Below are 115,343 nucleotides of genomic sequence, written 5' to 3'. Positions count from 1 at the left end.
ATTGAAACAAACTGATAAAGCTTTATTGCCTTTGCAAAACGTAGCTGATTTCCAAAACGATTATCAGCAGGAAGCGCAGGTGAGATTGGCTCAGATTTATCTCGCTCAAGATAAAGTGGCTGATGCAAAAAAATATCTCGAACAAAATGCGAATTCTACTAACGTTACAATTAAAAACTTCGCTTCAGTTGAATTGATGAAAATCTATGCCGACGAAAAGAACTTTGCTGAAGCTGAAAAATATGCGAATGCTGTGATTGCTAATTCGAAAAATTCGGCGTCAACTCTGGAACAGGCGAAAGTCATCAAGGCAAGAAGCCTGATGCAGCAAGGAAAAGATAAAGATGCACAAACTGCTTATACAACTTTGGAAAAATCTTCTAACACAGAAGTTGCGGCAGAAGCACTTTATGCAAAAGCTTTTTATCAAAACAAAGGAAAAGCTTTCAAATCGTCTAACGAGACTATTTTCAAATTGGCTAACAATTATGCTTCGGAAGAATATTGGGGCGCAAAAGCTTTGGTGGTAATGGCGAAAAATTATCTGGCCCTGAAAGATAATTATCAAGCAAGTTATACGGTTGACGAAATCATTAATAATTATGGTGACTTCCCAGAGATTGTGGCTGAGGCGAAGGAAGTGAAATCGCAAATCAAGAAGTAATCTGATTTTAAATGAACAAAGTATTTTTTCTGATTTTGATTACGCTTTTATTTGTGAGTTGTGTACCTTCTTATAGAATATCTCATAAAATTTATAAAGAAGCAAAACCAAGTACAAATAAGGTAAAAGCTTTTGTAATAAATAAAGAATTAAAAAAAGAATATAAAATTTTAGAAAAATCACAGATTTATGAACTAGTAGAGGATGATAGCTATCAAGTAAAAATAAAACTTGATTCTATGAAAACATCATTAGTTTGTGGGAATGGAATGGCCGGTAGTATGCTAACTTTTGGATTATTACCATCATCTTTACCAGATGAATATTATTATGGATTTCAGGAAATTGGTGATGAAAATAAAAAGTTCGAATTCAATTTACAAGTAATACAAAGTTTGTGGCTGTTTAATTTGTTTTATCCAAAAAGTTTTTCAAAACAAGCTGGAAAAGCATTATTAGCTTCATATCAAGAAAAAAATAAATAAATATTTTGATGAAGGATTGAATTTATTTCTGAATCCTTTAATCTTTAAATAATTTTTAAATGAACAGACTAAAATATATTGCCGTTTTGGCATTTTTGGGAACAGTCGGAATCTCGGAATTAAGTGCTCAAATCAAAGAAGAGCAATTGATTCTTAACAGAAAACGAGAACCGGAAGTCAAGAAAATCGAGAAGAAGAAAACATCTGTTGTTCAGGAAAAAAACTATCCGCCGGATAACAAGAAAAAAGAAGATTCCCTCAATCTGAAATATGACATCGTGAATGTTCCACCGGTTTCCGATTTCAAAACCACCGAAATCCAAGGCGAAGATATATCTCCGAAATTCTCCAATGATTATCAATCTAATTATTTCAGATTAGGTTATGGGAATTATGGGAAATTTCTGGCAGATGCTAATGTTTCCGGAAAAGTTCAGGACAATGTGGAAGTAGGAGCGGATGTTCATTATTTGTCAACTTCGGGACTTAAAAAAGAGTACGATTGGTCTTCAAAGCAAGATCAAGCGAAGATAGGCGGTTATGCTAATATCTATACAGAGAAAGGTAAGTTTAATATTGATGCGAACTATACTTTCAATAATTATAATTACTATGGAATCTATGCTTTAACGCCACCAAATAATGATGTTGATTTGGAACAAAAAGTAAACAAATTCAGCGTGAATGGTTATTACGACCATTATTCCAATGATATTCTGAATAACGTACGTGTGAAATCGTATTTCCTGAGCGACAATTTTGGAGCAAGCGAGAATTATGCGAATGTTGATGTTAATTTGTCCAAGCACGATTTTTCTGTTTATGATGATATTACTGCCAATGGCGATTTGGGAATCAATCTGGAAACGGTCAATTCTAAATTTGATATCCTGAATAAAAACACTAATAATCAGTTCAATTTTACATTGTCGCCAAAAGTGACCTTCTACAAAGGTGATTCCTATCTATTGATTGGTTCGGACTTCAGTTTTCTTAATTCTAAAAATTTCAGCAATGTAACCGAAGAATCAAAGAATAACAAATTCTATTGGTTTCCAAAAGCAGAAGTTTTGGTTGCTGCTGCGGATGAATTCAAATTCTATGGAGGAATTGATGGAGGTTTGAAACTGAATACTTATGGTAATCTTCTGGACGAAAATCCATTTTTGATTTCTGATTTGGTTTTAACGCCAACTGAAACCAAATATCATTTCTATTTCGGTTTGAAAGGTGATGTTGACCAGACTTTCAAATATGATGTTAATGCAGGATTCAGCAAAGTGAATAACGCTCAGTTTTTCTACAATAATAATCTGTTTGATACGAATATTAGCGCAGACAGACAAGGTTATGATTATGCGAATACTTTCAGTTCAATCTATGATAACGGAACTTTGATGGAAGTGAAGGGCGATTTGCAGGCTTTCCCAATGGAAAACCTGACCGTTGATGCTGGTTTGCACTTCATGAAATATAAGCTGGACAATCTGGATGAAGTCTATTACAAGCCATTATTCCAATTTAATCTTGGTGCAAAATATACAATGCTGGAAAAGAAACTGAATCTTGGTTTCAAAGCTTATTTTGTAACGGACAGAACTTCAAATGCTTATGAGGTAAGCAATATTGCTGCAGTTCCAAATTATACGACAGTTGAGAACAAAAACGAAAAAGTTGGCGGTTATGCAGATTTAAACTTATCCGCAGAGTACAAAATTCACAAAAATTTCAGTATTTTCGCACTCGGAAATAATCTTCTGAATGCCAAATACCAGAATTATCTGGGCTACAAAGTTTTGGGAGTACAGTTTTTGGGCGGTGTGAAGATTACGTTCTAAAAATAATTGATAGGTGATAATTGATGAGTGATTTTATATCATTTATAATTCATCAATTATCATTTATAAAATTGGCTTCGTAGTTCAACTGGATAGAATAACGGATTTCGGCTCCGTCGGTTGGGGGTTCGAATCCCTCCGAGGTCACTCTAAGGGAAAAATCACTTTTACCAGTGATTTTTCCTTTTTTTTTATTTTGTAACAGATTGTTAATTAGCAAGATAGTAGATAGCGCCGAGTTGATATGGGGTGTTCGAAAAGTTGTTTCGTGAAATTCGAGTTTTTCGGCAAAAATCGAACACATTATCGTTTTTTTAGTATCAGAATCTCCTGTAGTATAGAGTTGAGAGAGATTTGGTAGTACTTTTAAAGCCTCATCCAGTTTTGTTCTGATATCGGTGTTTTTACTACTCAGCTTCTGATTCTGCAGATCCATTTCCAATGCGTCGATTTTCTTTTTACTTCCATTTTTAATCAGGTGATAATCTTCAAAATCCAATTTATCCTCTAAATATTTTTCTCTGGCACTATCTAAACGATTATTTAAATTGACGATTTTTGAAGAAATTTCTTTCCTCTTGACGTCGATACTTTGATGAATATGTTTAAAATTGATCAAAAGTATTTCTTTGATAAGTTGACCAAACCCCTTATGATACTCATATTTTTTTAACTCTTTTATAAATGCGTCATTAACTATATCAGAGTTATATCTGTACCCACATCTGGATTTGCAGTGATAATAATAGTAGACATTCTTTTTACCTTTCGATCCGCTACCGGTAATGTGGCCTCCGCATCTTGGACACTTTAAAAAACCTCTTAATGGAAAATGGTTATGGGCAATTATTTTTCCATTCGGCCTTTCTTCCCATGTTTTTCCACTTAATACTTTCTGTACTTTATTAAATAATACCTCCGATATCAAACTTTCATGGGTAGCTTCTACGAGACAGGCTTCTTCATCCTTGTAAGCTTTAATAAATATTTTACCACAGTACACAGGATTTTTTATTGCCCTGTAGAATGATGTACTGCTAATTTTTGCACCTTCCATAGTATTCATCTTCAGCCTTATTTGATTGATGGAGTACTTGCCTTTAGCAATCTCATTAAATGCCCAGAGCATATTTGAAGCTTCCGGCTCTTTAAGACCAACATATTTTCTGCCATCTTCCGTACACTTATTTACATATCCATACGATGCTGTTCCCATCAGCCTTCCTTCCTTCTGAGCTCTTCTCATCCCATAAAAAGTATTTAACGCTCTGCGATCATTTTCTACTTCCGGAGCTGCCAAATAGATTGCCAGCATCATCTTATTTTCCGGAATGGACATATCAAGTGGCTGCTCGATAGCTTGGGGGGAGATGTTGTTGCCTAGCAATAATTTGATCATCTGATAAGCATCACCTGCGTTTCTGCTAAAGCGATCCCACTTAGTAAATAGAACCAGATTTGATTTTAGACTTCTTTTTTTTATGTGATTAATATATTTTGTCCACTCTGGTCTATTAAAATTTTTTGCAGAATGGTCCTCAAATATCACCTGACCGATCGTGATCTGGTTTTGATGACAATATCTTTCCAATCTTTCATGCTGATCTCTCTGTGAGTAACCTTTATCAGCTTGTTCATCTGTAGAAACTCTAATATATAAATCTGCAATTAGCATAGTGGTAGGTTTGATGTTAACATTATGACTATCAGGCTAATGTAGTGAAATTTATTTTAAAATATAATTTTTAATGATCAGATCTGCCAACTCGTGTGCAAAATCTCTAATACTCCTGACTTCGTCATCTGTTGGATTTAAGCCAGATTCCATCAGAATCTTTTTAGATCTTTCGAAAGAAATTTTTTTTAAAGTATTGGCCGTAAAGTCTATAATTCTATCCTCCGATCTATTTTTCTGATCTTTTTTTTGTAAAGAAATCTTTTTCATAAGCACTCGTCATATTCAATTTATTATGAATGAGGTAATCTCAAACTATAGATTAAATTATAGTGCTTCGGTATAAAGTATGAAAATATGCCGGTTGGTAGTATTCTTTGTCTGAATTAGTCTTCTTAATAAAGGTCAAGTGCTAAATTGTAGTTTATAAGAAAAATTGCATTATTTTTAGTTAGATCATGAAAAAATCGCACTTGGATATTTACTCCGCAGAATACATTTTGAGATGAGGATACTGATCCCTGTGTAATGCACTGGGAAAATATCATGATAATTGGAGGCAGAATGCCAATGTTATTCTTTTTCTGCTTGTTATTGATGGGTCAGTAACTTTATATTGTCAATTTATAGTCCCTTTTTACCTTCAAGCCAATAACCTTGCGAGTAAATTGTTCCTAGCTTTTTGTCTTTCAAAACTTTTCTGAATGCCTGAACAGATCTGACATTTCCGACTAATGCAATATTTGCGGTCTTCCATTGCTGTGATTGGAATAAAGGTAAGGTGCTTATCCATTTTTCATTTCTAAACGAATTGTTTTTTGGAAAGACAGTATAATTTTCTAACCCTAAACATTCAGGAACGTTTTTGTTAATTTCATCCAACTCAAAATAAAACTGAAATTGTTGCTGATTTTTTTTCAATAAAGGCAGCCATGCGCAAGCAACACCTAATGAAGTTTCATCGCCAGAAAAGAATTGTTGTTTGTTGGTTTCATATAATTTTTTCCCCCTTGGCGGACTGATAAACAATTCATCACTTACTTTCAGACTGTCTACAAATTTGCTTCCTGTCCCGTTGCCGTGAATGTGAAAAATGATTTCAAAAACGCCGTTTTCTTTGTCGTGATAAGATATTGTATAATTCCTAAATTCCGTTTCACTCACCCGAATAACGGAAGCATATCCAATGGTAAAATCCCATTCAGAGATATCACCTCGAAAAGAAATCTTCTTTACTTGTGGACTTAAGAAAATAGTGGAAATAACTTTTACATTAGGGGCTAATTTGTTTCCAAATAAACCGATCATCCATTTGGGTATGTTTGAAATCATGGTCCTGTACGTTAAACTTTAATGCAAAGGAACGATGAATCACCATTTCAGACAATGCATTAAAAAAGGTAAGAATTGGACTAATCGAGGTTTTTTTTCCTGAATTCCAAAGCGGACATTCCTGCCACTTTAGTAAACAGACGGGAAAAATATTGATAGTCGTTATATCCCAATTCAGTCGCAATTTCTTTAACCGATTTTTCAGAATAATAAAGGAGACGTTGTGCTTCTAAAATGACCCGCTGCTGTATATGGTGAGAAACTGAATGTCCTGTTGCTTTTTTTATACATTCGTTCAGGTAAGGAGTTGAAATATTTAACTTTGTTGCGTATTCTTTCGGGCTTTTGACTGTAACAAAGTTTCGTTCCAACAGTTTTTTAAATGATTTTGTTACGATTTCAAACCTAGAAAGTTTGTCTGTAGGTTTTGATTGGATCAAATATTGCGAAATCACCAAGCCGGTCAAAATAACAGAACTTCCGGTAAATAATGAACGGTACAACTTTTCATCTTTTCTTTCGGCTAATTTTAAGCAAAGAGATACCGCTTCCAAAATAACCTCAAATGTATCTTTCTGTAATATCAGGGTGTGTGCCGGTGTTATATCCTCCAATAGTTTCAAGTATTCGGAATTAAGGATTTCATTGCTAATAGCCCAAATGCTGACGGTCGCATTTTCAAAGTCCATAAATCTATGCACTTGATTTTGATGGATGAAAATAATTGTTTCGGGATCTATGATATATTGATTAAAATCAATTTCAATGGTTGTTGTACCCTTTTCCTGTAGCAGGAATAAATGATATTCGTCCCTGTGAGATTCCTTTATACTGTTGAACTGGTCAGGATTTTCATTTATATGAAAATCCTTGCTCGCTATTTTCGAAATAAAGACACCCAATTGGGTTGTCATCGGTTGTACAGGTATGGAAGATCTTATAGACATGGATCATTATTCTGTCTTAAATTTAGAAATAAATATTACCACATCAGAATTTTTATTATATCAATTGGTCAAGTTCGGGAGGCGGCTTGATCACTCTAATAGAAAAAACTCAAATTTCAAGAAACAACTTTTCGAATACCCCAGACCTATTACAACGCCGAAGTCACAACTATAATGACTTTTTATTGGGATACATTTTTCCCATCATGACGAGCATAAATTCAGCCACAGTCTTATTGCCGATGTCATTTTACCAAAGAGCGTCTACCTTAGAAAAAAAATTGCGGAAAACAGCAGACTGTCTGTTGGTAGTGAACTTGATGTAACATCATTTTATCTCTACAATATAGACCCTACAAATAGAAAATATTAATTCCGGCAGATCGAGATCAACTCAGGCCTGATGTATAAACATTATCTTGGAAATTCTTTCGTTGCAACATTTAAGGGGGGAGCAAAAAGTATGATGAGGATCAGGATATTCGAGAAATCTGCATCCTATGGGTCGTATATTTTCCAGGCAAAACCAGAGACCGCATTTTATATGAACGTAGGGTTGTCTTTCGATCCGTTTATTAAAAGGACAGCGGAGAGGTAAATGTCTGTTATTAAAAGCTTAGCTTGAAATTGTTCTATAAGGATATATTCGATAAAACTAAGGCACGGTCTCTTGATCAAAGAAGATCATTCAGGTTCAAAAATTTTGAAATAATATCAGGCTGAATAAGGATAAGAATGTTCCAACGAATATAATTTTTCCCCAGGTGTTTTTTTTCAAACTCAAAAAGTGGAAACCGAATAAATAGCAAAACATTTGCTGGATGATTTCGAAAGGATTTTAGAAAGTAACAATCCTGTCGAGTGGACTTAATGGGATTCAGTTCAGATCATTTATTAGAAGATAAAGATAAATATTTTGAATGAATTAGATAGCATTTAAGTTTTAGTTCGATCTGAAAAAATTGAAAAAATATCCGTTTTAAGTGATCTGAGAACAACATTAAGTTAGTTTCATTCAATATCCAAAAGAAAGATAGGCACAGTTAATCATTATTGGACTTTTACTGCCCATCTCTGATAGAGTGAGCACCAAGATACCATCAGTATGAAATTGACAAAACCTATAACGGATAATGCGGTACATCCAAGAATTAATTATATCGGCAACGATTAACTTGGATGTACCTGATCAAAAAAAATTAAATACGATCTGTTAACATTCAATTTTATGACCCATAGAGAAGTGAAATGAATAATAAATCCAGCACCTTTGAGTATATAATACTCTAAAATATGGTGGGTGCTCTATCTTTTCCATGACCACTTCATAATATGCGTAATTTAAGTTCTGGTTTAAACACTTTGTTGATCCAAGTTGAAAACCTTTTCAAGATGTACAGGATAAAACTCTAAGGCAGCTTCATTGTCTCCACCCTTGTAGATGTTGAAACAGTTATAGTCCGGTACGATCTCGACACCACAGAATCTGTAGTTGCTCGTGATATGAACAAGTGCATCTTCAGTAGTCCGTCCTTTGTACAGGTACTGTTGTGGATCGTCAAAACTTTCTTTTGGAGCATTCCATGTGGAGCTGACCATGAATTTCTTTGATGTCATCTTGCCGCCAGTGCCATATTGTGCATCAGGATTCTCACGGGTCCTTCCATCACCTTTCAGGAATGTTTCACTATGCAGGCCGCTGTTGAAAACTTCATCGACATATTTCTTATATATCCATGGCGCACTGAACCAGTTGATCGGCGTTTGAAGGATGATGATATCTGCTTCCAGATGTTTCTGTACCTCTTCCTCCACGTCATAGCCCTGCTCAACCTTTGTTTCCATAACATCAAAACCTTTGGAATGGAAAAAAGCCTTGGCTTTCTGATGAAATGCTTCATTCAGCTGGCCCTCGGACCAATTTGGATATGTCAAATGGGTGTTGATCAATAATACTTTTTTATTTTTCATTGTATATATAATATTTTAATTAATTTTTTATTTAGCAGACAAATTTCACATTTTTTCTCCGGACCGTTCTTGATCTACGGTAAGGAATGGATATTGTCAGTAGGGAACCGATCCCTTTCTCAACCTCAGAACAACCTTATTGATCCCCGGGACAGCGATCAGTATGGCAATGAAGGTGACAAGTAGTACCAGCATAAAGTCATAATAGTCTCTTATCGATCTGGATAGAACTTCGGTATGGATATAGTTTTTAAGATAGGCTGATGAAATATGGCCGCTGTTGATGCCACCGCCATTATTTACCAAGGTCTGTTCGATCCCAATTAAAGCTCTTTCCAATTGTGGGTTGGTCTCCGTTACTGATTCCCTTATCTTTTCATTGATCGCTGCAGTGGAGTAGAGCTGCAAATAGTTGTTGATGGCTATGGCAATACAGAAACCCATAAACCTGGCAAACATGCCGATAATGGAAGTATTGAAAGCGATCTTGGGTGGTGCAGCTGAAAAGGTAAAAATAACGGCCGGGACAAAAATGACACCGGTAGCTATACTAAAAAGACAGACAGGCAGTATAAAATCATTCGTCTCACCAGTATCGGATATGAACAAAAGCATGTAGATGTAGAAAAGTCCAAGTATAATGAATCCTGTGATCACGGTCTTGATCATGGAAAATCCTGCCAGAACAAATCTTGAGGTCACAAACATGCTGAGGACCGTTACTGCAATGCTGGATGCCCAGATCGGAATGATGTTAAGAGGGTCGGTCCCAAGAACATGTTCCAAATAACCATATGTAAATCCAGAAGTGCTTTTAAAAATGTAAAATACAAACAAGATGAGCAATCCTAGTACCACATTTCGTGTCTGTAGCAGACGAAGGTCTACAAGAGGCCTCTTCAACTTGACCTCCCTGAGAACGAACAGCGCCAGTGCGAGGAATATGATCATGGACAATACCCTGATCTTAATGTTCCCAAACCAATTAAGTTGCTGACCGAAAACCAGTACGTAGCCGGTCATGATACAGATGACAGTATAAAGCAGGTAGCCGGTCAGGTCAACATCGAACAGCGGAAATTTTTTGAAAATTCGCGCGCCCCTGTTCATCGAGACGTAGACAATTAGGATCACCGGTACCAGTAATATCAGTAGTCCGAAGAACAGCCAGTTGAAATCAAGATAATGGAGAACGCTTGATGTATAGATCCCGCACAGTGGGGAGATCATCTGAAGACCTGAATAGAATATGGTGTAGGCAATGACCCTTGCCCTGCTTGAATGGATCCTTGGAAAGATGAGGTTTAGGACTATACTCGTTATCAGTGCACATGAAATACCCAGAATAAATCTGCAAAGAAGGAATAGCTCCCAGTTTTTAGTGTAGAAGCAGATGATGTAGCATACAGCATTTATAAAAAGTCCTGTAAGCAAATATCTGCGGGTTGTAAAATATTTGACCGTTCGGAAATCCAGTGCCAGGAAACTGGCGATGGAGGCATACATAAGCACGATGGAAAACTGAACATCATTCGGTTCAACCCCATAGAACGACTGTATGCTTTCAGGATTATTGGCATATAATGCAAAACCGATGGCGGAAGTAAGTAGTATGAGGAACAGGATGCCTCTGGCGACCCATTCCGGAACCCAGCTTTTGAATATGGGTATCTGATGTGCTTGCATAGTTTCCTATTTGATGATATAGACATTGGCATTCATACCCGGGGACAACCTCGAGATTCTTTCACGGTTTTCTGTAAGCCTTATTCTTACGGGTATGCGCTGTATGACCTTGACAAAATTTCCGGTCGCATTATCAGGAGGCAACAAAGAATATCTCGATCCCGTCGTTGGTGAAAAAGATTCGATAAGACCCGAAAACTCTTCATCCGGATATGCATCCAGTTTGACCTTTACCTTTTGCCCCGTTCTGAACTTGCCGATCTGTGTTTCCTTGAAATTGGCAACCACCCATTTTTCTGCGGTCTCATTGGTCAGAAAGGCAAGGGTTTGACCGGGTTGTACCAATTGCCCTTCCTGAATGGTCTTTTTTCCAAGCTGTCCTGTAAACGGAGCAGTAATGACCGTATATCTGATATCAAGGTCTTGCCGTTCCATAAGGCTTTTCTTGGTTCCGATCTCCGCCAGTATGGCCTTTCGCTCTGCGTGAAGATCATTCAATTTGGCCTCGGACGCTTTAAGTAAGGCCTGTGTCTCATTGTAGTCAGAGGTATTGATCTGCATCGTGGCAAATACATTCTCAAGTTTCTGCTTCGTGGTGGATTCCTCCTTGTAGAGTTGTTGGTACCGCTCATATTCCTGTTCCTGCTGACGTAATTTGGCCTCGGCACCGGAGATCCTGGCTTTGATAACGTCAATATTCCTTCTTTGGGATTCTTCGGCCGCGGCCAGAATATCCAGTTTTGCCTGCGAGCTCATGAGTTCTGAAGATGCGGTGTTCTTTCTGATCCTGTATTCGTCCTGCTCAATGACCAGAAGTGTATCACCCCTTTTCACCTTTTGATTGTCCTCGAAGTAGATCTTCTCGACATAACCTCCGACCTTGGCGTTGACCGGTGACAAATAGGCATCCACCTGGGCATCGTTCGTCTGCTCATATTTTGTAATATCGTACAGATAGATAAGTCCCCACGCTGTTATTCCCAGTAATATCAAAATCCCTGTCCATTTGGTGAATGCAATAATTATTTGGTCCTTTTTGTTGTTTTTCATAATAGTCTTTAAATGATTCCTGTTTTTACAAGTAGTCTGATATGGCTGATCACCACATCGATATGAGCGGAAGTCAATGCGAATTTTGCCTCCAGCAGCATATTCTCTGCCTCCAGAAGATCGGTCAGCAGTGATTCCTGGTTCATATAGCTGTTCCTGATGATCCTCACCGTTTCGGTGGCTTGCCTGATATTCTCCTCTGCGGTCCTTACCGTTTCAAAGGCCTGCATTTTCTGTAGGTACGCCTCTTTAATTTCGATGGTGAGATCGTCTTTCATGACCTCCATCTTTTTTTCCTGCTGCAAGGTCTGAAATCTTGCCTGCTCTGCTGCGTGCCGGTTGGTGTAGAGTTTGTCCAGAGAAAAGGAGACTCTCACACCGGTCTGACCGAAGCCCCAAAGGTTTGTTGAATAGGGAAAGAATGAAGATTGGGGATAGGTCAAATTGTATCCTGAATATAGGGATACTTTTGGCATAAGTTCGGATTTTACCTGCTTGAGCAGAAGGTTGCTGATCTCATACTCATTTTCATACATCTTGAAATCAGGAGACTGCTTTAGGGCCATATCTACATAATGGTTGTCATCAGGGTTTTCAGTAAATGCCTCAACATCGATTGCTTCTTCCATGGGGATGCTTATTTCCTCAGAACTGTTTCTGCCCATCAGTATGTTGAGCCGTTCTTTGGCGATGCTGATCTTCTTTTCGATATCCGATCTTGCCAGCTCCAGCTGTGATAGTTTGACATTGACCCTTAGGACATCACTTTTTAATACCGTTCCGTTTTTGAAAAGGCTTTCGATCGTGGCCATCTGTTTCTTCTCGGTCACGATCTCCGATGTGGTGAAACGAAGGAATTGTATAAATTTATGGAGGTCGTAATAGGCGACTGCAGCAGCATACCTTATATTGTTGCGCTGCAGCTCATATTCATTTTTATTCCTGAGCAGTTCTTCTTTGCTGATTTTTATATTTATATTTTCCCTTCCCCCGCTGTAGACGTTAAGCTCCATTTGGTAGCCTAAAGAATAGGTGTATCTGGACACAGGGAAATTATCGTGTGATGCTAGAAAACCATTATTATAGACAGGCAGATCGGTATTGACCCCGACATTGCCCAATGCTGTTACAGATGGGATCCTACGGTCTTTTGCCACCTCTACTGCCACTTCGGCCTGCTGTCTGCTAAAGCCTGCCATCTTGAGTTTCTTGTTATTACTGTCGGTTGCTGTCCAGACCTCTTCCAAGGTCAGCCCATTTCCGTCTTTGTTCTGTTGTGAGAATACACTGTTGCAGTACATTACAAACAGCAAAACAATAAAATATCTGTTCATTGATTGTATTTAAAAATATCTGAGTACAAAATTATTTCAGTTGGACCGATCTTTTTTGATGCAATTAGCCTTATTTTTGCTTATTCAGGCCATTTGGCTGCAAAGAATAATAACAATGGATGATATTAAAGAATGGGATGATAAGATTGATGAGTTCAGTTCGTCCATACTGATCCTGCGTCAGCAACTTGAACAGAGACTGCCACCACATCGCCATAATAAAGGGCAACTGTTGCTGGTCTTTGGAGGTATTGCCTATCTGCAGACCAGGGAAAAGGATTATTATATTCCTTCGCATCACTATATCTGGATCCCCGGAGATTATATCCATAGCCTGATGTTCAATGCTATGGATCTCTTTATCATCAACATCTATTTTCCGTATGAAGAAAGTGCTGAGGACCCTTTTTACAGCGAGTTAGGTATCTATCCTGTCAGTAGGCTGATGTCCGAGATGTTGAATTTTGCCGCGCCATGGTACGGCAATTATTTCAAGGGGTCTTGGGAGCATGAATTGCTCAATGCACTTAAACATTTGCTGCCGAGAGAAAAACTGAAAAAATTCTCCATCCAGCTTCCGACCACGGACGATCCAAAGATGATGAAGGTGGTCGATTTCATGAGGAACAACTTGCAAGAGCCACTGACATTAGGTATGATCTCTGAACATTTTGCGATGAGCATACGGAGTACGACAAGGCTTTTTAGTGAAAAGCTGCAGATCTCATTTGTCCAATATCTCAAAATGCTGAGGGTGATCCAGGCAATGGAACTGATGAAAGACACGGATATGGGGATAAGTGAGATCTCGTATGCGGTAGGGTATTCAAGTCTTACAGCCTTCAGTAATACGTTTTTGCAGCTTACGAATCTGAGACCTACGGAGTTCAAGGCAATCATATGAAGATTCCATGCCGATCGGTGATGGACCAAAACGTAAGCTATAAGTATTGGACTTATGGTCCGGTCGAGCACCTTTAGAGTAGTACTATCCTTAAATTCCCTTCCCTATGGAGCAATGTTACGACTGAATCATAACAAGGATTGTCGTATAAATCACATAATAACAGTGCAGTCATAAAAATGACGGCACTGTTATGGTCTAAATGGAGATGCAGAGAGGCTAGGGCATCCTGGAAAGAAGGCACAATAGGCCGATAGCATAGAAGATGGCGATTGAGAGAAATTTACGCTTTTTTTCCGACGCCTTTTTAGCTCTTACGTATCCAATGGTGATCAGTGCAATACCGATCAACATCATAAAGGGATGTTCCAATGCATAGAAACGGGATGTGGAATTTTTCATCATTTCCCTTGATACATTAGATGATCCGAGTGGTGAAAGAAAATAAAGTACCAACCCTATTACAATCTGCATATGAACACCTGACAGAGCGAGCATCGATATGATCCTGGCGGGCTTTCCGTAATCGGTCCTTCTCAATAGACCATATATTGCATAGATGACCGCAAAGATCAGGAGAATCAATGAAATATAGGCAAAAATGCCATGTAGGTTTTTAGTAAGTATGTACATATTCATTTATTTGTTATTCTACAGTAAACATTCCATTCATCATGGCATAGTGACCAGGAAAAGAACAGATAAAGGCGTATGATCCTTTTGGCGGGGCCTTGAATTCGATCTCAGCTGTTTCACCTCCTCCGATCATTTTCGTGTGGGCGACCACCTCTTTCAGGCGATCGGCTGGAATATCAAAATCCGGAGCATCAGACTTTGCGCAGGCTGCTGCAAAAGAAGGAATATCCACACCTTTTTGCAGGAGTACAACATTATGTCCCATCGCAGATGCGGGTATAGTTCCCGTGTGATGAAGGATGATCCTTACGGTCTGCCCCTCCCGTACTTTTAATTCAGAAAGGTCAAACTTCATATCGTCTCCGGCCTTCAAGGTCAAAATTGCAATAGGGCCGTTTGACAATTCATTTCCTTTGTCTTGCGAACTGATCTCGGAGCTGCTCAAAGGGTCATGCCCAGATTTCGCTTTTTCATTACAGTCTGTCATCAATGTCAGGACCGTGATAACGCCTATTATATTTTTTAGCTTCATTATTAGCTGTATTTTAGTTGTTAATAGAGAATGGGATCTTTTTAACTTCGATATCAAATGAAAGTACCTTGCATTGAGTACTTTCACTATATTTTATTTAAAAGATGAGGACATTGGCGAATAAACCTACACTGTTCTCATTGTGCTTCATAGGACCGTACCACTCAAAATTGGAACCCACGCCGAAGCTGAACTCTTTATATCCGACTCCTGCCCGCAGATAGATGTAACTTCTGTTATGGTCTCCGGAGCGGGGAACAAAGCCGTATAAACCCTGTACGCGACCATACCATGACCAATTCTCATTGATCCTTGGCCTGTATTCGACCAGCGCCATATTCTCAGATGCCCAGTCGCTCGCCAGATCGATCTTAGGATTGGCCACGATCAGAAGCTCCGGCGTGGCATAGGAATAGATCAGACCGGCCACAGGTCTAAAGCCGTATACAGGAGTGTATTGCAGTCCGCCCGTTATGTCCAGACCTTTGAACAGGGTGTAGGTCAAGTGCGATTGGGTCATGATATCCGGCGTCATCTCCTTTTCCCAGGGTGCATTTCCGTTGGTTACACTGAAAAAACCAAGTTTGGGAATGCTTCGGAACTTTTTATTGACCATGACCTGATAATAGACGCCTCGGCTTCCTGCCATCACTTCCATATTGATGGGGGGACTTTGTTGTGGGGCTTGGTCTTCGGCAATGGTCTGTGCCTGCACGACAGATGTAAGGCTAAAAAATGCTAAAGCTAAGCTCAGCTTCGATAAGTTACTTGCTCTCATAATGTTTGTGAAATTAATTTCCGGAGGTCAGTATGGTCAAAGCCATCTTATACCTGCTGGAATTAGACAGGACAAAATTAGAGAAGCCTATAGCTCCGAGATAGAATGGATAGGGCAAATCCTAGGACAAATCGTGCAGGATCTTAGTTCTGTATTCTGTCGGAGAGACACCGGTGACCTTTTTAAAAAGTCTTGAAAAGTAGGATGGGTCCTCAAAATTAAGATCATAGCCGATCTGCGAGACCTTTTTCGAAAGGTCCCAGAGCTGGGTCTGTGCATTGAAAATCGATACTTCAAGAATCAGTTCCTTGGTGCTTTTTCCAAATACGGTCCTCACGCATCGGTTGAGGTAGTTTTCGGAAATGGCCATTGATGCGGCATAGAATGCGGTAGATTTATGATCGATGAAATGTTTGTGAACAAGCTGTTTGAACTGTATGGCAATATTTTGGACCGTGGTGAGCTGCTTCTTTTCGCCGGACAGGTCCAGGACCTTATAGAGCAGTGCCTGACAAATTCCACGGGCGATCTGAACATTGGGCGATTGAAGATCGAGCTCGGTGAACAGGAGCTTGCACAAATTGCCCACCCAGTGGCTTTCGGCCTTTCTGATCTGCAGGACGGGATATATGGTGAAAAGGTTTAGCAATTCCGCCTTGTCAAATATGGCCGGCATGATCCGGTCCTCGATGAGGATAAAATAGCCCTTCGCGTCGTTAGAAATATGTTCCAGAGAATTAACTGTGCCTGCAGAGACGAATACGATGGAGTTTTCCTGAATGTGCTGCCGTACATTATCTATCCTGTAGGTAAAGTTCCCTTGTTCAAGGTAGAATAGAAAATCGTAGTCGGTCCTGATCAGCGGGATAGGAAGACGGAAGTGTTCTTTCAGAAAGGACAGGCTATAGCACTGCAAAGCTGTGGACTGCCATTGGAAATCCGATGGAATATCCCTAAGGAATGTCCTCTTGAAAGTCTCCAAGTTAAAAATGTTTTCCAATTCTATGGGTTTTGCCGGCGTTGCAAATCTAATTCATCCCGATCGTTTATCATACTTTGACCTTTTGTTATAGCATAAATCCTATGAACGCAAAGTGGTTTCTCAGCAAACGATTAATACAAATTTAAATAATTTTTTGAAGATGTGCTGTTTTCCCCGTCATAGTTTCTTCTTCCTTCCGTCTCAAGTAGCGAGCATAACGCCCTTCCAAAATTTTATTCAGTGGGGCGTGGCCGATCTGGGGGAATTACAGAAAAAGTATTTTCTACCAATTGTGAGGGTCCAAATATGTATTAAGCACCAATGTGCCGGATAGATACAATGATGGAAATATACTTTAGTCACAGTAGAAGACTTTCTTATTCATAATAAAGATTATCACTTTTAACTTGATTTCCGCGATATATTTTCGATCGGCAGCGTTCTGTGATGAATCTTCCGAATAGTTCTCATTATTCTATATTACATGTCATCTTGATGATGGTTAAGGAAAGGTGTTTTTTTCATGACCATTATTTTAACTTTTTGTTGTAAGTTTATAGTTGGGCATTGCCAGTTAAACTACCAATTGCATAACGATTATCAAAGTCATCCAATTAAAATAAAAAAATGTTATTGTCAACAGAACCACTATTAACCTATTTCAGCAAATTCACCCAATTGGGTGAAGCTGAAAAGATGTATATAAAAGACCATTTCAAGCCCAGAATTTACCGCAGAAGACAGTATGTCCTGCAAGAAGGGAATGTCTGCGATCATTATAATTTTGTGGTCAGGGGATGTTTGAGGATGTACAAGACCGATCTCAAGGGAAATACCCATATATTACAGTTCACCTCAGAAGATGGTTGGATCGCCGATGTATGGAGCTTCAATGATCAGAGTCCATCCGAGTTGAATATTGACGCATTGGAAGACACCATTGTCCTACAGATCAGCTATAAAGATCTTACCATGCTTTTTGATGAGTTTCCCGCCTTTGACCGTATATTTCGAAAGCTAATGGAGAATGCATATGTTGCCCTTCAGAGAAGAATGTTTCAAAATATAAGTTCCCCTGCGGAGGACCGTTATAATTTCTTTATGAAGGTATATCCCCACCTTATCAACCGTCTCCCTCAAGTACGGATCGCATCGTTTTTGGGAATTACTCCGGAATTCCTCAGTAGGTTGAGAAACAGGCGGGTACATGGCAAATCTTAAACCAGGTCAAGATTTTTTCTTGATCTAGTTCATTGGAGTGGTAGGTGATTTTAGATGAACTTTGTACTATAAAATTATTCAGTAACAAAAAATCATAAGAATGTCACACACACAGAAAGTTGCAGTCATTGGATTAGGAAATATCGGTAAGGCGTTGGCCACGGACCTGATCAAAGGAAAAAGAAAAATTATAGTTGCGTCTAAAAACTACGACGACGCTGTCGCGTTTGCAGCAAATAATGCCGATCTCATAGAGTCAGCACATATCGGTGAGGCGGTAAAGGCTGCCGATATTGTGATACCGACCGTTTGGTTTAATGTAGAGCAGGAGTTTGTTCAGCAATTCGCAGGTGAGTTGAAAGGTAAGATCATAATTGATGTCTCCAATCCCATAGCACCGGATGAAAACGGTGGATTCAAAAAAATAATCGACCAAAACCAATCTTCCGGACAGATCATTAACGATCTTGTGGGAAATAATGCCAAAGTTGTCAAAACCTTCGGAACCCTGGGTGTTGAAAGCTTGGCTAATGCGGCCCACCAGCAACCGGCCAAAGTAATGTTCTATGCTACGGACCACAGTGATGTTTCCGATGCCATAGAAGTTTTGATCCGTGATGCAGGATTTGAAGCATTGAACGTCGGTACAATTGACCAGTCCATCCGTATCGAAGTGTTTGGCGATCTGCACGAATTTGGTGCACTCGGCAAGCCATCAACTCTTGAAGAAGTTAAAGGGAAAATATAAAAGGCTTTCTTCAAAGAATCACCATTCTTTTAAGCCATCAGATAATGATCCCCGGCGTTAATTTATTCGCAGGGGATCATTATTTTTTAAACAGATTCATTCCTTTAAATCTGTCTGCGTTGAATAGTTCATTTGATAACTTAGTCTTTTCAAATTACAAATGTCAAAAGTTGGTATGTTTTATCCACCATATATACACTTTTAAGTCCCCATTTTGAACATGATCTTGACGTCAACTATAGAAAGGCCTAGGCAAACCGTTAGTATTAATTCATTACCAATATTCATTTTTCAAGCAATGTATATTTTGCCTAGCTGATAACAGCTTTACGTTGATGAAGTAATTTATTCTGTTACTATTGAATTTGACAATGTTATCATTTAAAGATATTATTCCACGAAGTGTGTAAGTTAAAAAGTTAGGCTTGGATTTTATAATCTGAGCCTTTTTTCAAAAAAGCTATTAAAATTAGGTAACAATATACCAAAATGTGCACATGCTTAATTAATAAATTACCGGATCAATTAAGTGAATATTTGCTGTCCTTAAAAATGCTGTTTATATAAAAAAATACTTTGGTACGCTAAAAGTATAATATCACCAAGCTTCTTAAGGAAACTTGTAACATTTTAACGTAAGGCCAACTACTTAATTATTATCCAAATACTTGTTCTATGGAAATATTTCCAGATGTTCATTTATGAACAAATTCGGCTATGCTTTGTAGTGCAGCTATAATTATAACACTTTCATGATTTATTACTCAAATTGAAAATTTTCAAAGAACTTATAAAGGTAAAAGATAATATTGTACTTTGCGGTCTGGTCCACTATGCAGCACTCTTTTGTACACATAACGGGTCTTCGGAATAGAACCGGATAAATGTCAAAAAATGAAAAGTTAGTGCCAGTAAGCATTGGGAAAAATGATGGGCTTGATCGTAATCTCTATCAAAAAATATCGTCTATTTGATTTACCTTTTTATTTGAATTTTGTACATTTGAAAAATGAAAATGGTCGAGACACTTGAAGATTTTTATACTGAACGCTTTAGTGCTGTTCCAACAAATTTAAAAAGCGAGATTGGACATTTCAATGTGTTCAAATTTGATGACCTCGCGGGTTGCAGCATAAAACCTATACCTTACAGTCGCAGAGGTTATTACAAAATAAGCCTGATACAAGGAAGAAATAAAGTACATTTTTCAGATAAAACTATTGAAATAAAAAAGCAGGCCTTGTTGTTTGCAAATCCCCAGATCCCCTATAATTGGGAGCAAATTGGTAAAAATCAAAATGGATTTTCCTGTGTTTTTACAGAAAGTTTTTTTCATCATTTCGGTAATCCGAAAAACTATTCGGTTTTTCACCCGGAAGGCCTGCCAATTCTTGAACTGAGCGACAAACAAGTCAAATGGGCGATACAAGTGTTCAGCGAAATGCTTACTGAGTGGACGTCTGATCATAAACACAAATACGACAAAATGCGTGTGTCTGTCTTTGAACTTTTATACAATACAGAAAAATTAATACCTGTTGCGTCTATTCGGAAGAATGCGACAAATGCCTCTCAAAAAATTACTACTCAATTTTTGGAATTGCTAGAGCGTCAGTTTCCTGTCGAAGATGTTGGAACACTACGCTTGCGTTCAGCATCCGATTTTGCAGAGAAATTATCTGTTCATGTCAATCATCTGAACAAGGCTTTAAAAGGGGTAGTGAATAAATCAACATCTGTTATAATACAAGAGCGCATTTTGGTTGAATCTAAAATTTTATTGAAGTATACCAATAAGGACATATCAGAAATTGCATTTGCCTTAGGCTTTAAAGAAACTACGCACTTTCACAATTTTTTCAAAAAGCAGACTAAAATAACGCCAAGTCAATTCAGGACTGATTGATTTTTGTATATATGTGATTGATTTGTATTAGCATCAAATTTTGTTACTGTTCTAATTTTGCATCAATAAAATTCTTTAAAACAATGACAAAAACAATTTTTATTACTGGTGCTTCGTCAGGAATTGGAAAAGCTACAGCAAAATTCTTCCACGAAAAAGGCTGGAATGTGATAGCAACAATGAGGAATCCTGAGAAAGAGACAGAACTTACTCAGCTGAAAAATGTAACGCTTTTGCCTTTAGATGTTACCGATTTTGAACAGATCAGATCGGTAGTTGCAGAGGCTACTTCACTAGGAAAAGTTGATGTAGTGTTGAATAATGCGGGTTATGGTACTGTTGGAGCTTTGGAGGGCACCACAGATCAGCAAATTGAACAGGTGATCAATACAAATCTTTTAGGCGTTATAAAATTGACGAAAGAATTTATTCCACATTTTCGGAAAAACAAGGAGGGCGTCTTTATAACCATCTCCTCAATTGGCGGGCTAGTTGCTTATCCATTCTTTTCATTATATCACGCAACCAAATGGGCGATCGAAGGTTGGACGGAAAGTTTGGCGTTTGAACTCGGTCAGCTTGGTATTCAGGTCAAAACAGTTCAGCCTGGCCCAACCAAAACAGATTTTGTCGGACGATCATTGGTGGTTCCGGAACATCCAGCGTATGATGAATTTTTTGAAGGGTTCAAAAAAATGTTCTTCAGCGACGAGGTCATCAACGGCCTTGAACCTCCGGAGACCGTTTCAGAAGTGATTTACGAAGCGGCAACGGACGGTAAAAACCGCTTACGCTATGTGGTGGGTGCTGCAGCAAATAATGAATACAACAGACGTTTGGAGTTGGGCGCAGAAATATTTCACCAGGAATGGGATACTGTATTTTTCGGTAAATAAATTACAGTCAAAATAATCAATGCAGTTGCCATAAGTTTTGATATGCAATATCGAAATTACCAAAGTATAAGATCAGACAGCCTTCAAAGTTTATTGAAGGTTGTTTTTAAGTAATATCATGAAATCTCGGTTGACAGAAATAGAAAATACTGCAAAAAATTCTTAGGTTTCTGCCCGCCGGTTGGAGGCAATATATATCGATTTTCCATGACGTGCCGTAGCCAAAGCCAAAAGTTGCTTCCAAATAAGATGGAAAGGAGATGCAGACGCAGGATTGATTGGATGATGCCTTTGATAAGCGTAGAAACCAATTGATAAACAGCAGATAGATAACTAATAACACTATTACATCTTATCTTTAATCCTTTCGCGATGTTGTTTTCCCCATTTCTCCATAGACGTTAACACGTCAGTTACACTGTGACAGTAATCCGTAAGCGTGTACTCTATTCTAGCGGGATAATCGTCGTAAACTTTTCTCGAAATCAGTTCATTTTCTTCTAAGTGCCTCAATTCTTTTGACAATACACGATTTGTAATTTTCGGAATTGATTGCAAAATTTCGTTGAAGCGATTGTGTCCGTGATAAATAGAAATAATAATTGGCAATTTCCATTTTCCCCCAATTACAAAATATGTGTCCTGCACAAACCTTATTTTTTCTTCAAAATTCCGCTCTTTTTCTTTTTTACCCTTACTCATTTTAAGTATCCTTTTGTATACAGGTATCAAATGTATATCTTTTTTGGGATAATTTTGCTGCAAACAAAAGAAATTTAATAAAGATGAGTAAAGTTTGGTTTATCACAGGAAGCTCACGAGGCTTGGGTAGAAGTATAACGGAAGCTGTTTTAGCAAAAGGCGACAGCGTTGCAGCCACAGCAAGAAACCCGAAACAATTAAATGATTTGGCAGAAAAATTTCCCCATCAAATTCTTGCTTTGCAATTAGATGTGAGCAATAAGGTTCAAATCCATAAAGCAGTAGAACAAACGGTAAAACACTTCGGAGGAATTGATGTGTTAGTAAACAATGCAGGCTTTGGTATTACGGGTGCTATCGAAGAATTTTCTGATGAGCAAATGAAAAGCCAATTAGATGTGAATTTATATGCACCTATCGAAATTACAAGAGCGGCGTTGCCTTATTTGCGTAAACAACGTTCAGGCAGCATTTTCAATGTGAGTTCAGTTGGCGGGAGGGTTGGTTCCGCAGGATTTTCTATGTATCAGGCAGCAAAGTTCGGTTTACAAGGTTTTACCGAGGTTTTAAGTAAAGAAGTTGCCGCATTTGGCATCAAAGTTACGTCTATTGAACCGGGCGGCTTTCGTACAGATTGGGCAAGCAATTCAATGACCTATGCCGAACCAATCGATGATTACGAAAGTATCCTGCAATCTCTTAAAGATTATCTCAAAGACATTACACCGTTAGGAAATCCGGACAAAGCAGCACAAGTGATCATTGATTTGGTGGAACATCCCGAGCCGCCTGTTCACCTGGTTTTGGGTTCAGATGCTGTTGCTATTCTGGAAGTCGTTGATGCCGATAGAAAAGCAGAATTTGAGCAATGGAAATCCGTAAGCATGTCTACCGATTTTGATGATGTAGAAAATCCGTGGCTTTCTGAAGAGAGAAGACAAGATATTTTAAAAGTAAAATAATAATCAAATGAAAAAATTAGAAGGAAAAGTAGCCATTGTAACAGGGGCATCCAAAGGTATCGGTGCGGGCATTGCCAGAGCATTTGCCGAGGAAGGTGCCAGTGTAGTAGTCAATTACGCAAGTGATAAAGCAGGCGCAGAGAATATGGTAAATGAAATTATCGCAAAGGACGGTAAAGCTATTGCAATATATGCTGATGTTTCAAAAGAAGCAGATGTAAAAAAAATGTTTGAAGAAGCAAATACAGTGTTTGGTCGTTTGGATATTTTGGTAAACAATGCGGGTGTTTTCAAATCAATCCCTATAGAAGAAATAAGCGTAGAGGAGTTCAATCGTCATTACAGTATCAATGTTCTTGGGAATCTTTTGGCGACAAGGGAAGCAGTAAAATATTTTGGAGAAAAAGGCGGCAGCATTATTAATATGACTTCGGTAGTGAGTGAAAAAGGCGTACCTACCTATTCAATTTATTCAGGAACTAAAGGTGCTGTACAAAGCATTACGCACGCGCTTGCCGCAGAATTAGGCCCAAAAAATATTCGGGTGAATGCTATAGCTCCGGGAGCAATTGAAACTGAAGGGACACAGGTTGATTTTGGTGGCGGCGTTGCTGAACAATATATAAAAGCCACTCCATTACGTCGTATGGGTTTTCCGAAGGATGTAGCTAAAGTGGCGGTATTTTTAGCAAGCGATGACTCAGCATTTTTAGCCGATAGCCGCATCGAAGTCTCAGGAGGACTTAAATAAACAATTTTCAATAAAACATTATTAACAACAAAAATTATATTAAGATGAATAATCAAAAAGAACAGGTTTGGTTTATTACAGGTGCTTCAAATGGTTTTGGCTTAGCACTTGCAAAAAAATTATTGGCAGCCGGCTATAAAGTTGCTGCAACTTCACGAAACAAAGCAAGCATTGAAGATAAAATCGGAACAAACCCGAATTTATTAGCACTAACCGTTGACATTACCGATGATAGCGAAGTAAAAGCAGCGATTGATGAAACGGTAAAAAATTTTGGAAAAATTGATGTTGCCGTAAACAATGCAGGTTATATGCTTTTGGGGGCATTAGAGGAAGTTTCTGCCAAAGAATTTCAGCAGTCAGTGGCTGTTAATGTGTTTGCATTCCAAAATGTAATCAGGAATGTAATGCCATATTTCAGACAGCAAAAAAGTGGTCACTTTTTTAATTTTGCTTCGTCTGCGGGTTATTCTGCCGATGCAGGTGCTGGAAGCTACAACGCTGTTAAATCGGCTGTAATAGGATTCTCTGAAGCATTGGCGTTGGAAGCAAAACCATTCAATGTGAAAGTGACCATTGTTTCTCCGGGGCTTTTCAGAACAAATTTTTTAGGCGCATTTCCGGTAGCCCAAAATAAAATTGAAGCATACGGCACACAAAATCTGGTTGATGCTATGAATCAATTTAACGGACAGCAGCCGGGAAATCCCGATAAACTGGTTAAGATTTTAATTGATACCGCGGGAAAGGAAAATGCGCCTTTGCATTTGCTGATGGGGGGAGATGCTTATGAAAGAGCTGTAAATTATTACAAATCTCAGCTTGAAAATCTGGAACAACTGAAAGAGCTGAGCTTCTCAACCGGATTTGAATAAAATCCTGTATTTGAACACAACCCTAAGAGATTTGGATACAGTCAACACCTTGATACTCATTAATTTTGATTTAGAAATTTAAGAGCAAAAGTTATATGAACAAACGTACAAAAAACCGGAATTTATGGTTGCCCAGGAGAGTAAAACGTATCGCCTTCACAACAACCATTATGATGTGCGTTTATACAACGGGTTTCTCTCAAATAGAATTACATAACAATTTAAATAGTAATAAAATGAAAAATCAAGAAGTCTTGACTGTAGACTACTCTCAGTTAAAGGAAGGAAAAAACAGGGTTTATTTTATGAGCCAAGGTTACAAATTGGCGGGAGATTTATATTTACCCAAAGGGTTTGATAGCGAAAAGAAGTATCCAACGATCATATATACACGTGTCGGTACACAGGTCAAAGAACAAACTGGCGCAACTTACGGTAATAAACTTGCTGCCAAAGGTTACGCCTTTTTGGTTTTTGATCCTATAAATTTTGGAGATAGTGAGGGCGAAGTAAGAAACTACGAATCGATGCACAATATGATTCCCAATACAACAGATGCGATTAGTTTTTTGAGGACTTTAAAATTTGTTGACAGAGAGAAATTTTATGGACTTGGAGCTTGTGCGGGTGCGCCCTATATCTGTAATGTAGCAATTGGCGATGTTCGGATTAAAGCCGTTGCAACACTTGTGGGCAATTTTGATGCAGCCGCAAGTTTATTTGGTGCTTATCCAAAAGAAGTGCTTGACAAAATGTTGAAAGTAGCCGCAGAAGGCAAACAACGCTACTACGAAACGGGCGAATACGACACTGCACCAACATTTGGTGGAATGCCTATACCACCGCCAGAAAATGCTTCAAAAGCATTAAAAGATGCTTATGAATATTACTTCAACAGAGCAGGACACGACAAAATTCCAAATTATTCGCCTTATTACCCAACAATTGGTATGCCTGTTGACCCTGCAAGAGTATTTGTAAATCAGGCAAAGTATTTTACCACACCATTTTTGGTAATTGCGGGAAGCGAAGCATTTACCCACGATATGGACAAACAAGTTTATGAAATGGCAGCCGGGGAAAAAGAATGGTTTGTGATAGAGGGTGCATCGCATATGGACTTGTACGATATAGATAAATATCTTGACCCGGCAATAGATAAAGTTGACGAGTTCTTAAGAAAATACTAACTCAATAAACCATAGGGTTTTCGTGAAAATCCTATGGTTATTATTGTTCACACAACGTATTTAAGACAATAAAAAACAGTTTGATTAAGATGGAAAAACAAAAAAGTTGGTTTGTAACAGGGGCATCAAAAGGGATGGGACTGTTACTGACAAAACTATTATTAGATAAAGGCGAAAAAGTTGCTGCTACTTCACGAAATACAAATCAATTAAAACAAAGTGTTGGAGTTGAAAGCGAGAATTTTCTGCCCATTAAATTAGATATTACAAACAGCGAAGATGTTAAAAAGGCAATCAACGAAACAGTTGAACATTTTGGAGGATTAGATGTAGCCGTTAATAATGCAGGATTTTCATATATCGGAAGTTTGGAAGAATTAACCGATGACGAATTTAGAAAAGCACTGGATGTAAATTTATTCGGAACGGTAAATGTTATCAGGGCTTCAATGGCACAATTTAGAAAGCAACGTTCCGGTCATATTATCAATATCGCTTCTGCGGCAGGCTATATTGCAGGTGCGCACATTGGGAGTTATGTCACCTCAAAATTTGCAATGGTAGGGCTTACCGAATCATTGGCATTAGAAATTGCACCGCTTAATGTGAAAGCTACTGTTGTGTTGCCAGGTTCCTTCAGAACAAATTTCCTTGATGAAGGCTCATTAACTTACACAAAGAACCGAATAGAAGAATACGATAGTGATAAAACATTTCAAAGTTATTCAGGAAGAGCAGGAACACAACCGGGCGACCCTAAAAAATTAGTAACTGAATTGTTTAATTTAGCTAATATGGAAAATCCGCCAGTACATTTAATTTTAGGAGTGGATAGTTTCAAAATGATAACAGATAAAATGGCTAAAAACCTCGAAGAATTTGAAGTGTATAAGCACATTTCTACATCTACTAATTTAGAATAAATTTACTGAATGAAAATGGAAAAACCATATAACATAAAATCCATTTCGGAGTATCATAGTTTGTTAGGTGTTGAAAAGCCAAAACACCCTTTGATTAGTATTATCAATCACGAGAGTATTAGAAATTTTAATGATGAAAAATTAAAGAATAAAACCTATAACTTTTATACGATAAGCCGAAAAATCAATTATGACGGAACAATGAAATACGGTCAGCAATATTACGATTTTCAGGAAGGTGCAATGGTATTTCACGCACCCAAACAAGTTATTGTATCTGAATTAGCGGATAATGTACAGTTGAAAGGTTGGACAATGTTAATACACCCCGATTTTTTAAGAACATATTCTTTGGATAAAAAAATCCAACAATTTGGTTTCTTTTCCTATGCTGTAAATGAGGCGTTGCATTTGTCTGATGGAGAATCAAAAATAATTGAAAGCGTAATGGACACTATCCGTAAAGAGTACATTTCGGACATTGATGTTTACAGTCAGGATATTTTGATTTCTCAAATAGAATTACTTTTGAATTATTGCAACCGATTTTATAATCGTCAATTTATCACAAGGAAAGCGGTTAATAATGATTTGCTGATTAGGTTTGAAAAATTATTATCAGACTATATAAACAATGGACACTTACAACAAAAAGGCATTCCGTCCGTTCAGTTTTTTTCTAACGAATTAAATATGTCTGCCAATTATTTGAGTGATATGTTGAGAAATCTTACAGGGCAAAGTACCCAACAGCATATACAAGACAAAATAATTGAAAGGGCAAAATACATTCTCACTACAACAAATCTTACCGTTAGCGAAATTGCATTTGAACTCGGGTTTGAATACTCACAATCTTTCAGCAAATTATTTAAAAATAAGACTAATCAAACACCTTTGGAGTTTCGGATTTCATTCAATTAGATAACAGTGAATATGAATCTATGTCTTTAAAGTATCGAAAAAATTAAACGTAAGCACTAAAAGAACAGCCTGACAACACTTTGTTTGATATTAAAAATGGCTTGACTTTTTTTACACCATAAACTGGATTAAGTCTAAATATACGAGATTTAGGCTTTTTTATTAGTGCGCCAAAGGAGATATTGGGAAAGTATGGTAGAATAGAAATTATCATTAATAATGCCGGAGCCGATTCAAGCCCAGGTGGGACCACAATACAACCCTTGAATATCAACGTATTCAAGGGTTGTATTGAACTGTATTTTAACTTTGAAAGTGAACGAGCGACATTTTCTGCAAAACATTACAACTGAAAGGCCGATGATTTAGGAATTATAAACCGTGATCCCGGCTGTAGCATTAAAACTTTAGATCTATTTATGTATCGTTGTCTTTAGGATATCAATGGCTTTGATTATTTCTTCATCGTTTAATGAAGCAAAACCAAAACGAAAAGCATTGAAATTGGAATTTCGTTCTTTACTATAGACGCTTCCTATAATCTTTAACCCTTTTGCATTGGCTATTACTTTTGCCAGTGGAAAATCATTTTTGAATTGAAGCCAAAGAGCCATCCCTCCGTTAGGTTTTGTCAGCTGAACAATACCACCAAGCTGTTTGGCAAATAATTCTGCTGCAAAATGGCAACGATGACGGTAAAGCTTATTGGCTTTTTGGATAAGTTTTGTGAGCTCCCCATTTTCTATAAGACCTGAAACAACCTGTTCGGTAAATACATCACCTCTCAAATCGATCAGGAGTCTCTGCTTGGCTGCAGAACGGATAAACTTTTTGGCTGCGACAATATAGCCTAACCTGAATGGAGCTCCTAAAACTTTGGTTAAAGAACCTATGTATATTATATTTCCCTCGTGATCTCCGCTTGCCAAAGGTAAATAAGGAGCATATTCAAATTGAAAATCATAATCGTAATCGTCCTCAATAACGGCGATCTGATATTTTTTTATCAGTATTAAAAGCTCATTGCGGCGTGCTGTACTCATTGTTACGGTTGTAGGATGGTGATGATGAGGAATAACGTACAACAGCTTAACAGAATGTTTTTTTAGTAATTCCTCAAGTACCTCGGTGCACATTCCATCATGATCAACCGGAACATAAATGAGTTCTGCTCCAAAACGTTCAAAGATCATGTTGGCAAAAAAATAACTCGGATCACTCACTATTACCTTGTCTCCCGGCTTAATAATTAGGGATGCCGATAAATAAATAGCCATTTGTGCACCTCTTGCAGTAAGCAGGTTTTCTGTCGTAATATCAATTCCTCGTGTTTGATTTAAAAAATGGCATAAAGAATTTCTGAAATCTAAGGATCCTTCAAGATCCCATCCGGTACTTATTTTCTTCAGCGTAGGATAATCCAAAGCTTTCCTGTATCCAGCCAGCATGATACCCGGAGAAAGTAATGAGGTATCAGGAAGACCATCATCTATAATGAGTTCATGCTTCTTTGAAGGTGAAGACGGGTTGATATAACTGGAAAGACTGTCAAATATAAATCCGGGTTCATTTTCGTACGCTGATAGTCCGTTGCTGTTGTAAGATCGTGGTTTGACAAAAGGTAAATTGGGCGATACGATATATCCTTTTCTGGGTAGGCTGTCAATCCAGTCTTCAGAAACCAAAGAATCATAGGCAGCCATAATTGTTTTTCTGTGTAACCCTAAATCATAAGCCAATGCACGGGTACTCGGAAGTTTTGTACCCGGCAGAAGTTTCCCCTTTTGTATAAGACCGATAAACTGCACGGCAATCTGTTTGAAAACTGCTATATGGCTGGTTTTATCTATAATAATTAAATTTTTGTAAGGAAGCATGATAAGCAAATGTAATCAAGCTTTGTTAAAAATCAAAGAAATTTCAACTGGTCTATGTAAGTATATAAATCTGGTCAGTCAAAGAGGGGTGAATGCGAAATACATTTGCATAGAAAAATAGATGAGGTCAGCTATGTGTTTGACTTTTATTTATTTATAATCATATAAATTTAAAATTATGTCAAAAAGATTAAACCTAAAGGAACTTATTCCTGAATCGTATCAGATTTTGCTTCAAATGTCACAGTTTGTTGCAAATTCAGGTGTTGATAAACTGCAGCAGGAGCTTATTAAGATCAGAGCTTCACAAATTAATGGATGTGCATACTGTATGAATCTTCACAGTGAAGAGACTTTGAAACTCGGTGAAAATCCAAAAAGGTTGCATGTATTGAGTGCGTGGAGAGAGGCTAAAGACTGGTTCAGCAATGAAGATCAGGTTATTTTGAAAATTACGGAAGAAATTACATTAATTTCTAATCATGGACTTAGCGATACCACCTATCAGGAGGCTGTTGAACTTTTCGGAGAGTTAATGACTGCAAAAATCATTATTTCAGTGATCAATATCAATGCACTGAACAGGGTAGGAGTTTCCCTGAATATGCATCCTTTATAAAATTTTAAATTAATAAAAAAATGTGTAAAGTATTAGTTATAAATGCAAGTGCCCGTACAGAAAGATCATTAAGCCGCCAGCTTACAGAGATATTTACTGCAAATTGGATGGAAAAATATCCGAATGACAGTATTGCCTACCGTAATATAGGTCAGGAAGATATACCCCACGTTACTGAAAAATGGATAGCCGCAGCATTTAAACCTGCTGAGCTTAGGGGAGATGAAGATGAGCAGGTTTTAAAAATCAGTAATAAGCTTATTGCAGAACTTAAAGATGCAGATGTTGTAGTATTGGGTACGCCGATGTATAATTGGTCTGTCCCAAGTGTATTAAAGGCATACATAGACCAAATATTAAGAGTAAACGAGACGGTTCTTGTTAATAAAATGACTCCTGAAAATCCCTATACCGGATTGTTATCAGATAAAAGAGCATACCTGTTAATGGTTCGGGGAAACGCAGGCTATGATCCGGGTGAATTCTATGAACATATGGACTTCCAAACCAATTACCTTAAGACCGTTTTCAGTATAATTGGAATCAAGGATGTTGAGCACGTTTCTGCTAATGGGATCGATATAGGCTCCAGCTCATGGGGAGAGGCAGGTGAAAAAATTAAAAAACTGATCTACAATTAAAATAATTTCATGGATTTTAGAATAGCTGCAACAAGAGAGGAAATTGCTTTTTGCAAGGATGTACTTTTTGCATTCAGAACCAATCTCGATGAATCAACTTATATCGATCTGATTTTGGATATGATTGAGAATGAAAAATTTTCGCTGGTTTATATTCCTAATGAAGATAATACAAAAGCCGCGGGATTTGTTGGTTACAGAGTCCTGCATACCCTCAGAACGAGCTGGATGATCTACATAGATGATCTGTATACGGATCCTGATCACAGAGGAAAAGGTTATGCTGGGGCTCTGCTGGATTATGTAGATCAGGAGGCACTGGAAAAGGGAATTCAATCAGTTCATCTTGACAGTGGTTACATGCTTCACGACGCACATCGGCTTTATTTAAATAAGAAATATATTTTAGCTTGTAATCATTTTGCAAAAATTGTGAGGAACGGATAAAATTTTCACATTAATAAATTGAATAATTAATTGTATGAATGCAGAATTATGGGCAGTATCTCTAAGCGGATTAGCCTGGACAATCGTTTATTTAGCATTAATTTATCGTGCTGTAAAAGACAAGTCCTACGGGATGCCGCTTATCCCGTTAGCGCTTAATTTTGCATGGGAGGTAGTATTTTCCGTGGTGTACCCACCCGCAGGAACAGGTGTTGCAGGGACTTTGGTCAATGCCGTTTGGATGATTTGTGATGCAGGTATTATTATTACCTACTTTATGTACGGGTATAAATACTTTAATAATCGCTACCGTATCTCAAAAAGAGAATGGGTCATATACTCAGGAACAGCTTTTCTAACAGCATTCGGAATAATGCTTACAGGCGGACCTTTCTTTGGTCAATTCCAGAATTATTTTAAAAATCATATTTTTCAAGGCGCTATTTTTATAGCTTACATACAAAATTTAATTATTTCCATATGTTTTCTGCTGATGATTTGGGAACGCCAAAGCAATGAAGGACAATCCCTGACGATAGGTATTTTCAAATGTATAGGAACCGGGCTGACAGTGGGAATTTACTATTTATTTGTACTTCACCAGGGGCATGCTTACCTGATGAATATTATTGTTGGCGTTACATTCATATTGGATCTGGTTTACATTAAAACCATTTATAAACAGCTAAAAGTCGAAGGTATTAATCCCTGGAAAAGATTTTAAAAATCCCGAATTATGATATGCTAGTTCACTCTTATAGAAATTTATCTATACGGCAGAATTTAAAGCAGTATAAAAATCTAATGTTGTTGCGTAGCAGACATCTTCGAAAGAAGATGTCTATTTGCGTATTATTATCACCTGCTATAAATATATATTAGGGTTTTTAATCAATATTTTTTGTTAAGTCCTTTACACGATAAGAATAAAGGATAAGCCTTCTGTTCATTTTTCATCGAATTATTAACCAGTAGAAAGAGAAAACGATATTATAAGAAGATGGATTGTCAAAATTTCATATACAGTTGTCAATTCAGTTAAGATAGCTTATTTTAGTTAGGGATAACGATCATATTCAAAATTTCCCATAGAGTAAGAATAATATACTTCCTCTTATCAATTTCAATTACCTTCTCTATCTCTTTTTCATTGAATATGCCTGCTTTTATCTTAACCATGTCCAGAGTTTAAATGTTGCTTTTTTCCATGTTGGATTTCTGTATAACTGAAAGATGTATATCATTCCTTTGTGATCTTTACTTTAATTATTTATCGTTTATGTAAGCGATAAACTAAATAAGCTCAAGGTAAATATACTTAAAACTAAACAATTTAGAAGTGCTGTGACTTGCGTTATTGTTTAACATTATCTATCTTTAAAGCTATTGTACTGGTGGGCAGAATTATTGGATACCAAACGTAAAATAACGATAAATAGATAATGGAAGTATCGAAGCGAAAAGGGGCAAGATCAACAAAAGAAATTCCGACGGAAATATTGGACCAATTGAATTCCGGAAAAATTGAAACTGCAAATCTTGTCGAATGGTTGGCAGTTGATCAGAGGCTTTTACTTGAAAATTTACTGATACAAATTGGTCGCACAAAATATCTTGAACCTATCTTGGTTCGTATTGATGAGCTAAAGAAACAGACCGTAAATACAATTAATGAGGCAATCGGAACAGGACTTTTGGAGCAATCATTAGTGAATGGTGATCAAGATATAATAATAACTATTTCAACACACAGGTCAGATCTGATAAGATGTTGGGCAAGTTATACCGTTGGTAAAAATCCAAACTTAAACATTGCTCAAAAGCTTGAGCAGATCAAACAGTTTGCTGCAGACAAACATTTTGGGGTAAGGGAGATCTGCTGGTTAGCAGTCAGGCCAAGCATTGCAAAAGACCTAAGCCAAAGTATTGCAATATTAATGGATTGGGCAAATAATGAAGATGGAAATATAAGAAGGTTTGCAAGCGAAGCAACACGACCGAGAGGGGTCTGGTGTTCACATATCGAAGAACTCAAGCAATCGCCGGAATTGGGCATGACAATTTTGGAAGCTATGAGATCTGACAATGAAAAATATGTACGGGACAGTGTCGGGAACTGGCTGAATGATGCCAGCAAAACCAATCCCCAATTTGTTCATGAAGTTTGCAAAAGATGGATAAAAGAAAGTCCAACTAAAGAAACTGAATATATCGTAAAGAAAGCATTGCGCACAATTGAGAAAGCAAGTTCATGATTTGATGAATATTAGTAAGATGCATGATCAACTGGTAATGATCATCAGTTTTAGTAATAATATTGTGAATTATATTAATACGAAAAATTTAAATTTTAATGAAGGTCATATCAATAAGACAAAACCCGGAATATAAAGAAAGGGGTATAAAATATTTTCAGGAGAGCTGGCCTGAAATCTCACCGGTAATTTATGAAGATTGTATTTCTAACAGTTTAGATGCAGCCCAATCATTACCTCAGTGGTATCTATTGGAAAAAGACGTAAAGATAATCGGTTGTGCAGGATTGATAACCAATGATTTTATAAGTCGAATGGATCTCTACCCCTGGATCTGTGCAATTTTTATAGATGAAGAGGAGAGAGGAAATGGCTACGGTTCCTTACTGATTCAAAAAGCCAAAGAAGATACAAAATTGTACGGATTTAAATATTTGAATCTATGTACGGATCATACCGGTTATTATGAGAAATACGGATTTAAATATATAGGACAGGGCTATCATCCTTGGGAAGAAGAATCGAGAATTTATCAAATAGAAGTATGAAAACGATGATAAATTATTTTTTTAACAGAAAGCATTATATTAAAAGATGGAAATGAATAAATTGGATGATCCGGCGTGGTATTCCTTGAATGAAACCCATAAAGATTTCGCAGTTGACTATGGGCAAATAAAATTTTACGACCCTGATTATTGTCCCTTCGGTGGTGCGCTGAATGATAAAGAGACAGGATCAGGTATTGCAAAGTATGCCTCTCTTAGTGACAGTTTTTTTGTGATTGGAAATAGACCTGATATCACTGATAAAGTTCAAATAGAAACTGAATTGGTCTGCGATCAAATGGTCCTTGATAGGCGAATTGACATTGACATTCAAGAAAATATTATTGAACTTCAGACAGAAATTCAAAGAGATGAGCTATTTAAGCTTGTCAATCTTGTGCAGCCGGGCTATTTCAGAAATAAGACAGCTGATCTGGGAAGTTATTACGGTATCTACAAAAGTCATCAGTTGATTGCCGTTGCCGGAGAGAGGATGAAAATGGATGGCCACACTGAACTTAGCGCTATTGTCACCCATCCGGAACATACAGGAAAAGGTTATGCAAAACAGCTCATCGTCCACGCGAGCAATAAGATCTTCAACGAATCCAAAATTCCTTACCTGCACGTTGCCGATACTAATTTTAATGCCATTAGACTGTATGAGAAATTGGGATTTTTAACGAGAAAAAAAATAAGCTTCTGGAAGTTACATACAAATACCCTGTAAATCATTTTGGCAATTATACACTTGCGTTTACCAAGTGTAAAATATAAAATACTAAGTGCATAAGTTATATTTAGTTTATTTTTATTTAATAGTAAAAACCTACTATTTATATATAGATGCTGGCTGGTAGCCAATTTCTAAGAAATTCATAAAATGTTATAGAAAATTATAGAACTCATAGATGGCTGTCCCTACCAATAAAACTGAGCTACAAGTTGCTATAACGACTAACTATAATAAGTTACGAAATGAATTGATAAATATTCCTTTCGATATGAGTAATAAGAAAGAACTGGAGGGACACTCGAAAGGTACGTTTATGAGCGTCAATAATTTGCTTGCCTATCTTGTCGGCTGGGGAGAATTGGTTTTAAAGTGGATCGATAAAAAAGACCATCTTCAAAAGGTAGATTTCCCCGAAACGGATTACAAATGGAATGAATTGGGTAAATTGCCCCATAGATTCTATAAAGACTACGAAAAAGATGACTTTAACGTTTTACAGGAAAAGCTACAATGTACTGTTGATAAGATTTTAAAGGTTATTGATGCAAAGTCCAATATTGAACTCTATGAGACAACTTGGTATGAAAAATGGACGCTTGGAAGGATGATTCAATCCAACACAGCTTCCCCTTACACAAATGCAAAGGCAAGACTGCGTAAGTGGAAAAAAGAAAAATCTGCTATGTTTAAGTCATTGTAATCATTTAGTTTTATCTTCTTTAGAACAGATTATTTACTGTTCCTGATTTCACATCTTACCGATCTGCAGTTTATTCGCGTTTATGATATGTGAGGATCAATAATTTATTGATTTTTCAACAAATGATGTAATAGATCAATTGTTACCTCCATTTCCTGTTCGTTAATTGACGCAAAACCTAAACGAAAAGCATTTGATTCTTCGTCTGTTCTGATGATTTTCAGCAAATGAGTGTTTTGAAGTTGTTTCACCGAAAATTCTTTTTTCAGGGTAATCCAAACAGCCATTCCACCATTGGGCAGAGTGAATGAAATATAATCAGAAAGTTGACTTTGCAGCAGATCATTTAAAAAATCCCTTCGGTGATGGTATATCTTTTTGGCTTTTTTTAGATGTCGTTTAAGCTCTCCTGTCTTTATTAATTCAGCTAAAGCATTTTGCATATAGCCGTCACCACCCACATCGATCATCTTTCGCAGCGCTGTACATTGTGCTATAAAATTTTGGGGAGCTACCATAAAGCCAATACGAAGCGAAGGATCCAGTAACTTTGAAAAAGAACCGATGTAGATCACATTCCCCTGATGATTGGCACTTGCCAAAGGAAGATAGGGCGAGGATGCATAATGATAGTCGTAGTCATAATCATCTTCTATGATGACAAATGAATAGCTGTTGGAAAGTTCCAGGAGTTTCATTCGCCGTTCTACGCTAAGTGTTACCGTAGTCGGATAATGATGATGCGGAATAACATATACCGCAGTGATCTTTTTCTTTTTGCAAAGCTGTTCTATTTGATCAGTATCAATGCCCTCCTCATCAACAGCAACTTCAATAAGTTGAGCATCTGTTTCAGTAAAGGTCTCGTTGGCAACAGGATAATTCGGTCTCCCTACAATGATCGTGGACTGTTTATTTAATAATAACTGTGCAGCAAGATAAATACTCATTTGCGCCCCGTGCGTAATCAGGATATTCTCAGCTGAAATGTTTAAACCTCTGGTGTCTGAAAGGAATTTGACGAGCTCTTCCCGTAGCCTGACCGTTCCTTGTGTTGTACCCGTATTTGCATTTTTGATGGACAATTTCCTAGAGGTTAAAGAGCGGTATGTTTTCAGTAATTCATCAATCGGCGAGAGCCTTACATCAGGATGTCCGTCATCTATAATAATTTCGGCAATGTCTCTTTCAACACACCAGGACTTGTCAATTATTCTGAAATTTATTTTAAGATCATTATCATAAGAATGTCCCAACTCGTTTTCATTCCATTTTTTAGGCTGAAGCAATGGGAGTTTTTCTGCAACTATTACATACTTTCTCGGGTAAACCGTGATCCATCCCTGCGCTTCGAGCTCGTCATAAGAAGCAATGACCGTTTTGCGATGCACATTTAAAATCGCAGCCATTTCCCGGCTTCCCGGCAGATGTATTCCCGGTTTTAAGATACCGTTTTGAATCGTATTGATAATTGCAAATGCGATCTGCTTATAAACAGCAATACTACTTTTTTTGTCAATCAGGATGATATGTTCTAAGGGGAGCATAGTGGACTACTTGTTATATTAAAACTGGATGACAAATATAGTCCAAGGTATTAATATTTTTGTCACCATCATTAAAAAATAATTTTCAACTATGGATTACAAAATTAAAAAAGCCAGTTTAGAGAACTTGGAGGAAACAGCAGAATTATTCAATCTTTATCGTATTTTTTACCGCCAGGAATCTGACCTGGAAAAAGGAAAAGAATTTCTGAAAGAACGTTTCTCAAACAGCGAGTCGGATATTTTTTTGGTTGTGGTAGATGATAAAGCGGTGGGTTTTGTACAGTTGTATAAGCTGTTTCATTATACCAAATTACAAAAACAATGGTTGTTGAGCGATCTTTTTGTTCATCCCGATCACAGAGGAAAAGGATTGTCGGTTGCACTGATAAACCGAAGTAAACAATGGTGCGAAGAAACCGGAGCCTGCGGACTGATGCTGGAAACCGAAAAGACCAACGATATTGGCAATTCACTTTATCCTCGCTGCGGATTTGAATATGATGGATTGCACAATTATTACCATTGGTGGTTGTAAAGAACTATAAAGTAATTAATATTAGCCGGTAAGTGTTAAGGATGAATATATTTGATCTTATCATAGACGATAAAGAAAAAATAAGGCTTGATGATATTTCTCTAAATGATGAAAATCGACGTGTCTGTATGCAAATAATGAAAGAGAACTTCTACAGCGAGGAACTTTCACTTTATGGGTTGCCGGTTAGCAATAAAATTCTGCTTCACGGTACATCTGGATGTGGCAAGACGATGACAGCAAAAGCAATGGCTTGCGAAATCAATAAAAAGATATTGATTTTAAATCTCAGTAATGTGGTGTGCTCACGAATTGGTGAGACTTCACAAAACATAAGGCAGATCTTTGAGAAAGCAGGAAGGGAGAAAGCAGTTTTGTTTTTAGATGAATTTGACCAAATTGGAAAATCAAGAGGTAGTGATGATAAAGATGTAGGGGAAATGCGAAGGCTCGTTAACACCATTATTCAACTGATCGACTATTTTCCGCAAAATGCCTTATTGATTTGCGCTACCAATCATACTGATATTATTGACCCGGCATTGTTGAGGAGATTTCAAATAAAATTAAACTATGAACTGCCAGAAAAAGAAATTCTAGATAACTATTACGATCGTATTCTGTCGGTGTTTCCCGAAAATGTAAGGCAGATAACAGGTCAATATACTGTTTCATTTGCCGAGGCCAAAGATCACGCTTACACCAATGTAAAATCGATGCTGATCAACAAATGGGATCAAAATGAAAAAGAAGAGGAAATATGCACGACGAAATAATTAATAATTTGAACAGCATTTTAAATAGAATAGAAAATGCCTGTATTGCTGCCAATCGAGATCCTGATACAGTCAAGCTTTTGCTGGCTACGAAAACCGTTTCTGCTGAGCGAATCAGGATCGCTTTACAGAACGGACAGACATTGATTGCCGAAAACAAAGTCCAGGAAATCAAAGAAAAGTTCGGTTCATTAAGAGATAGCAAACATACTCATCATTTCATAGGTCATCTGCAATCCAATAAGATCAAAGATATTCTTAAATATGACGTCACCTGCATTCAATCCGTAGATCGTGTAAGTTTGGCCGAAAAACTACACCAAAGGCTACAGCTGGATAATAAAAGTATGGACATCTTTATTCAGGTCAATACCTCGGGAGAAGAAAGTAAGTTCGGAGCGCATCCGGACGACATTATAAGCCTGATTCGTGAAATCTCTCAATTAAATACACTTAAAATAAAAGGTTTGATGACCATTGGTCTGTTCAGTGCAGAAACGGAAAAAGTCCGCGGTTGTTTCCGTTTATTGAAAGATATTCAACAGCAGATCATCTCCTTGGATATTCCCAATGTGGAAATGACAGAACTGTCTATGGGGATGAGTAATGATCTTGAGACGGCTATCGAGGAAGGGGCGACAATCGTTAGGGTTGGTACTGCGGTGTTCGGACAAAGAATGTATCCTGACAGTTATTATTGGAACGAAAATAAAGAAGATTAGAAATAAGGGTATTAACTTCTGTAAAGTGTTATATTCATTAGATTTGTAGAAAAATATTCTTCATAAGTCAAGAGTAAAGTAATAGGACTAAAACTATACAATGATAACTGCATTTAAAAATTAGTTTATAATATATTTAAATGTACCAGATATAATTTTTATCTGAAATATCACGTTTACGACGAGATATCAACAATTTAGATTGAATTTAGGTATGTAGAATTTTATTTTTCGATTTGGTACACGAAAGTATATAGTTACCAAATTTCAAATATTCAGAACAAAAAACACCTTACCTAGAACATTTTTTTTAATATCATCAATGTTTGATATAGTTTTGCTCATGAAAATTGATATTGAAATTATGAAAAAAAAATTAATGCTTCTGGGATTACTATGCATTTTTAAAATTAGATAGAACGATTATAAGAGGTTCTGGTTGTTTGAATTAAATTTATTCAGTGCTTACCTTTGTTCGTCAATTTTGTAACTAATTGTCATTATGAATAATAGGTTAATGAATATTGATTGGCTTGAATCAAGTTCGAAGAAATTATAGAGGAATTTATAGGGTTTTAAAATTATGATGCATGTAATCTGTTATATTCTATTGTAGATTCTTTTCCTTTTTTTCCAATAACCAATTTTATATAAATTTTGATTATAAAATTCCGATATAACCAATTTTATGTTTGCTTGCATGAAAAAAAAGCAAAAAAAAATATTAAATTCTTATGTTTTTTTTATTTAAAAGTGTGTTTTTTACACTTTTTATTTATTTTTTTTGATGCACATTATTATGATTCTTATCATAAAATTTTCTTAAAAAAATACCAGTATAATTTTGGCGGTACATTTTACTAATTGTTTGTTAACTCATGTCTTACAATTTATCTAAGTGTTAGTTTTACGATAAGCTTATCATAAATATTATACATATGATATCATAAAAAATCGATATGTAAATTATTGATAAGCAGTATGTAATGTAAAAATTATTTTTTTTATTCAACTGAATTTTTATATTTGTAATGTTACATAAATGTTAACACGTTAATGAGTCCAAATTTTATTCATACTTATGTATCTGTAGATTGTGTTGTTTTTGGTTTCGATTATGAGAACCGATTGAACATTTTATTGGTCCAGCGTCATGTAGATGATATTCCTGTGGAAAGGCAGAGAAAGCTGCCCGGGAGCTTAATATTCAGCGATGAGGATGTGGATGATGCTGCAGAACGAGTGCTTCATGAATTGACAGGAATTAAAAAAATGGTTCTTAAACAGTTCAAATGTTTTGCGGATCCTGACAGGGCTAACAATATGAACGATATCAAATGGATGGGGAAGGAGTATAAGCAGGATATAGATAGGATCATTACCGTAGCTTATCTCTCATTATGCAAGATCGATCACAAGATCAACAGCTCAAAATATGACACCGTAGATTGGTTTCCTTTTGATGAGATCCCGACTCTGCCTTTTGATCACAATAAAATCATCAACGAATCTTTGGTTGAAGTTAGAAGATGGATTGAAATGGATTTCTCCATTATTTTCGAATTGTTGCCAAAGAAATTTACAATTAGACAATTATATCAGTTATATAGTGCGCTTAGTGAGAAGAAGATTGACATCAAGAATTTTCATAAAAGAATTTCTTCATTCAATTACATTATTCCACTAGATGAGATAGAGACCAATGTTTCGCATCGTGCGGCAAGGTATTATAAGTTTGATGCCAAGGTTTATAAGAAAAATAATACCAAGCTCATAAAATAAAAAACGTTTAAATAAATTATGTACTTATTAGGTTACGACATAGGCAGTTCTTCTGTAAAAGTTTGTCTCATAGAGGCATCCAGCGGAAAAGTTGTGGCGTCCGAATTTTCTCCGAAAAAAGAGATGAAAATCACAGCGATCAATCCGGGCTGGGCAGAGCAGAATCCTGTCGATTGGTGGACAAACCTCAAATTGGCGCATGAAGCCGTGATGCACGAATCCGGAGTACACGCAGAAGACATCAAAGGAATCGGTATTACCTGGCAGATGCACGGTCTCATCATGGTTGATAAGGACCAGAATCTCCTTAGGTCATCCATTATCTGGTGCGATAGCCGTGCAGTTCCTTATGGTGAAAGGGCTTTCAAAGAAATAGGAGAAGAAAAATGTCTGTCTCATTTGCTTAATTCCCCGGGCAATTTTACCGCTTCAAAATTGGCTTGGGTAAAGGAAAATGAACCTGAGCTTTTTGCAAAAATAGATAAAATAATGCTACCCGGAGATTATATTGCGATGAGACTTTCCGGAGAGATAGGAATGACGATCGAAGGTTTGTCTGAAGGGATTTTCTGGGATTTTAAAAATAATTGTATCTCTGAAGATGTTATCAATTATTACGGAATTCCGAAAAGCTTTTTTCCAAATATTGTACCGACTTTCGGGATTCAGGCAACGGTTTCTGCAGCTGCAGCACAGGAACTGGGACTGAAGGAAGGGACACCGATTTCTTACAGAGCAGGCGACCAGCCGAATAATGCGCTTTCTCTTAATGTTTTCAATCCGGGAGAGATCGCTTCTACAGCAGGAACCTCAGGCGTGGTTTATGGTGTTTTGGATAAGCTGGATTATGACAGGCTTTCCAGGGTCAACACTTTCGCCCACGTAAACTATACCGAAGAACTGACGAGATTAGGTGTGTTGCTTTGCATCAATGGAACAGGAATTCTGAACTCTTGGCTGAAGCACAACTTTGCAACATCGCTTGCATCTTATGGTGATATGAACGATATGGCATCACTATCACCAATTGGGTCAAAAGGACTTAGCATTATTCCTTTCGGTAACGGAGCAGAGAGAGTTTTGGAGAATAAGGATACAAGCTGCTCCATTCATGGTATCAATTTCAATATCCATTCGAAAGGAGACATTTTGCGTGCTGCTCAGGAAGGAATCGTTTTTTCTTACGAGTATGGAATGGACATTATGAGAAACATCGGTATGGATATCAATGTGATCCGGGCGGGAAATGCCAATATGTTTCTAAGTTCGATTTTCCGCCAGACGCTTTCCAGTGTGAGCAATGCCATGATTGAACTTTATGATACGGACGGCGCTGTAGGAGCAGCAAGAGCTGCAGGAATGGGTATCGGATTTTACTCAGATTCTGCCGAGGCCTTTTCATCATTAGAAAAAATTGCAGTCATAGAACCGGAACACGAGAAGCGGGAACAATATTTAGAAGCCTATACAAGATGGAAAAATCATCTTAACGAAATAGTTTAAATCCCAAAAAAAAGAAAATTTAACAATTAACTTATTGATATTCAAAAATCAGTGAGGAAGGGAGATTTTATGTCAAAAATGAGAATAATTAAAAAATAAATATAAAAAAGAATGAGCACTTTAACAGGTACAAAAGAGTTTTTTACAGGTATCGACAAGATCAAATTTGAAGGAAAAGAAAGCAGAAATCCATTGGCATTCCGCTATTATGATGCAGACAGAGTGGTGATGGGAAAACCTATGAAAGACTGGACACGTTTTGCGATGGCTTGGTGGCACACATTATGTGCAAATGGTAGCGATCCATTCGGCGGACCAACTATCCATCACCCGTGGGATATAGGAACGGACGCTGTGAGCAGAGCAAAGCACAAAATGGATGCAGGTTTTGAGTTTATGCAGAAAATGGGTTTCAATTTTTATTGCTTTCATGACATTGACCTTGTAGACCCTGCAGACAATTGGAGAGACTATGAGAAAAATCTCCAGGCTGTTGTAGATTATGCCAAGGAGAAACAGCAGGAAACAGGAATCAAGTTGCTTTGGGGAACTGCCAACGTTTTTACTCACGAGAGATATATGAACGGAGCATCCACTAATCCAAATTTCGACGTTGTTGCCTGCGCAGGAACTCAGGTTAAAAATTCTATCGATGCAACTATTGCGCTTGGTGGGGAAAATTATGTTTTCTGGGGTGGAAGAGAAGGTTATATGAGTCTTCTGAATACCGACATGAAACGTGAAAAGGACCATCTTGCCCAATTCCTGACTATGTCAAGGGATTATGCAAGAAAACAAGGATTCACAGGTACGTTCCTGATCGAACCAAAGCCAATGGAACCGACAAAACATCAGTATGATTATGATGCAGAAACAGTCATAGGATTCTTAAGACATTACGGTCTTGACAAAGATTTCAAACTGAATCTTGAGGTCAATCATGCTACTTTGGCGGGTCACACTTTCGAGCACGAGCTTCAGGCAGCAGTAGATGCGGGGATGTTGGGAAGCATTGATGCCAATAGAGGCGATTATCAGAATGGTTGGGACACAGACCAGTTCCCGGTTGATTATTACGAGATGATCCAGGCTTGGTTGGTACTTCTTCCTTCTGGCGGTTTGGGAAGAGGAGGCGTTAACTTCGATGCGAAGATACGTCGTAACTCTACAGATGCGGAAGACCTTTTCATCGCACATGTTTCCGGAATGGATGCTTTTGCAAAAGGGTTATTGGTGGCTGCAGATATTCTTGAGAATTCTGATTACAACAAGCTGAGAAACGAGAGATATTCATCATTTGACAATGGGAATGGGAAAGCATTTGAAGAAGGGAGACTGACATTAGAAGACCTTCAGAAGATTGCCCACGAATCGGGAGAACCAATTCCGAAAAGCGGAAAACAGGAACTTTTCGAAGCTATTGTTAATATGTATATCTAAAAAAAATATATAAGAGAGTTGCGCCAATCTCAACAACGGGAACCGAAAACTTTCTTATCAAACTAACTTTAAAAATAATAATTATGAATCTATTTCATTTAAGTAAAACCAATAGAGCGGCATTGTTTTTCGCAATGACTCTATTACCGTCAGGTCTAGTTTACTCGCAGAGTAGAAAGGATACTGTTACAAAAGAAAAGCAGATTGAGGAGGTTGTTGTTATTGGATATGGAACTCAAAGAAAGGAATCAGTAACAGGGTCTGTTGCTTCTGTGAAGGGTGATGTGTTAAGAGAAGTTCCATCAGCCAATATTACACAGGCTTTGCAGGGCCGAGTGGCGGGTGTTGATATTTCACAAACATCTTCTAAGCCCGGGTCTACTTCTCAGATTCGTATTAGAGGTGTGAGATCTATCGCAGGAGAAAATGATCCTCTTATTGTACTGGATGGAATACCTTTTTCCGGATCATTAGGCGATATTAGTTCTAATGATATAAAAAGTATAGATATTCTTAAAGATGCATCAGCTACAGCAATCTATGGTTCCAGAGGTGCCAATGGAGTGATATTGGTAACAACCAATAGAGGAACGAAAGGTCAAAAGCCAAGGTTTACTTACAATAGTTTTACAGGCGTACAAACACTTTTTTCAAAGTACCCAATGATGGATGGACCTAAGTTTGCCAAGCTCCGTGCGGATGCAGGTAATCTTTTTACTAATGGAGTAGATGAAAGTAACGATAATAATACAGATTGGCAGAAATTATATTATAAGCCTGCGATGATGACCAATCATGATATAAGTGTTTCAGGGGGTACAGACGGTGGAAATTACAGTGCCGGAATATCCTACTATAAGCAATATGCTATGATTCCACTTCAGAACTATGAAAGATTTTCAATACGATTAGCTTTAGATCAACAAGTAGGTAAAAATTTCAAATTTGGTTTTACCACAAATACAAATTATGCTATTAATGAATATCCAGGAGCAAGTCCTGCCCCTATTTTGGGATATTCTCCATTGGCAAGCCCTTATAATGCAGATGGTACGATTAAGAGAACAATGAGTACTGCATCAAACCTGGATCAAACCTGGATCTATATGAGGCAAGGGATACAAGCATTGGGTGATAAATATGTTGATGAAAATAAATCGTTTTCTTCATATAATAATTTATATGGGGAAATAAATTTACCTTTGGACGGTTTAAAATACAGATTGAATGTTGGTCTTAATTACCGTACATCTAATAGTGGCTGGTACACAGGTGTTGGCGTTTTTAACACAAATGCAGCGGGGCTTTCAGGAGCTGGTAAAGGAAACAACCAAACATACCATTGGGTCTTGGAGAATCTTTTGACTTATGATAAAACATTTGGGAAACATAAGATTAATGCAGTAGGATTGTATTCTGCAGAGCAAAATAGATATATTAGTTCTTACATGAGTGCTCAGAATATTCCTGCTGATTTCTTTCAATATTATAACCTTGGGCAGGCTCCACAAGCTAATATCTCTGTACGGCCAGAAGATCAAGTCTATAGAGAGACTGCTTTGATGTCATATATGGGAAGAGCAATATATACATTTGATAATAAGTATATGTTGACTGCAACGCTACGAGGGGATGGCTCATCCAGATTAGCACCAGGTAATAAATGGCATACTTATCCAGCTATTTCATTAGGATGGAATGTTACTAATGAATCTTTTATGCAAAATGTAAAAGTCCTTAATCTATTAAAGTTCAGAGCTGGTTGGGGACAAACATCAAATCAGGCTGTTCCTCCATACAAAACATTGGGTACCTTAGGTGTTGTCCCATATAACTTTGGTACTACAAATAGTACAGGAGTGTATGTCACAGAGGCTCCTAATCCAAGTTTAGGCTGGGAATATTCTAAAACTCAAAACTATGGAGTAGATTTTGGTTTATTTAATAATCGTCTAACGGGTTCAGTGGAGTATTACAGAACTCATACCGTGGATCTTTTATTACAAAGAGGACTTCCTCCTAGTTCAGGAATTGGATTTCAAACAGGAAATTATGGAGAATCAGAAAACAAAGGCTGGGAAGTTGCTTTAAACGGGACTATAATTCAAACCGAGAATTTTACTTGGGATGCGGGGGTTAATTTCTATACCAATAAAAACCAGATTCTCTCTCTTGCTTCTGGTATGGAAAAAGATGAAGGGAATTTATGGTTTGTAGGACATAATATCAATGCCTTATATGATTATCAGAACATCGGATTATGGCAAAATGGTGATCCATATCTTAATATCTTAGAACCTGGTGGGAATGTAGGGATGATTAAGGTTCTTTATACAGGAGGGTATAATGCAGATGGAACACCTGTTAGAGCGATCGGTCCTGCAGATAGACAAGTGATAGATGTATTTCCTGATTGGCAAGGAGGATTTAATACTCGTTTTGCCTATAAAGGATTTGAACTGAGTACTGTTGGAGCATTCCAACATGGTGGTGTTTTAATTAGTTCCATATATGGTTCTGCTGGTTATCTTAATAGATTGACCGGTAGAGGAAATAATGTAGATGTAGATTATTGGACAGAAGAAAATCCTAATGTGAGATATCCAAAACCTGGAGGGGTTCAAAGTGGGGATAATCCAAAGTATGCTTCTACATTGGCTCTTTTTGATGCTTCTTATCTCAAAATAAGAACTATTACCTTAGGATATAATGTAAATAAAGATTTCTTGAACGATTTGAAAATTAATAGTTTGAGAATATATTTTACAGTGACTAATCCATTTGTTTTATTCTCTCCTTATCATAAAGAATCTGGGATGGATCCTGAACCAAATTCTTATGGAAATGAGAATCAGGCAGTAAGTGGATATCCAGCTCGTCAACTAATTATAGGAACTAATAATCCTTCTACGCGTAATTATTTAATGGGAATTAATTTATCTTTTTAAAAATTGAATATCATGATAAAATTGAATAAAAAAATAGTTTTAGGGGCAGTTACTTTATCATTGTGCTTTTCAAGTTGTTCAGAAATTCTTGACGAAGAGCCTAGATCTAGCTATACTGTAGAATATATGAATACAGAACAAGGTATTACACAAGGACTGACATCTCTTTATAGAAGTTTACGTTTACTATATGGAAATGGTTATTGGATGAGCGCAACCCAGAACGGGACAGATGAATCCACTTGGGCACAAAGTGCTGATGGTAATTTTAAAGAGCTGGATATGTCGGGACAAGGAAATATCAATTCTGCGACTTTTCCAACTAGTATGATTTGGGGAAGTACTTTTCCTTATATTAATACAGCAAATGCAATTATCCAAAATGGCCCAAATTATGGAATTTCAGAAGCATTAATCTCAGAGGCCAGATTCTTTAGAGCATTTGATTATTTTTTATTGGTGCAATCCTATGGCGGCGTTCCTTTGGATTTGGGAGCAGGAGAATTAGCTTTTAATGCTTCTGCTGTGGCCACTTCAAAAAGAAATACAGTTCCTGAAGTTTATACCAAAGTAATTTTTGCAGATCTTAAAAAAGCAATTGATAATTTACCAACTGCACCAAGGGTCACAGGAGGTGTTACAAAGAATGTTGCAAGATTGTTTTTGGCAAAAGCTTATTTAACTTATGGATGGTGGCTAGAAAACCCAAATAGTATTCCAACATATCCTGAGACACCAAGAACAGATCCAGATGGACATAATGCGCAATGGTATTTTCAACAAGCCTATGACATTGCATTAGCTGGTGTTAATAATCCTGGTTCTTATTCTCTACAACCAACTTATTATGACGTCAATGTAGGGTCAAATGATCGTAATACAGAATGTATGTTGTATGCTGATCACACTGCATCCAGCACATATTATAATGAAGGAGACCCAACAGGTTTTGGTTCAGGTTGGGCACCAGACAACTTTGCAGCTTGGATGCAGACTTGGAACTACCCAAATATCAAAAGTAGTTCTTCGGCAACAACTTGGACAGCAGTAAGTCCCGTACAGCGTGCTGCTGCCCAACCTTTAGGACGCCCTTGGACCCGTATGTGTCCTCCGATTGGAGTTATAAAGAATACATTTGCAGACAAAACCAATGATTCTAGATATGATGGCACTTTTGTAACAACATATAGAGGAAATTGGAACAAGACGGGTACTGGACTTACAAATGTCTCTACTTTATATAACGCCAACAATTTACCAGTACAACCAGGAGGTGCAATACTTAGCTTTTTAAATGATGATTCTCAGCCTGTAACTTATCCTACAGGTGCAGGACAAAGTGGTGTTGGAGCAGGAACATTGCCTGGTAGAGCAGATTGGGTAGTGAATCCTAATGGTATCAGTAGAATAGTTTACCCTGGTTATTGGAAAATAGGCACGTATACTACTCTTGATCCTGATGGGCTTGGATACCCTAATGCGGCACTTACCCGTCCTTTCAATGTAGCCAAATTCTCTGAATTTTATTTTATAGCAGCAGAAGCTGCTGTAAAAGGAGCTTCCGGATCGATGACAGCAAGAGATTTAATTAATGTAATTCGTGCTAGAGCAGGAAAATGGAAGTTTAACAATGCCCAGAATGTGACTTTTGTAGCTGATAACAGCGCTGCTATGGTCGCTGCAACACCTTCAACTATTACAATAGATTATATTTTGGCAGAAAGATCAAGGGAATATTATGGTGAGTTTTATAGATGGTTCGATTTAGTAAGAACACAAAAATGGCAAGAATATGGAGCAACTTATCAAATTGGAGGTACTGCTTATGGAGATCATACACCACAGACGGTTACTAGAAATATTCAGAAATTCCATTACTTAAGACCTATTCCTCAAGGACAAATAGATGCAATGGAAATGTCTGCTGAAGAAAAAGCAAAATACCAGAATCCTGGCTATTAATTAATTTAATAATTCACATTCATATCAATCAAGAACAAAGTAGGTGTAGACTTTACACCTGCTTTGTTTTAATTAAAATTTCTAAAGTATTATGGAAAAAACATGGCGTTGGTTTGGGAAGAATGATAAAATAAAATTACAAACCCTTCGGCAAATTGGTGTGGAAGGTATTGTTTCTGCACTGCATGATATTCCTAACGGAGAAGTTTGGAGTTCAGAGGCTATTAATGATTATAAAAACTATATAGAAAGTCACGGACTTCGTTGGTCTGTAGTTGAAAGCCTTGCTGTGAGCGAGTCTATCAAATACGGAGGCGAGGACAGAGACGGACTGATAGAAAATTATATCAAAAGTCTCGAAAATCTTGGTAGAGCAGGCGTTACAACGGTTTGTTACAACTTTATGCCGGTTCTGGATTGGGCAAGAACGGACCTTTTCCACGAGTGGGAAGACGGTTCATCATCTTTATATTTTGATAAAGCCAAATTTGCCTATTTCGAAATTCATATTCTGAAAAGAAAAGGAGCAGAAAAAGATTATACACCTGAAATTCTCAAAAAAGTTGAGGAATTAAAAAATACGCTTACAGAAGCCGATAACAATGATTTGATAGATTCGGTCATTGTGAAAACGCAGGGATTTGTCAATGGAAATATCAAAGAAGGCGACTTAAATCCGGTAGAAAAGTTCAATAGTTTATTGGCATTGTATGACGGAATTGATAAAAACCAACTTCGTGAAAATTTAAAATATTTCCTCGAAAAAATAATGCCAGTTTGCGAAGAATGGAACATCCAGATGTGTGTGCATCCGGACGACCCACCATTTGCTTTGCTTGGTTTGCCAAGAATCGTAACTAATGAAGATGACATCGATTGGTTTCTGAATGCTGTCGGTAATCCACACAACGGACTGACATTCTGCGCAGGTTCTTTAAGTGCAAATCTCCAGAATGATGTTCCGAAATTAGCTCAAAAATATGCCCACAGAACTAAATTTGTTCACCTCAGAAGTACCAATGTTTTTGAAAACGGAGACTTCATCGAAGCACATCATTTAGGTGGCAGAGGTAAATTGATTGACGTTATCCGGGTATTTGAAAAAGAAAATCCTGATTTACCAATGAGAATCGACCACGGAAGATTGTTAACCGAAGATGTTGACAAAGGCTACAATCCAGGTTATTCTTTCCTTGGAAGAATGTTGGCTTTAGGTCAAATTGAAGGCGTGATGGCAACAGTACAATCAGAATTGCAAAAAAAATAAATCTAAAATTTGCAATCATTTTAAAAAGTAAAAAATGAACGAAATATTCAGCATAAAAGATAAGGTAGCAATCATCACTGGCGCTTCCGGTGTTTTGGGTGGAAGTTTGGCGAAAAGTTTCATCGAAGCCGGAGCAAAAATTGTTGCGGTAGGCAGAAACCAGGAAACTTTGGATTCCCGCGTGAAAGAACTGACCGATTTGGGAGGCGATGTTTTCGCAGTAGAAGCCAATGTAATGAACATCGCAAGTCTTGAAAATGCATCAAAAAAAATCATAGAAAAGTATGGTAGAATAGACATTCTGCTGAATATTGCGGGCGGAAATATTCCCACAGCAACTTTATCTCCCGACCAGTCTTTTTTCGATATGAATATGAAGGGATGGGATGAGGTCACTGATCTCAACATCAACGGAACGGTTTATCCAAGTTACGTGTTCGGAAAAGTGATGGCTGAACAGGGAAGCGGAAGCATTGTCAATATTTCGTCAATGGCGGCTTATTCTGCGATTACAAGAGTAGCAGGATATTCGGCAGCGAAATCTGCTATTACCAATTTTACCCAGTGGTTAGCTTCAGATTTAGCTTTGAAGTTCGGGGATAAGATCCGTGTCAATGCTGTTGCCCCGGGATTTTTCATCGGTGACCAGAACCGCGCTATTTTGTTGAATGAAGATGGTTCTTTAACGGACCGAAGCAAAAAAGTGATTGCCAAAACACCAATGCAAAGATTTGGTGAAGTGGAAGAACTGAATGGAGCTGTACAGTTTCTCTGTTCCGATGCCGCAAGTTTTATAACAGGCGCATTATTACCTGTGGATGGCGGTTTTAGCGCATTCAGTGGTGTTTAAATTAAGTATTATTTTCTTTATATAGTAGCAGGGCCTTAATAAATTTTTCTTATAGTTAAGGTCTTGTTTTTAAAGATTTTCATAAAATAAAAATCAGTTTTTTAGATTAAATAATGACTCATTCCATTAAAAATAAAGGAGTTTTCGGAGAATCATTTTTGCTGGAATCGGCAAAGGCGGAAAATCTCTATTTTGGCTATGCGAAAGAGATGCCGATTATCGATTATCACAATCATCTGGAACCTGAGGTTATTTCAAATAATCAGAATTTCCGTTCTCCAACAGCAATCTGGCTGGATGGCGACCATTACAAATGGCGTGCAATGCGGAATTTCGGGATTGATGAAAAATTCATTTCAGGACAGGCAGCGGACGAAGAAAAATTCCAAAAATGGGCCGAAACGGTTCCTTACACACTTCGGAATCCATTGTTTCACTGGACGCATCTGGAGCTCAAAAATTCTTTTGGAATTAAGGGATATTTGTCTGAAAAAAATGCGGATGATATTTATAGCGCAATGCAGGATTCTTTACAAAAACCTGAATTTACGCCACAGGAATTGCTCAAAAATTATAAAGTGGAGGCACTTTGTACAACAGATGACCCGGCTGACAATCTGGATTATCATAAAAAAATAAAAGAAAGCAATTTCAATACAACAGTTTTACCAAGTTTTCGTCCGGATATTTACATCAATATTATTGATTCCGAATCTTATATCCTCAATATTAAAAAACTTGAAAAAGCTTCAGGAACCAATATTAATTCAGTTTCAGATCTATTGAGTGTGCTTCAGTCAAGAATCAATCATTTTGATGAGGTTGGCACCAGAGTTTCAGACCACGGCTTCGAATATTTTCCGGACACAACCCAGTGGAATGCTGATCTAGAAAAAGAATTTTCAGAATTTCTAAAAGGTAACCAACTTACATTTTCCGATCCGGATGCGCTTTGCGGATTTCTTTTGAAAGAGCTCTGCAAAATGTATTCTGATAAAGGTTGGATTCAGCAGTTCCATGTTGGCGCAACCAGAAATAATAATTCCGCGATGCTGAAAAATATTGGTGCAAATACCGGTTTCGATGCGATTGGCGAACAATATTTTGCCCAAAGAATGAGTGTTCTTTTTGATGGGCTCAATTCCAAAGGCAAACTTGCAAAAACAATTATTTATAATCTGAATCCGGTTTATAATGAAGTTTTGGCTTCTCTTGCAGGCAATTTCAATGAATCCGGAATCAAATCCAAAATACAGTTCGGCGCTGCCTGGTGGTTTCTGGACCAGCTGGATGGGATGCAGAAACAGATGAACACGCTTTCCAATATCGGATTGATAAGCACATTTGTAGGGATGCTGACCGATTCCAGAAGTTTTTTGTCATTCTCAAGACACGAGTATTTCAGGAGACTGCTTTGTAATATGTTCGGAAATGAGGTGGAAAAGGGTCTTATTCCTGATGATGAAAGATGGGTTGGAAAAATCATTCAGGATATCTGCTATTACAACGCTAAAAATTATTTCAATTTTTAAGAATGAATCAGGAAACTTCAAATAAAATCTTATGTTTCGGTGAATTGCTTTTGCATTTCGCTCCGGATTCTGACGGAACTTGGCTGAAAAATCAAGCTCTCAAAATTTACATTGGCGGAGCTGAATATAATGTTGCTTCGGCACTTTCAAGATGGGGAAATCAGGTTTCTTTGTATTCTGCGTTGCCGGAAAATTATCTCGGAAGCCAATTGGAATTAAAATTAAATGATGAAAAAATAAAAATCCTTGCAGAGAAGTCAAATGGGAGAATGGGAACTTTTTATCTTCCTTTTGATGGCGATATGCAGAATGCGAAAGTTATCTACGACCGTTTTCCATCGGTTTTCACAGAATCAGATTTTTCCGGTTTTTCTGATGACGAAGTTTTTCAGGATGTAACTTGGCTTCATATCAGTACAATTACGCCTGCTTTGAGCGAAAATGCTTTCGGGAAATGTCTTGATTTGATGAAGAAGGCCAATGCCCGAAATATCAAAGCTTCTCTGGATTTGAATTACCGTGCATCACTTTGGCAGCATCAGAATCCTTACGATAAAATCTCTCAATTAATGCCATTTGTTAATGTTTTAATGGGAAATATCTGGTCGATTCAGGAATTCTTAAATATCCCAATTGAATACGAATTAAATGGAAATTTTAATGATGAGAACCTTCTAAAACAAGCTGGAAAATCAGCTTCAGAAATTCAGAAACAATATCCGAATATAGAATTGATTGCCAACACATTCCGATTCACAAAAGGTGACGAGGTCAATTATTTTGCGACTATATATTCTGAGGGGAAATTATTCATTTCAGAGCAATATTATTCTGATAAAATTTTGGAAAGAGTCGGCAGCGGCGATTCTTTTATGGCGGCTTTGATTCACGGAAGCATAAAAGGAAATTCAATCCAAAAAATCCTGGATGATGCTGTAAAAGTGGCTTTCAAAAAACTTTTTGTACAAGGCGATACCATCAACGAAACGATTAATATCGAAAATTTATGAGTTTAAAAATCATACAAAAAATAAAAGATCAGAAGATAGTTCCGTTGTTTTACAATGATTCTTTCGAAGTTTCAAAATCGATTGTAAAATCGCTTTATGAAGCAGGAATCCGTGTGGTAGAATATACCAATCGTGGTGAATTAGCTTTAGAAAATTTCAGAAAACTGAAAGAATTAGCAATAACAGAATTTCCGGAACTCTCTTTAGGAATCGGAACAGTGAAAAATATTTCAGAAATGGATGCTTTCATTGATGCAAAAGCTGATTTTATCATTACGCCAATCATTAATGAAGAATTGGTAAAACATTCCGTTGACAAAAATATTCTGTTGATTCCAGGATGTTTCACGCCGTCTGAGATTAATATCGCTTATCAAAACGGGCTTCGAATGGTAAAGGTTTTTCCTGCGGATTTGGCCGGAAAAAATTACATAAAATCGATTTCTTCGGTTTTCCCGGAAATGGAATTTATGCTGACAGGCGGAATCCATGCAGACGCTCAGGATATTTCCGAATGGATGAATGGCGGTGCAGTTGCAGTCGGACTTGGAAGTGCTTTGGTCAAAAAAGAATTTTCCGATGAACAACTAAAAGAAAAAGTTGAACAATTATTATTTCAATTAAATCAAAAATAAGATGCAGGCACCGCAAAAAAAGAATCTGAGATGGTTTATGTTGTTTTTGGTTTTTCTGGCAACGACAATCAATTATCTCGACCGTCAAGTGATGGGTCTTCTGAAGCCCACTTTAGAAGCTGAGTTTAGCTGGACGGAAAAAGATTACAGCTACATTGTGATGGCTTTCACGGCATCATATGCTTTGGGAAATCTTTTGATGGGAAGATTTGTAGATAAAGTAGGTTCCAAAATCGGATATGCTGTGTCTCTCGTGGTTTGGAGCTTAGCTTCTATTGGTCACGGGTTTGTTAAAAGTACCGTTGGATTTTTGTTTGCTAGAACAGCATTGGGACTTTCAGAAGCGGGTAATTTTCCGGCAGCGATAAAATCTGTAGCAGAATGGTTTCCCAAAAAGGAAAGAGCTTTGGCGACAGGGATTTTCAATTCGGGAGCAACAGTTGGAGCTATTTTAGCACCTGTTCTGGTTCCGTTTATTTTAGGACATTACGGCTGGCAGGAGACCTTTGTCTGGATTGGAGCGGCCGGGCTTTTATGGCTTGTACTTTGGTGGCGTTTTTACAATAAACCCGAAGACAATAAAAAACTCTCTGCAGAAGAACTGGCTTACATCAAAAGTGACCAGGAGGAGAATCAAAATAACCTTCCAAGTGCGCCTCTTAAAGATATTCTGAAACTGAAAGCAACCTGGTCTTTTGCCATCGGGAAAATGATGACCGACCCGATCTGGTATTTCTTTATGTTTTGGTTACCGGCTTATTTTGCAGATGTTTTCAAAATGGATTTGACGAAACCTTCATTACCATTGATTTTAATCTACGGAGGAACAACAATAGGTAGTATTGGTGGTGGTTATTTGTCTTCTGCTTTAATCAAAAAAGGCTGGGAAATCAGCAGAGCCCGAAATTTTACGATGCTATTGTTTGCATTGCTGGTAGTTCCGGTGATGTTTTCAAAATATCTGGATAATATGTGGATGATAACAGTTGTCATTGCCTTTGCAACAGCCGCACATCAAGGTTGGGGAGCCAATCTGATGACATGTGTTGGTGACAGGTTACCGAACAACTATGTGAGCTCTGTCATTGGTTTTGGCGGAATGATGGGTTCGGTTGCAGGAATTATTTTCCCGTTATTTATCGGGATTGTTTTGGATGCATTCAAAAAAGCAGGAAATATCAACGGCGGTTATAACATCATTTTCTTCATTGCCGGAATGTCTTATGTTGCAGCCTGGTTGATAATCAAATTAATTAACAGAAAACCGACTGTAAAAATCAGTTAAAAAATAAATGAACCAAAAACATTACATATTAATCATCTGTCTTTTCCTAAGCGGATTTTCCTTTGCTCAAAAAGGAGGAAAATATAAGCTTTGGTATGACAAACCTGCCAAACAGTGGGTGGAAGCGTTACCGGTTGGAAACGGAAGATTGGCTACAATGGTTTTTGGCGACCCTTCCCAGGAAAAACTTCAGCTGAACGAAGGCACTTTTTGGTCGGGCGGACCTTCAAGAAACGATAATCCGGATGGACCAAAAGTTCTGGATTCTATCCGATATTATTTATTTAACAGAAATTACAAAAGAGCACAAATTCTTGCGGATAAAGGTTTAACCGCCAAGACACTTCACGGTTCGGCCTATCAGAATATTGGTGATTTTACGCTTGATTTTAATAGTATTAATGATGTTAAAAATTATTACAGAGAATTAGACATCGAAAAAGCAATTACAAAAACGACATTTACTTCCAACGGAATTAATTTCAAAAGGGAAGTTTTTACTTCAATTCCCGATAATGTCATTGTCATTAAATTAAGTTCTGACAAAAAAAATGCACTGAATTTCACAGCCAATTTCACTAGCGAACTTAAGAAAAATGTCAAAGCTATTGATTCCAATACATTACAGATGGATGGACTTTCCTCAACATTGGACGGAATTCAAGGTCAGGTTAAATTCAATGCGCTGGCAAAATTCATTACCAAAGGCGGAACAACTTCAGTTTCAGGAAATGAAATTTCAGTGAATAATGCCGATGAAGTGATGATTCTAATTTCCATCGCGACCAATTTCACAGATTACAAAACTTTGAACACAGATGAAGTTTTAAAAAGTAAAAAATACATCGAAGCATCAGAACATAAAAGTTTCAATACTTTACTGAAAAACCATCTGGCTTTATATCAAAAATATTTCAAAAGAGTTGATTTCGATTTAGGAACTTCCGAAGCAGCAAAACAACCAACCGACATTCGGATTAAAAATTTTGCAACCAGCTACGACCCGGAACTTGTGGCTTTATATTATCAGTTTGGTCGCTATCTTTTGATTTCCTCTTCACAACCTGGTGGTCAGCCGGCGAATCTTCAGGGAATCTGGAATAATTCCAACAAACCCGCATGGGACAGCAAATACACAATCAACATCAACACGGAAATGAATTACTGGCCGGCGGAAAAAATCAATCTTTCCGAGATGCACGAACCTATGATTCAGATGGTTAAAGATTTAAGCGAATCCGGAAAAGAAACGGCAAAAACAATGTACAACAGTCGTGGCTGGGTCGCTCATCACAATACGGATATTTGGAGAATCACTGGTGTTATAGATTTTGCCAACGCCGGAATGTGGCCAATGGGTGGCGCTTGGCTTTCTCAGCATCTTTGGGAAAAATATTTGTACAACGGAGATAAAAACTATTTGAAATCCGTTTATCCAATTCTAAAATCTGCCACTCAGTTTTATGAAGATTTTTTGGTTGAAGAACCAACGCACAAATGGCTGGTCGTAAGTCCGTCAATGTCTCCCGAAAATATTCCAAACGGACATCAGGGAAGTGCTTTGGCAGTTGGAAATACGATAGATAATCAGTTGATGTTTGACTTATTTACTAAAACAAAAAAAGTTGCGGAAATTCTTAATGTTGATTCAGATAAAATAAAAGTTTGGGAGAATATTATCTCCAAATTACCACCGATGAAAATCGGGAAATACGGACAGTTGCAGGAATGGGCAGAAGATTTAGACAACCCGAAAGACAATCACAGGCACGTTTCGCATCTCTACGGATTGTTTCCGTCCAACCAAATCAATCCTTTTACGACACCTGAATTGTTGGATGCTTCCAAAACCGTTTTACTTCATCGTGGCGACGTTTCCACAGGCTGGAGTATGGGCTGGAAAGTCAATCTCTGGGCAAAATTATTAGACGGAAATCATGCCAATAAATTAATCAAAGACCAATTAACGCTGGTAGAAAAAGACGGCTGGGGAAGCAAAGGCGGAACTTATCCGAATCTTTTCGACGCACATCCACCGTTCCAGATTGACGGAAATTTTGGCTGTACCTCGGGAATTACCGAGATGCTTTTGCAAACTCAGAACGGGTTTATCGACATTCTTCCCGCACTTCCGGATGAATGGAAAAATGGAAAGATTTCCGGGCTGAAAACCTACGGCGATTTTGAAATCAGCATTGTCTGGGAAAATAATAGAGCTAAAGAAATCACCATAAAATCCAATTTAGGCGGAAACTGCAGAGTCAGAATTCCCAACAAAATGGAATTATCAGGAAAAACAAAACTCAAAAAAGCGGAAGGCAAAAACCCGAATCACTTTTTCGAAACACCTGAGATTAAAAAGCCAATAATTTCCAGTGAAGCCAAATTAAACCTTGTCGAAATAAAAGAATCTGTGATGTATGATTTCCCAACAGAATCAGGAAAAACATACAAACTGAAAATAAAAAATTGATTAATAGGAACGGGCTTTAGCCCGTTTAATAAATGGATCAAACAATTGGCTTTAGCCAAAATTTAAATGATAATCAAAGTCCCGAAGGGACGATTTAAACGAGAATAGGATAAAATCCTATCAATATAAATAAAACGAACCCGAAGTGTTCAACGATTAAAAAAAATTAAAAATTATATATGAAAAAGATAACAATGAATCCAAATTTCCTAAGAAACAAAACCAGCATTTTTGCTACTCTGGCTCTACTTTCTGTAACCAGTTTGCAAGCACAGATTTTTACCGATTTTCAATACAGAGGAAACGACAAAATATATAATGACAACCCTCTGAAATCGGACGAATTTTATTCACCAATTCTTCAGGGCTGTTATCCCGACCCGAGTATCACCAAAAAAGGCGACGATTATTACTTGGTGAATTCTTCGTTTTCGATGTTTCCGGGCGTTCCGATTTTCACTTCCAAAGATTTGGTAAATTGGAAACAGGTTGGCCACGTTCTGGACAGACCTTCACAACTTAAAGTTGAAAAAGGTGGCGTTTCTCAGGGAATTTATGCACCGGATATCAAATACAACAAGTTCAACGATACATTTTATATGATTACCACGCAGATTGCGGGCGGAGTCGGAAATATGGTCGTGAAAACCAAAGACCCTGCAAAAGGCTGGAGCGAAGTCCAGAAACTGAATTTCGATGGAATCGACCCTGCCATTTTCTTCGATGATGATGGGAAAGCCTACATTGTCCATAACGACGCCCCACCAAAAGGAACTGAGCAGTATCAAGGTCACCGCGTCATCAAAATGTGGGATTACGATTTGGAGAAAGACCAGGTTGTCGCAGGTTCGGACAAAATAATCGTAAACGGTGGTGTTGATCTTTCTCAAAAACCAATTTGGATTGAAGGACCTCATTTGTACAAATACAAAGGAAAATATTATCTGATGTGCGCTGAGGGTGGAACCGGAGGCAATCATAGCGAAGTTATTTTTATGGCAGATTCTCCTAAAGGACCGTTTGTTCCGGCTAAAAATAATCCGATTCTGACGCAAAGATATTTTCCGAGAGACAGAAAAGAAAAAGTAGATTGGGCAGGTCACGCAGATTTGGTTGAAGGCCCGAACGGACAGTGGTATGGCGTGTTTTTAGCTATTCGTCCAAACGAAAAAGGACGTGTTAATCACGGAAGAGAAACGTTCATTCTTCCCGTAGATTGGAGTGGAACGTATCCTGTTTTTGAAAACGGTTTGGTTCCGATGAAACCAAAATTGAAAATGCCGCAAGGTGTTCAGAATCAAACTGGACAAAACGGATTCTTCCCGAACGGAAATTTTACCTATAACGATAAATTAACCAATAAAAACCTGGATTTCCGTTGGATTGCAATGCGCGGACCTCGTGAAAACTTCATCACGACTACAAAAACTGGTGTAAAAGTGAATCCTATGGAAACGAATATCAAAGCGTTGGCTCCGATTTCATCTTTGTTTCACAGATTACAGCACGAAGATTTTGAAACTTCGGTAACCTTAGATTACAAACCAAAATCTGAAAAAGAATTGGCTGGAATTACGCTCTATCAAAGCGAAACATTTAATTACGTTTTCGGAATTACGAAGAAAGGTAAAGATTTCTACATTGTTCTGGAAAGAACCGAAAAAGGGGCGTCAACATTAGTAGCCAGCGAGAAAATTTCTTTAGGTAAAACCATTAAATTTCAGGTTACAGGAGAGAAAGACAACATCAGCTTTAATTACACAACAGATGGCAAGAATTTTAAAAATCTGGGTGGTCCGGTTTCAGGAGATATTCTTTCTACCGATGTTGCAGGAGGTTTCACAGGAAGTTTAATTGGCTTGTACAGCACTTTGTCAAACGATATTGTGCCGAATTAATGATAATCTTTGTCACTCTGAACATTGGCAGAAGGTCAACGAACGAAGTTCTAAAGTGTAGCGAAGAATCTCCACTTAAATAAAGATTCCTCTTGTCGTCGGAATGACAATTTTCAAAAACCAAACCAAAATATCAAAATTGTGAAAATTAATCAACCATTTTATATAGTTTCTCTTTTTGGATTTATTGGGCTGAATCTCCTTTCAGCCCAGATAAATCCTCTTCAGAAACAGCAGACGACGGAATTTACCAATCCTATTATTTGGGCAGATGCGCCTGATTTGTCAATCACAAGAAAAGGTGATGATTTTTTCCTCATTAGCACCACAATGCATCTGATGCCAGGAGCGCCGGTGATGCATTCCAAAGATTTGGTACATTGGGAAATGTCAAGTTATGTTTTTGATACGCTAAATGATAATTCCAAATATGATTTGATTGACGGAAGCGTTTACGGACGTGGACAGTGGGCGTCGTCCATCCGTTATCACAAAGGGAAATATTACGTTCTGTTTTCCCCGAATGATGAGCCTTTCAAATCCTATTTCTATGTTACCGACAATCCTGAAAAAGGCAATTGGAAACTCATCACGAGAACTAGGCATTTTCACGATGCATCTTTGCTTTTCGATGATGATGATAGAGTTTACGTTTTCACTTCCAACAAAGTTTTTGAGCTGAGTCCGGATTTTAAAACCATTATCGGAAATCAGGATGGGACGGAAGTCTTTCAGAAAGATGCTTCGGAAACCGGACTTTTGGAAGGTAACCAAATCATTAAAAAAGACGGAAAATATTATATGATGATGATTTCCTGGCCGAGAGGTGAAAAACGTCGTCAGGAAGTGTATAGAGCTGATAAAGTAACCGGACCTTATGAGAAAAAAGTCATTCTTGAAGACAATTTTCTTGGATTTTCCTATGCCGGACAAGGTGCTTTGATTGACGATAAAAACGGAAATTGGTATTCCCTGATTTTCCAGGACAGAAATGGAGTAGGAAGGGTTCCTATTTTGCTTCCTGTAAAGTGGGAAAACGATTGGCCAATTTTGGGAGACAATGGAAAAGTACCTTTGACAGGTGAAGTCCCGCTTTCGCCATTTAAACCAAAAAATCATCTGGTAGAAAGTGATGAATTCTCAGATAAAAAGATGAAAATCCAGTGGCAGTGGAATCATAATCCTGTCAACACAGCTTGGTCTTTATCCGAAAGAAAAGGCTTTTTAAGACTGAAAACATCCAGAATAGTAGATAATTTGTACCTCGCTCCGAATACGTTGACCCAAAGAATGGAAGGTCCTAAATCCAGTGGCATAGTGGCTTTGGATGTGAAAGGGATGAAAGACGGTGATGTTGCAGGTTTCAGCGCTTTTAACGGCGATTCAGGAATTTTGTCTGTGGTGATGGAAGATGGTAAAAAGTTTGTCGTTTTTTCAACGAATGAAGTCAGTTTAGACAATAAAACTAAGTCGGTTATAGGTGTTAAAAAAGAAGAAAAGAAGAGAATTCCTCTAAATTCCGACAAAGTTTATTTTAAAATCGATGCCGATTTCAACCTTGAAAAGGATTTGGCCAATTTTTATTACAGCACCGACCAAAAAAATTGGGCCGAAATGGCAAAAGATTACAGAATGATTTTCGATTACCGGAGATTTTTTATGGGTTCAAAGTTTGCGATTTTCAATTATGCTACCAAAAATCTGGGAGGTTTTGTAGATGTTGATTTTTTCAGAGTGAATATAAGTTCGGAATAATTAGAGGTGAATAATTTGGGCAGCTTTATCCGCCTTCCGCTCTCAATCTTTTTTGCAGATGATTTCAGATTAAATAGAACTAGAGTACAAGCAAAAAAGGATTTCCGCTCAAGTCGGGCTGCGAGAGATTCACTGTCTAGAAAAAATGAAAATTATTGCTTCGTACAAGCAAACTGTTAGTAGCAAAACATTGTACCATCAAAATCAAAGTCTCGTAGAGGCGACCTGTTAATTACGACAATGATAATTAACATTAAAAATGTAAAAAAGATAAACCTTGCAGGTATTATTTTTTTGCTTAAATTAATAAGTGTAAAAATTACAAATAATAATATATGAAAAATTCAATACTTCTCATTATAGCTTTTTTGTTATCGGGAATGTTTGTTTCCGCTCAAAACAATGACAGACAGGCTCCACAAGGTTTTGATGTGGAAAATCCAACGATTTCCCACGGAAAAATTGACACAATTCAATATCCATCAAAAACCGTCGGAACTTCAAGGAAAGCTTTGGTTTATACACCGCCGGGATTCAAAAAAGGGGAAAAATATCCTGTTCTTTATCTTCTTCACGGCATTGGCGGAGATGAAAAAGAATGGTTTAACCAAGGAAAACCGAATGTTATTCTGGACAATCTCTACGCACAGGGAAAACTGCAGCCGATGATTGTCGTTTTGCCGAACGGTCGTGCGATGAAAGACGACCGGGCAACCGGAAATATCATGGCTCCGGATAAAGTGGAAGCTTTCGCAACTTTTGAAAAAGATTTGCTGAATGACCTGATTCCGTTTGTAGAGAAAAAATATCCTGTCAAAAAAGACCGTGAAAACCGGGCTTTGGCTGGACTATCAATGGGAGGAGGACAAACACAAAATTTTGCTTTCGGAAACATCGATAAATTTGCCTGGCTAGGTGCATTTTCTTCAGCACCAAATACGAAAGAACCGACTCAGCTTTTGCCGAATCCACAGGAAGCACTGAAAATGAAACTTATATTTATTTCCTGCGGCGATGCAGACGGATTGATGCCTTTCAGTAAAAGAACCAGCGATTATCTGAAGAAAAATAAAATCCCGCATATTTTCTACATCGAACCGGGCGGCCACGATTTCAAGGTCTGGAAAAATGATTTATACATTTTTTCACAATTGTTATTTAAGCCTGTTGATAAAACTAAATTTGACGGATTTACCGTTTTGGGAATTCCCGCAGCTACCAATATCAGAAATGCTCAGTATCCTCAAATTTTTCCAGACGGAAGAGTGATGTTCAAGGTAAAAGCGCCGGAAGCGCAAAAAGTTCAGATCGATTTAGGAAAAAAGTATGACCTCAAAAAAGATACGGAAGGTTTTTGGACAGGAACAACAGATGCACAGAGCGGAAGTTTTCATTATTATTCTTTGCTGATTGATGGTGTTGCAGTTGCAGACCCGTCCAGCGAAACATTTTACGGGATGGGAAGATACGCCAGTGGAATCGATATTCCTTTTGATGGCGATGATTTCTATGCGTTAAAAGATGTTCCGCACGGCGATATCCGCATCAAAAATTTCTATTCCAAAGTAACCAATTCTTGGAGAAGAGTTTTCATTTACACGCCACCGGGTTACGACCAGAATGCTACTGAATCTTATCCGGCATTATACATTCTCCACGGTGGTGGCGAAGATGAAAGCGGTTGGGCGAATCAGGGTAAAACCAATCTGATTTTGGATAATCTGATTGCGGAAGGTAAAGCTAAAAAGATGGTCATCATTATGCCGGATACCAATATCGGTCAGGGCGGAATCCGAAACTTTGGTGAACGTAATCTTCAGATGTTTGAAAAAGAACTGAAAGAATCAATCATTCCGTTTGCCGAATCCAATTACAGAATAAAAAAAGGCAAAGAAAATCGTGCATTGGCCGGACTTTCAATGGGTGGAATCTATACACTTTATACCGGGATTCAAAATTCTGATATGTTCTCAAGCCTGGGTGTTTTCAGTTCAGGATATATGCTACCGATGCTTCAGGACGTTGCCGATAAACAGTACAAATTTTTAAATGAAAATAAATCTGCCTTTTTATCCAACGTTAAAAATTTCTGGATTTCAATGGGCGGAAAAGACGATATCGCTTACGAAAACGGTCAGAAAATGCTGAAAGAATTAGATAAAATCGGAATTAAATATTCGTACAGAGATTATCCTGGCGGTCACAGCTGGCCGGTTTGGAGAGACAGCCTGCATCAGTTTGCACAGGAACTTTTTAAATAATGAAATTTAATCCGAACAGACTTTTAATATTTTAATCCAAAATCACACACACCAAATGAATTTCAACAAAATAAAAATTAAGGCAATAATTGTAACGGTTGTTGTCATATCAGGAAATATCAATGCACAATCTTATCAAAAAACAGATTCAGGATTGAAGTTTTCTAATGATAATATGAATGTTGAAGTGAAATTGTACGGTGAAAATACAGTTAGAATTATTAAGTATCCTGCTGGAAAAGCATTTGACAAAAACAGTCTGTCAGTCATCAAAAAAGAACAGAAAACCAGATTTTCAGTTTCAGAAAGTAATCATATTATTTCATTAAAAACAAATGATGTACAGCTTTTTATTGATGTTAAAAATGGTGAAATCACTTACAATTCATCCTCAGGAAAAGAACTTTTAAAGGAAACCGGAAGCGATTTCAAACCTTTTAATGATGCAGGAAACCCGACTTATTCGGTAACACAGTCTTTTCAGCTGGAAAAAGACGAACCTATTTATGGTTTAGGAATTTTACAGAATGGAAAAATGTCACAGCGAAATACGGATGTAAAAATGATTCAGAATAACACCTGGGATTTTGTGCCGTTTTTTCAGTCTGTAAAAGGTTATGGCGTTTTTTGGGATAACTATTCTCCGACTCAATTTACCGATAAACCAGACAAAACATCATTCTCATCGGAAGTTGGGGAAGGGGTGGATTATTATTTTATCTACGGAAAAAATGCGGATGGTGTAGTTGCCGGAATGCGAAACCTGACAGGAAAAGTACCGATGATTCCTTTATGGACTTATGGTTATTGGCAAAGCAAAGAACGCTACAAAAGTCAGGATGAACTGGTAGATGTAGTGAAAAAATACAGGGAATTAAAAGTACCTCTTGACGGAATCATTCAAGATTGGCAATATTGGGGAAACAATTACCAGTGGAATGCGATGGATTTCATCAGCCCCGATTTTCCCGATGCCAAAAAAATGATACAGGATATCCACGATAGGAATGCACATCTTTCCGTTTCCATTTGGTCGTCATTCGGCCCGATGACCAATCAGTACCGTGAAATGGATAAAAAAGGAATGTTGTTCGATTTCAAAACCTGGCCAGAATCTGGCCGGGAAGTCTGGCCTCCCGATATGAACTATCCTTCCGGAGTCCGTGTTTACGATACTTACAATCCCGAAGCCAGAAATATTTACTGGAAATATCTCAACAAAGGCGTTTTCAGTCTGGGTGTCGATACCTGGTGGATGGATTCTACGGAACCCGACCATCTGAGCCAAAAACCGGAAGATTTAGATACCAAAACATACCTCGGTTCATTCCGAAAAGTGAGAAATGCATATCCGCTGATGACAGTTGGTGGCGTTTACGACCATCAGCGTGAAACCACGAGCGACAAAAGAGTTTTTATTTTGACGCGTTCAGCTTTTGCAGGACAGCAAAGATACGCAGCTAATACTTGGTCGGGCGATGTCAACTCTTCGTGGGAATCTTTGCGCAATCAGGTTCCGGCAGGTTTAAATTTCAGCCTGACTGGAAATCCGAATTTCAACTCTGATATCGGCGGTTTCTTTGCCGGTGTTTATAAAAGAAACGGAGGCACCAAAAATCCGATGTTTCAGGAATTGTATGTTCGTTGGCTGCAATACGGAACTTTCACACCCATGATGCGTTCGCACGGAACCGATGTTCCGAGGGAAATTTACCAATTTGGAAAAAAAGGTGATGTGGTTTATGATATTATCGAGAAATTCATCAGGTTGCGTTACAATATGTTGCCGTACATTTATTCGACCTCGTGGGATGTTTCTAAAAATAATTCGAGTTTTTTGAAAGCTTTGTCGATGGATTTTTCATCAGACAAAAAAGCTTGGGATATAAATAATGAATATCTGTTCGGAAAATCATTCCTAGTAGCACCAATTCTCAATCCTCAATACACACCTGAAAAATTCATTAAAACCGATGAAAATGAAGGCTGGAATAAAACCGATGCTACCAAAAAAGAAAATTCGCTTTCCAATATAGATTTTACACAAAATAAAACAGTTAAAGTTTACCTTCCCGCAGGTTCAGACTGGTTTGATTTCTGGACGGATGAAAAACACAAAGGCGGTCAGGAAATCGAAAAATCTGTTAACCTTCAAAGCATTCCGCTGTATGTGAAAGCGGGAAGCATCATTCCGTTCGGCCCAGATGTTCAATATGCTACGGAGAAAAAATGGGATAATCTTACCGTAAAAATCTATCCGGGAACAGATGCAGATTTCGTCTTGTATGAGGATGAGTTCGATAATTACAACTATGAAAAAGGAGACTATACTGAAATCCCTTTCCATTGGAATGATAAATCAAAAACCTTGACGATAGATTCCCGAAAAGGAAATTTTAAAGGAATGATTGATAAACGAAACTTTGTAGTAATTCTTCCTGATGGACAGCAGCAATCGTTGAGTTATTCAGGAAAGAAAGTGAATGTCAATTTTAAATAATCTTAAAATATTTAATTATGAAATTTTTAAGTTTAATAACAGTTGTAGGATTTTTTCAGATTTCCTTAGCTCAAAATCCAATCATCCAAACCAAATTCACCGCAGACCCTGCGCCGATGGTTTACAAAGACACGGTTTTTCTCTACACCAGTCACGATGAAGACGATGCTTTCGGATTCAAGATGAAAGATTGGTTGCTGTACACTTCCACAGACATGGTCAATTGGACAGACCATGGCGTGGTTGCTTCCCTGAAAGATTTCAAATGGACTGACCCTGAAAATGGAGCCTGGGCGCCTCAGGTCATCGAAAGAAACGGTAAATTTTATATGTACTGCCCGATGCCAGGACAAAGAGGAATCGGCGTTTTGGTGGCGGACAGTCCTTATGGTCCTTTCAAAGACCCTATCGGAAAACCTTTGGTGAAAAATTCCGGCGACGATATTGACCCGACTGTGTTGATTGATGATGATGGACAAGCATATCTCTATTGGGGAAATCCCAATTTATGGTACGTTAAACTGAATGAAGATATGATTTCTATTAATGGTTCTATCATAAAAGACCCGTCGATTGCCAAAGTAAAAGGTTCGCCCGACCCATTTCATTATCAGGAAGGACCTTGGGTTTGGAAAAGAAATAACCAATATTATCTGGCTTATGCTTCAACCTGCTGTCCGGAAGGAATCGGCTATGCGATGAGCAAATCTGCAACCGGACCTTGGGAATATAAAGGAATGATAATGGACAGTGATAAACGTTCCAACGGAAATCATCCCGGAATTATTGATTACAAAGGAAAATCCTATGTTTTCGGGTTCAATTATAATATCGGGAAACAGACGATGAGCAAACATTACGAACGTCGGTCTGTTAGTGTCACAGAAATTACCTACAATGCAGATGGAACCATTCAGAAGCTTCCTTTCTGGACTACGGATGGTGCAAAAAGAGTGGGCACTCTGGACCCTTACAAAAAAGTGGAAGCAGAAACGATGGCTTACAGCGAAGGTCTGAAAACAGAAATGGTCACAGAATGGGAACGCAATCAACCCTATAACAGAGGCAAAAAAATCACAGACCGTGTCATCGTTACCTCAATTAACAATGGTGATTATATTAAAATCCAAGGGGTAGATTTTTCCAAAGGCGTAAAATCTTTGGACGTAAATGTTGCTTCTCTCTATGGAGGAAAAATAGAAGTGCGTTCAGATGCTCTTAATGGGCCATTGCTGGGAGTTGTTAACGTTACAGGAAAAGGTGAGGGCGACTTATATAAAACCATTAATACACCTCTGAAAAGTGTAAAAGGAATCCACGATTTATATTTTGTTTTTAAGGGGGAAAAAGACCTTTTCTATTTTGATTGGTGGAAATTTAATTAAATCCAAATTTTTAATAATGTTGAAGACTAAACTACTTTTAATTGCTGTAACATTTCTATTGTCGGGAAATATTTCCAAGGCGCAGTCAACCGTTTGGTTAGACCAGTTGGATTTGAGCGTGGCAACACAGGGACACGGAAAACCCGGCATCAATACTTCGGTGGACGGAAAACCTATGACGATTGCCGGCGAAGTTTTCAAAAGAGGTTTCGGAACGCACGCAGAAAGTTCTTTATTGATTAAATTAAATGGCAAAGCAAAAAGCTTTTCCGCAATGGTGGGGATGGATGATGAAATCAAAGGTCAAAATCCCGCAGTTGAATTTGAAATTTATGGCGACAACAAAAAGCTTTGGTCAAGCGGAATAATGAAATTAGGCGATAAAGCAAAGACTGTTTCCGTTTCGCTGGAAGGTGTAAAACAATTAGAATTAGTCGTAACAGACGGCGGAAACGGACCTTATTATGACCACGCCGATTGGGCAGATGCCATATTTGAAACAGCAGAAGGTGCAGAACTAATAACATTTAATCCGATTTCATCGGTACCTTATATTTTGACGCCAAAACCTGCGGCAACGCCAAAAATTAATTCAGCAGGCGTTTACGGCGTTCGTCCCGGCTCACCTTTTTTGTTCAGGGTTGCAGCAACAGGTGATATACCGATGACTTTTGCGGCGAAAAATCTTCCGAAAGGTTTAACAATAGATTCACAAACCGGAATCATTACCGGAAAAATAGATTCAAAAGGAACCTATGAAGTCCTTTTATCAGCTAAAAATGCTAAAGGCTCAGTTTCAAAGAAATTAAGAATCGAAAGCGGTGACAAAATAGCTTTGACACCAACAATGGGATGGAACAGCTGGAACTGTTTCGGACACGAAGTTTCTGCCGATAAAGTAAAACGCGCTGCCGATGCTTTGGTTAAATCAGGATTAGTAAACCACGGCTGGAATTACATCAATATTGATGATTCGTGGCAATTTAATAGAGACGGAAAAGACCCGTCTTTCAAAGGGAAAATGCGTGATGAAAACGGTTATATCCTGACCAATTCAAAATTTCCGGATATGAAGGAATTAACCGATTACTTTCATTCAAAAGGTCTGAAAGCAGGAATCTATTCCTCTCCCGGACCTTGGACCTGTGGTGGTTGCGCAGGAAGCTACGGTTACGAAAAACAGGATGCCGAAAGCTACGCCAAATGGGGAATTGATTATCTGAAATACGATTGGTGCAGTTACGGCGGCGTGATTGACGGTTTGCCCGATAACGACACGAATAAAGTTTCTTCACTCAATTTTCAGGGTGGAGGAGATTTGGATAAAGGAGTGAAACCATTCAAATTAATGGGAGATTTATTAAAAAATCAGCCTCGTGATATTGTGTATAATCTTTGTCAATACGGGATGGGCGATGTCTGGAAATGGGGAAATGATGCCGATGCACAATCCTGGCGAACAACCAATGACATCACCGATACCTGGGCAAGTGTTAAAAATATTGCTTTGGCTCAGGACAAAGCGGCTCCTTACGCAAAACCCGGCAACTGGAACGACCCCGATATGTTGGTGGTAGGAGTCGTGGGTTGGGGAAATCCACATCAGAGCCGATTGAAACCGGACGAACAATATCTGCATATCAGTCTTTGGAGCATTTTTTCTGCGCCATTACTGATTGGTTGCGACCTTGAGAAACTGGATGATTTTACTTTAAATCTTTTAACGAATGATGAAGTCATTGCTGTAAATCAGGATGCTTTTGGAAAACAGGGCGTTTGTCTGCAGACCATTGGCGAATTGAAAATTTATGTAAAAGACCTTGAAGACGGCGGAAAAGCGGTGGCTTTTGCCAATTTCGGAAGGGAAAAAGTGAATATATCTTACAAAGATTTCAAGCAGCTCGGGATTTTCGGTCGTCAAACCGTAAGAGATATCTGGAGACAGAAGGATATTGCCAAAATCAATACATCAAATCAGGCATTATCACTGGATATTCCGGCGCACGGTGTGGCTTATTATAAATTAAGTCCGGGCAAATAAAACAAGATTAATTCAGGGAAATCAGAAAAATAAAAATGAATACCATCAAAAATCATATCAGCATCAATATATTTTCAAAAGCAATTTTGTTGATGGTTTTGCTGTATTCTTTTATGACTGTTTCAGCTCGGAATTTAATGGTTGAATCGCCTAATGGAAAGATTTCAGTAAATGTTTTTAATGAAAATAATACTGAAAATGCAAAATGGTTTTTGAAGGTAAATTATTTTAATGATGGTAAAATGACAGAAGCCATCTCGTCAATAGATTTGGGATTGATTCTTTCTGATAGTATTTCTTTTACGGATATGAAATTTCTGAAATCTTCAAAACCGTTATTAATAAAAGAAAATTACACAATGCCTCACGGGAAATCTTCCCAAAGACATAATACGGGAAATGAAGTTGTTTTTACATTCGAAAACAAAGAAAAGAAAAAACTGGACGTGATTATCCGTGTTTATAATGACGGAATTGCTTTTAGATATTCGTTGTCAGGAAAGGGAAATTTTACGGTGCAGGATGAATTGACTTCTTATTCTATCAATCAGGAAACTACTCGCTGGACAGAAAAATGGAATCCTGCGAACGAAGGGCTTTATTCTCCAATGGTTGGCGAAAAAATTCAACAGGAAGAATGGTGTTATCCTGCCTTGTTTCAGATAAAAGATAATAATTGCTGGTTTTTGCTTCACGAATCGGCTGTTGATGGCAGTTACTGCGGGTCTAAACTGAGTAATAAAGAGGATAAAAATAAATATAAAATCACCTTCCCCGACCCAAAAGACGGACGAGGAAAAGGAGAATCATTGCCCAAAATTTCATTGCCATGGAAATCGCCTTGGAGAGTGATTATCATTGGAAATCTCAATGATATTGTAGCTTCTACATTAGTTGATGATGTTGCGCCGCCTTCCGTGATAAAAAATACGGATTGGATAAAACCAGGCGCAGTTTCCTGGAATTATTGGTCGAGTAATCACGGAACCAAAGACTTTAAAACGGTTTGCGAATTTGCAGATTTGGCGGTTGCGATGGATTGGCCTTATACGTTGCTGGATTGGGAATGGGACTCGATGGGAAATGGCGGAAATCTGGAAGATGCTTTAAAATACATTCATTCCAAAGGAATAAAACCGTTGATGTGGTACAATTCAGGTGGCGACCATACGTGGGTTGCTTCTACACCGAAAGACAGAATGTTAACGCACGAAAACCGTGTGGAAGAGTTTACTAAGCTTAAAAAATTAGGCGTTGCAGGAGTAAAAGTAGATTTTTTTGAAAGCGAGAAGCAAAGTATGATTCAATATTATATGGACATTCTGGAAGATGCTGCCCAATTTGAAATGATGGTTTATTTCCACGGCTGTCTGGTTCCGAGAGGTTGGGCTAGAACTTATCCTAATCTGATGACCTACGAAGCCGTTCGTGGTGCAGAATGGTACAACAACGGCCCTGAATTTATTGCAACTGCGCCTGTTCATAATACGATTCTCCCTTTTACAAGAAATGTGGTCGGTTCTATGGATTACACGCCGGTCACTTTTACTAATTCACAGTTTCCGCATTTGACTTCTTATGGTCACGAATTGGCTTTGAGTGTAGTCTTTGAATCTGCATTGCAACATTTTGCCGACCGACCGGAAGGCTATTACGAATTGCCGGATGAATCCAAGAAATTTTTAAGAGAAGTTCCTACCAGTTGGGATGAAACGCAGTTGCTACAAGGGTTTCCGGGAAAAGATGTTGTGATGGCAAGAAGAAAGAACAATGTATGGTATGTGGGAGGAATCAACGGGGAAAATATTGAAAAAAACATCAATCTTAGATTTGATTTTTTAGATAAACATAACAAATACAAATTGAGATTAATCAAAGACGGAAAACACGATAAACAGATTGTAACAGATGATTCTGTGATAGAAAGTACAGATTCTGTTGACGTGAAAATTTTAAGAAGAGGCGGTTTTGCGGCAGTAATCTCTCCATTATAAATTAATGAAAATCAAATTAAATTTTAAAATTAAAAAATGAAAAATATAAAAATATTAATAGGTCTTCTTTTTTGCGGTTTGAGTTCGGGTATTTCTGCCCAGAATCCCGTAATCCAGACTCATTTTACACCGGACCCAGCACCGATGGTGTACAAAAACAAGATGTATGTCTACACCGGAGACGATATTCCTGGCTATGATTTTTATTATATGACGAAATGGAGAGTGTACTCGTCGGATGATATGGTCAACTGGACCGACCACGGTTCTCCGCTTTCACTGGAGTCTTTCAGTTGGGCCCGTGACAGAGCCTGGGCGGCACAATGTATTGAACGTAACGGCAAATTTTATTGGTATATCTGCGTTCAGACCGTTGATAACAATATGGCAATAGGTGTTGCGGTATCAGACGGTCCGACAGGTCCTTTTAAAGATGCACTCGGAAAACCATTGGTGACAACGGGAACCTGGGATAATATCGACCCGACGGTTTTTATTGATGATGACGGACAAGCTTATCTTTATTGGGGAAACAGCAAATTATTTTATGTAAAACTCAACAAAGATATGGTTTCGTATGAAGGGAAAATCACCGAAATTCCACAGTCGGTAGAAGCTTTTGGAGGATTGAGACGTCCCGGAAGAAGTGATGAGGTTTTGCAGAAACAGGAACAGTTTAAAGATGTTTTTGTGGAGGGACCTTGGTTCTACAAACGCAACAAGCAATATTATATGATGTACGCCGGAATGACGGACCGAACCGAATGTCTGTCTTATTCCATAAGCGATTCACCAACCGGACCGTGGAAATATCAGGGAAAAATAATGACCGGCCAACCTACCAACAGTTTTACCAACCACGGCGGAATTATCGATTTTAAAGGCAAATCCTACCTGTTCTATCACACAGGATTATTGCCCGGCGCAGGAAGTTACGGAAGGTCAACGTCTATTGAAGAATTCAAATACAATCAGGATGGCAGCATTCCGAAAATTACAATGACCAAAGAGGGTGTAAATCCCGTTGCAACACTCAATCCCTACAAAAGAAACGAAGCGGAAACAATAGCCTGGTCAGAGAAATGCAGCACTTCCGAAAACAAAAAGACGGGAGTTTATGTTTCCGATGCAAGGGTGGGAGGCTATATCAAAGTTCGTTCGGTAGATTTTGAAAAAGGCGCCTCTGAATTTTCAGCTTCAATTGCTGCAGGTGTTGACGGAGGAATTTTAGAAGTCAGATTAGATAAAGTGGACGGAAATAAAATTGCTGAGATTGAAGTTCCTAGAACCGAAGGTTGGGAAGAATTTAAAATGTTAACATCAAAAATTTCAGAATCCGTTTCCGGCGTTCACGATGTTTATTTTGTTTTTAAAGGGAAAAATATTACAGCCGGAAGAGTGCTTTTCAATTTTGACCATTGGAGTTTTAAAAAGAAATAAGATAAAAATTCCCCTCCTTTGGAGGGGTGGCGAAAATTCAAAGAATTTTTGACGGGGTGGTTAAAATGGTCTGTATAACAATATCGGAAACCAGATTCACCAAACCAAACAATACAACCACACAGCTTATACAAGCGTTAGCGGCTTTGTGAAACTAAAAAAAAAATATTTATAAAAAAACTTTGCGCACTTAGTGTTCAAAATCAAAAAATTAAATATGAAAAAAACAATACTCAATCTCTGTTTAATAGCATATTCGGGAATATTATTTTCTCAGAATCCCATTATTCAGACCAATTATACCGCAGACCCTGCGCCGATGGTGTATAACGACAGGCTTTATGTCTACACTACTCACGATGAGGACGATTCCACCTGGTTTGTGATGAACGACTGGAAAGTCTATTCCACCAACGATATGGTGAACTGGACCGACCACGGAAGCATTCTTAGCTATAAAGATTTCGACTGGGCAAAACGTGATGCCTGGGCTGCGCAATGCGTGGAAAGAAACGGCAAATTTTTTATGTATGTTCCGATGTGGTCCAAAACTAACAACAAAGGAGCAATTGGTGTTGCGGTGGGTGACAGTCCGTTTGGACCATTTCACGACCCGCTTGGAAAACCTTTGGTACAGAGCGAATGGGGCGATATTGACCCGACGGTTTTTATTGATGATGACGGTCAGGCCTATATGTATTGGGGAAATCCCAAACTTAAAATGGTTAAGCTCAATCAGGATATGATTTCCTATTCCGGCGATATTGTGGAAGTGCCAATGACTGCAGAATCTTTTGGGAAAAGGGATGGAAAAGAAAACCCGGAAAGACCTACACAATACGAGGAAGGACCTTGGCTGTACAAAAGAAAAAATCTGTATTATCTGTTCTGGCCGGGCGGTCCGCTCCCTGAATTCATTGGATATTCAACCAGCAAAAGTGCACAGGGACCGTGGAAATACGGCGGAATTGTAATGCCAACCGAAGGAAAATCTTTCACTAATCATCCCGGAATTGTCGATTTCAGAGGAAAATCCTATTTCTTTTATCATAACGGCGCTTTGCCGGGAGGAAGCGGTTTCACAAGGTCGGTAAGTGTGGAAGAACTCAATTTTAACAAAGACGGTTCCATTTCACCAATCAAGATGACCAATGGAATTACCAAAGCGATTGCTACAATTAATCCGTATACCTTCAATCAGGCAGAGATGATTGCGTGGTCAGAAAACGTAAAATCCTATCAGAATAAATCCGCAGGTGTTTTTGTCAAAGCCAAAAAAAGCGGCGCATACACGAGTGTTAAAAATGTGGATTTCGGAAAAGACGGAGCGCAGTCACTTACGGTGCGGGTAGGAACCACCCATAACAGCGATGTGACGATGGATGTCCATTTGGACAGTGCCAGCGGACCTGTTGTTGCCACGGTAAAAGTTCCGCTCACTGGCGGAGACGACCGTTGGGAAACTGTGAAAGCTCAATTAAAAGATAAAATAACAGGCGTTCACGATGTTTATTTTGTATTTAAAGGAAAGGCAGAAAAGGATATTATGTATTTTGATTATTGGCTGTTCTCAAAATAATGTCGGAATTGAAATAAAACCACACTAAATATGAAAACTTCAAAATTATTATTTTTCTTAGTCATTCTTTTGGCAACATTTTATAAAGCACAGAAAAGAGAGATTGTGACTTCTGACGGTGTAAAATTATACGTGAATGTAAAAGGAAAGGGCACGCCTTGCTTATATCTTCACGGAGGTCCGGGATCAGGGAGTTATTGGCTTGAAAAATTTTATGGAAGCGAATTAGAAAAAAACTTTCAAATGATTTATTTAGACCAGAGAGGTGTGAGCAGATCATCATCTCCGGCTGATAAAAATTATTCTCTGGACAGAATGCTTCAGGATTTTGAAGAAGTAAGAAATGCTTTGGGAATAAAAGAATGGCTGACAATCGGACATTCTTTTGGCGGAATACTTCAGATGGCGTATGTGGAAAAATATCCTCAGAGCATAAAAGGTATGATGATGGTCAACTGCACGCTCAGTATGAAAGATAGTTTTTGTAACAGTTGGATTCCAAAAGCATCCGAACTGGCGGGTGAAAAGATGAATCCGTTACAGGAAAATACGTCTCCAGAGATATTATTAAAAAAAATGATGGAAGTGGGCAAAAAGATGGATGATGAAAAAGTACGCTGGAAAATGGCATTTGCATCACCGGAAAGTGATAATCTGATGAACTCAAGTTACCGTGAAATTACTAACTGGAATAATAGTTTTAGCAATGTCGCGCTTTCCATCGAAGATTATTGGAAAGACTTCAGAAAAGATGCTGGCAATGTAAAAGTTCCTGTGCTTTTTTTCTACGGTAAAAGTGATTGGATGGTTGGTCCCGATCATTATAAAAAAATAAAATTTCCTAAAATGATGTTGTGGAGATCTGATGTTGGACATATGCCTTTTTTAGAAAATCAAAAAGATCTTGATAAAGCGATAAAAGCTTATGTCAAAAAATATAAACTTCAGAAGAAATAAAGTAATATCAATAATATTAGCTAATAAAAGTAATAATGAAAAAGTTTTTAAAGTTTACAGGATTCAGTTTTTTACTCGGGTTTACAAGTTTCACGTACGGACAAGATGCAGTCGTTGTAAGTCCGGATGAAAAATTAAAAATGGAGCTAACAAATAATGGAGGAGTTCCTTTATATTCAGTATTTTACAATAATAAAACGATGCTGGAAAAATCTCCACTCGGTTTCAAATCCAATGTTGAGGATTTTACAAAAGGAATGAAATTTATTAACTCTAAAAAAGATAAAATCAGTAAAAATTATTCCAATGAAAAAATAAAAAAATCTCAGGTGCAATACGATGCGAATGTTATGATTTGTTCGTTTGAAACGGCTTCCGGAAAAAAAATGGATGTCGAATTTCAGGTGAGCAATAATAATGTTGCGTTCCGGTATTTGATTCCAATTCAGGGGGAAACAATGAGTGCGGTGATTGATGAAGAAGCAACAGGTTACCGTTTTCCGTCGAACACCAAAAGCTTTCTGTCCAATATGATGAAGCCGATGACGGGCTTTGCAAGAACAGCTATCAGCTACGAAAGCGGATATGTTGCCGATGGAGAATTGGGAAAAAAATCAGAATACGGATATGTGTTCCCAGGACTGTTTCGCATAGGCGATAACGGTTGGGTTTTACTTTCGGAAACGGGAGTGGATTCGCAGTATGTCGCTTCGCATCTTGACACCACTTCCGAAAAAAACCTTTATACAGTTGCCTTTCCGAATGCTGCAGAAAATAATGGCTTTGGAAGTACAGGTGCGGCGATTTCGCTTCCTGCCAAAACGCCTTGGAGAACCATTACGGTCGGGAATTCTTTAAAACCAATTGTAGAAACCACCATTCCGTTCGATGCCGTTGAGCCGCTGTACGAGCCTTCGCAAAAATATCAGTTCGGTAAATCTACCTGGAGCTGGATTCTCTGGCAAGACCAAAGTATGAATTATGACGACCAGAAAACCTTTATTGATTTGGCCGCTTCCCTGAAATACGAATTCATACTGATGGACGCAACGTGGGATACCAACATCGGAAAAGAACGCCTGAAAAAGCTTGTTGATTATGCAAAATCAAAAAATGTGGATGTGATGCTTTGGTATAATTCCAACGGAGCTTTCAATGATGCGCCACAGACACCAAGAAATAAGATGAACACCTCTATTGCAAGAAAACAGGAAATGAAATGGCTGAAAGAAGTCGGTATTAAAGGACTTAAGGTCGATTTCTTCGGTGGTGACAAGCAGGAGACGATGAGGTTATATGAAGATATTATGTCAGATGCAAATGATTATGGTTTGTTCATCATTTTCCATGGTACAACGTTGCCGAGAGGCTGGGAAGTAATGTACCCGAACTACGCCGGAAGTGAAGCCGTCCTGGCGTCTGAAATGCTGTATTTTTCAGAAGACGTCCGCAAACAAGAAGCTTTTTTCGCAACATTACATCCGTTCATCAGAAACACGGTCGGAAGTATGGAATTTGGCGGGACTTTCCTAAATAAATATTTGACAAAATCCAACAAGGATAAAAATAAAAGATACACAACAGATGGTTTCCAGCTGGCAACGGCTGTTCTGTTTCAAAATCCGGTTCAGATGTTTGGTGTAATGCCGAATAACCTGAGCGACGCACCGAAATTCCAGCTCGATTTTATGAAAGAAGTTCCGACGCTTTGGGACGAAACGGTGTTCATCGACGGATATCCGGGGAAATATTCTGTGATTGCCAGAAGACATCAGAATCAATGGTTTGTTGCCGGTGTGAACGCTGAAAATGCTGTTCAGAAGCTTACTTTAAAATTTCCGATGCTTGCCGGAAAGTCGGTTAGATTCATCAATGATGATTCGAAAGGGGAGACTTCTGAAAAAACAATTACTGTTGGCAAAAACGGAGAACTCAAAATAGAAATTCAATCCAAAGGCGGATTTGTAATTCATTAATATTTCATTTTAACCCGAAAAATAAATCTCAAAATGGAAATCAGAAATTTCAAATTCTCCACGGTTTTTAAAATTGTCTTTTCGATGATGGTCCTTAGTCATCAATTGTCTTTCGGGAAAATAAAACTTCCTGATTTGGTAAGTGATAAAATGGTTTTACAACGTGATGTCGAGCTTAAAATTTGGGGTTGGGCAGATAATGGTGAAAATATTACCATTAAATTCCGGAATGAAACCTACAATACATCACCGAACAAAAACGGGAAATGGTCAGTCCAATTGAAACCACAGAAAGCAGGAGGACCGTTTGTGATGGAAATTAACGAAATTACGATTCGGGATATTCTGGTGGGAGATGTCTGGCTAGCTTCCGGGCAGTCCAATATGGAAACGCCTATTGCACGGTTGATAGACCGTTTTCCGGAGATTAATGTTTCTGATTTTAATAAAATCCGCTACTTTAAAGTTCCTACACAGAACACTGTGGAATCTGTGCGGGAAAATATAGCATCAGGCGGGAAATGGTTTACCGGAACCGCTTCGGAAGTAATGAATTGGACGGCCTTTGCGTATTTCTATGCGGTGGAAGCGTATGAACACACCAATATTCCGCAGGGAATGCTGGTTTCCAGTTTGGGTGGTTCGGCAATTCAGAGTTGGGTCAGTCAGGAGCATCTCAAGAATTTTCCTGATGATATTATTGATAAACAGGCATTATCAGCATTTAATTCTTCAAAACTGGACCAGGGAAGAAATCTTTGGAATCAAAAGGATTTTAACGACGGGAATTGGGAAAAGGCAAAAGTTCCCGGAAAATGGAAAGATAATGGAATCCGCGCAAAAGGAACGGTCTGGTTTCGAAAAAACTTTGAACTTCCTGCGTCAATGGATGGAAAATTTGCCCGTCTGTATTTGGGAGTAATGGTGGACAGCGATTCGGTTTTTGTGAATGGAAAATTCGTAGGCTCTACTTCATACATGTATCCACCAAGAAAATATGACATTCCGGGTGGAATTTTAAAACAGGGAAAAAATACGGTTGCCATTCAGCTGACTTCCAACTTCGGAAACGGAGAATTTGTAGCCGATAAACCGTATAAAGTTGTCGGAGACGGTGTTACCGTTGATTTGACGGGCGAATGGAAATATAATATCGGGAGAGATACAAGCAAAGATGAAGAATATAAATCAAAACTGAAAAACCTGAGAAGCACACCTTCCGGATTGTACAACGGAATGATTTATCCGATTCGGGATTACAAAGTTCGTGGTGCTATCTGGTATCAGGGCGAAAGCAATGCCGGTCAATCAGAAGATTATGCAGGTTTGCTGAAAAATCTTATTGAAAATTGGCGGGACGTATTTCAATGGAATCAGATGCCTTTTTTATTGGTTCAGCTTCCCAATTTTATGGAAAAAACAAACGACCCGAATGCGCCAAGCGGATGGGCAGGAATTCGTGAGGCTCAGTTTAAAACGTCACAGACGGTTCCGTACACGGCAATGAGTGTCAATTACGATATTGGCGAATGGAATGACATTCACCCTCTCAATAAAAAAGATATGGCAAAACGTCTGTTTCTGGCTGCCCGAAAATTGGTGTATGGTGAAAAATTGGTAAGTAGCGGCCCTGTTTTCAAATCGATGAAGGTGGAAAATTCAGATATTATCCTTTCGTTTGACAATGTTGGAAGTGGCCTTCAAAGTAAAACAGGAAATCTGAAACATTTTGCAATTGCCGGAAGCGAAAAAAAATTTGTCTGGGCTGAAGCAAAAATTAAAGGCAACACAGTCATTGTAACCAGCAAGGAAATCAAAAATCCGGTTGCAGTACGATATGCGTGGAGCAATAATCCCGAAGATGCCAATCTGCAAAATAAAGAAGGTTTGCTGGCGCCGCCATTCAGAACGGATGATTGGTAGGTTTTTATAATTAAACTGATAGTGCACTTTTTATAAGCGATAGCGGCTTTGTGAGCCTCAAAACAATTCTTTTTTAAAATAAAAACTTTGTGAACTTAGTGTTCAAAATTTCAAAGTCTGACTAAAAATCAGTAAATATTAAAATAAAATACTCATAAAATATTGATTATGAAGACGATTTTTAACTGTTTTTCTCTTTTGATAACGTTGGTTTTTACAACGATGGTAAAAGCCGCCGACCCTTTTATTTCTTTTACTAAAACGGAAAACTCGGTTGTGTTGAAAGAACATAATTCAGGTTTGATGCTGTTTTCGGATAGCGATTCGGATAAAGGAATTCTGCGTGCGGTTGCAGACCTTCAATCTGATTTTCAGAAAGTAACAGGGGTTCAGCCTGCTCTTATTTCCCAAAGTTCCGGAGCGAACGGAATGCTCATCATTATTGGTGAAGTTGGGAAAAGCAAGACCATTGATGCTTTAATCAAAGCTAAAAAAATTGATGGAAATTCAATCAAAGGAAAGAATGAAAAATTTATCATTCAAAATATCAGCAATCCGTTTCCCGGCGTTTCCGAAGCGATTGTAATTGCAGGAAGCGACAAACGCGGAACAATTTACGGAATTTACGAAATGTCCCAGCAAATCGGGGTTTCACCTTGGTATTACTGGGCGGATGTTCCGGTTGAGAAAAAAGAAAATCTATACTTTAAAAAAGGAATTTACACCGACGGAGAACCTTCGGTAGAATATCGTGGCATTTTCCTGAATGATGAAGAACCTTCGCTGGGAGGATGGGCGAGAGCTACTTTTGGAGGAATTAATTCTAAATTTTACGAAAAAGTTTTTGAACTGATTTTGCGAATGAAGGGTAATTACATCTGGCCAGCAATGTGGGGAAAAGCGTTTTATGATGATGACGTTTTGAACGGACCTTTAGCCAACGAAATGGGAATCATTATGGGAACTTCGCACCACGAACCGATGGCTCAGGCTCAAACCGATTGGCACCGATACATCAAAAAAAATAATCTTCCGAATGTCTGGGATTATTCCAAAAATGAGAAAGTTTTGCAGGAATTCTGGAAATTAGGACTTGAAAGAAGCAAAAACTGGGAAAAATTAGTCACAGTAGGAATGCGCGGCGACGGCGATGAAGCGATGGGAGAGGGAACTAATATCTCATTACTTGAAAAAATCGTAAAAGACCAGCGAAAAATTATTACTGACGTAACAGGAAAAAAAGCGGAGAAAACGCCTCAGGTTTGGGCTTTGTACAAAGAAGTTCAGGATTATTACGACAAAGGAATGCGCGTTCCGGACGATGTTATTCTGTTGTTCTGTGATGATAACTGGGGAAATGTGAGAAAACTTCCGGACCTTTCAAAACCTTTACACAAAGGCGGTTACGGTATGTATTACCACTTTGATTATGTGGGCGGACCGAGAAATTCAAAATGGATTAATATCAGTCCGATTCAGAGAGTTTGGGAACAGATGAATCTTTCCTACGAACATAAAGTGGATAAAGTTTGGGTTGTAAATGTCGGAGATTTGAAGCCGATGGAATTCCCAATCAGCTTTTTCCTGGAAATGGCCTGGAATCCGAAACAATTCAATTCAAAAAATCTTTTGGAATATACCGAAAAATGGGCTGCACAGCAATTTGGAGAAAAGAACGCCAAAGAAATTGCCGGAATGATTAATCTTTATTCAAAATATAACCGTCGGGTAACACCTGAGACACTGGATTGGAAAACCTACAGCTTGGAAAATTATAATGAATTTGAAACGGTTGTGAATGATTACAGGTCTTTGGCATTAGAAGCTTTACGTTTGAAAGAGAAGATTCCGGCAGAATATCAGGATGCCTATTTTCAGCTGATTTTATATCCGATTGATGCGTGCAGCAATCTGTATGAAATGTATTATGCTGTTGTCAAAAACAGGGAATTGGCTGCTAAAAAAGATGTTGAAGCTAATGTCTATGCCGATAAAGTCAAAGAATGTTTTGATAGAAATGCTTATCTCGACAATCATTATAACAACGTCATTGCCGGCGGAAAATGGCAGCATATGATGGACCAGATGAGAATAGGATACAAAGCCTGGTTTGACGGAAAAGAAAATATAATGCCCGAAGTTACCCGTGTTTCTGAGTCTGAAGTTCCGAAAGAAAAAGTGTTTCAGGAGAAAAACGGTTATGTTTCCATAGAAGCTGAAAATTTTGCCAGAATGAATAATTCAGACCGAATCCATTGGGAAGTGATTCCTGATTTCGGGAAAACAAAATCCGGAGTAACAACCTTTCCACAAAATGCTTATCCGAAAGCTGATGAAAATATTTATCTGGAATATGATATGAATTTTGAATCCAAAGGTGAATTTGAAGTGCAGTTGTTATTAGCTCCGACTTTGAATTTCAATCATAATAAAGGATTGCGTTATGAGATTTCCTTTGATGGCGGAACGCCGCAGATTGTCAATTTCAATGGTCATTACAGAGGAGAGTTAGGAAGATGGCAGTCTGAGCATATCATTAAGTCTATAACGAAACATCAGATTTCCCAACCTGGAAAACATACGTTACGATTCCGTGTTCTGGAGCCGGGAATTGTCTTAGAAAAAATATTAATCAACACAGGCGGACTGAAACCAAGTTATCTCGGAGCGCCGGAAAGTGAATATTCAAACTAATAATCATAAAAGCCATCAGATTTCTGGTGGTTTTTTATTAATATAATTTTGAATGAAGCTGATATCTTTATTTAAAAATTCTGTCGATTTTAAATTGTCAAATCACATTTTTTGCCAAATGTCAAATACATGATGAACAACTATTTGTAATTTTATCAAATGGAAAAATTGATTGATTATATCTTGCAATTTGATAATCTGAACAAGCAACAACTGGATTTCATAAAAAGCAAAGCCAAAGAAATAGAACTCCGAAAAGATGAATTCTATTGGGAGGCCGGAAAGACTGTGAAACAGATTGGATTCCTAATCGACGGCGTTATTCGGGTTTTCTATTACAATAATAAGGGCGAAGAAATTACAAGATATTTCATTGATGAAAATCATTTGATTTTATCAGGAAATACAATCGACGAAATTTATACACCGTCTGAATATTTGTCAGCTATAACAGAATGCAGATTGATTGTTTTTTCAAGACAGGATTGGAAAGAAATCTCCCAGACAATAATAAATTGGGATAAAATTATTCAAAAAATAGTCGCCAAACATCATAGTGAAAAAATCATCAGGAGAAGCGAACTGGTTTCGCAGGATGGAGCGGAACGCTATCTTGATTTTGTTCAGAAATTTCCAACCTTGGTCAATCGTGTTCCTTTATCCTATATCGCTTCTTATCTTGGAATTACGCAGTCTTCATTGAGCAGGATAAGAAAAAATATCCGTTAAAATCACTTTTTGCCAAATGACAAATCCATTCATTTTTTATTGAACCAACTTTGTTTTATCAAAATTTAAAATCAATAAAAATGAACAAAAGAAAATTAGGAAAAGAAGGTTTAGAAGTATCTGCATTGGGCTTTGGCTGTATGGGATTAAGTTTTCCAAACGCACCGGCAAAAGACGAAAGCATAAAGCTGATTCGTTCGGCAGTTGAAAACGGAATTACTTTCTTCGACACGGCACAAGGTTATGGCGAAAACGAACTTTTAGTTGGTGAGGCGCTCGAACCGTTGCGTAATGAAGTTGTCATCGCTACAAAATTTGGATTCAAAAATGGAGACGGAGGACAAGGATTGGACAGTCGTCCGGAAAATATCAAAGCAGTTGCCGAAGCATCTTTAAAAAGATTGAGAACAGATGTTATTGATTTGTTTTATCAACACAGACCCGACCCGAATGTGCCTATTGAAGACGTTGCAGGAACCGTAAAAGGTTTGATACAAGAGGGAAAAGTAAAACATTTCGGACTTTCGGAAGCCAATGCAGAAACCATTCGTAAAGCAAATTCTGTTCTGCCAATAACGGCTTTGCAAAGTGAATATTCTATGTTTTATCGCGAGCCTGAAAACGAAATCATACCTGTATTGGAAGAATTAGGAATTGGTTTTGTTCCTTTCAGCCCGTTGGGAAAAGGTTTTCTGACAGGAACAATCAACGCAGATGTGGAATTGGCTAAAGACGATACCAGAAATATGCTGCCGCGTTTCAGTAAAGAAAACCGGGAGGCAAACCAAGCTTTGGTAGATTTAGTTGTTTCCATTGCGACAGATAAAAACGCAACACCTGCTCAAATTGCATTGGGTTGGTTGTTGGCTCAAAAATCATTCATTGTTCCAATTCCGGGAACTTCAAAATTACATCGTCTACAGGAAAATATTGGTGCGACAAACGTTGTATTGACAAATGACGAATTGAAGGAAATAAATTCGGCTTTGGCGACCATTAAAATTGTTGGCGAAAGATATCCTGCACAGATTCGGGATACGGCAGAAAGAAAATGATTGATTTTGTTATCACCAAGCTTTTCTTGAAATTTCAAAGGTATAATCAAAATAAATAATAATTAAAGACCATCGGATTTCTGATGGTTTTTCTGTTTCGTTTATTTTAAAATTTATGTCTGATAACAAATAATTAATTTCAGCGGCATTTTGTCATTCCGTAAGAATTTCAACACGCAGAAATAAAGCCATTTTGATTCCTGAGGACGAAAAACCATTAGATTTATCAGCAATATGTCGAAAACGGATTTACATATTAAACTTAAAATATAAATAGGTTTAAAATTGTCAGACAAATTAAGTGTCAACAATACATTTATTAAAAATAGAATGTTATATTTGTTATCAACCGAGTATCGAAATTCTCTATTTGAAACTAATTTGATATTTCGATGATATTCTAAATAAACTCTAATGAAAAAAGTCCTGTTTTCTTTATCATTCTTCATCTGCGCTTTCTCACCTGCACAGAATTTCAAATATCCGTTCCAGAACCCCAAACTTCCGGTCGAGCAGAGAATCGAAAATCTTCTCAGGTTATTGACGGTTGATGAAAAAATCGGAATGATGATGGATAATTCTAAAGCAGTTCCCAGATTGGATATTCCCGGTTACGGCTGGTGGAATGAGGCGCTTCACGGTATTGCAAGGGCTGGAACAGCCACTGTTTTTCCTCAAGCCATCGGAATGGCAGCGACTTGGGACGTTCCGGAACATCTCAAAACTTTTGAAATGATTTCTGACGAAGCCAGGGCAAAATACAACAAATCGTTTGATGAATCCCAGAAAACCGGGCGTTACGAAGGACTTACATTTTGGACGCCAAACATCAATATTTTCCGCGACCCCAGATGGGGAAGAGGTCAGGAAACATACGGTGAAGACCCATTTTTGACTTCTGTTTTGGGCGTTGCTGCGGTAAAAGGTTTGCAGGGAAACGACCCAAAATATTTCAAAACCCACGCCTGTGCCAAACATTTCGCCGTTCACAGCGGCCCGGAATGGAACCGCCATTCTTACAACGCCGAAGTTTCCAAAAGAGATTTGTACGAAACTTATCTTCCGGCTTTCAAAGCATTGGTTTTGGAAGGAAATGTAAGGGAAGTGATGTGTGCGTACAATGCATTCGACGGACAGCCGTGCTGCGCCAACAATACTTTGCTGACAGAAATTCTCCGTGGAAAATGGAACTACGATGGAATGGTTGTTTCCGATTGCTGGGCTTTGGCAGATTTCTATCAGAAACAGTACCACGGAACACATCCTGACGAAAAAACTACCGCCGCAGACGCCCTGAAACATTCTACAGATTTAGAGTGTGGCGACACGTACAACAATCTCAACAAATCTCTCGCAAGCGGATTAATCACAGAAAAAGACCTCGATATTTCGATGCGACGAATTCTGAAAGGCTGGTTTGAGTTGGGAATGCTCGACCCAAAATCTTCCGTTCACTGGAACTCCATTCCATATACTGTTGTGGATTCTGAAGAGCATAAAAAACAGGCTTTAAAAATGGCTCAGAAATCTATTGTTCTGATGAAAAATGAGAATAATATTTTGCCTTTAAATAAAAATATCAAAAAAATTGTTGTTGTCGGTCCAAACGCCGATGACGGATTGATGCAGTTGGGAAATTATAACGGAACACCTTCATCCATCGTAACGATTTTGGACGGAATCAAAACCAAATTTCCAAACGCTGAAATCATTTATGAAAAAGGAACCGAAGTCGCCGACCCATCTTCCAGAACCTCTCTTTACCAAAACTTTTTAAGTCAGAAAAACGGTGAGAAAGGAATGAAAGTAGAGTTTTTTAACAACAATGAATTCAAGGGGAAATCTGCCAATATTTCTGTCAATAAAACAGGAATCAACTACAACAGTTTTGGCGGAACTCAGCTTGCTCCCAATGTAGGAAGAGAAAATACGTCGGCGATTATTTCAGGCGTATTCAAAAGTCCTTACACGGGCGATGTGATTCTTTCACCTTCAACATCAGATGTTTACATACTTTTAGTTGATGGAAAAGAAATTGCAACCAGAAAAGGTCCCGATGCAAGACATCCTTCGGAATTTCCTATAAAAATGGAGAAAGGTAAAGAATATCAGATTGAGTTGCACCACACCCAAAAGGGAAAATATGTAAACATCACATTTGACGTCTACAGAAAAGACCCTGTCAATTTCGCTGCCGTAAGGGAAAAAGTGAAAGATGCAGACGTCATTGTTTTTGCAGGCGGGCTTTCTCCAAGTCTGGAAGGTGAAGAAATGATGGTGAATGCAGAAGGTTTCAAAGGTGGCGATAAAACTTCCATCGACCTTCCTAAGGTTCAACGTGAACTGTTAGCGGAATTAAGAAAAACAGGAAAACCTGTTGTTTTTGTCCTTTGTACGGGAAGCTCACTTGGTTTAGCGCAGGATGAAAAAAATTACGATGCGCTTATCAATGCATGGTATGGCGGACAATCCGGCGGAACTGCGGTTGCAGAGGTTTTAGCGGGGGATTACAATCCGTCCGGAAGATTGCCGATTACATTTTACAAAAATCTGGAACAGCTTGATAATAATCTTTCAAAAACCAGCAAGCATCAGGGTTTTGAAAATTACGATATGCAGGGAAGAACATATCGTTACATGACTGAAAAACCTTTATACGCATTTGGACATGGACTGAGTTATTCAAAATTTATTTATGGAAATGCTGAACTGAACAAAAATACCATCAATTCCAATGAAAATATTACGATCACAATTCCTGTTACCAATACCTCGGAAAGAGATGGTGAAGAAGTGGTTCAGGTGTATGTGAAAAGAAATAATGATGCGTCAGCACCAGTAAAGACTTTGAGAGCTTTCGAAAGAGTTTTGATTAAATCTAAGGAAACAAAAAATATCCAATTATCGATTTCTAAAGATTCATTTACATTTTATGATGAAAAAGTAGATGATTTGGCTCCAAAATCAGGAGATTACACCATTTTCTATGGCGGAACCTCCGACGAATCCGGATTGAAAAGCTTTCAGCTGAAAGTGAAATAAAATGTAAATGGATCTAATTTATATCCAGCCGATTCTAAATTAGCTGCCCTTCTAAATATGGAAGGGTTTTCTATTTATACATCAATTTGAATATGACTCTACAGATTGAATTTTAATTGATTTTCACTAGAGAAAATAAAGATAAGAGCCAAATATTTTTCAATATATAACAATTAAGTAAGTTCATATGCTTTTTTCGTAACAGATCAATTGGAAATTGTGACATAAAAAGATTTTTTTTATTACAAATAATATATTTTTTAGATAATTTTTACAAATAAATTAGTGTGATCCTTATCATATATCATGATTATTTTTTGTTTATCGATAATAATATTTGCATCGGCAAAATTTCTTTAACAGAACATTTTAATGTTAACTAATTATTAATTTAATGATAAGCTATTCATTAAATAACTGTATTTATTCGTTGTGTATTTTGTTTAAAAATTGTATTTTATTTGATTTATTCGTATGTTAATTGGTTTAATGTTGAATATTTTTATTATATTCGGTTATAATAATATCTAATTTAAAATTAATATGAACGCCGATAATTTACTCTTTAAAATAGTATGACAATTTTAAGACTGAAAAAATCTACTATTTGGTTTTAGTCAGATTTTAAAAAACTGATTTTATACTCTAACTCTTCAATAACTTTTTAAAACTTCATTAAAGATGCATTTATTCAAATTGCATCAGCTATCGTATTATGTTTTTTAGAGAGGAGAAAGTTGCTGATAATCTTTTTAAAAATTCAAAGAATCATTAAAAATAAAACTTTATGTTATGAACAAATTTATTACTACATCAATTAGAAGAATCACATTTTTTGCAATTGTTTTATCCACTTTTCATTTAATTGCTCAAACTCCGAAAGTTCGTATCGATGCAACACCGAGACAGAAAATTACCGGATTTGGAGGATTTGTATGTAGTCCTCAGTTTGCCTACAACCACATGACTTCTGCAGAGATCCAGAAAATGTGGGGAGCGGGTAGCGAAGCGGGCTACAACATCATGAGGATCTATATTCCTACTACTCAGGAAAATTGGTCAGTTGCATTGGAAACTGCTCAATTGGCCCAATCTTTAGGTCTGAAGATTTTTGCTAGCCCTTGGTCGCCGCCAGCTATTTGGAAAACCAATGGCAATGATGCAGGAACCTATAATGGGGTAGAAGGTTTTCTGAAACCTGAACATTATGGGGATTTTGCGAATTATCTGAATGACTTTGTCGTTTATCTAAGAAATAATGGTGTGGAGTTGGAAGGTATCTCTCTGCAAAACGAACCGGATTATGTTGTAGACTATGCTGGATGTACATGGACAACCACCCAGATGACCAATTTTCTGAAAAATTATTCAGATGTTATTAGTTGTAAGATCATTGCACCGGAAACTGTGGGAATGTCAAACAATTACGCCAATGCACTTCTTGCGGCGGATGTATTACCAAAATTTGAAATCTATGCAGGACATCAATATGGCGGGATAGGTTCTGCATACAAAGGTTTCCTGAATACGAACAAAGAAATCTGGATGACAGAGTTTCTGATCAACTGGAACTCTAATGGCGGCACAAGGAATTTTTCTTGGAATACCGATGCATTTGACTTTGCGAAGAGCGTTAATGATGTATTGGTAGGCGGAGGGAATGCCTGGATCCATTATGCTACGAAAAGATATTACGGGATGATGGGCGATGGTCTATATGGAACTGTAGCTGGCGAAATTACCAAGCGTGGCTACATCCTTTCTCATTTTGCAAAATATACTACTGGCTCAAAAAGACTGGATGCCATCTGGAGCGACCAGGGCTCGATGCAGGGTTCTGCATACATCAATGATTCCGGGGATAAGGTAACGCTGATGGTATTAAATTCATCGGCAAATGCTTATACGCTGAAAGTAGATTTGCCATTCTATACAACGTCTGCGCAGAAGATCATGACCAACGAAACTTCTAATATGGTTTCTTCCAATCAGAATTTTACAGAAACTTTCCGTCCTACCATTCAGGTCAATCCATCAAGTGTTATAACTTTTGTTTTTGATAAAAGTAATATCAGAGAAGTTTCCAATATGACCGGTCAGGATATTAACTACTCAAAAATTGAAACCCAATCTGTTACCAACCCTGCATTCGGTACAATTTACCAACTAAGCGGCAAGACGGCTACTTTGTATAATTCGACGCCGCTGATCAGCTCCAATATGACAGATGCTAATGGATACATCAGTTTGGATGACCGTTACAACAAACTGGTTTTCCACGTTAATAGTTATACGACGAGCAATCTGGCGACTTCATCCAATACAACCCTATATTATGTTGATAATGCAGGCGTTGTAAAATCTTATAATTATGGAACGGTTAACTTGCCGTCGTCAGGTTCTTCTAATTTTGATTTGACATTTGATATCTCCAGAGCTGTTCTTACAACAGGTTGCAAAGGAATTATCGGACTTAGAAATGGCAATTTCAGTTCTATTCTGACATTCAATTTCGGAGATGTTTATTTCGCAATTTCAAATGAGAAAGCTATGAAATTTGCAGGCGTTTACTCAGATGGCGATAGCAATCTGATGGATGTTTACGAAAATACCTATTATACTTCATTGGATTTCACCGGTACAACAGGTATCAATACGTCGGCTGACTGGAAAAGCAAAATGGCCAATTCAAACAGTATCTTTTATGTCAGTAGTGATTCGGGATTCCGTACAGGTTCTTCCAAATCAGCCAATACAAATGTTGTTTCAGGAACTGTTGCCGCATCATTGGAATTGTCCGACCAGGGCGGTGATTTTAATGCACCTTCTGCTTTTACTGCAACTGCCGCATCATACACAAAAACATTGAGTGGATATGCCGTGATCGTACTTCCTTTTGAAGCTAATGTGCCAAGTGGTGTACAAGCCTACAATATGCTGCCTTCATCATCTAAGGTGTTATGTACTGCAGTTACTAATGGTAAAATTCTAGCAAACACGCCAGTATTGGTTAACGGAAACGGCACGTTTGTATTCACTGGGTCTGGCACTGTTTCTACGCCGAAAGCGATTGTTTTTAATCAGTTCAATGCAGATTACAGCACAATAAAAGCTTATATAGGGGGCTATGTCCTTAAAACTGTGAGTGGAACTACCGGATTCTACAAAATTGCAAGCGGAAGCGAGACTGTTCCTGCGTTCAGCGCTTATATTACTGAAGAAAATACTTACTCAGCTTCACTTTTGCCATTAGAATTCGAAACACTTGCCGTTGGAGATATTACTAGGTCTAATGCACAGATTTATCCTAATCCTGCAAAAAACGAACTCTTTGTTACGATCGAAAATTCGGATTCCGAATATAAAATCATTGATGCAAAAGGGAGTTTGATTTTTACAGGAAAATTAACATCGGGTAAGAATAGGATCGATGTTTCCAAACTTTCGGCTGGAGTATATTATATACTTTCTGGGAATACCCAAAAGACGGAAACCAACAAGTTTATCAAACAGTAATTTTTCTCTTTAATATTTTTTTTCAATAAAGCCATCACAGAATTTCTGTAATGGCTTTTTTAAGAATTATACAAAGTAAAAAATGAGAATTAAGAAAAAAGAGCTATATACAAAAAATAAGTGTTTGTTTTACATTTATTAAAAATAGAATCTTATATTTGCTATTACTGCATGACAGATAAATTATTCAATTCTTAAAAAAAAATAACCATAATATCATCAAGAATGAAAACAAAAAATAAAATTTTCACCATTCTTCTCTCAACCTGCGTTGCATTCTCATCGGCACAAACCTCAAAGTTTACTTTAGATTTGGACGGAACATCTACCAACATTAAAATCCAGCCAACGATGTATGGGATTTTCTTTGAAGACATCAATTTTGCAGCCGATGGTGGAATTTATGCTGAATTAATCAAGAACCGAAGTTTTGAACTTGATGAACCGTTGACGGGCTGGAAACAGCAAAACACAAAAACACTTTCTCCCAATCTGGATTCCGGTTTTCTGACGATTATAACCGATAAATCAAAAACCAATAAAAACTATGCGAGAATCACTGTTTGGAACGACAAAAATTATGTGCTGGAAAACGAAGGATTCAGAGGAATTGGTTTGCATCAAGGTGAAAAATATGATTTCAGTTTTAATTTAGAAAACATTTCGGGAAATATTTCTACCATCAACACAAGTATGATTGATGAAAACGGAACAATGATTTCCTCAGTTTCTACAATCATAAAAGGTGGAGGTTGGCAAAAATACAATGCGGTTTTCACACCTTCCAAAACAGTTGAAAAAGCAAAACTTCAAATCACTTTTACAGGAAACGGCGTGGTAAATATGGATATGATTTCCCTTTTCCCACAAGATACCTGGAAAGGCAGAAAAGGAGGTTTAAGAAAAGACTTGGTTCAGAAATTGTACGATTTACAGCCGGGATTTTTACGTTTTCCGGGTGGCTGTATTGTTGAAGGTAGAACCCTTGCAGAAAGATATCAATGGAAAAAAACATTGGGAAATGTGGCAGACAGAGAATATCTCATCAACAAATGGAGTTCCGGATTTGCCCATCGCCTGACTCCCGATTATTATCAGTCGTTCGGTTTAGGTTTTTATGAATATTTCCAGCTTTCCGAGGACTTGGGAGCAGAACCGTTACCAATTCTAAGTTGCGGAATGGCTTGCCAGTTCAATACAGCAGAATTGGTACATCTGGAAGAATTAAATCCTTACGTTCAGGATGCATTGGATTTAATCGAATTTGCTAATGGAAACGAAAGTACAAAATGGGGAAAAATCCGTGCTGAAATGGGACATCCAAAACCATTTAATATGAAATACATTGGCGTTGGAAACGAACAGTGGGGAGAAGATTACATAGAGCGTTACAAGATTTTTGAAAAAGCCATTCACGCCAAATATCCCGATATCAAAATCATTTCAGGAAGCGGACCGTCGCCTGACGGAGAATTTTTCGATTACGGTTGGAAAGAGCTCAAAAAACTCAATGCGCAGATTGTCGATGAGCATTATTACAATTCGCCCGAATGGTTTACAAAAAATGCCGGAAGATATGATGATTATGACCGTTCCGGACCAAAAGTTTTTGCAGGAGAATATGCTGCGCAATCAGTCGGAGTTGTCAAACCCGACAACAAAAACAATTGGCAGACCGCACTTTCGGAAGCCGCTTTTATGACAGGACTTGAAAGAAATGCAGATGTGGTAACAATGACTTCCTATGCACCGCTTTTTGCCCACGCAGATGGTTGGCAATGGACACCGGATTTAATTTGGTTTAATAATTTACATTCTTACGCAACGCCCAATTATTACGTTCAGAAATTATTCTCCAATAATAAAGGAACTGATTTAATTAAAATTTCTGAAAACGGGAATGCTGTAAAAGGTCAAAATCAACTCTTTGCATCCGCGGTGAAAGACGGTAAAAATAATGAAGTGATTATTAAAATTGTCAATACAGATTCTCAGGAAAAATCAATTGAAATCAATCCGAAAAATATCAAATTAGGAAGCAAATTGACTAAAACAACCTTAACAGCATCACAACTTTCTGATGAAAATAATTTTCAAACAGAAAACATAAAACCTCTGGAAGAGAATTCTGTGATTAAAAAAGGGAAATTTTCTGTTCAAATCCCATCCAATTCTTTCGTGGTTTTAAAGATAAAATAACCGCAAAATACCATTAATAAAAGGAAAAATAAAATTAAGTGTAATATTTACATTTATTTAAAATAAAAATTTATATTTGTTTTATTCTCTCAATAAGAGAAATGTCAACATTTATTAAAATTTAATTCATCGCAACAATGAAGAAATATGTTATCGGGTTAGATTATGGTACGGATTCGGTGCGTGCAGTCCTGATTGATACAGAAAACGGAGCCGAGCTCGCAACATCCGTAAGCTACTACCAAAGATGGAAAGAAGGAAAATTCTGCCAGCCGGAACAAAATCAATTCCGTCAGCATCCGCTTGACCATATCGAAGGTTTGGAAAAAACCATTTCCGATGTTGTCAAAGAAAGTGGAGTAGCACCCGAAAGTATTGTCAGCATCTGTATTGATACCACTGGTTCATCGCCGCTTCCGGTAAATAAAGAAGGAATTGCACTGGCTTTAACGCCTGGTTTCGAACAAAACCCCAATGCGATGATGATTTTATGGAAAGACCATACATCCATTCATGAAGCAGAAGAAATCAACCATTTGGCGAGAAATTGGGGAGGCGAAGATTACACCAAATTTGAAGGTGGAATCTATTCTTCCGAATGGTTTTGGGCAAAAATCCTTCACATCAACAGAGTTGATGAAAATGTAAAAAATGAGGCTTACAGTTGGATGGAACATTGTGATTATATCACATTTCTACTTTCCGACCATCAGGATTTGGCAACTTTCAAAAGAAGCCGTTGTGCGGCCGGTCACAAAGCGATGTGGCACGAATCGTGGAACGGATTGCCGTCAAAAGATTTCCTTGGTCAGTTAGACGCGTCTTTAGCTGAACTTCGTGACAGATTGTACGATAAAACTTACACTTCCGATGAGGTTGCAGGAAATTTAAATCAAGAATGGGCAGCAAAACTAGGCTTGACAACCAACACAGTGATTGCCGTAGGAACTTTCGACGCCCATTCAGGAGCAGTCGGCGCAAAAGTAGAGGAGAACACGCTTATCCGAATTATGGGAACTTCCACCTGCGATATTATGGTTGCACCCAACGAAATTATCGGAGACAAAACGGTCAAAGGAATTTGCGGACAGGTCAACGGTTCGGTCATTCCGGGACTAATTGGTCTGGAGGCAGGTCAGTCGGCGTTCGGAGATTTATTGGCTTGGTACAAAGACATTCTGCTGTGGCCAACCCAAAATATTCTGATGAATTCTAATATCATCGATGACAATCAAAAACAACTTTTAAAAGAGGAAATAGAAAACAATCTCATCCGAAATCTGACTTTGGAAGCCGAAAAAATTCCTCTTTCCGAAGCCGTTCCTATCGCATTGGATTGGGTGAACGGACGCAGAACGCCCGATGCAAATCAGGAATTGAAAGCAGCTATCAGCAATCTTTCACTCGGAACAAAAGCACCGCATATTTTCAAAGCATTGGTGAATGCCATTTGTTTCGGTTCCAAAAAAATCGTTGACCGTTTCGAAGAAGAAGGCGTAAAAATCGAAAAAGTCATTGGAATTGGTGGTGTTGCCAGAAAATCGCCATTCATTATGCAGACTTTGGCAAACGTCCTGAATATGCCTATTGTAGTAGCAGCATCCGACCAGGCGCCGGCTTTGGGAGCAGCGATTTACGCAGCCGTTGCAGCAGGAGTTTATCACAATGTCCAAGAAGCAAGCCAGAAAATGGGTTCTGATTTCGAAGCCGAATATTTCCCGCAGACAGAGCACGTAGAAAAATATGCGGAATTAATGAGTCAATATCAGATTCTTGCTGACTTCACGGAAAACAATATCAAATCAAAGAAGAAGTTGATTGTTGACAGTTTATAGTTGATAGAAATCACATTCAATTTTAAAATAACAACTAATAACCAAAGATTTTATGGCAGCTTTATCCGCCCTCCGTTCCCGCTTTTTTGTTCCGCTTTGCTACACAAAAAGAGCTCCACTCAGGTCGGGCTGCGTGAGATTCAATGCTGAAACTAAACCAATAAGGTATGCAGCCCGAAATAGGTAACCTGTAATCTTTAAATTATTTTAATCTTTTAATCATTTAATAAAACTAAAATGAGCATCTATAAAGAACTCCAGAGAGAATGTTACGAAGCCAATATGCAGTTGGATGCTTTGAAGCTGGTCGTTTACACATTCGGAAACGTAAGTGCCGTCGACCGTGAAAAAGGAATCTTTGCCATCAAACCGAGCGGTGTTCCTTACGAACTTTTAAAACCGGAAGACATTGTGATTTTAGATTACGATGCCAATGTGGTTGAAGGAAACTTAAGACCATCTTCCGACACCAAAACCCACGCTTATCTTTACAAAAACTGGGAAAACATTGGCGGAATCTCACATACTCACGCCATTTATTCGGTCGCTTGGGCGCAGGCTCAGATGGATATTCCGATTTTCGGGACGACTCACGCAGACCATCTGACAACAGATATTCCCTGTGCACCGCCAATGCGTGATGATTTAATCGAAGGAAATTACGAATACAATACAGGAATCCAGATTCTTGATTGCTTCAAAGAAAAAGAATTGTCATACGAAGAAGTAGAAATGGTACTTATCGGAAATCACGGACCATTTACTTGGGGTAAAAATGCTGATAAAGCCGTTTACAACAGCAAAGTTTTGGAAACCATTGCAGAGATGGCATATCGAACAAGACAAATCAACCCAAATGCACCACGCCTTAAAGATTCACTCATCAAAAAACATTACGAACGAAAACACGGCAAAAATGCCTATTACGGACAGTAAACGGCTATTAGCTTTTGGCAATTAGCAATTGGCTTTTTAACAATACTAATAAAGTCCTAAGAGAAGATTCAAATAATCACAAGACAAAATCTCGTAATATTTGGATTGCAATCAGAACCCGAAGGGTTCAATATCAGTAGCCGTAGGTGAAAACTATGGAACAAGGAAAAATAAAATCAATTATCATTTATAAAATATGTTAACACTTCTCAATACAAAAGAAATCTGGTTCATCACAGGAAGTCAGCATTTATACGGACCTGAAACCTTAGCGCAGGTTGCAGAACATTCACAGAAAATTGTTGAAGCGCTTAATATTTCTTCATCAATTCCGGTAAAAGTTGTTCTGAAACCAACGGTAAAAACTACGGAAGAAATTTTTGAAACCCTTACAGCTGCTAATTTCTCAAAAGACTGTATCGGAATTGTAACCTGGATGCACACGTTTTCACCTGCCAAAATGTGGATTCGTGGTTTGACCGCTTTACAAAAACCAATGTTGCATCTTCATACGCAGTTCAATCAGGATATTCCGTGGTCTACGATGGATATGGATTTTATGAATCTGAATCAGGCGGCACACGGTGACCGTGAATTCGGATTTATGGTAAGCCGTCTTCGCAAAAACCGAAAAGTGGTTGTCGGACATTGGGCAGACGAAAGAGTTCAGAAACAAATTGGAGACTGGAGCCGTGTTGCAGCAGGTTGGGACGATTGGCAAGGTGCGAAGTTCGCCCGTTTCGGAGATAATATGAGATATGTTGCCGTAACCGATGGTGATAAAGTAGAAGCGGAAACCAAATTCGGATTTTCGGTAAACACTTGGGGAATCGGGGATTTGGTAAGCGTTGTCAATTCCATTGGTGATGGCGAAATCAAAACTTTAATGGAAGAATATGAAGCGTCTTACAAAATGGCTGAATCTCTTCTTTCAGGCGGAAGCAACAGAAAATCTCTTGAAGCGGCAGCAAGAATAGAATTAGGTTTAGAGAAATTCCTGAAAGACGGAAACTTTAAAGGCTTCTCAGATACTTTTGAAGACCTCCACGGATTGGAACAGCTTCCGGGAATTGCCGTTCAAAGACTGATGGAAAAAGGATACGGATTCGCCGGAGAAGGCGACTGGAAAACGGCGGCTTTGGTTCGTGCAATGAAAACAATGGGACAAGGTCTTGAGGGTGGAAATGCCTTTATGGAAGATTATACTTATCATTTAAATCCTTCAAACCCTTCCGTTTTGGGTTCTCATATGCTGGAAGTTGACCCCGTTTTGGCGGTTGACAAACCATCTTGTGAAATTCATCCGTTGGGAATTGGTGGAAAAGCAGATCCGGTTCGTTTGGTTTTCAATTCAAGAGGAAATATTGATTCTCTCAATGCTGCTTTGATGGATTTTGGAAATCATTTCAGGCTTTTAATTAATAAAACAAAAGCGTTGGAAATTACCGAAGAATTACCAAAACTTCCTGTGGCAAGAGTTCTTTGGAAGCCGCTTCCTGATTTGTATACGGCTGCAGAAGCCTGGATTTTGGCTGGTGGAGCGCATCACACGTGTTACAGTGAAAACATCAGTGCAGAGCAGCTGGAAGATTTTGCAGAAATTGCAGGAATTGAATCTCTTGTTATCGATGAAGACACAAAAATCCGTGATTTTAAGAATACCCTTCGCTGGAATGAAATTTATTATCGTTAATCTTGCAAAATCATTCAGACTATGAAAAAAATAACTTATAACCTGATTATTATTGCGCTTTTATGTATTTTCGGGTGCAATAAAAAAGAAAATAATAATCAGCCTCAAAAAGAGAATATGGAAAACATACAGGTTTCAGATTACGGAGTAACAGCGAAAGGCGATTCCATCAAAAAATATACTTTAACGAATAAAAACGGGATGAAGGTGGAAGTCATCAATTTAGGAGGCATTATCACCTCACTCACAGCTCCCGATAAAAACGGAAAATATGAAGATGTCGTTTTAGGCTTCACAAAACCGGAAGATTATTTCAACGGTAATCCTTACTATTTTGGCGCTTTGATTGGTCGTTACGGAAACAGAATTGCCAATGCAAAATTCACTTTGGAAGGTAAAACTTACGATATTGATAAAAATGACGGACCCAACAGTCTTCACGGCGGAAAAGAAGGTTTTCATACCAAATTCTGGAATATTGAAACGGTAAAAGATACGAAATTCCCGACGTTGAAGCTGACTTACACAAGTGAAGATGGCGAAGAAGGTTATCCCGGAAAACTGACGACCACTGTTTTATATACTTTGACAGACGATAATGCTTTGGAGATTTCTTACGAAGCTACAACAGATAAAGCAACGGTTGTTAATCTTACTCAACATTCATACTTCAACCTTTCAGGGAATTTTACGAAAACGATTACCGACCACGAATTGCAAATCAATGCAGATAAATTCTTACCTGTGAATGAAACTTTAATTCCTACTGGCGAAGAAAAAGCGGTAAAAGGAAGTCCTTTTGATTTCACCGTTTCAAAACCAATTGGAAAAGATATCAATTCTGATGACGAACAGCTGAAAAAAGGAAAAGGCTACGACCACAACTGGATTCTGAACGGAAGCGGAATGAGAAGTATCGCCAAAGTGTATCATCCTGAATCGGGAAGAGTGATGGAAGTTTTAACAGACGAACCGGGCGTTCAGTTCTATTCCGGAAACTTTCTTGACGGGAAATTCGATACCAAAACAGGTGGCAAAAATGAATTCAGAACAGGTTTTTGCTTAGAAACCCAGCATTTTCCGGATTCTCCGAATCAGCCTTCTTTCCCTTCAACAGAACTGAAGCCGGGACAAAAATATCAGACTAAAACGATTTATAAATTCTCAGTTAAAAAATAAATTATGGGAAACTTAGCAACGATTGATATCATCATATTTCTTGTTTATTTTGTGGTGGTAGCCGGTTACGGAATCTGGATTTACAACAGAAAAAAATCTGCAGCTACTGGCAGTAAAGATTATTTCCTTGCAGAAGGCTCACTCACTTGGTGGGCAATTGGTGCCAGTTTGATTGCTTCCAACATTTCGGCGGAGCAGTTTATCGGGATGAGTGGGGAAGGATTTTTCGTAGGAATTGCTGTGGCAGCTTACGAATGGATTGCAGCGATTGCATTGATTATCATTGCGGTTTGGTTCATTCCGATTTATCTTAAAAATAAGATTTATACAATGCCCCAATTTCTGGAAACCCGTTACAACAAATCGGTTTCGCTGATTATGGCTGTTTTCTGGCTGTTTCTGTATGTAATTGTAAACCTTACTTCAATTCTTTATCTTGGAGCTTTGGCAATTGATACATTGTTGGGTGGAGATAATCTTCATATTATAATGGTCGGATTACTTCTTATGGCTTTACTGATTGGTTTAGGAGGAATGAAAGTAATCGGATATACCGACGTTATTCAGGTAGCTGTTTTGATTATCGGAGGTTTTGCAACGGTTTATATGGCTCTTCAGATTGTTGACCAGAGAATCAACGGTGCGGCTGTAGGAAATGCTTTTGCAGGTTTTCAGACTTTGATGAATGAAGCACCGCAACATTTCAAATTAATGCTTGATAAACCAACGACAACTACCACAACTTTGGCAATGCCGGAAAATCTGAATGTTCAGAAATATGTGGTTCTACCGGGCTTGGCGATGTATTTTGCAGGGCAATGGATTGTAAATCTCAATTATTGGGGATGTAACCAATACATCACGCAACGTGCTTTAGGAGCTGATTTGAAAACCGCAAGAACCGGAATTTTATTCGCAGGATTTTTAAAATTATTTATGCCGATTATCGTAATGCTTCCGGGAATTGCAGCGTATGTTTTATATACAAAAGGACATTTGCCTGGTTTCAATGGAGTGAAAGATGGTGCTTATTCTGCAATTTTAGGATTTTTACCAACAGGGCTTAAAGGTCTTGCAGTTGCAGCATTGACGGCGGCAATTGTTGCGTCATTGGCGGGAAAAGTAAACAGTATTTCAACAATTTTCACTTTAGATATTTATAAAAAATACCTGAAAGCCGATGCAACCGAAATCCAGATGGTAAGAACAGGACGTTGGGCAATTATCATCGCAATGGCTGTTGCTTTGGCATTTACGTGGACGGATGTTTTGGGAATCGGAGGAGAAGGTGGTTTCACGTTTATTCAGAAATATACAGGATTCATCAGTCCGGGTGTCTTTGCGATGTTCCTTTTGGGAATGTTTTGGAAGAGAACAACAGGAACAGCAGCTTTAGTAGGCGTTCTTCTTGGCTTTTTACTGGCGATTTTCTTCAATAGTTTTGCAGTAGATATTTTCGGGAAAGAAACTTGGTTGTACACAGCTTTCACGTATGAAAAACTAGAGAATGGCGTGGTTCACACGATTACGGAAATTCCATTTTTGATTAATATGGGATGGTCATTCTTTATCACGGTTGCTGTAATGGTAATGATAAGTTTGGCTGGTCCGAAAGTGAATCCGAAAGCTTTTGCAATTGATGCAACGATGTTTAAAGTAGATAACAGAACTTTGGTTATGATTGTAGTGACGGTTCTTTTATTGACCGCACTTTACGTAAGATTCTGGTAATTTTAAAATAAATTAAAAATAGGATGTCATCATTTGGCATCCTATTTTTGTTAAATATTCTGATGATTTTATAATTTTAAATAAAGTTTTGAAAAAACATCTCCTTTTTATCGACACCGAAACCACAGGCATCCCGAAACGCTGGGATTTACCTTACTCTGAAACCGAAAATTGGCCTTCAGCAGTTCAGGTTTCGTGGATTATTTATGATGAAAACGGTAACGAAATTAAAAGAGAAAATTGCTACATTGATGTTGACGTTTTGAAAATTAGTGTCAAATCATTCAAAATACACGGAATTACTAAAGAATTTTTAACCAAAAACGGACAAGCAAGAAGTTTTGTTTTAGAAAAACTTTCAGCAGATATTCAAAAATATCAACCGTTAATCATTGGACATTTCACAGAATTTGATATTGATACGTTGAGCTGTGACTTTTATAGAGCTAATCTGGAAAATCCTTTTCAGCAAAGTCATTTTTACTGTACAATGCTTAAAAGTAATGACTATAATTTGAATCCAAACGTCAATTATCTTCGCTTGAACCAGCTTTTTGAATTTCTTTTCAATGAAAAAATGGAACGCTCTCACGATGCGATGATTGATGCGGAAATGACGGCAAAATGTTTCTTTGAAATTCGTTCAAGGGGAGAAATTTCAGAAGATGAAATTCAGAAAATACATCACGAAATCGAATCTAAATTGAAATTTTTAACAAATAAAATGAAATAATAACTATGCAGGAAAAAGTTGTTTCGTTATTAAAAATAACAGAACCTTTCCATCTTTTGCCAGAAACGGTTCTTGTAGAAATTTCTGAGTACCTTACAAAAACCGAGTTTGCTAAAGATACCCTTATTTATCGTCAAGATGTGACGGAGATGACAGGCGTAAGCATTATTGCATCCGGCGAGTATGAAACTTTTTTTTTCGATGCCTCAGAAAACAAAAGAGCGGTAACCAAACATCATAAACCTTATTGTTTTGGCGGAATTTCCATTATTCTGAACAGGGTTCGTGCATTGAAATCTGCCATAGCCAAAAAAGGAACCGTGGTTTACACCTTACCCAGAAAGGAATTTTACGAATTGTGTAATGCCTACGAAGATTTTTTTCACTATTTCACTTCAGATTTTGGTAAAAAAATGTTGGATGAGGAGTTTTCTCATTTTGTAAAAACACCCGCCACTTTCGAGGAAAGTTATTTCGCAGCCGACCAGTTGTATTCCAGAAAAATTGAAGGCATTGCTTACAAGAGCATCGTTTCGTGTGAGGAAAATACGCCTGTCTTTGAAGCTGCTAAAATGATGGCAGCCAATAAAGTAAGCTGTATTTTTATCAAAAAATCGGGGAGTGACGAGATTATTGGTTATGCGACAGATATTACTTTAAGAGATAATGTCATCGCCCGTTGTCTGGATTCAAGAATAGCCATCTCGGAAGCGATGGATAATCCGATTGTTAGCATTTCTACCGATGCCTATTTATATGAAGCCGTTTTGATGATGTTTAAAACCAAATCACGGTATATTTTAGTGAAAAATAAGGAAGAATATGTCGGTTTTTTGAGCAGAAACCGTTTGCTGAGCGAGCAGGCGCAAAGTCCGCTGGTTTTTATCCAGTCCGTAAAGCAGGCAGAAAATACCGAAGAACTCCGCAAAAAATGGAATCAGGTTCCGGATATTATCAATCAGCTTTTGGGAAGGGGAGTGCACGGTGAAATTGCCAGTCAGGTCATCACTACGATTGCCGACACCATTACCGGAAAAGTGATAGAAAAAGTCATCAAAGAAATTGGAAAACCACCTGCAAAATTTGCCTTCATTGTCACCGGAAGTGAAGGAAGGAAAGAGCAGACGCTGAGTACCGACCAGGATAACGGAATCATCTACGAAGACAAAGCCAATGAATACAGGGAAATGGTGCGGGAATATTTTCTGGATTTTGCCAAAAAAGTTTCAGACGACCTCAATACGATTGGTTTCGAATACTGCAAAGGCGGCTTTATGGCAAGTAATCCCAAATGGACACATTCTCTTTCCCATTGGAAAAGAAATTACAGCCAATGGATTGAAGAATCTGTACCGGAAAATGCAATGAAATTTTCCACTTTTTTTGATTTTCGTTTTATTTACGGTGACGAAAATATTGTGCGTGAGCTGAAAACTTTTATCAATGAAAAACTCGTTTCACCCAATCAAATTTTCTTTGCACATATTGCAAAAAATGCATTGCAATACGAACCTCCTTTGACTTTTTTTAAAAGAATAAAAACTCAGACCATCGGAAAATCAGAAGTTTTCGATATCAAAACGGCAATGTCTCCAATTGTGGATTTGATTCGTGTTTATGCATTGAAAAACCATCTGGAAATAGAAAATACCGGCGAAAGAATGAAAAAGCTTACAGAAATAGGGATTTTCACTCAGGAACAATATAACGAGATGCATCAGTCTTACTATTATCTGATGGCGCTCCGCTTAAAAAATCAGGCAAATCAAATTAATATTGACAAAAAACATCCTGATAATTATATTGAAATCAGCAAACTGACCAAAATAGAACAAGTAACTTTAATCGAAATCTTCAAGACTATTGCCAATTTTCAGCTCGGTATCAAAGTGAAATTTACCGGAAGTTTCTAATCTTAAATTTTAAACATAAAACCTTCCGCAATTTTTTTATTGTATTTTTCCTCGTCAAAAGTATAAAGAAAAGACCCTTTTTTAGATGAGCTCATATCTTTTTCGCTGGTTTTTACCAATACATCTAAAGCATTGATTTTGCTGGTAAAATTTCGCTTGTCGTATTTTTCGTCAAAAATCGCTTCGTAAAGATTCTGCAGATCTTTCATCGTGAATTTTTCAGGAAGCAGTTCAAAACCGATAGGTCTTGTGGTTGCTCTTCTTCTCAGTCTCAGGACGGCATCTTTTACCATAGCGTTGTGGTCGAAAATAAGGTCCGGACTGTCTTTCAAATCAAACCATTTAGCGCTGTATTTTTCATTGATCCGAATATCATCCTGAATATTAATCAAAGCATAGTATGAAATTGACATAATTCTCGCAGTCGGTTCACGGTCGATTTCGGTGTAGGTATTCAGTTGCTCAAGGTAGATGTTTTCGAGTCCGGTCAATGTATTCAGGACACGGTTTGCGGCCTGATCAGAACTTTCTTTATCATCAACAAATCCGCCCATCAACGACCATTCTCCTTTCTTGGGCTCGAAATTTCTTTGTACCAGAAGAATTTTAAGGTTTTCTCCATCAAAACCGAAAATAATGCAGTCTACCGCAACAAGATGTTTGGGATAATTAAGATAATTCTCTTCCATCAAAAAAATGATTTTGTACAAAGTTAAAGGTTTTGAAACAGATTTTAATATGAAAAATAAATAAATGTATGTTAAACACTTTATTTTTTTGTCTTAACCATTTTTTTAATGATTTGCTGGTTTCAGGAAGTGTTTTGGGGAATTATATTTATCGTTTCAACAATTTATTTGATAAAATTACTATGAATCCTTTATGAACACAATGTTAAAATTGTGTTAAAATTTTATTTTGGATTTAAGTTGAAAATCTATTCGACATATTATTTAAAATACGATAAGTGTAAATTTAAATTTTCATTGTTTTTTATAAACCCACTCTATCTATTTTGATAATGTATAAATTACATTTATTTAATTGATATTCTATGGTTTGTCTAATCTTGTTTTTTATGATAAGGTGAAGCTTTTTTATATTGCCTTAAAAATGCTTTTTCAATAGGATTTATTTCCAAATGATGAAAATTGTTTGCCATATAGATACTTTCTTTTATTTTAGAAATGTAGAAATAACATTTATTAATGAACAAAAAATCACTGATATTATTTTTAAGCTTTACTTCGCTTGCTTTCGGGCAGGTAAAGAAAAATGTTAGCTACTTTCCGCTCAACAAGGTTCATCTGTCCGAAAGTGTTTTCAGTAAGGCAATGCAGACCGATGAGAAATATATCCTGTCGATGGATGCAGACCGACTTCTTGCGCCATATCTAAAAGAAGCAGGATTGAAACCTAAAAAAGAAAACTATCCCAATTGGGAAAATACAGGATTGGACGGTCATATCGGCGGTCATTACATTTCGGCTTTGGCGTTGATGTATGCTTCCACAGGCGATCCAAAAGTTAAGGAGCGTTTGGATTATATGATTGATGAACTGGAGCGTTGCCAGAATCTTTCAGAAAACGGTTATCTTTCAGGCGTTCCGAACGGTAAAAAAATCTGGAAAGAGATTGCCGATGGAAACATTCGTGCTGCAACTTTCGGTTTGAATGACCGCTGGGTTCCTTTGTATAATATTCACAAAATTTATTCGGGTTTACGCGATGCCTATTGGTATGCGGATAGTGATAAGGCAAAGAAAATGCTGATAAAACTTACGGATTGGATGGCATATGAAGTTTCCGGACTTTCCGATGAACAGATTCAGGATATGCTTCGAAGCGAACACGGCGGTCTGAATGAAGTTTTTGCCGACGTTTACGACATCACAAAAAATCCGAAATATCTAAAACTTGCCCATCGTTTTTCTCATCTTGCCATTTTAACTCCGTTATTGATTCAGGAAGATAAACTCACAGGAATCCACGCCAACACACAGATTCCGAAGGTCATTGGTTTCAAACGAATTGCAGATTTAGAAAATAATAAAGAATGGAGCAATGCAACAGATTTTTTTTGGACGAATGTCACGCAAAAAAGGTCAGCGATTATCGGTGGAAACAGTGTCAGCGAACATTTTAATCCCATCAACGATTTCAGCGGTATGATTAAAAGTATTGAAGGTCCCGAAACCTGCAATACGTATAATATGCTGAAACTTTCCAAAGAATTGTATGCGACGAATCCAAAATCATCTTACGTAGATTATTACGAAAAAGCACTATACAATCATATTCTTTCAACGCAAAATCCCGACAAAGGCGGTTTTGTCTATTTCACGCCGATGCGTCCCGGTCATTACAGGGTTTATTCTCAGCCGGAAACCAGCTTTTGGTGCTGCGTAGGTTCCGGAATGGAGAATCACGCCAAATATGGTGAAATGATTTATGCATATTCTGATGAAGATTTGTACGTGAATCTGTTTATTCCTTCCGTTTTAAAATGGTCAGAAAAGAAATTGGTTTTGAGACAGGAAAACAATTTCCCTGAAAATCCATCGACAAAATTAGTTTTTGACGTTGCTCCAAAATCAAATTTAAATTTAAAATTACGAGTACCGGAATGGGCAAATGCTTCTGAAATTACAATATCAGTCAATGGTAAAAATATCAATGTTCCGGTTGATGCTGAAGGTTATTTTACCATCCAAAGAAAATGGAAAAAAGGCGATGTTATCCAAATGAAAATGCCGATGCATCTTTCCGCAGAGCAGCTTCCTGACCATTCGGACTATTTTGCGTTTAAATATGGCCCGATTGTTTTGGCTGCGAGATACGGAAAAGAAAATCAGGACGGACTTTTCGCCGATGACAGCAGAGGCGGACATATCGCGCACGGACCACAAATTCCTTTGAATGAAATTCCTACCATTTTGGGAAGTTCAGATTCAGTTTTAAGCCATTTGGAAACGGTGAATGATAAGGATTTGACTTTCAGATTAAAAGGATTGTATCCTCAGAACAAGTTCAGCAACGGATTGGAGTTGGTTCCATTTTATAAAATTCAGGAAGAGCGTTACATTATTTATTTTCCACAGGCGAATCAGGATAAAATCGAAATGATTCAGAAACAGAAAGCCAAAGAAGAAGAGGAAATCAGAAAACTGGACAACATCACAACTGATAAAATTCAGTTAGGAGAGCAGCAACCGGAATCAGACCATTTCATCGACAGCAAAGATTCCAACACCGGTTATATGGAGGACCGCCATTTCCGTGAGGCAAAAGGCTGGTTCAGCTACCAAATGAGAAACAAAGATAAGAATGCAAAGTACCTTTATCTTATTTATTTTGATGCCAACAATAACCGAACTTTGAATGTAGAAATCAATGGAACAAAAGCAATTTCTAAAAATTTTGACGGAAAAATGGGCGGTTCTCCACAATCATTATTAATCCCGATTCCTGAATCTGAAAGTAGGAAAGAGATTCTTAATGTAAAATTTAATACAAATGAAAAATCGCCTACACCAAAAATTATCGAGGTAAGATTGCTGGCAGAATTACCAAAATAGAATAATAAGATAAATATCAATAGGGGCGGGCTTTAGCCCGTCTTAAAGAAATAAAAAATAATAGGCTTTAGCCAAAATTTATAATAGATTTTGGCTAAAGCCTAGAAAAAAATAATCAGACATCGGGCTAAAGCCCGACGCAATTGAAAAAAATAAACGTTGCTGAGTTTGTAGTTTATACTGAGCTTGTCGAAGTGCCTTTGCGAACCTTAAAAAGAGTTAGTTGCATAAAAAATCTTTGCGGACTCTGCGTTTAAAAAATATAAAACTGATTTAAATATTTAAAATAAATATGAACAAGAAAAATTTTACCAAAGTTCTGGTTTTACTTCTTTGTATATTCTGCATTTTCATTGAAGCCAAAATCAAACTTCCGGCATTGGTTTCAGACGGAATGGTTTTGCAACGTAACCAAAAACTGAATGTTTGGGGAAAAGCTGATGCAGGAGAAAAAGTGGAAGTGAAATTCCTCAATAAAAACTATAAAACCACCGCCGACCAAACCGGAAACTGGAAAATCACACTTCCCGAGCAAAAAGCCGGAGGTCCTTACACAATGACCATCAATGAAATTACGTTGAAGGATATTCTCATCGGTGATGTCTGGCTAGCTTCAGGACAATCGAATATGGAGTTGCCAATGCGCAGACTGACTCCGCTTTATGCTGACGAAATTAAAAATGCAAATAATCAGAACATCAGGTTTTTTACGGTTCCTCAAAAATATAATTTTAAATCACCTCAGACCGAGCTTGATGGCGGAAAATGGGAAGCGACAAATCCACAAACGATTCTTAATTTTTCGGGAGTTGCTTATTTTTTCGCAAAAGAATTAAGCGAGAGAAATAAAGTTGCCGTCGGAATTATCCACGCAAGTTTGGGTGGTTCGCCAATTCAGGCGTGGATGGATGAAAATTCTCTGAAAAAATACCCTGAATATCTGGACGAAGCCAAAAAATGGCAAAATGATGATTTGATAAAATCTACCGAATCCGGCGAACAGGCCTTAAGCAAAGCGTGGTACGCTGAACTCGACCAAAGCGATGTTGGATTAAACCAACATTGGGAAAATTTCGACCTAAACGATTCTGACTGGAAAACAATGAATATTCCAGGTTCCTGGGAAGATAAGGAAGGTTCTTTCGAAGGTTCGGTTTGGTTCAGAAAAGAAATTAATTTAACCAAAAATCAGGCAGTAAAAGCCGCTTTTTTAAATTTAGGAAGAATAAAAGATGCTGATGTTACCTACATCAACGGAACAAAAGTCGGAAATGTAACCTATGAATATCCGCCGCGTTGGTACGATATTCCGGCAGGAGTTTTAAAAGAAGGCAAAAACGTCATTGCTGTAAGGATTACCAACGGGAGCGGAAAAGGACAGTTCATTGCAGACAAACCGTATTACCTTGAAATCGACGGACAAAAAATAGATTTAAAATCCGAATGGAAATATAAAATCGGTGCTAAAATGGAAAAAATGGCTCCGGGAACTACTTTTATCCGTTGGAAACCGACCGGATTGTACAATGCAATGATTAATCCGCTTATCAATTATAGCATCAAAGGCGCCATTTGGTATCAAGGCGAAAGCAATACCGGAAAACCAAAAGAATACGGCGATTTGCTGACCACAATGATTCTGGATTGGCGAAATAAATGGAATCAGAAAGAGATGCCTTTTTTCACAGTACAATTAGCCAATTTTATGGAACCAAAAACACAACCTGTCGAAAGCAATTGGGCAGAGTTGAGAGACCAGCAGCGTCAGGTTTCGCTGAAAGTTCCAAACACCGGATTGGCTGTAATTATCGATATTGGAGAGTGGAACGACATTCATCCTTTAAACAAAAAAACAGTCGGAGACAGACTGGCTTTGCAGGCACAGAAAGTTGCAGACAAAAAGAATATCATCGCAGACGGACCGGTTTATCAGTCAATGAAAATTGAAGGAAATAAAATCGTCCTTTCCTTTAAAAATGGAACCGATGATTTTGCACCCGCTTCAGAACTGAAAGGCTTCGCCATCAAAGGCAAAGACGGAAAATATGAATGGGCAAAAGCGAAAATCGAAGGCAACAAAATCATTGTCTGGAACGAGACGATTTCAAATCCCGTTTCAGTAAGATACGACTGGGCAGATAATCCCGACGGAAACCTTAAAAATAAGACCGGACTTCCTGCATCACCATTTACTACAGAATAATTAATTATCATTTATCAATTATAAATTATTAAAATGAACAACTCATCTCAAAAAATATCTGTCGTTGAGAAAATCGGCTACAGTTTAGGAGATTTAGCCGCCAATCTGGTTTTCCAGACGCTTGTAACCTATTTAGCTTATTTTTATACCGATATTTACGGATTAAAACCGGAAGATGCATCCATCATTACACTTACGGTCGGCTTATTGGCTGGTTTTGTTTTCAACCCGATGGTTGGAGCTTTGGCAGACAGAACACGCACAAAATGGGGGAAATTCCGTCCTTGGATTTTATTAACAGCAATTCCGTTGGGTGCAGCGGCACTTTTTGCGTTCAGCACACCGGATTTTTCTTACAAAGGAAAAATGATTTATGCGGCAGTTACTTACTCTGTTTTATTATTGCTTTATGCAGCCAATAATTTACCTTACGCAGCTCTAAGTGGCGTTATTACAGGCGATATGAGCGAAAGAAACAGTATTTCATCTTACCGTTTTGTTGCCGTTATGTTTGCACAATTTTTCGTTCAGGTATTTATGTTGCCGATTATTTTGTCTGCGGGACACGGTGACAAAGCAGCCGGAATCGAGGTGGTAATGACCTGGCTTGCAATTATAGGAACGGTAATGTTGCTCATCACTTTTCTCACGACCAAAGAAAGAGTCATTCCAAAGCCGGAGCAGGAATCTACTTTAGGAGCTGATTTAAAGGATTTAAAGAAAAACAAGCCATGGATTATTATGTTAACGGTTACTGCGTTGATTTTCATTACATTGGCAATGAAAGGCGGTTCGTATGTGTATTATTTTAACAATTATGTAGATGAAACCTCACTTCAGCAATTTATATCACCGATTACCAATTTCTTCAATTCCATCGGGATGAATTTCTTCGGAGAAGACCCTCGTTCAGCAGGTTTCGGGTTATTCAATGCAGGTGGAATCATTATGATGATTGTTGGAATCACTTTCTCGAAAAAGTTTGCAGATAAATATGGCAAAAGAGATGCATTTATCGCTTCACTTTTTATTTCAACACTATTCGTTTTAGCATTTATATTTTATCCGCCAAAATCAGTCGGATTAATGTTTTTATCCCAGATTTTACACGGTTTCTTCTACGGAATCGGAACACCATTACTTTGGGCGATGATTGCCGACGTTGCCGATTATTCAGAATGGAAGAACAACAGACGTGCAACAGCAATTATCTTCTCAGCGATGATGGTAGGTTTAAAAGTCGGCTTAAGCATCGGAAGTTCATTAGTTGCATTAATTATCGGAAAATACGGGTACATTTCCTCAGAAGGTGCAGTCAACGTGATACAGCCGGAAACTGTTTCCGAAGGAGCCAAAATGCTGGTCAGCGTATTCCCGTCAATCCCATTCTTTTTAGCGTGCGGATTGCTGATGTTCTACGAAATCAACAAGAAAAAAGAAATCGAAATCGAGCACGACCTTAAAGAAAGAAGAAAAGCGAAAGATTAAGGATATAATAGAAATTTGGGCAGCTATTTCCGTCTTCCACTCCCGCTTTTTTGTTCCGCTTCGCTCCACAAAAAGAGCTCCGTTCAAGCCGGGCTGCGAGCAATTCGCTGCTAAAAATAAAGTCAAGTTCTCAAACCATAACAAGACTTAAAAAATGAATTTTATGTGAATTTTTTGTATTTCTTCGCTGAGTTTACGCCTTTGCGAACTTAAAAAAAGCATAGTAGTCAAAAAAATATTTGCGCGCTTTGCGTTTAAATTAAAAAAAATAATTATGAATAAAATAGCAGCATTATTAGGAATTTTAACCTTGACTGTCTCGTGTAAAACGGCAAGTACAGCAACTTCTGGTGATACCCTAAAAAACGCATTCAAAAACAAATTCTATATCGGAACGGCAATGAGTCTTCCACAGATTTACGAGAAAGATGTAAGGTCTGTAGAAATTATTAAAAATCAGTTCAGTTCCATTGTTGCCGAAAACTGTATGAAATCGATGTTTTTGCAGCCGGAGGAAGGAAAGTTCTTTTTTGATGATGCCGATAAATTTGTGGCTTTTGGGGAGAAAAATAAAATGTTCATCATCGGCCATACTTTGATTTGGCATTCGCAGTTACCCAAATGGTTTTTCGTAGACAAAGACGGAAAAGATGTTTCTCCGGAAGTTTTAAAACAAAGAATGAAAAATCATATTACCACTGTTGTCACCAGATACAAAGGTCGCGTGAAAGGTTGGGATGTGGTCAATGAAGCCATAATGGAAGATGGAACTTACAGAAAATCTAAGTTTTACGAAATTTTGGGTGAAGAATTTATTCCGTTGGCATTTCAATATGCACAAGATGCAGACCCGAATGCGGAATTGTACTACAACGATTACAACGAATGGCATCCCGGAAAAGTAAAAACTGTAAGCAAAATGGTTCAGACTTTAAAATCCAGAAGAATCCGAATCGATGGAGTAGGAATGCAGACTCACGTTGGTCTTGATACACCAACACTTGCTGAATACGAAAAAGCAATTCTTGACTACGCAGCAAACGGTGTAAAAGTAAATGTTACTGAAATGGAAATCAGCGCACTTCCTTCGCCTTGGGGAACTTCTGCAAACGTTTCCGATAAGGTAGAATATGAAGCAAAAATGAATCCTTACACAGCCGGACTTCCCGAAAATGTAAAAACAGAATGGGAAAACCGTTATTTGGATTTTTTCAGATTATTCCTGAAACATCAGGACAAAATCAGAAGAGTAACCTTGTGGGGAACTACCGATGCTCAATCCTGGAAAAACGATTTCCCGGTAAAAGGCAGAACCGATTATCCTTTACTTTTTGACCGAAATAATCAGGCGAAACCTGTAGTAGAAAAAATCATTCAATTAACAAAAGAAAAATAATATATCAATTTTTAATTAAACCACAAAAGGCACAAAAGCAATTATTCAAAATAAAGCTACAGATAAGAACAAAAAAGCTAATTGTATATTCATTGTCCTTTTTTGCTCTTTTGAAAGGCTTGAAAGTATAACAATTCTTTTGTGACTTTTGTGGTTAGAAAAATATTTATGTTCATTAAAAATCTAACTTCTAATTATAACAATGAAACAATCAAAATATCTATTTCCAAGCGATTATATGGCAGACCCGTCCGTACACGTTTTTGAAGGTAAAATCTACATTTATCCCTCACACGACCGTGAAAGCGGCATCGAAGAAAACGACAACGGAGACCATTTTGATATGAACGATTATCACGTTTTCTCGTTGGATGATGTAGAAAACGGCGAAATCACAGACCACGGTGTTGTCCTTTCGGTAAAAGATATTCCTTGGTCGGGAAGACAATTGTGGGATTGTGATGTGGCATTCAAAAATGGGAAATATTACATGTATTTTCCGTTAAAAGATAAAAATGATATTTTCAGAATCGGTGTTGCGGTAAGTGACAAACCTTACGGACCATTTATTCCGGAGAAACATCCGATGTTGGGAAGTTACAGCATCGACCCTTGTATTTTTGAAGAAAACGGAAGACATTATATGTATTTTGGCGGAATCTGGGGCGGACAATTGCAACGTTACAGAAACAACAAAGCCTTAGAATCTGCAGTAATTCCAAATGATTACGAACTTGCAATTCCTTCAAAAGTTGTTTTATTGAGCGATGATATGCTGGAGTTTGGAGAAGAGCCGAAAGACGTTCTGATTCTTGATGAAAACGGAAATCCATTGCTTCACGGTGACAAACACCGCTTTTTCGAAGCGTCCTGGATGCATAAATACAACAGCAAATATTATTTCTCATATTCTACCGGCGACACGCATTTGATTTGTTATGCCACAGGCGATAATCCTTACGGCCCATTTACTTTTCAGGGAGAAATTCTGACGCCTGTCGTTGGTTGGACAACTCATCACAGTATTGTTGAATTCAAAGGAAAATGGTATCTGTTTTTCCACGATTCTGTTCCGAGTGAAGGAAAAACCTGGCTCAGAAGTATGAAGGTAATCGAACTTGAATATGACAACGATGGTAAAATTAAAACCATTGAAGGTTTAGAAGAATAATCTATAAAAAGTCCCGAAGGGACGATTTAACAAAGGATAGGATGAAATCCTATTAAAATAAAACGTTTCCAAAGAACCCGAAGGGTTCAATGTAAATAGCCGTAGGTGCAACCTATGGAAAAATGCAAGATAAATCTACAGAACCCAGAGGGTTCAATATCAATAAATTGTAGGTACAACCTATAGAAAATAGTTTTCAATGAAAAATTTACGACTGTATATCCTATTATTTCTAATGATTCCATTAACGATTTTCGCAGAAGACGGAAGTCAGCTTTGGCTTCGGTTTCCTGCAAAGAATGGAGTTTCAACAGATAAAATTATTTCCAAAGGAAACAATCCGACTTTAAATATCGCCAAAAAAGAATTGATGAATCATTGGCAAGGTCAGGAAATTGAACTTCGTACGGATAAGTCATTAAAATATCTAAAAGGCGGCTATAAGATAAAATCAGTTCAGAACAAGTTGGTCATTTCTGCCGAAAAAGAAATCGGATTGTTGTACGGGGTTTACCATATTTTACGTTTGCAACAGACAAAATCTTCATTGGCAAATCTTAATATTACCGAAAAGCCATCGTATGATGTCAGAATTCTCAACCATTGGGATAATCTGGATGGAACCATTGAACGCGGTTATGCAGGACATTCGCTTTGGAAATGGGAAAATTTACCGAACACCATTTCGCCGAGATACGAAGAGTATGCAAGAGCAAATGCATCCATTGGAATCAATGCAACTGTTCTTAACAACGTGAATGCTTCACCAAATATGCTCCGCAAAGACTATCTTGAAAAAGTAAAATTTCTCGCAGACATCTTCAGACCTTATGGAATCAAAGTTTATTTGTCAGTCAATTTTTCTTCCCCAAAAGTTTTGGGCGGATTGGAAAACTCTGACCCGTTGAACAAAGATGTTCAGAAGTGGTGGAAAGACAAAGCTTCCGAAATTTATAAATTAATTCCTGATTTCGGAGGATTTTTGGTAAAAGCCAATTCGGAAGGACAGCCAGGACCGCAGGATTACGGAAGAACCCACGCAGACGGTGCCAATATGATGGCAGACGTTTTGAAACCTTATGGTGGAATCGTGATGTGGAGAGCTTTTGTTTACAGTCCGAGCAAAGAAGACCGCGCAAAACAGGCTTATCTGGAATTTGTTCCTCTTGATGGAAAATTCAGAGATAATGTGATTGTTCAGATTAAAAACGGACCTGTTGATTTTCAGCCTCGTGAAGCGTTTAATCCACTTTTCGGAGCTTTGAAAAAAACTTCCGAAATGGTTGAATTTCAAATTACTCAGGAATACTTAGGGCAAGCCAATCATCTGGTTTACCTTGCTCCTTTATTCAAGGAAACTTTGGACAGTGATACGTATTCTGACGGAAAAGGTTCTACAATTGCGAAAATTACAGACGGAACTTTAAGACCTGCAAAATTAACCGCAATTTCTGCTGTTGCAAACATTGGGGAAGACAAAAACTGGACGGGACATCATTTTGCACAGGCCAATTGGTATGCTTTCGGACGTTTAGCTTGGAACCACGATTTGACTTCGGAACAGATTGCCGACGAATGGATTAAAATGACCTTCACTGACAACGAAAAATTCCTCAATCCTGTAAAACAAATGATGCTCACTTCAAGGGAAACGGCGGTAGATTATATGATGCCACTTGGTTTGCACCATATTTTTGCAGGAATGCACCATTACGGACCGGAACCGTGGGGTGACTATAAAGGTACGAGAGCAGACTGGTCGCCAGTTTATTATCATCAGGCAAATACGCAGGGTTTAGGTTTTAACAGAACCAAAACGGGAAGCAATGCTGTTTCACAATATTTCCCTCCACTCAACGACATCTACGGAAATATCAAAACGACTCCCGAAAACCTTATTCTCTGGTTTCATCACATTCCGTGGGATTATCAGATGAAAGACGGAAAAACGTTATGGGAAGAACTCTCTTACAAATATGATACAGGCGTGAAAAATGTGCGTGAATATCAAAAAGTTTGGGATAAAATCCAGCCTTACGTTGATGAAGAAAGATTTACCGAAGTTCAATCAAAATTAAAGATTCAGGCAAAAGATGCCGTTTGGTGGAAAGATGCTTGTCTGCTGTATTTTCAGACGTTTTCAAAAATGCCGATTCCATATGATATCGAAAGACCGATTCACGAACTGGAAGATTTGAAGAAAATTAAACTTGATATGGGACATCATAATTAAGATGATTACAACTTAGAAATCACTGAATATATTCTTTCTAATTTTCTCTAAAATAAAGATTATTAAATTAATTGCATCAAAAATTTTAGAGAAAAATTGTATAGATAAATATATAAGTGTAATTTTAACACTTAAATAAATTTAACCATAAACCTTATGAAATTTTTTATCGACACTGCAGACTTAGAGCAAATAAGAGAAGCTAACGACCTCGGAATTCTGGATGGCGTTACAACCAATCCGTCCTTGATGGCAAAAGAAGGAATCAGCGGAACAGAAGCTATATTGCAGCATTACAAAGACAT

83 protein-coding genes, 1 tRNA gene and 1 pseudogene (2 of these 85 only partly in view) are annotated in these 115,343 nt (G+C 37.9%); 70 read left to right on the top strand and 15 right to left on the bottom strand.

Annotated features, from left to right (window positions below):
* From BLT30_RS14645 to BLT30_RS14630, 4 genes are all read left to right on the top strand, one after another.
* On the top strand, positions 1 to 664 hold the final stretch of the coding sequence (locus BLT30_RS14645; protein WP_089874292.1) for a tetratricopeptide repeat protein. It extends 2,306 nt beyond the left edge of the window; 664 of the gene's 2,970 nt are visible here — the last part of the coding sequence; its start codon lies off the left edge, out of view; its stop codon occupies positions 662 to 664.
* An 11-nt stretch (positions 665 to 675) separates the two neighbouring features.
* Positions 676 to 1,149 carry a hypothetical protein gene (locus tag BLT30_RS14640; RefSeq protein ID WP_089874291.1) on the top strand — a complete coding sequence of 158 codons (474 nt, stop codon included), beginning with the start codon at positions 676 to 678 and terminating at the stop codon, positions 1,147 to 1,149.
* Positions 1,150 to 1,208: 59 nt separating this feature from the next.
* Positions 1,209 to 2,987 (top strand): TonB-dependent receptor, encoded by a 1,779-nt coding sequence (locus BLT30_RS14635; RefSeq protein WP_089874290.1) that lies wholly within the window; start codon positions 1,209 to 1,211, stop codon positions 2,985 to 2,987.
* 73 nt (positions 2,988 to 3,060) lie between these two features.
* A tRNA-Arg gene (locus tag BLT30_RS14630) sits at positions 3,061 to 3,134 on the top strand.
* A 535-nt stretch (positions 3,135 to 3,669) separates the two neighbouring features.
* Here BLT30_RS14630 and BLT30_RS18505 read toward each other — a convergent pair.
* From BLT30_RS18505 to BLT30_RS14590, 8 genes and pseudogenes are all read right to left on the bottom strand, one after another.
* Positions 3,670 to 4,662: pseudogene (locus BLT30_RS18505) on the bottom strand (recombinase family protein); the annotation flags it as partial.
* A 51-nt stretch (positions 4,663 to 4,713) separates the two neighbouring features.
* Positions 4,714 to 4,932: a hypothetical protein gene (locus tag BLT30_RS14620; protein ID WP_089874289.1), complete on the bottom strand. Its 219-nt coding sequence runs from the start codon at positions 4,930 to 4,932 to the stop codon at positions 4,714 to 4,716.
* 354 nt (positions 4,933 to 5,286) lie between these two features.
* Complete coding sequence (locus BLT30_RS14615; RefSeq protein ID WP_221405589.1) at positions 5,287 to 5,970, bottom strand: FAD-binding oxidoreductase; 684 nt, start codon at positions 5,968 to 5,970, stop codon at positions 5,287 to 5,289.
* A 104-nt stretch (positions 5,971 to 6,074) separates the two neighbouring features.
* Positions 6,075 to 6,941 (bottom strand): helix-turn-helix domain-containing protein, encoded by an 867-nt coding sequence (locus BLT30_RS14610; protein ID WP_089874288.1) that lies wholly within the window; start codon positions 6,939 to 6,941, stop codon positions 6,075 to 6,077.
* A gap of 1,353 nt (positions 6,942 to 8,294) precedes the next feature.
* Positions 8,295 to 8,912 (bottom strand): NAD(P)H-dependent oxidoreductase, encoded by a 618-nt coding sequence (locus BLT30_RS14605; protein ID WP_089874287.1) that lies wholly within the window; start codon positions 8,910 to 8,912, stop codon positions 8,295 to 8,297.
* Positions 8,913 to 9,008: 96 nt separating this feature from the next.
* The gene (locus BLT30_RS14600) at positions 9,009 to 10,598 is read right to left on the bottom strand and encodes an MFS transporter (protein WP_089874286.1); all 1,590 of its coding nucleotides are present in this window, start codon (positions 10,596 to 10,598) and stop codon (positions 9,009 to 9,011) included.
* 6 nt (positions 10,599 to 10,604) lie between these two features.
* Entirely contained in the window at positions 10,605 to 11,648 is a 1,044-nt protein-coding gene (locus BLT30_RS14595; protein WP_089874285.1) for an HlyD family secretion protein, read from the bottom strand.
* 8 nt (positions 11,649 to 11,656) lie between these two features.
* Entirely contained in the window at positions 11,657 to 12,982 is a 1,326-nt protein-coding gene (locus BLT30_RS14590) for a TolC family protein (RefSeq protein ID WP_089874284.1), read from the bottom strand.
* A 40-nt stretch (positions 12,983 to 13,022) separates the two neighbouring features.
* Here BLT30_RS14590 and BLT30_RS14585 point away from each other — a divergent pair, with 40 nt between their 5' ends.
* Positions 13,023 to 13,886: an AraC family transcriptional regulator gene (locus BLT30_RS14585; protein WP_245707187.1), complete on the top strand. Its 864-nt coding sequence runs from the start codon at positions 13,023 to 13,025 to the stop codon at positions 13,884 to 13,886.
* A gap of 646 nt (positions 13,887 to 14,532) precedes the next feature.
* Here BLT30_RS14585 and BLT30_RS14575 read toward each other — a convergent pair.
* The 3 genes from BLT30_RS14575 to BLT30_RS14565 all read right to left on the bottom strand — a co-directional run bounded on the left by BLT30_RS14575 (position 14,533) and on the right by BLT30_RS14565 (position 16,832).
* Positions 14,533 to 15,054 carry a plastocyanin/azurin family copper-binding protein gene (locus BLT30_RS14575; RefSeq protein ID WP_089874280.1) on the bottom strand — a complete coding sequence of 174 codons (522 nt, stop codon included), beginning with the start codon at positions 15,052 to 15,054 and terminating at the stop codon, positions 14,533 to 14,535.
* 97 nt (positions 15,055 to 15,151) lie between these two features.
* Positions 15,152 to 15,832: a hypothetical protein gene (locus BLT30_RS14570; RefSeq protein ID WP_139166668.1), complete on the bottom strand. Its 681-nt coding sequence runs from the start codon at positions 15,830 to 15,832 to the stop codon at positions 15,152 to 15,154.
* A gap of 121 nt (positions 15,833 to 15,953) precedes the next feature.
* Positions 15,954 to 16,832, bottom strand: coding sequence for a helix-turn-helix domain-containing protein (locus tag BLT30_RS14565; protein WP_089874277.1), 879 nt, complete (start codon positions 16,830 to 16,832; stop codon positions 15,954 to 15,956).
* 615 nt (positions 16,833 to 17,447) lie between these two features.
* Between BLT30_RS14565 and BLT30_RS14560 the strand changes: the two genes are divergently transcribed.
* The 4 genes from BLT30_RS14560 (at position 17,448) to BLT30_RS14545 (ending at position 21,585) form a co-directional block, all read left to right on the top strand.
* Positions 17,448 to 18,035 (top strand): Crp/Fnr family transcriptional regulator, encoded by a 588-nt coding sequence (locus BLT30_RS14560; protein ID WP_394332207.1) that lies wholly within the window; start codon positions 17,448 to 17,450, stop codon positions 18,033 to 18,035.
* Between the two features lie 100 nt (positions 18,036 to 18,135).
* The gene (locus BLT30_RS14555; RefSeq protein ID WP_089874273.1) at positions 18,136 to 18,783 is read left to right on the top strand and encodes an NADPH-dependent F420 reductase; all 648 of its coding nucleotides are present in this window, start codon (positions 18,136 to 18,138) and stop codon (positions 18,781 to 18,783) included.
* A 1,009-nt stretch (positions 18,784 to 19,792) separates the two neighbouring features.
* Positions 19,793 to 20,689 (top strand): helix-turn-helix domain-containing protein, encoded by an 897-nt coding sequence (locus BLT30_RS14550; RefSeq protein ID WP_089874271.1) that lies wholly within the window; start codon positions 19,793 to 19,795, stop codon positions 20,687 to 20,689.
* 83 nt (positions 20,690 to 20,772) lie between these two features.
* Positions 20,773 to 21,585, top strand: a complete 813-nt coding sequence (locus BLT30_RS14545; protein ID WP_089874269.1) for an SDR family oxidoreductase — start codon at positions 20,773 to 20,775, stop codon at positions 21,583 to 21,585.
* Positions 21,586 to 21,930: 345 nt separating this feature from the next.
* On the opposite strand, the gene BLT30_RS14540 is transcribed toward BLT30_RS14545, so the two are convergent.
* On the bottom strand, positions 21,931 to 22,287 hold the full coding sequence (locus BLT30_RS14540) for a winged helix-turn-helix transcriptional regulator (protein WP_089874268.1): 357 nt from the start codon (positions 22,285 to 22,287) through the stop codon (positions 21,931 to 21,933).
* A gap of 83 nt (positions 22,288 to 22,370) precedes the next feature.
* Here BLT30_RS14540 and BLT30_RS14535 point away from each other — a divergent pair, with 83 nt between their 5' ends.
* The 6 genes from BLT30_RS14535 to BLT30_RS14510 all read left to right on the top strand — a co-directional run bounded on the left by BLT30_RS14535 (position 22,371) and on the right by BLT30_RS14510 (position 27,912).
* Positions 22,371 to 23,249, top strand: coding sequence for an oxidoreductase (locus BLT30_RS14535; RefSeq protein ID WP_089874266.1), 879 nt, complete (start codon positions 22,371 to 22,373; stop codon positions 23,247 to 23,249).
* A 7-nt stretch (positions 23,250 to 23,256) separates the two neighbouring features.
* The gene (locus tag BLT30_RS14530; protein WP_089874264.1) at positions 23,257 to 24,000 is read left to right on the top strand and encodes an SDR family NAD(P)-dependent oxidoreductase; all 744 of its coding nucleotides are present in this window, start codon (positions 23,257 to 23,259) and stop codon (positions 23,998 to 24,000) included.
* Between the two features lie 44 nt (positions 24,001 to 24,044).
* Entirely contained in the window at positions 24,045 to 24,875 is an 831-nt protein-coding gene (locus BLT30_RS14525; protein ID WP_089874262.1) for an SDR family oxidoreductase, read from the top strand.
* Between the two features lie 236 nt (positions 24,876 to 25,111).
* Positions 25,112 to 26,065 (top strand): alpha/beta hydrolase, encoded by a 954-nt coding sequence (locus BLT30_RS14520; RefSeq protein ID WP_089874260.1) that lies wholly within the window; start codon positions 25,112 to 25,114, stop codon positions 26,063 to 26,065.
* Between the two features lie 89 nt (positions 26,066 to 26,154).
* Positions 26,155 to 26,988, top strand: coding sequence for an SDR family NAD(P)-dependent oxidoreductase (locus BLT30_RS14515; protein WP_089874258.1), 834 nt, complete (start codon positions 26,155 to 26,157; stop codon positions 26,986 to 26,988).
* Positions 26,989 to 27,003: 15 nt separating this feature from the next.
* Positions 27,004 to 27,912: a helix-turn-helix domain-containing protein gene (locus tag BLT30_RS14510; RefSeq protein WP_317040540.1), complete on the top strand. Its 909-nt coding sequence runs from the start codon at positions 27,004 to 27,006 to the stop codon at positions 27,910 to 27,912.
* Between the two features lie 413 nt (positions 27,913 to 28,325).
* Here the strand turns inward: BLT30_RS14510 and BLT30_RS14505 are convergent, their stop codons facing one another.
* Positions 28,326 to 29,789: an aminotransferase-like domain-containing protein gene (locus BLT30_RS14505; RefSeq protein WP_089874254.1), complete on the bottom strand. Its 1,464-nt coding sequence runs from the start codon at positions 29,787 to 29,789 to the stop codon at positions 28,326 to 28,328.
* Between the two features lie 178 nt (positions 29,790 to 29,967).
* Here BLT30_RS14505 and BLT30_RS14500 point away from each other — a divergent pair, with 178 nt between their 5' ends.
* From BLT30_RS14500 to BLT30_RS14465, 8 genes are all read left to right on the top strand, one after another.
* Positions 29,968 to 30,408: a carboxymuconolactone decarboxylase family protein gene (locus BLT30_RS14500; RefSeq protein ID WP_089874252.1), complete on the top strand. Its 441-nt coding sequence runs from the start codon at positions 29,968 to 29,970 to the stop codon at positions 30,406 to 30,408.
* A 20-nt stretch (positions 30,409 to 30,428) separates the two neighbouring features.
* Positions 30,429 to 31,049 (top strand): FMN-dependent NADH-azoreductase, encoded by a 621-nt coding sequence (locus tag BLT30_RS14495; protein ID WP_089874250.1) that lies wholly within the window; start codon positions 30,429 to 30,431, stop codon positions 31,047 to 31,049.
* Between the two features lie 9 nt (positions 31,050 to 31,058).
* A complete protein-coding gene (locus BLT30_RS14490) occupies positions 31,059 to 31,496 on the top strand; it encodes a GNAT family N-acetyltransferase (RefSeq protein ID WP_089874248.1) in 438 nt (145 codons plus the stop codon).
* A gap of 34 nt (positions 31,497 to 31,530) precedes the next feature.
* On the top strand, positions 31,531 to 32,220 hold the full coding sequence (locus BLT30_RS14485; RefSeq protein WP_089874246.1) for a transmembrane-type terpene cyclase: 690 nt from the start codon (positions 31,531 to 31,533) through the stop codon (positions 32,218 to 32,220).
* A 718-nt stretch (positions 32,221 to 32,938) separates the two neighbouring features.
* Positions 32,939 to 33,751 (top strand): DNA alkylation repair protein, encoded by an 813-nt coding sequence (locus BLT30_RS14480; RefSeq protein ID WP_089874245.1) that lies wholly within the window; start codon positions 32,939 to 32,941, stop codon positions 33,749 to 33,751.
* Positions 33,752 to 33,849: 98 nt separating this feature from the next.
* Positions 33,850 to 34,299, top strand: a complete 450-nt coding sequence (locus tag BLT30_RS14475) for a GNAT family N-acetyltransferase (RefSeq protein WP_089874244.1) — start codon at positions 33,850 to 33,852, stop codon at positions 34,297 to 34,299.
* A 52-nt stretch (positions 34,300 to 34,351) separates the two neighbouring features.
* Positions 34,352 to 35,029: a GNAT family N-acetyltransferase gene (locus BLT30_RS14470; protein ID WP_245707186.1), complete on the top strand. Its 678-nt coding sequence runs from the start codon at positions 34,352 to 34,354 to the stop codon at positions 35,027 to 35,029.
* Between the two features lie 181 nt (positions 35,030 to 35,210).
* Complete coding sequence (locus tag BLT30_RS14465; RefSeq protein ID WP_089874241.1) at positions 35,211 to 35,735, top strand: ClbS/DfsB family four-helix bundle protein; 525 nt, start codon at positions 35,211 to 35,213, stop codon at positions 35,733 to 35,735.
* A 104-nt stretch (positions 35,736 to 35,839) separates the two neighbouring features.
* On the opposite strand, the gene pdxR is transcribed toward BLT30_RS14465, so the two are convergent.
* Positions 35,840 to 37,282 (bottom strand): MocR-like pyridoxine biosynthesis transcription factor PdxR, encoded by a 1,443-nt coding sequence (gene pdxR, locus BLT30_RS14460; protein WP_089874239.1) that lies wholly within the window; start codon positions 37,280 to 37,282, stop codon positions 35,840 to 35,842.
* Positions 37,283 to 37,373: 91 nt separating this feature from the next.
* Here pdxR and BLT30_RS14455 point away from each other — a divergent pair, with 91 nt between their 5' ends.
* From BLT30_RS14455 to BLT30_RS14260, 40 genes are all read left to right on the top strand, one after another.
* Positions 37,374 to 37,820, top strand: coding sequence for a GNAT family N-acetyltransferase (locus BLT30_RS14455; protein ID WP_089874238.1), 447 nt, complete (start codon positions 37,374 to 37,376; stop codon positions 37,818 to 37,820).
* A gap of 41 nt (positions 37,821 to 37,861) precedes the next feature.
* Positions 37,862 to 38,596, top strand: coding sequence for an AAA family ATPase (locus BLT30_RS14450; protein ID WP_089874236.1), 735 nt, complete (start codon positions 37,862 to 37,864; stop codon positions 38,594 to 38,596).
* Positions 38,581 to 39,318 (top strand): YggS family pyridoxal phosphate-dependent enzyme, encoded by a 738-nt coding sequence (locus BLT30_RS14445; RefSeq protein ID WP_089874235.1) that lies wholly within the window; start codon positions 38,581 to 38,583, stop codon positions 39,316 to 39,318. The genes BLT30_RS14450 and BLT30_RS14445 overlap by 16 nt, the downstream gene beginning before the upstream one ends.
* 1,056 nt (positions 39,319 to 40,374) lie before the next feature.
* Positions 40,375 to 41,100: an NUDIX hydrolase gene (locus BLT30_RS14440; RefSeq protein WP_089874233.1), complete on the top strand. Its 726-nt coding sequence runs from the start codon at positions 40,375 to 40,377 to the stop codon at positions 41,098 to 41,100.
* 18 nt (positions 41,101 to 41,118) lie between these two features.
* On the top strand, positions 41,119 to 42,603 hold the full coding sequence (locus BLT30_RS14435) for a xylulokinase (RefSeq protein ID WP_089874232.1): 1,485 nt from the start codon (positions 41,119 to 41,121) through the stop codon (positions 42,601 to 42,603).
* 111 nt (positions 42,604 to 42,714) lie between these two features.
* Positions 42,715 to 44,043 carry a xylose isomerase gene (xylA, locus tag BLT30_RS14430; protein WP_089874231.1) on the top strand — a complete coding sequence of 443 codons (1,329 nt, stop codon included), beginning with the start codon at positions 42,715 to 42,717 and terminating at the stop codon, positions 44,041 to 44,043.
* A gap of 83 nt (positions 44,044 to 44,126) precedes the next feature.
* Positions 44,127 to 46,991, top strand: a complete 2,865-nt coding sequence (locus BLT30_RS14425; protein WP_089874230.1) for a SusC/RagA family TonB-linked outer membrane protein — start codon at positions 44,127 to 44,129, stop codon at positions 46,989 to 46,991.
* A gap of 12 nt (positions 46,992 to 47,003) precedes the next feature.
* The gene (locus BLT30_RS14420) at positions 47,004 to 48,953 is read left to right on the top strand and encodes a RagB/SusD family nutrient uptake outer membrane protein (RefSeq protein WP_175487199.1); all 1,950 of its coding nucleotides are present in this window, start codon (positions 47,004 to 47,006) and stop codon (positions 48,951 to 48,953) included.
* Between the two features lie 91 nt (positions 48,954 to 49,044).
* On the top strand, positions 49,045 to 50,220 hold the full coding sequence (gene uxuA / locus BLT30_RS14415; RefSeq protein WP_089874229.1) for a mannonate dehydratase: 1,176 nt from the start codon (positions 49,045 to 49,047) through the stop codon (positions 50,218 to 50,220).
* A 34-nt stretch (positions 50,221 to 50,254) separates the two neighbouring features.
* Positions 50,255 to 51,070 (top strand): SDR family oxidoreductase, encoded by an 816-nt coding sequence (locus BLT30_RS14410; RefSeq protein ID WP_089874228.1) that lies wholly within the window; start codon positions 50,255 to 50,257, stop codon positions 51,068 to 51,070.
* Between the two features lie 113 nt (positions 51,071 to 51,183).
* A complete protein-coding gene (gene uxaC / locus BLT30_RS14405; protein ID WP_089874227.1) occupies positions 51,184 to 52,602 on the top strand; it encodes a glucuronate isomerase in 1,419 nt (472 codons plus the stop codon).
* Positions 52,603 to 52,604: 2 nt separating this feature from the next.
* Entirely contained in the window at positions 52,605 to 53,612 is a 1,008-nt protein-coding gene (locus BLT30_RS14400) for a PfkB family carbohydrate kinase (RefSeq protein ID WP_089874226.1), read from the top strand.
* Entirely contained in the window at positions 53,609 to 54,247 is a 639-nt protein-coding gene (locus BLT30_RS14395; RefSeq protein ID WP_089874225.1) for a bifunctional 4-hydroxy-2-oxoglutarate aldolase/2-dehydro-3-deoxy-phosphogluconate aldolase, read from the top strand. Before BLT30_RS14400 ends, BLT30_RS14395 begins: the two co-directional genes overlap by 4 nt.
* Before the next feature lies 1 nt (position 54,248).
* Positions 54,249 to 55,532 carry an MFS transporter gene (locus BLT30_RS14390; RefSeq protein ID WP_089874224.1) on the top strand — a complete coding sequence of 428 codons (1,284 nt, stop codon included), beginning with the start codon at positions 54,249 to 54,251 and terminating at the stop codon, positions 55,530 to 55,532.
* 7 nt (positions 55,533 to 55,539) lie between these two features.
* A complete protein-coding gene (locus BLT30_RS14385; protein ID WP_089874223.1) occupies positions 55,540 to 58,005 on the top strand; it encodes a glycoside hydrolase family 95 protein in 2,466 nt (821 codons plus the stop codon).
* Positions 58,006 to 58,184: 179 nt separating this feature from the next.
* On the top strand, positions 58,185 to 59,903 hold the full coding sequence (locus tag BLT30_RS14380; protein ID WP_089874222.1) for a glycoside hydrolase family 43 protein: 1,719 nt from the start codon (positions 58,185 to 58,187) through the stop codon (positions 59,901 to 59,903).
* 141 nt (positions 59,904 to 60,044) lie between these two features.
* On the top strand, positions 60,045 to 61,658 hold the full coding sequence (locus BLT30_RS14375) for a glycoside hydrolase family 43 protein (protein ID WP_089874221.1): 1,614 nt from the start codon (positions 60,045 to 60,047) through the stop codon (positions 61,656 to 61,658).
* 335 nt (positions 61,659 to 61,993) lie between these two features.
* The gene (locus tag BLT30_RS14370) at positions 61,994 to 63,919 is read left to right on the top strand and encodes an alpha/beta hydrolase-fold protein (protein ID WP_089874220.1); all 1,926 of its coding nucleotides are present in this window, start codon (positions 61,994 to 61,996) and stop codon (positions 63,917 to 63,919) included.
* 55 nt (positions 63,920 to 63,974) lie between these two features.
* The gene (locus tag BLT30_RS14365) at positions 63,975 to 66,419 is read left to right on the top strand and encodes a glycoside hydrolase family 31 protein (protein WP_089874219.1); all 2,445 of its coding nucleotides are present in this window, start codon (positions 63,975 to 63,977) and stop codon (positions 66,417 to 66,419) included.
* A gap of 17 nt (positions 66,420 to 66,436) precedes the next feature.
* Entirely contained in the window at positions 66,437 to 67,804 is a 1,368-nt protein-coding gene (locus BLT30_RS14360; protein ID WP_089874218.1) for a glycoside hydrolase family 43 protein, read from the top strand.
* 16 nt (positions 67,805 to 67,820) lie between these two features.
* A complete protein-coding gene (locus BLT30_RS14355) occupies positions 67,821 to 69,845 on the top strand; it encodes an NPCBM/NEW2 domain-containing protein (RefSeq protein WP_089874358.1) in 2,025 nt (674 codons plus the stop codon).
* Positions 69,846 to 69,880: 35 nt separating this feature from the next.
* On the top strand, positions 69,881 to 71,839 hold the full coding sequence (locus BLT30_RS14350; protein WP_089874217.1) for a glycoside hydrolase family 97 protein: 1,959 nt from the start codon (positions 69,881 to 69,883) through the stop codon (positions 71,837 to 71,839).
* A 36-nt stretch (positions 71,840 to 71,875) separates the two neighbouring features.
* The gene (locus BLT30_RS14345; RefSeq protein ID WP_089874216.1) at positions 71,876 to 73,279 is read left to right on the top strand and encodes a glycoside hydrolase family 43 protein; all 1,404 of its coding nucleotides are present in this window, start codon (positions 71,876 to 71,878) and stop codon (positions 73,277 to 73,279) included.
* A gap of 217 nt (positions 73,280 to 73,496) precedes the next feature.
* Positions 73,497 to 74,858 (top strand): glycoside hydrolase family 43 protein, encoded by a 1,362-nt coding sequence (locus BLT30_RS14340; protein ID WP_089874357.1) that lies wholly within the window; start codon positions 73,497 to 73,499, stop codon positions 74,856 to 74,858.
* Positions 74,859 to 74,888: 30 nt separating this feature from the next.
* Positions 74,889 to 75,815: an alpha/beta fold hydrolase gene (locus BLT30_RS14335; protein ID WP_089874215.1), complete on the top strand. Its 927-nt coding sequence runs from the start codon at positions 74,889 to 74,891 to the stop codon at positions 75,813 to 75,815.
* 35 nt (positions 75,816 to 75,850) lie between these two features.
* A complete protein-coding gene (locus BLT30_RS14330; protein ID WP_089874214.1) occupies positions 75,851 to 77,791 on the top strand; it encodes a glycoside hydrolase family 97 protein in 1,941 nt (646 codons plus the stop codon).
* A 33-nt stretch (positions 77,792 to 77,824) separates the two neighbouring features.
* A complete protein-coding gene (locus tag BLT30_RS14325) occupies positions 77,825 to 79,714 on the top strand; it encodes a sialate O-acetylesterase (protein WP_221405588.1) in 1,890 nt (629 codons plus the stop codon).
* Positions 79,715 to 79,882: 168 nt separating this feature from the next.
* Complete coding sequence (locus BLT30_RS14320) at positions 79,883 to 82,408, top strand: glycosyl hydrolase 115 family protein (protein ID WP_175487198.1); 2,526 nt, start codon at positions 79,883 to 79,885, stop codon at positions 82,406 to 82,408.
* 159 nt (positions 82,409 to 82,567) lie between these two features.
* Positions 82,568 to 83,137, top strand: a complete 570-nt coding sequence (locus BLT30_RS14315) for a Crp/Fnr family transcriptional regulator (RefSeq protein ID WP_089874212.1) — start codon at positions 82,568 to 82,570, stop codon at positions 83,135 to 83,137.
* A gap of 80 nt (positions 83,138 to 83,217) precedes the next feature.
* A complete protein-coding gene (locus tag BLT30_RS14310; protein WP_089874211.1) occupies positions 83,218 to 84,192 on the top strand; it encodes an aldo/keto reductase in 975 nt (324 codons plus the stop codon).
* Positions 84,193 to 84,606: 414 nt separating this feature from the next.
* A complete protein-coding gene (locus tag BLT30_RS14305; RefSeq protein ID WP_089874210.1) occupies positions 84,607 to 87,234 on the top strand; it encodes a glycoside hydrolase family 3 C-terminal domain-containing protein in 2,628 nt (875 codons plus the stop codon).
* A gap of 792 nt (positions 87,235 to 88,026) precedes the next feature.
* Positions 88,027 to 90,750, top strand: coding sequence for a T9SS type A sorting domain-containing protein (locus tag BLT30_RS14300; protein WP_089874209.1), 2,724 nt, complete (start codon positions 88,027 to 88,029; stop codon positions 90,748 to 90,750).
* A gap of 225 nt (positions 90,751 to 90,975) precedes the next feature.
* Positions 90,976 to 92,949 (top strand): alpha-L-arabinofuranosidase C-terminal domain-containing protein, encoded by a 1,974-nt coding sequence (locus BLT30_RS14295; protein ID WP_089874208.1) that lies wholly within the window; start codon positions 90,976 to 90,978, stop codon positions 92,947 to 92,949.
* Positions 92,950 to 93,086: 137 nt separating this feature from the next.
* Positions 93,087 to 94,784 (top strand): ribulokinase, encoded by a 1,698-nt coding sequence (locus BLT30_RS14290; RefSeq protein WP_089874207.1) that lies wholly within the window; start codon positions 93,087 to 93,089, stop codon positions 94,782 to 94,784.
* A gap of 237 nt (positions 94,785 to 95,021) precedes the next feature.
* Positions 95,022 to 95,720 carry an L-ribulose-5-phosphate 4-epimerase gene (locus tag BLT30_RS14285; RefSeq protein WP_089874206.1) on the top strand — a complete coding sequence of 233 codons (699 nt, stop codon included), beginning with the start codon at positions 95,022 to 95,024 and terminating at the stop codon, positions 95,718 to 95,720.
* Positions 95,721 to 95,916: 196 nt separating this feature from the next.
* Complete coding sequence (araA, locus tag BLT30_RS14280; protein ID WP_089874205.1) at positions 95,917 to 97,413, top strand: L-arabinose isomerase; 1,497 nt, start codon at positions 95,917 to 95,919, stop codon at positions 97,411 to 97,413.
* A 21-nt stretch (positions 97,414 to 97,434) separates the two neighbouring features.
* A complete protein-coding gene (locus BLT30_RS14275) occupies positions 97,435 to 98,592 on the top strand; it encodes an aldose epimerase family protein (protein WP_089874204.1) in 1,158 nt (385 codons plus the stop codon).
* A 3-nt stretch (positions 98,593 to 98,595) separates the two neighbouring features.
* Complete coding sequence (locus BLT30_RS14270; RefSeq protein ID WP_089874203.1) at positions 98,596 to 100,323, top strand: sodium:solute symporter family transporter; 1,728 nt, start codon at positions 98,596 to 98,598, stop codon at positions 100,321 to 100,323.
* A gap of 88 nt (positions 100,324 to 100,411) precedes the next feature.
* Positions 100,412 to 101,056 (top strand): 3'-5' exonuclease, encoded by a 645-nt coding sequence (locus tag BLT30_RS14265; protein ID WP_089874202.1) that lies wholly within the window; start codon positions 100,412 to 100,414, stop codon positions 101,054 to 101,056.
* A 5-nt stretch (positions 101,057 to 101,061) separates the two neighbouring features.
* Entirely contained in the window at positions 101,062 to 102,969 is a 1,908-nt protein-coding gene (locus tag BLT30_RS14260; protein WP_089874201.1) for a DUF294 nucleotidyltransferase-like domain-containing protein, read from the top strand.
* A gap of 2 nt (positions 102,970 to 102,971) precedes the next feature.
* Here the strand turns inward: BLT30_RS14260 and BLT30_RS14255 are convergent, their stop codons facing one another.
* Positions 102,972 to 103,658, bottom strand: a complete 687-nt coding sequence (locus BLT30_RS14255) for an NUDIX hydrolase (protein WP_089874200.1) — start codon at positions 103,656 to 103,658, stop codon at positions 102,972 to 102,974.
* 519 nt (positions 103,659 to 104,177) lie between these two features.
* On the opposite strand from BLT30_RS14255, the gene BLT30_RS14250 reads away from it, so the two are divergent.
* The 7 genes from BLT30_RS14250 to fsa form a co-directional block, all read left to right on the top strand.
* Positions 104,178 to 106,547, top strand: a complete 2,370-nt coding sequence (locus BLT30_RS14250) for a glycoside hydrolase family 127 protein (protein WP_089874199.1) — start codon at positions 104,178 to 104,180, stop codon at positions 106,545 to 106,547.
* A 292-nt stretch (positions 106,548 to 106,839) separates the two neighbouring features.
* The gene (locus BLT30_RS14245; RefSeq protein ID WP_089874198.1) at positions 106,840 to 108,750 is read left to right on the top strand and encodes a sialate O-acetylesterase; all 1,911 of its coding nucleotides are present in this window, start codon (positions 106,840 to 106,842) and stop codon (positions 108,748 to 108,750) included.
* Positions 108,751 to 108,783: 33 nt separating this feature from the next.
* Positions 108,784 to 110,238 (top strand): MFS transporter, encoded by a 1,455-nt coding sequence (locus BLT30_RS14240; RefSeq protein ID WP_089874197.1) that lies wholly within the window; start codon positions 108,784 to 108,786, stop codon positions 110,236 to 110,238.
* A gap of 274 nt (positions 110,239 to 110,512) precedes the next feature.
* Positions 110,513 to 111,634 (top strand): endo-1,4-beta-xylanase, encoded by a 1,122-nt coding sequence (locus tag BLT30_RS14235; protein WP_089874196.1) that lies wholly within the window; start codon positions 110,513 to 110,515, stop codon positions 111,632 to 111,634.
* 202 nt (positions 111,635 to 111,836) lie between these two features.
* Positions 111,837 to 112,805, top strand: a complete 969-nt coding sequence (locus BLT30_RS14230; RefSeq protein WP_089874195.1) for a glycoside hydrolase family 43 protein — start codon at positions 111,837 to 111,839, stop codon at positions 112,803 to 112,805.
* 199 nt (positions 112,806 to 113,004) lie between these two features.
* Positions 113,005 to 115,038: an alpha-glucuronidase gene (locus tag BLT30_RS14225; protein WP_089874194.1), complete on the top strand. Its 2,034-nt coding sequence runs from the start codon at positions 113,005 to 113,007 to the stop codon at positions 115,036 to 115,038.
* A 156-nt stretch (positions 115,039 to 115,194) separates the two neighbouring features.
* Positions 115,195 to 115,343, top strand: partial view of a fructose-6-phosphate aldolase gene (gene fsa / locus BLT30_RS14220; protein ID WP_089874193.1) — the 5' end (the start) only. The gene runs 505 nt beyond the window's last position; only the first 149 of its 654 coding nucleotides appear in the window; its start codon is at positions 115,195 to 115,197; its stop codon lies off the right edge, out of view.

The organism is Epilithonimonas hungarica (genome assembly GCF_900102265.1).
Classification (GTDB): Bacteria; Bacteroidota; Bacteroidia; order Flavobacteriales; family Weeksellaceae; genus Epilithonimonas; species Epilithonimonas hungarica.
This window is presented reverse-complemented; position numbering and strand designations above follow the sequence as displayed.

Excerpts from the sequence above, each read along its gene's own strand:
- BLT30_RS14615 (WP_221405589.1), bottom strand. The coding sequence starts at position 5,970 with ATGATCGGTTTATTTGGAAACAAATTAGCCCCTAATGTAAAAGTTATT.
- BLT30_RS14640 (WP_089874291.1), top strand. The coding sequence starts at position 676 with ATGAACAAAGTATTTTTTCTGATTTTGATTACGCTTTTATTTGTGAGT.
- BLT30_RS14345 (WP_089874216.1), top strand. The coding sequence starts at position 71,876 with ATGAAAAATATAAAAATATTAATAGGTCTTCTTTTTTGCGGTTTGAGT.
- BLT30_RS14260 (WP_089874201.1), top strand. The coding sequence starts at position 101,062 with ATGCAGGAAAAAGTTGTTTCGTTATTAAAAATAACAGAACCTTTCCAT.
- BLT30_RS14390 (WP_089874224.1), top strand. The coding sequence starts at position 54,249 with ATGCAGGCACCGCAAAAAAAGAATCTGAGATGGTTTATGTTGTTTTTG.
- BLT30_RS14450 (WP_089874236.1), top strand. The coding sequence starts at position 37,862 with ATGAATATATTTGATCTTATCATAGACGATAAAGAAAAAATAAGGCTT.
- BLT30_RS14535 (WP_089874266.1), top strand. The coding sequence starts at position 22,371 with ATGAGTAAAGTTTGGTTTATCACAGGAAGCTCACGAGGCTTGGGTAGA.
- BLT30_RS14395 (WP_089874225.1), top strand. The coding sequence starts at position 53,609 with ATGAGTTTAAAAATCATACAAAAAATAAAAGATCAGAAGATAGTTCCG.
- BLT30_RS14620 (WP_089874289.1), bottom strand. The coding sequence starts at position 4,932 with ATGAAAAAGATTTCTTTACAAAAAAAAGATCAGAAAAATAGATCGGAG.
- BLT30_RS14320 (WP_175487198.1), top strand. The coding sequence starts at position 79,883 with ATGAAGACGATTTTTAACTGTTTTTCTCTTTTGATAACGTTGGTTTTT.
- BLT30_RS14275 (WP_089874204.1), top strand. The coding sequence starts at position 97,435 with ATGAAAAAAATAACTTATAACCTGATTATTATTGCGCTTTTATGTATT.
- BLT30_RS14335 (WP_089874215.1), top strand. The coding sequence starts at position 74,889 with ATGAAAACTTCAAAATTATTATTTTTCTTAGTCATTCTTTTGGCAACA.
- BLT30_RS14370 (WP_089874220.1), top strand. The coding sequence starts at position 61,994 with ATGAAAAATTCAATACTTCTCATTATAGCTTTTTTGTTATCGGGAATG.
- BLT30_RS14440 (WP_089874233.1), top strand. The coding sequence starts at position 40,375 with ATGAGTCCAAATTTTATTCATACTTATGTATCTGTAGATTGTGTTGTT.
- BLT30_RS14600 (WP_089874286.1), bottom strand. The coding sequence starts at position 10,598 with ATGCAAGCACATCAGATACCCATATTCAAAAGCTGGGTTCCGGAATGG.
- BLT30_RS14470 (WP_245707186.1), top strand. The coding sequence starts at position 34,352 with ATGAATAAATTGGATGATCCGGCGTGGTATTCCTTGAATGAAACCCAT.
- BLT30_RS14545 (WP_089874269.1), top strand. The coding sequence starts at position 20,773 with ATGACAAAAACAATTTTTATTACTGGTGCTTCGTCAGGAATTGGAAAA.
- BLT30_RS14575 (WP_089874280.1), bottom strand. The coding sequence starts at position 15,054 with ATGAAGCTAAAAAATATAATAGGCGTTATCACGGTCCTGACATTGATG.
- BLT30_RS14300 (WP_089874209.1), top strand. The coding sequence starts at position 88,027 with ATGAACAAATTTATTACTACATCAATTAGAAGAATCACATTTTTTGCA.
- BLT30_RS14495 (WP_089874250.1), top strand. The coding sequence starts at position 30,429 with ATGTGTAAAGTATTAGTTATAAATGCAAGTGCCCGTACAGAAAGATCA.
- BLT30_RS14515 (WP_089874258.1), top strand. The coding sequence starts at position 26,155 with ATGGAAAAACAAAAAAGTTGGTTTGTAACAGGGGCATCAAAAGGGATG.
- BLT30_RS14295 (WP_089874208.1), top strand. The coding sequence starts at position 90,976 with ATGAAAACAAAAAATAAAATTTTCACCATTCTTCTCTCAACCTGCGTT.
- BLT30_RS14255 (WP_089874200.1), bottom strand. The coding sequence starts at position 103,658 with ATGGAAGAGAATTATCTTAATTATCCCAAACATCTTGTTGCGGTAGAC.
- BLT30_RS14435 (WP_089874232.1), top strand. The coding sequence starts at position 41,119 with ATGTACTTATTAGGTTACGACATAGGCAGTTCTTCTGTAAAAGTTTGT.
- BLT30_RS14315 (WP_089874212.1), top strand. The coding sequence starts at position 82,568 with ATGGAAAAATTGATTGATTATATCTTGCAATTTGATAATCTGAACAAG.
- BLT30_RS14270 (WP_089874203.1), top strand. The coding sequence starts at position 98,596 with ATGGGAAACTTAGCAACGATTGATATCATCATATTTCTTGTTTATTTT.
- BLT30_RS14570 (WP_139166668.1), bottom strand. The coding sequence starts at position 15,832 with ATGAGAGCAAGTAACTTATCGAAGCTGAGCTTAGCTTTAGCATTTTTT.
- BLT30_RS14290 (WP_089874207.1), top strand. The coding sequence starts at position 93,087 with ATGAAGAAATATGTTATCGGGTTAGATTATGGTACGGATTCGGTGCGT.
- BLT30_RS14420 (WP_175487199.1), top strand. The coding sequence starts at position 47,004 with ATGATAAAATTGAATAAAAAAATAGTTTTAGGGGCAGTTACTTTATCA.
- BLT30_RS14360 (WP_089874218.1), top strand. The coding sequence starts at position 66,437 with ATGAAATTTTTAAGTTTAATAACAGTTGTAGGATTTTTTCAGATTTCC.
- BLT30_RS14445 (WP_089874235.1), top strand. The coding sequence starts at position 38,581 with ATGCACGACGAAATAATTAATAATTTGAACAGCATTTTAAATAGAATA.
- araA (WP_089874205.1), top strand. The coding sequence starts at position 95,917 with ATGTTAACACTTCTCAATACAAAAGAAATCTGGTTCATCACAGGAAGT.
- BLT30_RS14505 (WP_089874254.1), bottom strand. The coding sequence starts at position 29,789 with ATGCTTCCTTACAAAAATTTAATTATTATAGATAAAACCAGCCATATA.
- BLT30_RS14340 (WP_089874357.1), top strand. The coding sequence starts at position 73,497 with ATGAAAAAAACAATACTCAATCTCTGTTTAATAGCATATTCGGGAATA.
- BLT30_RS14530 (WP_089874264.1), top strand. The coding sequence starts at position 23,257 with ATGAAAAAATTAGAAGGAAAAGTAGCCATTGTAACAGGGGCATCCAAA.
- BLT30_RS14380 (WP_089874222.1), top strand. The coding sequence starts at position 58,185 with ATGAAAAAGATAACAATGAATCCAAATTTCCTAAGAAACAAAACCAGC.
- BLT30_RS14520 (WP_089874260.1), top strand. The coding sequence starts at position 25,112 with ATGAAAAATCAAGAAGTCTTGACTGTAGACTACTCTCAGTTAAAGGAA.
- uxaC (WP_089874227.1), top strand. The coding sequence starts at position 51,184 with ATGACTCATTCCATTAAAAATAAAGGAGTTTTCGGAGAATCATTTTTG.
- BLT30_RS14635 (WP_089874290.1), top strand. The coding sequence starts at position 1,209 with ATGAACAGACTAAAATATATTGCCGTTTTGGCATTTTTGGGAACAGTC.
- BLT30_RS14510 (WP_317040540.1), top strand. The coding sequence starts at position 27,004 with ATGGAAAAACCATATAACATAAAATCCATTTCGGAGTATCATAGTTTG.
- BLT30_RS14555 (WP_089874273.1), top strand. The coding sequence starts at position 18,136 with ATGTCACACACACAGAAAGTTGCAGTCATTGGATTAGGAAATATCGGT.
- BLT30_RS14590 (WP_089874284.1), bottom strand. The coding sequence starts at position 12,982 with ATGAACAGATATTTTATTGTTTTGCTGTTTGTAATGTACTGCAACAGT.
- xylA (WP_089874231.1), top strand. The coding sequence starts at position 42,715 with ATGAGCACTTTAACAGGTACAAAAGAGTTTTTTACAGGTATCGACAAG.
- BLT30_RS14540 (WP_089874268.1), bottom strand. The coding sequence starts at position 22,287 with ATGAGTAAGGGTAAAAAAGAAAAAGAGCGGAATTTTGAAGAAAAAATA.
- BLT30_RS14525 (WP_089874262.1), top strand. The coding sequence starts at position 24,045 with ATGAATAATCAAAAAGAACAGGTTTGGTTTATTACAGGTGCTTCAAAT.
- BLT30_RS14365 (WP_089874219.1), top strand. The coding sequence starts at position 63,975 with ATGAATTTCAACAAAATAAAAATTAAGGCAATAATTGTAACGGTTGTT.
- BLT30_RS14410 (WP_089874228.1), top strand. The coding sequence starts at position 50,255 with ATGAACGAAATATTCAGCATAAAAGATAAGGTAGCAATCATCACTGGC.
- BLT30_RS14385 (WP_089874223.1), top strand. The coding sequence starts at position 55,540 with ATGAACCAAAAACATTACATATTAATCATCTGTCTTTTCCTAAGCGGA.
- BLT30_RS14605 (WP_089874287.1), bottom strand. The coding sequence starts at position 8,912 with ATGAAAAATAAAAAAGTATTATTGATCAACACCCATTTGACATATCCA.
- BLT30_RS14595 (WP_089874285.1), bottom strand. The coding sequence starts at position 11,648 with ATGAAAAACAACAAAAAGGACCAAATAATTATTGCATTCACCAAATGG.
- uxuA (WP_089874229.1), top strand. The coding sequence starts at position 49,045 with ATGGAAAAAACATGGCGTTGGTTTGGGAAGAATGATAAAATAAAATTA.
- BLT30_RS14355 (WP_089874358.1), top strand. The coding sequence starts at position 67,821 with ATGTTGAAGACTAAACTACTTTTAATTGCTGTAACATTTCTATTGTCG.
- BLT30_RS14610 (WP_089874288.1), bottom strand. The coding sequence starts at position 6,941 with ATGTCTATAAGATCTTCCATACCTGTACAACCGATGACAACCCAATTG.
- BLT30_RS14310 (WP_089874211.1), top strand. The coding sequence starts at position 83,218 with ATGAACAAAAGAAAATTAGGAAAAGAAGGTTTAGAAGTATCTGCATTG.
- BLT30_RS14230 (WP_089874195.1), top strand. The coding sequence starts at position 111,837 with ATGAAACAATCAAAATATCTATTTCCAAGCGATTATATGGCAGACCCG.
- BLT30_RS14245 (WP_089874198.1), top strand. The coding sequence starts at position 106,840 with ATGAACAAGAAAAATTTTACCAAAGTTCTGGTTTTACTTCTTTGTATA.
- pdxR (WP_089874239.1), bottom strand. The coding sequence starts at position 37,282 with ATGCTCCCCTTAGAACATATCATCCTGATTGACAAAAAAAGTAGTATT.
- BLT30_RS14500 (WP_089874252.1), top strand. The coding sequence starts at position 29,968 with ATGTCAAAAAGATTAAACCTAAAGGAACTTATTCCTGAATCGTATCAG.
- BLT30_RS14490 (WP_089874248.1), top strand. The coding sequence starts at position 31,059 with ATGGATTTTAGAATAGCTGCAACAAGAGAGGAAATTGCTTTTTGCAAG.
- BLT30_RS14485 (WP_089874246.1), top strand. The coding sequence starts at position 31,531 with ATGAATGCAGAATTATGGGCAGTATCTCTAAGCGGATTAGCCTGGACA.
- BLT30_RS14425 (WP_089874230.1), top strand. The coding sequence starts at position 44,127 with ATGAATCTATTTCATTTAAGTAAAACCAATAGAGCGGCATTGTTTTTC.
- BLT30_RS14400 (WP_089874226.1), top strand. The coding sequence starts at position 52,605 with ATGAATCAGGAAACTTCAAATAAAATCTTATGTTTCGGTGAATTGCTT.
- BLT30_RS14550 (WP_089874271.1), top strand. The coding sequence starts at position 19,793 with ATGAAAATGGTCGAGACACTTGAAGATTTTTATACTGAACGCTTTAGT.
- BLT30_RS14250 (WP_089874199.1), top strand. The coding sequence starts at position 104,178 with ATGAACAAAAAATCACTGATATTATTTTTAAGCTTTACTTCGCTTGCT.
- BLT30_RS14240 (WP_089874197.1), top strand. The coding sequence starts at position 108,784 with ATGAACAACTCATCTCAAAAAATATCTGTCGTTGAGAAAATCGGCTAC.
- BLT30_RS14330 (WP_089874214.1), top strand. The coding sequence starts at position 75,851 with ATGAAAAAGTTTTTAAAGTTTACAGGATTCAGTTTTTTACTCGGGTTT.
- BLT30_RS14285 (WP_089874206.1), top strand. The coding sequence starts at position 95,022 with ATGAGCATCTATAAAGAACTCCAGAGAGAATGTTACGAAGCCAATATG.
- BLT30_RS14455 (WP_089874238.1), top strand. The coding sequence starts at position 37,374 with ATGGATTACAAAATTAAAAAAGCCAGTTTAGAGAACTTGGAGGAAACA.
- BLT30_RS14350 (WP_089874217.1), top strand. The coding sequence starts at position 69,881 with ATGAATACCATCAAAAATCATATCAGCATCAATATATTTTCAAAAGCA.
- BLT30_RS14305 (WP_089874210.1), top strand. The coding sequence starts at position 84,607 with ATGAAAAAAGTCCTGTTTTCTTTATCATTCTTCATCTGCGCTTTCTCA.
- BLT30_RS14480 (WP_089874245.1), top strand. The coding sequence starts at position 32,939 with ATGGAAGTATCGAAGCGAAAAGGGGCAAGATCAACAAAAGAAATTCCG.
- BLT30_RS14465 (WP_089874241.1), top strand. The coding sequence starts at position 35,211 with ATGGCTGTCCCTACCAATAAAACTGAGCTACAAGTTGCTATAACGACT.
- BLT30_RS14325 (WP_221405588.1), top strand. The coding sequence starts at position 77,825 with ATGGAAATCAGAAATTTCAAATTCTCCACGGTTTTTAAAATTGTCTTT.
- BLT30_RS14475 (WP_089874244.1), top strand. The coding sequence starts at position 33,850 with ATGAAGGTCATATCAATAAGACAAAACCCGGAATATAAAGAAAGGGGT.
- BLT30_RS14235 (WP_089874196.1), top strand. The coding sequence starts at position 110,513 with ATGAATAAAATAGCAGCATTATTAGGAATTTTAACCTTGACTGTCTCG.
- BLT30_RS14225 (WP_089874194.1), top strand. The coding sequence starts at position 113,005 with ATGAAAAATTTACGACTGTATATCCTATTATTTCTAATGATTCCATTA.